At 71.0% G+C, this 115,343-nt stretch carries 86 protein-coding genes, 3 tRNA genes, 3 rRNA genes and 2 riboswitches (2 of these 94 running past the window's edge); of the genes, 58 read left to right on the forward strand and 34 right to left on the reverse strand.

Annotated features, from left to right (window positions below):
• The 7 genes from B6G06_RS00895 to B6G06_RS10385 form a co-directional block, all read left to right on the forward strand.
• On the forward strand, positions 1-69 hold the final stretch of the coding sequence (locus B6G06_RS00895; RefSeq protein ID WP_080462825.1) for a metal-dependent transcriptional regulator. Its footprint begins 618 nt before the window's first position; 69 of the gene's 687 nt are visible here — the last part of the coding sequence; the start codon falls outside the window, past its left edge; the stop codon is at positions 67-69.
• A gap of 219 nt (positions 70-288) precedes the next feature.
• Positions 289-448, forward strand: a riboswitch (cyclic di-AMP (ydaO/yuaA leader).
• 1 nt (position 449) lies between these two features.
• Positions 450-1,250, forward strand: coding sequence for a C40 family peptidase (locus B6G06_RS00900; RefSeq protein ID WP_081170491.1), 801 nt, complete (start codon positions 450-452; stop codon positions 1,248-1,250).
• 311 nt (positions 1,251-1,561) lie between these two features.
• Positions 1,562-1,717: riboswitch (cyclic di-AMP (ydaO/yuaA leader) on the forward strand.
• On the forward strand, positions 1,717-2,538 hold the full coding sequence (locus B6G06_RS00905) for a C40 family peptidase (RefSeq protein ID WP_080462823.1): 822 nt from the start codon (positions 1,717-1,719) through the stop codon (positions 2,536-2,538). It overlaps the preceding riboswitch by 1 nt.
• Positions 2,539-2,724: 186 nt before the next feature.
• Positions 2,725-3,663 carry a universal stress protein gene (locus B6G06_RS00910; protein WP_080462822.1) on the forward strand — a complete coding sequence of 313 codons (939 nt, stop codon included), beginning with the start codon at positions 2,725-2,727 and terminating at the stop codon, positions 3,661-3,663.
• A gap of 59 nt (positions 3,664-3,722) precedes the next feature.
• Positions 3,723-3,795, forward strand: a tRNA-Arg gene (locus B6G06_RS00915).
• A gap of 268 nt (positions 3,796-4,063) precedes the next feature.
• Positions 4,064-8,440 (forward strand): DNA helicase, encoded by a 4,377-nt coding sequence (locus B6G06_RS00920; RefSeq protein WP_081170493.1) that lies wholly within the window; start codon positions 4,064-4,066, stop codon positions 8,438-8,440.
• A gap of 83 nt (positions 8,441-8,523) precedes the next feature.
• Positions 8,524-8,667, forward strand: a complete 144-nt coding sequence (locus tag B6G06_RS10385) for a transcriptional regulator (RefSeq protein ID WP_229657805.1) — start codon at positions 8,524-8,526, stop codon at positions 8,665-8,667.
• Between the two features lie 210 nt (positions 8,668-8,877).
• Here the strand turns inward: B6G06_RS10385 and mscL are convergent, their stop codons facing one another.
• The 3 genes from mscL to B6G06_RS00940 form a co-directional block, all read right to left on the reverse strand.
• Entirely contained in the window at positions 8,878-9,270 is a 393-nt protein-coding gene (mscL, locus tag B6G06_RS00930) for a large conductance mechanosensitive channel protein MscL (RefSeq protein WP_080462820.1), read from the reverse strand.
• Positions 9,271-9,420: 150 nt separating this feature from the next.
• Entirely contained in the window at positions 9,421-10,134 is a 714-nt protein-coding gene (locus B6G06_RS00935; protein ID WP_081170497.1) for an SAF domain-containing protein, read from the reverse strand.
• 132 nt (positions 10,135-10,266) lie between these two features.
• The gene (locus tag B6G06_RS00940) at positions 10,267-10,917 is read right to left on the reverse strand and encodes a 5-formyltetrahydrofolate cyclo-ligase (protein ID WP_081170499.1); all 651 of its coding nucleotides are present in this window, start codon (positions 10,915-10,917) and stop codon (positions 10,267-10,269) included.
• 155 nt (positions 10,918-11,072) lie between these two features.
• Here B6G06_RS00940 and B6G06_RS00945 point away from each other — a divergent pair, with 155 nt between their 5' ends.
• The 7 genes from B6G06_RS00945 to B6G06_RS10165 all read left to right on the forward strand — a co-directional run bounded on the left by B6G06_RS00945 (position 11,073) and on the right by B6G06_RS10165 (position 20,451).
• Positions 11,073-12,284 carry a molybdopterin molybdotransferase MoeA gene (locus B6G06_RS00945; RefSeq protein WP_080462817.1) on the forward strand — a complete coding sequence of 404 codons (1,212 nt, stop codon included), beginning with the start codon at positions 11,073-11,075 and terminating at the stop codon, positions 12,282-12,284.
• Between the two features lie 212 nt (positions 12,285-12,496).
• A complete protein-coding gene (locus B6G06_RS00950) occupies positions 12,497-13,822 on the forward strand; it encodes a hypothetical protein (RefSeq protein WP_081170501.1) in 1,326 nt (441 codons plus the stop codon).
• 88 nt (positions 13,823-13,910) lie between these two features.
• A tRNA-Ala gene (locus B6G06_RS00955) sits at positions 13,911-13,983 on the forward strand.
• 499 nt (positions 13,984-14,482) lie between these two features.
• Positions 14,483-16,026, forward strand: a 16S ribosomal RNA gene (locus B6G06_RS00960).
• 339 nt (positions 16,027-16,365) lie between these two features.
• Positions 16,366-19,559 (forward strand): 23S ribosomal RNA (locus B6G06_RS00965).
• Positions 19,560-19,788: 229 nt separating this feature from the next.
• Positions 19,789-19,907: ribosomal RNA gene (gene rrf, locus B6G06_RS00970) — 5S ribosomal RNA — on the forward strand.
• The 16S, 23S and 5S rRNA genes sit together here with 1 tRNA gene alongside, the layout of an rRNA operon.
• A 385-nt stretch (positions 19,908-20,292) precedes the next feature.
• Positions 20,293-20,451: a hypothetical protein gene (locus tag B6G06_RS10165; protein WP_164505173.1), complete on the forward strand. Its 159-nt coding sequence runs from the start codon at positions 20,293-20,295 to the stop codon at positions 20,449-20,451.
• A gap of 135 nt (positions 20,452-20,586) precedes the next feature.
• Here the strand turns inward: B6G06_RS10165 and B6G06_RS00975 are convergent, their stop codons facing one another.
• On the reverse strand, positions 20,587-22,524 hold the full coding sequence (locus B6G06_RS00975; RefSeq protein ID WP_308421842.1) for a dolichyl-phosphate-mannose--protein mannosyltransferase: 1,938 nt from the start codon (positions 22,522-22,524) through the stop codon (positions 20,587-20,589).
• Between the two features lie 36 nt (positions 22,525-22,560).
• On the opposite strand from B6G06_RS00975, the gene rsmI reads away from it, so the two are divergent.
• On the forward strand, positions 22,561-23,517 hold the full coding sequence (gene rsmI, locus B6G06_RS00980) for a 16S rRNA (cytidine(1402)-2'-O)-methyltransferase (RefSeq protein WP_081170503.1): 957 nt from the start codon (positions 22,561-22,563) through the stop codon (positions 23,515-23,517).
• Between the two features lie 247 nt (positions 23,518-23,764).
• On the opposite strand, the gene B6G06_RS00985 is transcribed toward rsmI, so the two are convergent.
• Positions 23,765-24,334 (reverse strand): hypothetical protein, encoded by a 570-nt coding sequence (locus B6G06_RS00985; RefSeq protein WP_125898864.1) that lies wholly within the window; start codon positions 24,332-24,334, stop codon positions 23,765-23,767.
• A 158-nt stretch (positions 24,335-24,492) separates the two neighbouring features.
• Here B6G06_RS00985 and metG point away from each other — a divergent pair, with 158 nt between their 5' ends.
• The 10 genes from metG (at position 24,493) to B6G06_RS01035 (ending at position 37,699) form a co-directional block, all read left to right on the forward strand.
• Positions 24,493-26,352 (forward strand): methionine--tRNA ligase, encoded by a 1,860-nt coding sequence (metG, locus tag B6G06_RS00990; RefSeq protein WP_080462422.1) that lies wholly within the window; start codon positions 24,493-24,495, stop codon positions 26,350-26,352.
• Positions 26,349-27,311 carry a TatD family hydrolase gene (locus tag B6G06_RS00995; protein WP_080462421.1) on the forward strand — a complete coding sequence of 321 codons (963 nt, stop codon included), beginning with the start codon at positions 26,349-26,351 and terminating at the stop codon, positions 27,309-27,311. Before metG ends, B6G06_RS00995 begins: the two co-directional genes overlap by 4 nt.
• 164 nt (positions 27,312-27,475) lie before the next feature.
• Positions 27,476-28,417, forward strand: coding sequence for a G5 domain-containing protein (locus tag B6G06_RS01000; protein ID WP_080462420.1), 942 nt, complete (start codon positions 27,476-27,478; stop codon positions 28,415-28,417).
• Positions 28,418-28,589: 172 nt separating this feature from the next.
• Complete coding sequence (locus B6G06_RS01005; RefSeq protein ID WP_080462419.1) at positions 28,590-29,456, forward strand: aggregation-promoting factor C-terminal-like domain-containing protein; 867 nt, start codon at positions 28,590-28,592, stop codon at positions 29,454-29,456.
• A 209-nt stretch (positions 29,457-29,665) separates the two neighbouring features.
• The gene (locus B6G06_RS01010) at positions 29,666-30,409 is read left to right on the forward strand and encodes a resuscitation-promoting factor (RefSeq protein WP_080462418.1); all 744 of its coding nucleotides are present in this window, start codon (positions 29,666-29,668) and stop codon (positions 30,407-30,409) included.
• A 159-nt stretch (positions 30,410-30,568) separates the two neighbouring features.
• Positions 30,569-31,543, forward strand: a complete 975-nt coding sequence (gene rsmA, locus B6G06_RS01015) for a 16S rRNA (adenine(1518)-N(6)/adenine(1519)-N(6))-dimethyltransferase RsmA (RefSeq protein ID WP_081170507.1) — start codon at positions 30,569-30,571, stop codon at positions 31,541-31,543.
• Entirely contained in the window at positions 31,540-32,526 is a 987-nt protein-coding gene (locus tag B6G06_RS01020; RefSeq protein WP_081170508.1) for a 4-(cytidine 5'-diphospho)-2-C-methyl-D-erythritol kinase, read from the forward strand. Before rsmA ends, B6G06_RS01020 begins: the two co-directional genes overlap by 4 nt.
• Entirely contained in the window at positions 32,526-34,469 is a 1,944-nt protein-coding gene (locus B6G06_RS01025) for an ABC-F family ATP-binding cassette domain-containing protein (RefSeq protein WP_081170510.1), read from the forward strand. The genes B6G06_RS01020 and B6G06_RS01025 overlap by 1 nt, the downstream gene beginning before the upstream one ends.
• A gap of 96 nt (positions 34,470-34,565) precedes the next feature.
• A complete protein-coding gene (locus B6G06_RS01030; RefSeq protein ID WP_081170512.1) occupies positions 34,566-36,290 on the forward strand; it encodes an FHA domain-containing protein in 1,725 nt (574 codons plus the stop codon).
• Positions 36,290-37,699, forward strand: a complete 1,410-nt coding sequence (locus tag B6G06_RS01035) for a serine/threonine-protein kinase (protein ID WP_080462413.1) — start codon at positions 36,290-36,292, stop codon at positions 37,697-37,699. Before B6G06_RS01030 ends, B6G06_RS01035 begins: the two co-directional genes overlap by 1 nt.
• Positions 37,700-37,825: 126 nt before the next feature.
• On the opposite strand, the gene B6G06_RS10000 is transcribed toward B6G06_RS01035, so the two are convergent.
• The 9 genes from B6G06_RS10000 to B6G06_RS01085 all read right to left on the reverse strand — a co-directional run bounded on the left by B6G06_RS10000 (position 37,826) and on the right by B6G06_RS01085 (position 53,997).
• Entirely contained in the window at positions 37,826-39,220 is a 1,395-nt protein-coding gene (locus B6G06_RS10000) for an FHA domain-containing protein (RefSeq protein ID WP_125898865.1), read from the reverse strand.
• Positions 39,217-41,514, reverse strand: coding sequence for a transglutaminase-like domain-containing protein (locus tag B6G06_RS10600; RefSeq protein WP_081170518.1), 2,298 nt, complete (start codon positions 41,512-41,514; stop codon positions 39,217-39,219). The genes B6G06_RS10000 and B6G06_RS10600 overlap by 4 nt, the downstream gene beginning before the upstream one ends.
• Complete coding sequence (locus B6G06_RS01055) at positions 41,511-42,752, reverse strand: DUF58 domain-containing protein (RefSeq protein WP_080462409.1); 1,242 nt, start codon at positions 42,750-42,752, stop codon at positions 41,511-41,513. The genes B6G06_RS10600 and B6G06_RS01055 overlap by 4 nt, the downstream gene beginning before the upstream one ends.
• A 12-nt stretch (positions 42,753-42,764) precedes the next feature.
• A complete protein-coding gene (locus B6G06_RS01060; RefSeq protein ID WP_081170520.1) occupies positions 42,765-48,842 on the reverse strand; it encodes an Ig-like domain-containing protein in 6,078 nt (2,025 codons plus the stop codon).
• Between the two features lie 257 nt (positions 48,843-49,099).
• Entirely contained in the window at positions 49,100-49,723 is a 624-nt protein-coding gene (locus B6G06_RS01065; protein WP_188640747.1) for a TetR/AcrR family transcriptional regulator, read from the reverse strand.
• 31 nt (positions 49,724-49,754) lie between these two features.
• Positions 49,755-50,297, reverse strand: a complete 543-nt coding sequence (locus B6G06_RS01070; RefSeq protein WP_080462407.1) for a hypothetical protein — start codon at positions 50,295-50,297, stop codon at positions 49,755-49,757.
• A gap of 130 nt (positions 50,298-50,427) precedes the next feature.
• On the reverse strand, positions 50,428-52,050 hold the full coding sequence (locus B6G06_RS01075) for an RDD family protein (protein ID WP_164505174.1): 1,623 nt from the start codon (positions 52,048-52,050) through the stop codon (positions 50,428-50,430).
• 40 nt (positions 52,051-52,090) lie between these two features.
• Positions 52,091-52,540 (reverse strand): FAD synthase family protein, encoded by a 450-nt coding sequence (locus tag B6G06_RS01080; protein ID WP_081170524.1) that lies wholly within the window; start codon positions 52,538-52,540, stop codon positions 52,091-52,093.
• Complete coding sequence (locus B6G06_RS01085; RefSeq protein WP_229657993.1) at positions 52,540-53,997, reverse strand: sugar transferase; 1,458 nt, start codon at positions 53,995-53,997, stop codon at positions 52,540-52,542. The genes B6G06_RS01080 and B6G06_RS01085 overlap by 1 nt, the downstream gene beginning before the upstream one ends.
• Positions 53,998-54,573: 576 nt before the next feature.
• Here B6G06_RS01085 and B6G06_RS01090 point away from each other — a divergent pair.
• Complete coding sequence (locus B6G06_RS01090; RefSeq protein ID WP_081170526.1) at positions 54,574-55,950, forward strand: MATE family efflux transporter; 1,377 nt, start codon at positions 54,574-54,576, stop codon at positions 55,948-55,950.
• 27 nt (positions 55,951-55,977) lie between these two features.
• Positions 55,978-56,754, forward strand: coding sequence for a CDP-alcohol phosphatidyltransferase family protein (locus B6G06_RS01095; protein WP_081170528.1), 777 nt, complete (start codon positions 55,978-55,980; stop codon positions 56,752-56,754).
• Positions 56,755-56,859: 105 nt separating this feature from the next.
• Here the strand turns inward: B6G06_RS01095 and B6G06_RS01100 are convergent, their stop codons facing one another.
• Positions 56,860-57,996, reverse strand: coding sequence for a glycosyltransferase family 4 protein (locus tag B6G06_RS01100; protein WP_081172117.1), 1,137 nt, complete (start codon positions 57,994-57,996; stop codon positions 56,860-56,862).
• Positions 57,993-59,126 carry a DUF1972 domain-containing protein gene (locus B6G06_RS01105; RefSeq protein ID WP_420807200.1) on the reverse strand — a complete coding sequence of 378 codons (1,134 nt, stop codon included), beginning with the start codon at positions 59,124-59,126 and terminating at the stop codon, positions 57,993-57,995. Before B6G06_RS01105 ends, B6G06_RS01100 begins: the two co-directional genes overlap by 4 nt.
• A gap of 605 nt (positions 59,127-59,731) precedes the next feature.
• Between B6G06_RS01105 and B6G06_RS01110 the strand changes: the two genes are divergently transcribed.
• Positions 59,732-61,219 carry a WD40 repeat domain-containing protein gene (locus B6G06_RS01110; RefSeq protein WP_229657992.1) on the forward strand — a complete coding sequence of 496 codons (1,488 nt, stop codon included), beginning with the start codon at positions 59,732-59,734 and terminating at the stop codon, positions 61,217-61,219.
• A complete protein-coding gene (locus B6G06_RS01115; RefSeq protein WP_080463236.1) occupies positions 61,219-61,908 on the forward strand; it encodes a hypothetical protein in 690 nt (229 codons plus the stop codon). Before B6G06_RS01110 ends, B6G06_RS01115 begins: the two co-directional genes overlap by 1 nt.
• A 215-nt stretch (positions 61,909-62,123) precedes the next feature.
• Here the strand turns inward: B6G06_RS01115 and B6G06_RS01120 are convergent, their stop codons facing one another.
• Positions 62,124-63,140, reverse strand: coding sequence for a glycosyltransferase family 2 protein (locus B6G06_RS01120; RefSeq protein WP_125898866.1), 1,017 nt, complete (start codon positions 63,138-63,140; stop codon positions 62,124-62,126).
• A 166-nt stretch (positions 63,141-63,306) separates the two neighbouring features.
• On the opposite strand from B6G06_RS01120, the gene B6G06_RS01125 reads away from it, so the two are divergent.
• Complete coding sequence (locus B6G06_RS01125) at positions 63,307-64,353, forward strand: glycosyltransferase family 2 protein (protein ID WP_080463235.1); 1,047 nt, start codon at positions 63,307-63,309, stop codon at positions 64,351-64,353.
• A complete protein-coding gene (locus B6G06_RS01130) occupies positions 64,350-65,375 on the forward strand; it encodes a glycosyltransferase family 2 protein (RefSeq protein ID WP_229657991.1) in 1,026 nt (341 codons plus the stop codon). The genes B6G06_RS01125 and B6G06_RS01130 overlap by 4 nt, the downstream gene beginning before the upstream one ends.
• Before the next feature lie 45 nt (positions 65,376-65,420).
• Here B6G06_RS01130 and B6G06_RS01135 read toward each other — a convergent pair whose 3' ends face one another.
• Both B6G06_RS01135 and B6G06_RS01140 read right to left on the reverse strand, forming a co-directional pair.
• Positions 65,421-66,191, reverse strand: a complete 771-nt coding sequence (locus B6G06_RS01135; protein WP_080463234.1) for a YveK family protein — start codon at positions 66,189-66,191, stop codon at positions 65,421-65,423.
• A 117-nt stretch (positions 66,192-66,308) separates the two neighbouring features.
• Complete coding sequence (locus B6G06_RS01140) at positions 66,309-67,607, reverse strand: acyltransferase family protein (RefSeq protein WP_081170532.1); 1,299 nt, start codon at positions 67,605-67,607, stop codon at positions 66,309-66,311.
• 207 nt (positions 67,608-67,814) lie between these two features.
• Here B6G06_RS01140 and B6G06_RS01145 point away from each other — a divergent pair.
• From B6G06_RS01145 to pth, 15 genes are all read left to right on the forward strand, one after another.
• Positions 67,815-67,886 (forward strand) — tRNA-Gln (locus B6G06_RS01145).
• 109 nt (positions 67,887-67,995) lie between these two features.
• The gene (locus tag B6G06_RS01150; protein WP_081170534.1) at positions 67,996-69,015 is read left to right on the forward strand and encodes a bifunctional UDP-N-acetylglucosamine diphosphorylase/glucosamine-1-phosphate N-acetyltransferase GlmU; all 1,020 of its coding nucleotides are present in this window, start codon (positions 67,996-67,998) and stop codon (positions 69,013-69,015) included.
• Positions 69,016-69,073: 58 nt separating this feature from the next.
• Positions 69,074-70,057, forward strand: a complete 984-nt coding sequence (locus B6G06_RS01155) for a ribose-phosphate diphosphokinase (protein ID WP_080463231.1) — start codon at positions 69,074-69,076, stop codon at positions 70,055-70,057.
• Between the two features lie 349 nt (positions 70,058-70,406).
• Positions 70,407-73,628 carry a PKD domain-containing protein gene (locus tag B6G06_RS01160; protein ID WP_081170536.1) on the forward strand — a complete coding sequence of 1,074 codons (3,222 nt, stop codon included), beginning with the start codon at positions 70,407-70,409 and terminating at the stop codon, positions 73,626-73,628.
• Between the two features lie 103 nt (positions 73,629-73,731).
• Positions 73,732-74,379 carry a hypothetical protein gene (locus tag B6G06_RS01165; protein ID WP_080463229.1) on the forward strand — a complete coding sequence of 216 codons (648 nt, stop codon included), beginning with the start codon at positions 73,732-73,734 and terminating at the stop codon, positions 74,377-74,379.
• A 103-nt stretch (positions 74,380-74,482) separates the two neighbouring features.
• Entirely contained in the window at positions 74,483-75,931 is a 1,449-nt protein-coding gene (locus B6G06_RS01170; protein WP_080463228.1) for a hypothetical protein, read from the forward strand.
• Positions 75,932-76,029: 98 nt separating this feature from the next.
• Entirely contained in the window at positions 76,030-79,716 is a 3,687-nt protein-coding gene (gene mfd, locus B6G06_RS01175) for a transcription-repair coupling factor (RefSeq protein ID WP_081170540.1), read from the forward strand.
• Positions 79,717-79,843: 127 nt separating this feature from the next.
• Positions 79,844-80,431: a hypothetical protein gene (locus B6G06_RS01180; RefSeq protein WP_081170542.1), complete on the forward strand. Its 588-nt coding sequence runs from the start codon at positions 79,844-79,846 to the stop codon at positions 80,429-80,431.
• Positions 80,432-80,603: 172 nt separating this feature from the next.
• A complete protein-coding gene (gene eno, locus B6G06_RS01185) occupies positions 80,604-81,890 on the forward strand; it encodes a phosphopyruvate hydratase (protein WP_081170544.1) in 1,287 nt (428 codons plus the stop codon).
• A gap of 196 nt (positions 81,891-82,086) precedes the next feature.
• The gene (locus B6G06_RS01190; RefSeq protein WP_080463224.1) at positions 82,087-82,800 is read left to right on the forward strand and encodes an FtsB family cell division protein; all 714 of its coding nucleotides are present in this window, start codon (positions 82,087-82,089) and stop codon (positions 82,798-82,800) included.
• A 68-nt stretch (positions 82,801-82,868) separates the two neighbouring features.
• Complete coding sequence (locus B6G06_RS01195) at positions 82,869-83,375, forward strand: DUF501 domain-containing protein (protein WP_095532522.1); 507 nt, start codon at positions 82,869-82,871, stop codon at positions 83,373-83,375.
• Positions 83,376-83,411: 36 nt separating this feature from the next.
• Positions 83,412-84,389, forward strand: a complete 978-nt coding sequence (locus B6G06_RS01200; RefSeq protein ID WP_081170546.1) for a Ppx/GppA phosphatase family protein — start codon at positions 83,412-83,414, stop codon at positions 84,387-84,389.
• Positions 84,382-85,308: a type I 3-dehydroquinate dehydratase gene (locus tag B6G06_RS01205; protein ID WP_081170548.1), complete on the forward strand. Its 927-nt coding sequence runs from the start codon at positions 84,382-84,384 to the stop codon at positions 85,306-85,308. Before B6G06_RS01200 ends, B6G06_RS01205 begins: the two co-directional genes overlap by 8 nt.
• A 409-nt stretch (positions 85,309-85,717) precedes the next feature.
• On the forward strand, positions 85,718-86,323 hold the full coding sequence (locus B6G06_RS01215) for a 50S ribosomal protein L25/general stress protein Ctc (RefSeq protein WP_080463221.1): 606 nt from the start codon (positions 85,718-85,720) through the stop codon (positions 86,321-86,323).
• Between the two features lie 22 nt (positions 86,324-86,345).
• Positions 86,346-86,942, forward strand: coding sequence for an aminoacyl-tRNA hydrolase (gene pth / locus B6G06_RS01220; RefSeq protein WP_081170551.1), 597 nt, complete (start codon positions 86,346-86,348; stop codon positions 86,940-86,942).
• Between the two features lie 58 nt (positions 86,943-87,000).
• Here the strand turns inward: pth and B6G06_RS01225 are convergent, their stop codons facing one another.
• The 4 genes from B6G06_RS01225 to B6G06_RS01240 are packed head-to-tail and all read right to left on the reverse strand — an operon-like array spanning position 87,001 to position 91,187.
• Positions 87,001-87,750: a response regulator gene (locus B6G06_RS01225; protein WP_080463219.1), complete on the reverse strand. Its 750-nt coding sequence runs from the start codon at positions 87,748-87,750 to the stop codon at positions 87,001-87,003.
• A complete protein-coding gene (locus B6G06_RS01230; protein WP_240494073.1) occupies positions 87,732-89,366 on the reverse strand; it encodes a sensor histidine kinase in 1,635 nt (544 codons plus the stop codon). Before B6G06_RS01230 ends, B6G06_RS01225 begins: the two co-directional genes overlap by 19 nt.
• A 10-nt stretch (positions 89,367-89,376) precedes the next feature.
• Positions 89,377-90,213: an ABC transporter permease gene (locus B6G06_RS01235; RefSeq protein ID WP_081170553.1), complete on the reverse strand. Its 837-nt coding sequence runs from the start codon at positions 90,211-90,213 to the stop codon at positions 89,377-89,379.
• A 26-nt stretch (positions 90,214-90,239) separates the two neighbouring features.
• Entirely contained in the window at positions 90,240-91,187 is a 948-nt protein-coding gene (locus tag B6G06_RS01240; RefSeq protein WP_080463217.1) for an ATP-binding cassette domain-containing protein, read from the reverse strand.
• Between the two features lie 402 nt (positions 91,188-91,589).
• Between B6G06_RS01240 and B6G06_RS01245 the strand changes: the two genes are divergently transcribed.
• From B6G06_RS01245 to B6G06_RS10710, 4 genes are all read left to right on the forward strand, one after another.
• Positions 91,590-92,573 (forward strand): Bax inhibitor-1/YccA family protein, encoded by a 984-nt coding sequence (locus tag B6G06_RS01245; RefSeq protein WP_080463216.1) that lies wholly within the window; start codon positions 91,590-91,592, stop codon positions 92,571-92,573.
• A gap of 138 nt (positions 92,574-92,711) precedes the next feature.
• Positions 92,712-93,119 (forward strand): FKBP-type peptidyl-prolyl cis-trans isomerase, encoded by a 408-nt coding sequence (locus tag B6G06_RS01250; RefSeq protein WP_073453665.1) that lies wholly within the window; start codon positions 92,712-92,714, stop codon positions 93,117-93,119.
• Between the two features lie 176 nt (positions 93,120-93,295).
• Positions 93,296-95,179, forward strand: a complete 1,884-nt coding sequence (gene ilvD, locus B6G06_RS01255) for a dihydroxy-acid dehydratase (protein ID WP_081170555.1) — start codon at positions 93,296-93,298, stop codon at positions 95,177-95,179.
• 12 nt (positions 95,180-95,191) lie between these two features.
• Positions 95,192-95,311, forward strand: a complete 120-nt coding sequence (locus tag B6G06_RS10710; RefSeq protein WP_373284828.1) for a helix-turn-helix domain-containing protein — start codon at positions 95,192-95,194, stop codon at positions 95,309-95,311.
• A 17-nt stretch (positions 95,312-95,328) separates the two neighbouring features.
• On the opposite strand, the gene B6G06_RS01260 is transcribed toward B6G06_RS10710, so the two are convergent.
• Positions 95,329-95,913, reverse strand: coding sequence for an NYN domain-containing protein (locus B6G06_RS01260; RefSeq protein ID WP_081170558.1), 585 nt, complete (start codon positions 95,911-95,913; stop codon positions 95,329-95,331).
• A 703-nt stretch (positions 95,914-96,616) separates the two neighbouring features.
• On the opposite strand from B6G06_RS01260, the gene ilvA reads away from it, so the two are divergent.
• Positions 96,617-98,203, forward strand: a complete 1,587-nt coding sequence (ilvA, locus tag B6G06_RS01265; RefSeq protein ID WP_081170560.1) for a threonine ammonia-lyase, biosynthetic — start codon at positions 96,617-96,619, stop codon at positions 98,201-98,203.
• An 83-nt stretch (positions 98,204-98,286) separates the two neighbouring features.
• Here the strand turns inward: ilvA and B6G06_RS01270 are convergent, their stop codons facing one another.
• Complete coding sequence (locus B6G06_RS01270) at positions 98,287-99,177, reverse strand: hypothetical protein (protein WP_081170562.1); 891 nt, start codon at positions 99,175-99,177, stop codon at positions 98,287-98,289.
• Positions 99,178-99,602: 425 nt separating this feature from the next.
• Here B6G06_RS01270 and B6G06_RS01275 point away from each other — a divergent pair, with 425 nt between their 5' ends.
• Positions 99,603-100,142 carry an NADPH-dependent FMN reductase gene (locus tag B6G06_RS01275; RefSeq protein WP_081170564.1) on the forward strand — a complete coding sequence of 180 codons (540 nt, stop codon included), beginning with the start codon at positions 99,603-99,605 and terminating at the stop codon, positions 100,140-100,142.
• 314 nt (positions 100,143-100,456) lie between these two features.
• Positions 100,457-101,011, forward strand: a complete 555-nt coding sequence (locus B6G06_RS01280) for an NADPH-dependent FMN reductase (RefSeq protein ID WP_080463209.1) — start codon at positions 100,457-100,459, stop codon at positions 101,009-101,011.
• A gap of 129 nt (positions 101,012-101,140) precedes the next feature.
• On the opposite strand, the gene B6G06_RS01285 is transcribed toward B6G06_RS01280, so the two are convergent.
• Positions 101,141-103,009, reverse strand: coding sequence for an ABC-ATPase domain-containing protein (locus tag B6G06_RS01285; protein WP_081172121.1), 1,869 nt, complete (start codon positions 103,007-103,009; stop codon positions 101,141-101,143).
• Between the two features lie 117 nt (positions 103,010-103,126).
• Here B6G06_RS01285 and B6G06_RS01290 point away from each other — a divergent pair, with 117 nt between their 5' ends.
• Complete coding sequence (locus tag B6G06_RS01290; RefSeq protein WP_081170566.1) at positions 103,127-103,741, forward strand: LysE/ArgO family amino acid transporter; 615 nt, start codon at positions 103,127-103,129, stop codon at positions 103,739-103,741.
• A 152-nt stretch (positions 103,742-103,893) separates the two neighbouring features.
• On the opposite strand, the gene msrA is transcribed toward B6G06_RS01290, so the two are convergent.
• From msrA to trhA, 3 genes are all read right to left on the reverse strand, one after another.
• Positions 103,894-104,592: a peptide-methionine (S)-S-oxide reductase MsrA gene (gene msrA / locus B6G06_RS01295; protein WP_080463207.1), complete on the reverse strand. Its 699-nt coding sequence runs from the start codon at positions 104,590-104,592 to the stop codon at positions 103,894-103,896.
• A gap of 93 nt (positions 104,593-104,685) precedes the next feature.
• Entirely contained in the window at positions 104,686-105,177 is a 492-nt protein-coding gene (locus tag B6G06_RS01300; RefSeq protein ID WP_081170568.1) for a GreA/GreB family elongation factor, read from the reverse strand.
• Between the two features lie 273 nt (positions 105,178-105,450).
• The gene (gene trhA, locus B6G06_RS01305; RefSeq protein WP_081170570.1) at positions 105,451-106,188 is read right to left on the reverse strand and encodes a PAQR family membrane homeostasis protein TrhA; all 738 of its coding nucleotides are present in this window, start codon (positions 106,186-106,188) and stop codon (positions 105,451-105,453) included.
• 179 nt (positions 106,189-106,367) lie between these two features.
• Between trhA and B6G06_RS01310 the strand changes: the two genes are divergently transcribed.
• The gene (locus tag B6G06_RS01310; RefSeq protein ID WP_080463204.1) at positions 106,368-107,156 is read left to right on the forward strand and encodes an isoprenyl transferase; all 789 of its coding nucleotides are present in this window, start codon (positions 106,368-106,370) and stop codon (positions 107,154-107,156) included.
• 147 nt (positions 107,157-107,303) lie between these two features.
• Here the strand turns inward: B6G06_RS01310 and B6G06_RS01315 are convergent, their stop codons facing one another.
• The 3 genes from B6G06_RS01315 to xseA form a co-directional block, all read right to left on the reverse strand.
• Positions 107,304-108,287, reverse strand: a complete 984-nt coding sequence (locus B6G06_RS01315) for a PfkB family carbohydrate kinase (RefSeq protein ID WP_080463203.1) — start codon at positions 108,285-108,287, stop codon at positions 107,304-107,306.
• A gap of 44 nt (positions 108,288-108,331) precedes the next feature.
• Complete coding sequence (locus B6G06_RS01320) at positions 108,332-108,583, reverse strand: exodeoxyribonuclease VII small subunit (RefSeq protein ID WP_080463202.1); 252 nt, start codon at positions 108,581-108,583, stop codon at positions 108,332-108,334.
• Positions 108,584-108,707: 124 nt separating this feature from the next.
• Positions 108,708-110,018: an exodeoxyribonuclease VII large subunit gene (gene xseA, locus B6G06_RS01325; RefSeq protein WP_080463201.1), complete on the reverse strand. Its 1,311-nt coding sequence runs from the start codon at positions 110,016-110,018 to the stop codon at positions 108,708-108,710.
• Positions 110,019-110,070: 52 nt separating this feature from the next.
• On the opposite strand from xseA, the gene B6G06_RS01330 reads away from it, so the two are divergent.
• A complete protein-coding gene (locus B6G06_RS01330) occupies positions 110,071-111,126 on the forward strand; it encodes a 4-hydroxy-3-methylbut-2-enyl diphosphate reductase (protein ID WP_229657988.1) in 1,056 nt (351 codons plus the stop codon).
• A 48-nt stretch (positions 111,127-111,174) separates the two neighbouring features.
• Here the strand turns inward: B6G06_RS01330 and B6G06_RS01335 are convergent, their stop codons facing one another.
• Positions 111,175-111,396: a hypothetical protein gene (locus B6G06_RS01335; protein ID WP_080463200.1), complete on the reverse strand. Its 222-nt coding sequence runs from the start codon at positions 111,394-111,396 to the stop codon at positions 111,175-111,177.
• 53 nt (positions 111,397-111,449) lie between these two features.
• Between B6G06_RS01335 and B6G06_RS01340 the strand changes: the two genes are divergently transcribed.
• Both B6G06_RS01340 and ychF read left to right on the forward strand, forming a co-directional pair.
• A complete protein-coding gene (locus B6G06_RS01340; protein ID WP_081170572.1) occupies positions 111,450-113,321 on the forward strand; it encodes an alpha/beta hydrolase in 1,872 nt (623 codons plus the stop codon).
• Positions 113,322-113,454: 133 nt separating this feature from the next.
• Positions 113,455-114,555: a redox-regulated ATPase YchF gene (ychF, locus tag B6G06_RS01345; protein WP_081170574.1), complete on the forward strand. Its 1,101-nt coding sequence runs from the start codon at positions 113,455-113,457 to the stop codon at positions 114,553-114,555.
• Between the two features lie 281 nt (positions 114,556-114,836).
• Here ychF and B6G06_RS01350 read toward each other — a convergent pair whose 3' ends face one another.
• A protein-coding gene (locus tag B6G06_RS01350; RefSeq protein WP_081170576.1) for a sunset domain-containing protein crosses the window boundary here: on the reverse strand, positions 114,837-115,343 show its 3' portion. The gene runs 393 nt beyond the window's last position; the window shows 507 of its 900 coding nt (coding positions 394-900); the start codon falls outside the window, past its right edge — the gene reads right to left on this strand; it ends in the stop codon at positions 114,837-114,839.

Below are 115,343 nucleotides of genomic sequence, written 5' to 3' on the forward strand. Positions count from 1 at the left end.
ATGCCGATCGTGCTGCCGGCCGATGTCGCCCGCCACCTCTTCCTGGAGCAGGGCGCTCCCGCGCGCTGAGCCCGGGCCATTGATCGCCCCCGGCCGTCGTCGATCGGGCCATCAGTGGGCCCGACCGGGGTGAATGCGCCTATGAGACCCCTAGGAGAGGGATGCCACACGGGGCTGCGGCCCTCAAGGCTTCACTCTTGCGCGGAACTTCGACTAGTGTCGGCGGTGCAGCCGATGCCCCGGTTGCGGAGAGATGGGCGGAGCCAAACCCTGTCGGCGCCTCTCACTCCTGATTCCCACCCAGATCACCGGCAGGGACGGGGGAACCATTTCCCGGATGAGACGAGCATCGCTCAACTCAATCCTCGGGGTGAATCCCGCCTCGGCGGGTAGGGCGTCTCCAGCCCGAACCCGACAGCTAACCTCGACGGCTTCCAGGAGAAATACCAGTGACTTCCAGCGTCAAGGCACGCCACCGCAAGGCCACTCGACCGATCACCCCGTTGTCGAGCACCGGTCCGGCCGCACGTCGCGGCCTCGCCGTCGTCGCGACCTCCGGTCTGGCCCTCACCATGATCGCCTCCGGCGCCAACGCCGCGAGCGACTCCGCCCAGCTCGACGAGTCCGCCGGCTCCCTCGGTGAGAATGTCGGTACCGCCGCTCTCGCTGCTCCCGCGCAGGAGGCCGTTATCGCCAACGCGGCCGTCGAGGTCGCCAGCGACGTCCAGGTCGACGGCTTCAACCACGCCGCCGAGGCCGTCGCCGCCGAGGCCCCGGCCCCGGCTCCGACCCCGACCGCTGAGGCGGCTTCGGAGGCCACCAAGGCCCCCGCCGCTGAAGAGACCGCCACCGCCGAGGCCACCCCGGCCGCGACCGCTAAGGCCACTGCCGCCGAGGCCGCCGCCCCGGCCGCCCCCACCTCCGGTAACTCCATCGTGGGTCTGGCGATGGCCCAGGTCGGCAAGGCCTACGTCTACGGCGCCGGGGGCCCCAGCGCCTTCGACTGCTCGGGTCTCGTCTCCTACGTCTACGCCAACGTCGCGGGCGTCAGCCTTCCGCACTCCTCCGGCGCTCTCCGGTCGGCCGGTACCGTCATCTCGGCCTCCGAGGCTCAGCCCGGTGATGTCCTCTGGTGGCCCGGCCACGTCGCGATCTACGCCGGTGGCGGCATGATGGTCTCGGCCGAGTCCGAGAGCGTCGGCGTGCAGTACTTGGCCGTCCGCGGTGGCGCCACGTACCTCCGCTTCTGAGCGGTCCTGCTGCCGGGCCATCCCGGCTCACATCCTCCGTCTCGGCCCCGCTCCTCCCGTGGGAGTGGGGCCGAGACGTCTCATGCGGCGACGCTCTCACAGCGAAGCAGGTCATGCCGGAGTGCCTGAATGTGCCCCTGAGCTGGTCAGAATCCCTTGGAATGGTAGGGAAAGAGGGGTGTTCCTGTGCGGCAGGTCACGATCATGTTGTTGATCTTCCCGTGACTCGCCCGTCAGCGCTCCGGTAGCCTCTCAGGTGTCGCGGGGCTTCCCCCTCGCGGCGCCCGAGCCGGGGCCCAGTCCCATCGTCCGGCCCGGGCTGGCGAACAACCAGCGATGGGGACGGGGGAACCGTTTCATGGGTCGCGACCCTGATCGCGGCCCTCGGGGTGAGTCCCGCTCGGCGCGGGTAGGGCGTCTCCAGCCCGAACCCGACAGCTAACCTCGGCGGCCATAGGAGAGGAATATGACTACCCATTCCCAGGCGCGCCACCGCGCCGCCACGCGTCCCGCGACTCCCCTGGCCGAGGTCGCGCCCGCCACCCGCCGCGGTCTCGCGCTGGCCGCCTCCTCCGGCCTGGCCCTGACCATGGTCGCCTCCAGTGCCGCCACCGCCTCGGTCGCAGAGCCCGCCCAGGCCTCCGCGGGATCCCTCGACCCCTCCGGTCTCAACTACCTCGCCCTTGACGCTCACGCCGCCGTGACGACCAACGCTGCGATCGTCGTGGGGACCGATGTCCAGGCCGACACCTTCAACCGCGCCTCCGAGGCCGCTGAGGCCGTCGCCACTGAGGCCCCCAAGCCCGTCGTCGAGGCTCCCTCCCCCGAAGCCGACCAGGCGCCGGCCGCCCAGCCGGAGCGAGGTGCGGCCCGGGAGGCCTCCCCGGCCCAGCAGTCCACCGCTCAGGCGGCCCCGGCCGTCCAGGCACGGCCCGCTGCTCCCGCCGCATCCGCCTCCGGCTCCAGCATCGTCTCCATCGCCATGCAGTACGTGGGCACTCCCTACGTCTACGGCGGCTCCTCGCCCTCGGGCTTCGACTGCTCCGGCCTCGTCCAGTACGTCTACGCCCGGGCCGGCATCAGCCTGCCCCGCACCTCCGGCGCTCAGGCCGCTGCGGGCACCGCCGTCTCCATGGCCGAGGCCCGGCCCGGTGACATCGTCTACTACGGCTACCACGTCGGCATCTACGCCGGCAACGGCATGATGATCGACGCCGGCAACGAGTCCACCGGCGTCGTGTACCGCGAGATCTGGGGCAGCCCGACCTCGTTCATCCGGATCGGCTGACGCCGGCTCGGATCTCGGCCACCACTTCGAGGGGGGCGACCGCCACGGCGGTCGCCCCCCTCGGCGCGCCTGGCGTGCCACGGCTGCTGAACCTCCCCGTCGTGTGCTGCGCCACAGGTATGCTGGGGGCACCTGGTTCGCCGGACCCCGGAGGACCGGGACGTCCGATGGAAAAGGCAGGGAACCATGGCTGAAGACAAAGTCGTCCTCGTTGGCGTCGACGGATCGCCCGAGTCTCTCGGCGCTGTCGACTGGGCGGTCGCCCGCGCGGCGCGCGAGGGATGGAGGGTCCACATCCTGTGCGCCTACTCTCTTCCGTCCTTCACCGCCGCCTCGCTCGACGGCGGCTATGCGGCCTTGGATGACAGAGCGATACGCGCCGGCGCCCAGGCGGTCGTCGACGAGGCCGTCGCCCGCGCCCAACAGGCCGGCGTCGCGGTGACCAGCTCGCTCGAGACGGGCGACCCCGCCGGTGTGCTCGTGGACCTCTCCGCCGATGCCGCCCTGGCCGTCGTCGGCACCCGTGGTGGCGGCGGTTTCGCCGACCGCCTGCTCGGAACCGTCTCCTCCGCCCTCCCCGCGCATGCCAAGTGCCCCACCGTTATCGTTCCCCGCCACACCACCGGCGCAGCCTTCACCCCGGTCAAGAGGATCGTCGTCGGCGTGGACGGCTCCGGCTCCGCCCACAAGGCCGTGCGCCGGGCCGTGCGCGAGGCCGAGGCCTGGGACGCCGAGCTCACCGCAGTGGCCGCCGTGCCCATGAGCACCGGCAGCGGGGCGCTCGCATGGCTGCCGGCCGCCGTGGACCGCCAGCAAGTCCTCGCCGACGTGCGAGCCGGCCTCGACCACGCCGTCGCCGAGGCCCTCGAGGGCCACTCCGGGGTGGCGGTCAGCCGCCACGCGCTGGACGGCAATGCCGCTGAGCTCCTCGCCGAGTTCTCCACGGCCGTCGACCTCGTTGTCGTCGGCTCGCGCGGCCGCGGTGGCTTCGCGGGACTCCTCCTGGGCTCGACGAGCCAGGCGGTGCTCTCGCACGCGGCCTGCCCGGTGATGGTGGTGCCCGCCCGCGCCAAGGACGACGACTCGGCGGTCACCCGCTCGAACGTCCCCTGGGAGCGCGCCTGAGCGAGCAGGGCACGCCGGTCCCCGGTTGGCACGGCACGCTGGTAGGCTTGCCGCGCCCCGCCCTCGTAGCTCAGGGGATAGAGCACCGCTCTCCTAAAGCGGGTGTCGCGCGTTCGAATCGCGCCGGGGGCACGTGAAACCCTGCTCTACCAGGGGTAACGGATCGGGGTCTCGAGTCGCGGAAGCGCTCGCGGCCTCGATCCGTGCTTTTCCGCATCTCCTTGGCTCAAAGCCTGCCTTCCGCCGCAGGACTTGCCGACGTGCTCCGGGGCGCGTCCGCAACCACGAGCCGCGTCCGCATTCCGCCATCGCCATCGCCGAGCACCTGCTCGTGCGCTGACGCGGCGCCACCCCGGGGCGCCTCGGGCAGGAGCGCGCCGGGCGCGGATATTGTCGGAGCATGGCGCCTTCACTCTTCTCCTTCGGCCGCGCTCGGCACCGCGCGGGCCACGCAACAGGCGATCGTGTGGGCACCGCCGAGGGGCGCGCCAACGGGGACGGGCGCGAGTCGCGCATCCCCAGCACCATCACCCCCCAGCCAGCGCCGATGACGCCGGAGGCTCCCGTCCCCGCGTCCCCCACGGACCTCGACGACGCCAGTCGGGCCCGCGTGGAAGCCGCGCTCGCGGGCTGGAGAGAGGAGCTCGTCGGCCTCGGGGGAGTGGCCAGTCTCGACGACGTCTCCCTGCTCGACGGCGCCGTCGACCTCACCGCCGCCCACCCCTCGGGACTCGCCCAGCTCTACGCCGGGCGCCCCACCCCCCTGTCCAGCCTCATCCGGGAGCCCACCGCCCTGGCCGCCGCCCGCACGTCCGTGCGCAAGGTCGCCGGGCGCACCGACGTCCTGGCCAGGCAGTTCGGCGTCGCCCCCGTGTACCTCGCCATCGGGGTCGCGACCTGGACTGAGACCATCCGGGACGAGTCCCGGCGCACCGGTGCCGCGGCGGCCGACGGCGCTGGGAGCGCCGAGAGCGGTGCTCCAGGCGGGGCCGGCGACTTGGACGTCGACCGTGATGCCGAGACGCCCCGCCATGAGATCTCCGACCCCGTCCTCGCCTCGGCCCTGGAGAGCGCGCTCTCCTCACGGCCGGCGGGCCCCCCGGGAACCGTCCGCACTGTCAACGCCCCCGTGCTCATGCGACCGGTCCGCCTGTCCAGCGCCTCCGCGGACGCGACCATCGCCGTCGACCCCTCCATCGAGGTCAACCCGATTCTCTCACGCGCCCTGCGACGCTACGGATCGACAGCCGACATCCAGGCCCTGGCCCGCGGCGCCCTGACCGCGGAGGGATTCACGCCGCGCGCCGCCCTGACCCGCATCGCCGCCGCCTGCCGCGACTACCTGCCCGGCTTCGAACTGCACGAGCGGCTCGTCGTCGGCGCCTTCGTCCACCCGGGCCAGGCGCTCGTCGAGGACTTCGACGCCGTCGTCGACCGCGCGCGCCTCTCCGCGATCGTGGCCGCGCTGGCCGGCGTCGAGCCCGCTCGGCGGGCCCTCGCCGTCGACCTTCCCGCCCCCTGGCGCGATGACCGCGCCCCCGACGCCGAGCGCGGCGTGGGCGATCTCGACCCCGGTCAGCTCGACGTCGTCGAATCCGTCAGCCTGGGCGCCTCCCTCCTCCTCGACGCGCCCCCCGGATCGGATGTGGCCGCCACGCTGGCCGCCGTCCTCGCTGATGCCGCTGCCACCGGCCGCACCGCCATCCACGTCCCGGCCACGAGCGGGGACGGCCACGCCGTCGCCCGGGCCCTGGAGGACCTCGGCCTGGGGGACCTCGTCGTCGATCTCACTGAGGACGCCAGCTGGCGCCGTCATGCCGCCGAGGCCGTCCAATCCGGGCTCGGCTCCCAGCCGCCCCAGCTCGACGTCCCCGAGATCCTGCGGGTCCGCCAGCGCCTCACCGCCGTGCGCAAGCGCCTGTCCCGCTATGTGACGGCGCTGCACGCGCAGCGCGCGCCCTGGAACGTCTCAGCCTACGAGGCCCTTCAGACACTCGCCGAGCTCACCTCGTCGCGCTCGAGGGCCCGCACCACCGCGAAGATCGTCCCCGGACGACTCGAGCGCCTCGACGACGCCGGGCGCGAGCGCGCCTCCCGCATCCTCCACCGCGCCCACTCCCTCGGGATGCTCAACCCGGTCCAGGCGCCCTCGCCCTGGAGCGGCCTGGCGCTGACCGATCTCGACGAGGTCACAGACGCCCTGGGGCGCCTGGGGCGCCTCGCCGACGACATGCTGCCCGCCGTCGAGACCCACAGCCGCGAGGTCTCCTCCTGCACCGGGCTGCGGCGCGCCACGACGCTGGCCATGTGGTCCGAGCAGCTCGACATGCTCGACGGCGTGCGCGACTCCCTCGACGTCTTCCTCCCCGAGGTCTTCGAGCGCTCCGCCGCCGATCTCGTCATCGCCACGGCCACCAAGCGGTGGCGCGAGGAGCGCAGCATCGTCATGAGCGGCTCCGCGCGCCGTCGCTTCACCCGGCAGGCCAAGGACCTCGTGCGCCCCGGCCGCGTCGTCGAGGACCTGCACGCCGAGCTCGTCAAGGTGCAGCGACGTCGCGAGGAGTGGCGCCGCCACGATCCCGACGGCGGCTGGCCCACCCTTCCGCAGGGCTTGGACGAGATGCGCCGTACCTGTGAGCGCGCCATGAACGCCCTCACCGAGCTCCAGCCCCTCCTCGACCGCCATGACGGCTCCCCGGCGCTCGTGGACACGCCTCTCGCGGACCTGACCGCCCGTGTGCGGGCCCTCGCCGATGATCCGGAAACCGCGCAGGCCCAGCCCGAGCGCAACCGGACGACCATCGCCATCGACGAGCTGGGCATGGGCCCGCTCGTTGCGGACCTGCGCGCCCGCCAGGTGAGCGATGACGAGCTCGATGACGAGCTCACCTACTGCTGGTGGTCCTCCGTCCTCGCCCAGGCTCTCCGGGAGGACCCGGATATGGGAGGGCTGGACGCCAAGGCCCTCGATGAGCTCTCCAAGAGCCTGCGCCGGCTCGACGCCGCCCAGTCCGCCTCCCTGTCCGGCCCCGTCGCGCAGGCCTGCGCCCACCGGGTGCGCGCCGCCGTCGAGGCCGACAAGCAGCAGGCCCGCTCCCTGTACATCGCCCTGTCCAAGGACGACGGCGTCCCTCTGCGCGACATCCTCGACGCCCATCCGGTGGCCTGGCTGGCTCGCCCCATCTGGATCGTCCCGCCGACCCTCGTGCCGCAGGTGCTCGCTCCCAGCGCCGTCGTGGACTTGGCGATCCTCGACGCCTCCGCGAGCATGCCGGTCGCCCAGGCCCTGCCGGCCCTCGTGCGCGCCGAGCAGGTCCTCGTCATCGGGGATCCGCGCCGCGCGGAGAGGGGACTCGCTGCTGAGCTCGGGCCGCTCCTGCCCTCGGTGACCCTCCCCACGGGCCGCAACCAGCTCGATGCCGGGATCGCCTCCTTCCTCACCTCCAACGGTTATGAGGGCATCGTCGAGGTGATCCCGGGGCCGCCGGGCGAGCCCACCCTGTCCCTCATCCGCGTCGATGGTCGCGGCATGCCAGCGCCCGGCAAGAGTGCTGTGGAGACCGTGCCTGACGAGGTGGATCAGGTGGTCGACGTCGTTGTCGAGCACGCGCTCACCCGCCCCGGCGAGAGCCTGGGAGTCATCGCCCTCAACACCCGCCACTCCGACGAGATCCGCCGCGCGGTGGCCGTGGCGGCTTCCGAGTACCCAGCCCTGGACGACTTCTTCTCCGCCGGCGTCAAGGAGCCCTTCACGGTCATCGACCTGCGTGAGGCCCGATCCCTGCGCCGCGACCGTGTCATCCTCTCCGTCGGCTTCGCGAAGACCCCGCACGGGCGCACCATTCACACCTTCGGTGAGCTTGGCGAGCAGGGCGGCATGGTCGCTCTCGTTGAGGCCCTGTGCGCCTCCCGGGGCGCTACGACCGTCATCTCCTCCATCGGGGCCGAGGACCTCGATCCCGATCGGCTGCGGGCGCCCGGCGCCAAACTGCTGCGCGAGGTGCTCGCCCGCGCCGCCGGGGGAGGGACCCCCGTGGGCCCGGCGGAGAACGGCGAGCCCGATCGCCTCCTGGTGGATCTCGCCTGGCACCTGTGGCGCAAGGGGCTCGTGGTGGTCCCCCAGTGGGGCGCCGACGGCGGCCCCCGCATCCCCTTGGCCATCGGCCACCCCGACTACCCCGAGGAGCTGTTCGTCGCCGTCCTGACCGATGACGACGACTACGTGGCCGAGCCGAGCCTGCGCCGCCGCGACCGGCACTGGGTGGAGCGCCTCGAGCACCGCGGCTGGCGGGTCCACCGCTCCTTCTCCGCCGGGGTCTTCGTCGACCCGGAGGCCGAGGCCCGCACCATCGAGATCATGATCGCTGAGATCCTCGATGAGCGCTCCGCCGCCCAGGCCCGCCCGGAGGACCCCGAGCTTCCCGAGCTCCCCGAGCGCATCGATGATGCCGGAGGCCAGGGCGCCGCCGTGGCCGGCGAGGCGGAGGCGGCGCCCGCTCCCCGGCAGGCCTCGCCCGCCAGCGCCATTGTCCCAGGCGCGCCCGCGGGGGCCGCCCGGGCGCAGGGCCGCACGGCTCGCCCTCCGATCGCGCAAGGGCTGCCCCTCCAGGCTTATTCCGACGATGAGCTCGATGACCTCGTCGCCTGGATCCGCTCCGATGGGCTGGCGCGCAGCGAGGAGGAGGAGCTCGTAGAGCTCCGCGATGCGCTCGCCCTCACCCGCCGGGGGACCGGTGTGGACGCCGTTCTCGGCAACGCCGTGCGGCGGGGGCGATGAGCGCCTCCGCGGCCGGCCGGCCTCGCAGGCGCCGAGTGGTCCTGCTCTCCCCTCAGGACGCCGCGCGGGTGGCGCGTGGCGAGATGACTGAGGAGGATGCCGAGAATGCGCGGCGCCGTGGAATCGATGCCCTCAGCGAGGCCCGCGCCCGCAGGGAGGACGTGTCGGGCGGCGGCAGCGCCAACGATGCGCGCCTGCGCGCCGAGGTTCCGCCCCACTGGTCCTAACCTCCGTCCCTCGCTTCTCTTCTCCTTTCCCTCCCGCCGAGACCGGTCGAAAATAGGAGCGAGACCGGTCCGCGGACCGGTCTCGCTCCTATTTTCGACCGGTCTCGCGAGAAAGGGGAGCGGATGGCGCTGAGCCCCGCCGACCGGGTGGTCGACGGGGCTCAGCCTCCGTTGGGAATGCGCGGCGCTGGGCGACGGCGGCTATTCCCCTCAGTGGTTGCGGGCGGCGAGCAGGTCGCGGATCTCGCCCAGCAGCTGGACGTCGGTCGGCTCGGCGGGCTTCTCGTCGTCCTGCTTCTTCTGCAGGGCCTTCATCCTGTTCATCGGGACGACGATGCAGAAGTAGACGGCGAGGGCGACCAGGAGGAAGTTGATGAGCGCGGTGAGGATCGTGCCGGGCTGGATGTAGGTGTCCGAGCCGCTGTCGATCTTGAACTGAAGAATGGAGTCGAAGTTCGGGGAGCCGACGATCTGGCCAACCATGTCCAGGATGACCTTGGTGATCGAGTCGACGATGGGCTTGAAGGCGCCGCCGATGATGACGGCGACGGCGAGCTCCAGGGCGTTGCCCTGAGCAATGAACTCCTTGAATCCCTTGATCATGAGGGGAGAACCTTTCGGTGAGTGCGCGCCCCGCAGGGGCGACAGGCGCGAGGCCGGGACGATGATCGACAGCCGGTTGGCTGCATCGGGCAGTCGGCGCCGGATGAATATACCGACGGATCACTGATCATCTCGACTGTGATGAGGTCGTCAGGGGCTCAGCGCGAGACCGAGGGCGCCCTGCGTTGCCGCACCGACGACAAGGGTAGCGGTGTCCGCCGGAACGGCAAGTTCCACTACTGTGACCTTATTCCCTGAAAGAAACCTTGGAGTATCGCCTTCCGCTGTGGTACCGATGACCCGTGCGCCGGGGCAGAGAACCCGGGTTCTCTCGCCCGTTGAAGTCTGCGACGGTGCGGAATCGCCCGCCTGATCGCGAGGAGCGGCGGGGATCGCGGGCGCGCTTGTGGTGGCGGCTGGGCTCTCGCCGATGATGTCGACGATCGCGCCCGGTTCCGCCAGCGAACCCCCCACCTCGATGGGGACCTGGACGATCCGCTCGCCGTCGCCGATCCCCCGGGCGCGCGCCGAGCTCGTCATCGATTCCGTGAGGACGGTGCCCTCCTCCAGGCGGATCGCCGCCCTGCTCCCGATAATGCTCTCGTCCGCCTTCCCCCGGGTCGGCAGCGCCGCCCCTGGGATCGAGCGCCGCTCCACGTCGTCGGCCTCGATTCGCTCCCCGGCGCCGATGGCCCGGGCGACGACCAGCGCGCTGCCGTCCGCCTGTGGCGAGGGACGGAGCACGGAGAGAGCGAGCAGCACGGCTGCCCCCACGCATGCGGCGACGACGAGGTGGCGCGCCCTCCACAGGAGCAACGATGGGCGAGCGGCGGGGGAGCGGTCGAGGCGCGGGTGAGGGCTCATGGCCCCAGGGTGGGCCGTTCATCCCAGTGGCGGTTCCCCTCGTCCACAGGGCGCGGCGGCGGCTAGGCGCACGCCCGCCCGTGGTTCACGGGCTCCGGGACGGCCGCGCGAACCGCCTCCCCCGCAGGCCCGTCAGGACCCGGAGGCGAAAACGGAGCGCTTCAGGAGGAACCATTGCTCGGGTGTGATGACGGCGTCCACTCGCTGGTCGTGCGGCTCAGTGGGGAGCGGGGATGGGGTGAGCTCATCGTCGTAGACCATGGCGAGCACGAGCGCCCCCTCGCGCCTCAGCGGCAGGACACGGTCGTACCAGCCGCCGCCCTGACCGAGGCGGTTGCCGGCGCGGTCAATGGCGAGCGCGGGGATGAGGAGGGCATCGACGTCGGCGACCGCCTCCGCAGGCAGGGGATCGCCCCCTGGCTCGGGAGGGCGCCCCGGCGCGCGCTCGGCCAGGTCGGCGGTACCCGTGAAGCGCCCCCAGCAGCGGGACAGGTGCGGTCCCAGGACGGGCAGGAGGACAACGCGGTCCTCGACCTCCAAGTGCTCCAGGAGCAGGCGCGTGCATGGCTCGTTGCCCACTGAGACGTAAGCGGCGATGGTCCCCATGCCCTCGACGGCCTGGAGGGCGTGCTCCATGAGGGCCTCGCAGGCGGGGCTGTGCCCCGCGTCGGGGTGGGGGTGCTGCCCGCAGCGCTGCTGACGCAGGATATGGCGCCATCGGTCCTTGTCATGACTGCTCTCCAGTCCTGCGGGGGCAGGGAGTGCGCGCGCCTGGGAACTCACTCCTCGATTCTCTCAGGTTCTCCTCCATTCCGGGCGCGCCGGGCCGTCCCTGGGATGGCGGGGCCGTCCCATGAGGGTAGCCTGGCCGCCTGGAGCCGCAGGCCTCACCCCGGTGCCGCCCCGAGATCCCGGGACCTGCGGGCAGGGAGGAACCCATGAGAACCGTCGCCGAGCACCTCGCATCGTGCCTCGAGATCGCGCAGGCGGCGCCGCCGCTCGACGTCGTCCTTCTCGACGCCGTCGGCTGCGTCCTGGCGGAGGACGTCGTCGCGGAGTTCGACCTTCCCGGTGCGGACCTGGCCAGCCTCGACGGCTACGCGGTGCGCGCCGCTGATATCCGGGGCGCGACGGCGAGCGAGCCCGCCCGCCTCGACGTCATCGACGCCGTGCGCGCCGGCGACACCAGCAGCGCCCGGCTCGTCCCCGGCACCGCCATGCTCATCGATTCCGGCGCCCCCCTGCCCGTCGGTGCCGACGCCGTCGTCCCCTGGATCGAGACCGACCGCGGGACCCAGCGGGTCGAGGTCCGCTCTGTCGTCGTCGAGGGGGAGAACGTGAGGCGCCGCGCCGAGGATGTGGTCGCCGGGACGACGGTCCTGCCGCAGGGCTCGCGCGTGTCCGCCCGGCAGATCGCGCTCCTGGCCGGGGTGGGGCGGCTGCGCGTCAAGGTGCATCCCGCGCCGCGCGTCGTCATCGTGTCCATCGGCGACGAGCTCGTCGAGCCCGGCTCGCCGGGCCGGGACGGCAGCGTCTACGACGCCAACGGGCACGCCCTGGCCACCGCCGTCACCGATGCCGGCGGGCGGGCCTTCCGCGTTGCGGCCGTCCCCGACGAGCTCGGCGCCCTGACCGAGACCCTCGAGGATCAGCTCGTGCGCGCCGACGTGCTCATCACCACCGGGGGCCTGTCCGTGGGACAGGGGGACACCGTCAAGGAGGCCCTCGCTCCCCTGGGCTCGGTGCGCTTCGACGCCGTCGCCATGAGCCCCGGGCGCCAGCTCGGCGTCGGTACCGTGGAGGGCACGCCGATCTTCTGCCTCCCCGGGGATCCCGTCAGCGCTCAGATCGCCTTCGAGACCTTCGTGCGGCCCGTGTTGCGAGAGATCGCCGGCTGGCAGGGGCTCCATCGCTCGAGTCTGCCGGCCGAGATGACGCGGGGGTGGGCCTCGCCCGCCGGCAGGAGGGAGTTCGTTCCCGTGCATCTGACCGGCTCGCCCTCCAGCGGCTACCGCGCCGAGCCGACGGCGGAGCCCGGCACCACTCGCCTCATGGGCCTGGCGCGGGCCAATGCCATCGCCGTTGTCCCCGAGGAGGCGCGCAGCGTCTCGGCCGGGGACACACTCCACTGCCTCCTCCTCGACGCCTGATGTCCGTCCGCTGAGACTGGGGCGACGGTTGCCGTGGGGGCGCGATTGCCCGGAGGGGTGAGGGGCTCGACACGCGCTCGGCGAGTGGTACATGCGCTTCGAGTGACTGTTGTGAATAGCGAGGCTATCGTGGCTGGATTGGCGTCATTCCAAGTCACAACACGCCGACGATTCTCTCCTGGCCGGGGCTCGGCGGCCCGTACGGTGGCTCTGTGGGAATTGAAGTCTGGGCGCTCCTCGCCCTCGTCGTCGTTCTCACCGCGTACCTCCTGCCCTTTCTGGTTGGGCGCCGCGAGGTCATGAGTCTGTCCCGTTCCGATGATCGCTATTCCGCCGAGTTGCGGATCCTGGCGACCGGCGAGGCGGCCGTGGTCTCCGACGAGGCTTGCGAGCAGGGCGGGCACGCGAGGATCTTCCGACGGCTCCCGGAGGTGAGGGCGATGAACAGGCCAGCTGTGAGGAACGTCCGCGCGCTGCGCGTCGAGCGCGAGCTCGTGCAGGCCCAACGCGCGCACGATGCCGCTCGCGCTCGCCGCCAGGAAGCCGCCACCAACCGCGCGCGCGTCGCCGCCGGCCTGCTCGGTGTGGGCCTGGGGCTGTGGCTGGTGGGATTCGTGACCGTCATGCCGTGGTGGCCCGCGCTGCTGCCGACGGCGCTGCTCGGGGGGTCGATGGTCGCCGGGCACAAGGCGGCTGAGGCCTCCCGTGCCGCTGACCGCGCTGAGTGGCGCCGCATCGTCGCATTGCGGCGCGAGCTCGACACCCTCACCGGCGCTCGCCCCAAGACCAGGATCGAGTCCGCAGCCCACGGTCCCGCGGGCGCACCCGCTGCCGAATCTCCCCTCGGATCGAGCGGGCGGGGATGGGCCGCCTCCGTCGGGGAGGAGGCGGCCCATGGGACCGCCGGCGATTCGAGCGCCTCCACGCTCAGCGCCGTGAGCGGTGCTGAGCCGGTCGCTCGCGAAGAGGCGGAGGAGCCGGCGAGCGCCACCGAGGACTCCTTGACGTCCGCCGCGGCAGTGCGGGTTGAGGCTGATGCGGCCAAGCCCATGGAATGGGTGATGGAACCGCGCCCACTGAAGTCGGCCGACATCGATCGCGCTGACTCCGGCGAGGCCGAGTCCGATGAGAAGGCTGAACTCGATCGCCGGCGCGTCGCGGCTGCCTCGGCGAGCGAGGGCATCGACTCGGAGAGAGTCTCCCCAGCGGCGAGGCGCCGAGGGGACGATGCCGCGAGCCTCGAGCCGGCGGTTCTACGATCGGCGGCAACCCTGCCGGTCCGCCGCGACGCGACGTCGACCCCTCCTCAGGGCTGGCGTCCCGTGGCGGTGCCCGCTCCGACGTACACGCTCGCCGCGCGGGCCCGCCGCCGCGCGGTGCCGGACTTGGACCTGCCGGAGGCGGAATCGGTGTCATCCCCGGTGCGGCCGCGTAACGCGCGCGCCTATGTACCTGCACCGGTCCTCGACGAGGAGCAGGCCTTCAAGCCCATCGACCTCGATGAGGTCCTGGAGCGGCGCCGCGCCGCGGGGGCGTGATGGTCCGCTGAAACCGCGCGGTGGCGCGGCTCACGGTGCGTCAGGTTGCGGCGTACCGGACTGCTGGTGCTAGTATCATTCGGCACCTGGGGCTATGGCGCAGTTGGTAGCGCGTCTCGTTCGCAATGAGAAGGTCGGGGGTTCGAATCCCCCTAGCTCCACCGGTGGAGGACCGGGCTGAAAGGTTCGGGTCTCCTATCGCCCAGGCTCGTTAGATGAACGATCTGGGGTCGAGATCGGGATCACAGAACCTGAGATTGACAATTACTGCGATCATCTGGTTAAGTTGGTCGAGTCGCCTTGAGAGCGGCGCAACGAGCGAGAAGTTCGGTGCAACGTTCTCCTGGGTGTGTTGTTTGAGAACTCGATAGTGTGTCATGCTTGTTTATGTCATTTTTTGGCCTGTCTGGGTGCTTGATTTTTTTGGTTGGGTGTCTTGGGTGGGTTGTGCTGTGGTGGTTGGCTTGTGCTGTTGCCTGTTTTGGGTGGTGGTGTGGGTTGGTTGCTGTGGCTTTTTTTGTTTGGCCTGTGCTGTTGCCTGTTTTTGGGTGGTGGTGTGGGTTGGGCCTGGTTTGTTTTTTCTGGGCTTGGCTTATGGGATGGATGCGCTTGGTCTGCCTTGTGTTTGGGGTGGGTTGGGTGTGTTTGTTTTGTGGGTTTTGTTTGGAGAGTTTGATCCTGGCTCAGGACGAACGCTGGCGGCGTGCTTAACACATGCAAGTCGAACGGTGAAGCCCTGGCTTTTGTTGGGGTGGATGAGTGGCGAACGGGTGAGTAACACGTGAGTAACCTGCCCCCTTCTTCTGGATACCGCCACGAAAGTGGTGTTAATACGGGATATTCTGGCTCTGTCGCATGGTGGGGTTGGGAAAGGTCTTTTGTCTGGTGGGGGATGGGCTCGCGGCCTATCAGCTTGTTGGTGGGGTGATGGCCTACCAAGGCTTTGACGGGTAGCCGGCCTGAGAGGGTGGACGGCCACACTGGGACTGAGACACGGCCCAGACTCCTACGGGAGGCAGCAGTGGGGGATATTGCACAATGGGCGGAAGCCTGATGCAGCGACGCCGCGTGAGGGATGGAGGCCTTCGGGTTGTGAACCTCTTTCGCTAGTGAAGAAGGCCTGCTTTTTTGGGTGGGTTGACGGTAGCTGGATAAGAAGCGCCGGCTAACTACGTGCCAGCAGCCGCGGTAATACGTAGGGCGCGAGCGTTGTCCGGAATTATTGGGCGTAAAGGGCTTGTAGGCGGTTGGTCGCGTCTGCCGTGAAATCCTCTGGCTTAACTGGGGGCGTGCGGTGGGTACGGGCCGGCTTGAGTGCGGTAGGGGAGACTGGAATTCCTGGTGTAGCGGTGGAATGCGCAGATATCAGGAGGAACACCGGTGGCGAAGGCGGGTCTCTGGGCCGTTACTGACGCTGAGGAGCGAAAGCGTGGGGAGCGAACAGGATTAGATACCCTGGTAGTCCATGCTGTAAACGTTGGGCACTAGGTGTGGGGGGCCTTTCCGGGTTTTCCGCGCCGTAGCTAACGCATTAAGTGCCCCGCCTGGGGAGTACGGCCGCAAGGCTAAAACTCAAAGGAATTGACGGGGGCCCGCACAAGCGGCGGAGCATGCGGATTAATTCGATGCAACGCGAAGAACCTTACCAAGGCTTGACATGTCGGTGTTGGTCGCGGAGACGTGGCTTCCCTGCTTTTGTGGGGCGCCGTCACAGGTGGTGCATGGTTGTCGTCAGCTCGTGTCGTGAGATGTTGGGTTAAGTCCCGCAACGAGCGCAACCCCTGTCCCGTGTTGCCAGCGCGTTATGGCGGGGACTCGCGGGAGACTGCCGGGGTCAACTCGGAGGAGGGTGGGGATGACGTCAAATCATCATGCCCCTTATGTCTTGGGCTTCACGCATGCTACAATGGCCGGTACAGAGGGTTGCGATGCCGTGAGGCGGGGCGAATCCCTTAAAGCCGGTCTCAGTTCGGATCGGTGTCTGCAACTCGACACCGTGAAGTTGGAGTCGCTAGTAATCGCGGATCAGCAACGCCGCGGTGAATACGTTCTCGGGCCTTGTACACACCGCCCGTCACGTCATGAAAGTCGGCAACACCCGAAGCCCGTGGCCTTATGGGGAGCGGTCGAAGGTGGGGCTGGTGATTGGGACGAAGTCGTAACAAGGTAGCCGTACCGGAAGGTGCGGCTGGATCACCTCCTTTCTAAGGAGTTTTTGGCCTCTCGTTTGTTATTGCCTGGTCGTGGTTGGCTGGGTTCGGGGGGTTGGGTGATGTGGGTGAGTGTGGCGCGCTATCGGGGTTCTGGGGCGGCATGCCGTTCCCTTTTGTGGGCCTGATGCTGGCTTGTCTCCCTTTGGTTGGGGGGTGGGTTGGTGTGTGGGTGGGTTGGTTGTGAACTGTATAGTGGGCGCGAGCATCTGCATGGTTCCGTGTTTGCTGTTTTCTTGGTGGGTTCTGGCCTGGTTTGGGTTGGGGTTTGCTGAGGGGGTGGTGTGCGGGGCTGTGTGTGATTTCGTTTGTTTTTGCTCTGTGTGTTTTGTGTGTTGTTTGTTTTTATGGGCGTTCGGTGGATGCCTTGGCATCAGGGGCCGATGAAGGACGTGGTGGCCTGCGATAAGCCTCGGGGAGCCGGCTAGCGGGCTGTGATCCGAGGGTTTCCGAATGGGGGGACCCGGCCGGGGTCATGCCCGGTCACCTGCGCTTGAATTTCATAGGGCGTGGGGGGTGACGCGGGGAAGTGAAACATCTCAGTACCCGCAGGAGAGGATATTCCGTGAGTAGTGGCGAGCGAAAGCGGATGATGGTTAAACCGTGGTCGTGTGATTACCCGGCAGGGGTTGCGGTTGCGGGGTTGTGGGGCATCGCCGTTCTCGTTTCTGCCGGAGCGGGGCGCAGTGAGAAAGCTTGTCTGGTAGCCGAACCTCCTGGGAAGGGGGGCCGTAGTGGGTGATAGCCCCGTAGGCGGAACTGGTGGGCCTGTGTGTGTGGTGTTCCCGAGTAGCACGGGGCCCGTGGAATCCTGTGTGAATCTGCCGAGACCACTCGGTTGCCTGAATACTTCCTGATGACCGATAGCGGATGAGTACCGTGAGGGAATGGTGAAAAGTACCCCGGGAGGGGAGTGAAAGAGTACCTGAAACCGGGCGCCTACGAGCCGTCAGGGCCCTTTTTTGGGGTGATGGCGTGCCTATTGAAGAATGAGCCTGCGAGTCAGTGGCGTGTCGCGAGGCTAACCCGTGTGGGGGAGTCGTAGCGAGAGCGAGTCCGAATTGAGGGCGTTTTAGTGGCGCGTCCTGGACCCGAAGCGGGGTGATCTACCCATGGCCAGGTTGAAGCACGTGTAAGAGCGTGTGGAGGACCGAACCCACCTCAGTTGAAAATGGGGGGGATGAGCTGTGGGTAGGGGTGAAAGGCCAATCAAACTCCGTGATAGCTGGTTCTCCCCGAAATGCATTTAGGTGCAGCGTCTCGTGTTGCCCGGCGGAGGTAGAGCTACTGGGTGGCTGATGGGCCCCACAGGGTTACTGACGTCAGCCAAACTCCGAATGCCGTTCGGGTGTGAGCGGGGCAGTGAGACGGCGGGGGATAAGCTCCGTCGTCGAGAGGGAAACAGCCCAGATCGCCGGCTAAGGCCCCTAAGCGCGTGCTAAGTGGGAAAGGATGTGCGGTCGCGCAGACAACCAGGAGGTTGGCTTAGAAGCAGCCATCCTTGAAAGAGTGCGTAATAGCTCACTGGTCAAGTGATCGTGCGCCGACAATGTAGCGGGGCTCAAGCACGCCGCCGAAGCCGCGGACCCGTCGCGTTTGTTCCTTTCCTTCCTTGTCCCTTTTTGGGCGGGTTGGGCAGGGGTGGCGGGTGGTAGGGGAGCGTCCTGCGCCGGGTGAAGCCTCGGGGTGACCCAGGGGTGGATGGCGTGGGAGTGAGAATGCAGGCATGAGTAGCGATACTAGGGTGAGAAGCCCTAGCGCCGAATGACCAAGGGTTCCAGGGCCAGGCTAGTCCGCCCTGGGTGAGTCGGGACCTAAGGCGAGGCCGACAGGCGTAGTCGATGGATGACGGGTTGATATTCCCGTACCGGTGTAGCACCGTCCATGCTGACGTGCGGGTGCTGACCCACGCCGCTGCTCACGTTGACTTGTGCTGGGGGCTTTCGGGTTCCTGGTGTGGGTTGTGGGTGGTGGTCTGGGGACCCTCCGTGCTGGTAGGCAAGCGCATTAACAGGGGTGACGCGCAGTGGTAGCCTCGCGGGCCTGATGGCTTGGCCCGTTCAAGCGTGCGGCCCGGTCCCTAGGTAAATCCGGGGGCTGCCTGCCCTGTGGGGTGGGAGGGTGAGGCGTGATGGTGACCCCGCTTTTTGGTGGGGGATAGTAGGGTGATCCTGTGGCGCCGAGAAAAGCCCCGGCGCGAGGTGCGAGCCGCCCGTACCCTAAACCGACACAGGTGGTCGGGCAGAGTATGCCTAGGCGCACGAGTGAATCATGGTGAAGGAACTCGGCAAAATGCCCCCGTAACTTCGGGAGAAGGGGGGCCTGAACCCTGAGACGGCTTGCCCGTTGGGGGGGAGGGTCGCAGAGACCAGGGGGGAGCGACTGTTTACTAAAAACACAGGTCCGTGCGAAGCCGCAAGGCGATGTATACGGACTGACGCCTGCCCGGTGCTGGAAGGTTAAGAGGATCTGTCAGCCCCTTTTTTTGGGGTGAAGCGGTGAATTCAAGCCCCAGTAAACGGCGGTGGTAACTATAACCATCCTAAGGTAGCGAAATTCCTTGTCGGGTAAGTTCCGACCTGCACGAATGGCGTAACGACTTCCCCGCTGTCTCCACCATGAGCTCGGCGAAATTGCAGTACGAGTAAAGATGCTCGTTTCGCGCAGAAGGACGGAAAGACCCCGGGACCTTTACTATAGCTTGGTATTGGCGTCCGCTATGGCTTGTGCAGGATAGGTGGGAGACTGTGAGGCCGTCACGCTAGTGGTGGTGGAGTCGTTGTTGAAATACCACTCTGGCCATGGCGTGCGCCTGAACCTGGGCCCGTGATCCGGGTCAGGGACAGTGCCTGGTGGGTAGTTTAACTGGGGCGGTTGCCTCCTAAAGTGTAACGGAGGCGCTCAAAGGTTCCCTCAGCCTGGTCGGCAACCAGGTGTTGAGTGCAAGTGCACAAGGGAGCTTGACTGTGAGACCGACGGGTCGAGCAGGTGCGAAAGCAGGAACTAGTGATCCGGCGATCCCGTGTGGGTGGGTCGTCGCTCAACGGATAAAAGGTACCCCGGGGATAACAGGCTGATCCTGCCCAAGAGTCCATATCGACGGCATGGTTTGGCACCTCGATGTCGGCTCGTCGCATCCTGGGGCTGGAGCAGGTCCCAAGGGTTGGGCTGTTCGCCCATTAAAGCGGTACGCGAGCTGGGTTTAGAACGTCGTGAGACAGTTCGGTCCCTATCCTCTGCGCGCGCAGGATACTTGAGAAGGCCTGTCCCTAGTACGAGAGGACCGGGACGGACGAACCTCTGGTGTGCCAGTTGTCCCGCCAGGGGCACGGCTGGTTGGCTACGTTCGGGACGGGTAACCGCTGAAAGCATCTAAGCGGGAAACCATCTTCAAGATGAGGTATCCATGCCCCTTTTTTTGGGGGGTGGGAGGTCCCCAGTGGATTACTGGGTTGATAGGCCAGGGGTGGAAAGCCTGTAAGGGCTATTGAGCTGACTGGTACTAATCGGCCGATACAATCAACATATTTAGCGCGCTGGCTTGTTCTTGCTTGTTTCCTTGTTGTGGGGCGGGTAGGGATGGTTGGTGCGTGTGCGGAGTTGTTTAGAATACGGCGGCGCGCCCACTATGCGGTTCATGACCAGCCCACAGCCCCCTCTTGTGTTTGTCCTCATGTTTTGTGTGGGGGTTGGGGGGTGGGTGATGTGAGCCTGTCTGCCATGGTGACTTGGTGGGTGGGTGGTGTATAGAGACGTCCCGGTGGTCATAGCGGGGGAGCCACGCCCGGTTTTCCTTTCCGAACCCGGAAGCTAAGACCCCCAGCGCCGATGGTACTGTCCTTGTTAAGGGGCGGGAGAGTAGGACACTGCCGGGTACTTGCTTGGAAGAGAGCAGGGAGACCCCCTGCGCGCCCGTAAGGGTGTGTTGGTGGGGTCTCTCTGTTCTCTTTCTTGTTTTTTGTGTTGTTGTTTTGTTCTCCCACACCCACCCACCCACACACGCACACACGCACACACGCACACACGCACACGCGCCCTTCGCGGCATCACCCCACCCGCCCGCCCGGGGGGTGGCTCAACGACCACCCACCCACACACGCACGCGCGGGTGGGGGGGGTTGGTTCACCATGATGGGCGAGGGCGCGTCTTGTGGTCGCTGTGGGGCGCCGGCCCGTCACGACCGGATCCGGGTGCTGGTCCGACCAAGCGCACCACAACCGGATCCTGGCAGTGATCTCGTCGGGCGCCAAGCAGGTCTTATGCCGTGGCTCTTCAGGTGGCCGGAGAGTCGCCGGGGAGTGTACTGGCCCGCCCCGTCGGAGCTCATCGGCCCCTGGGCGGTGGCCGCCGCCCTCATCGCCTGGACGGTCGCCCTGTTCGCTGCGGCCATTGTGCTGTTCCGGGGCCGTGACATCTGAGGCGCGGCGGCAGGCACTGACGACATCGTCCACGTCAAGCGGCGGCCTGACACAGGCGTCGACAATCCACCCAGGGCCCAGGACCTCACGAGACCCTGCACGGGCGGTCCAGGGCCCTCCTCGCGCCTTGCCGGATCAGATCCAGCTCTGGAACCACATATGCCAGTACCAGAAGTCGTAACTGATTGTCTGGCCGGTCCACAGGGGCCACCACAGCAGCCCGAAGGCAACGGCGAGGAGCACGACGACGCCCATCGCGGCAAGCCCCTCGTACCGCAGCCGCCATCCTGAGACTCCGATCCATTCCTCAGTCAGGAAACTGGGGTTTGCGATACCTCGCCACCTGCCGAAGCCCAGGAATCGGGCGATTACGCCCCGGGGCGCCGGCAGGCCGGGGCCCGTCGTCCCCGCGATAACGGCGTACTCCTCATCTCGCGCGGCCGCCGAGCCCGGCAGTGGCGGGATCATCCCGGACAGCGAGCCCAGCGCGAGAGCGAGCACCATGACGACGCACGGCACGAAGGCCACGGTGTAGAAGGAGAAGATCGTGCGATCGGGGTACTGGAACCACGGAAGGTAGAGGCCCACGTAGCCGATAAGCGGCACCCACATCCTCCAGTCACGGCGAGCCACCGCTACCGTGATGACGACGGCGAGTGCGCCGATACCGAACCACCACACCGGGATGTTCCCGATCGCGGAGATCGCCTCCACGCAGTGGTCGGAGCCGCAGGACGAGCCCAACTGCTCTTTGGGGGGGTAGTAGAAGAGCGTCGGGCGCATCTGCACCAACCAGGAGAGCGGCTTCGACATGTACGGGTGACTGCTGTCCAGGCCCACGTGGAAGCGGTACATCCGGATGTGGTAATCGAGAAGGCTGTTGAGAGAGTCCGGCATCCAGGACCGAGGCAACATCTGGCCGGTCTCGCGCCGCTGCGCGGCCCAATCGCGGTTGAAGGCCTCCGAGTGGGCGAACCAGGAGAACCAGCCGGCCACGTACACGACGAGTGCCGTGGGAACCAGGTAGAGGAAGTCCTGCAACCCCCTGCCGAGGAAGCCCGCCGTGTGCCACGAGCGCGCTCTCACCGCGCGCAGCGCGCAGACATCCCAGACCACCACCAGGACCCCCACTGCGGCGAGCAGATAGAGGCCCGACCACTTGATCGAGCAGGTCAGGCCCAGGCTGATCGCCGTCGCCAGCAGCCACGGCCGCCATAGGAGCAGGGGAGCGGTGCTGCCCGCGGGACGATCGGCGAGCCCCCGGGCGAGCCGCTCGCGCATCCACTGGCGGTCGCGCACGAGGCAATACAGGGCGCAGGTCGCGAACAGGCCGATGAAGTTGTCGAGGAGGGCGATCCGGGACTCAGTGATCCCGATCCCGTCGATGGCCAGGAAGAAGCCCGCCAGACCGGCCAGGAGAGGCGAGTGGGTGAGCCGCATCATGATCCGCGTGACGAGGAGAACGGTGAGCACGCCGGCCAGCGCCGGCATGAACCGCCAGCCGAAGGAATTGACGCCGAAGATCTCCATGCCGGAGCCGATGAGCCACTTCCCGAGCTCGGGGTGGACGACGTAGGAGGGCTTCGTGGTCAGGGCGTGGGCGACGTCGCCCGTGGCGAAGAGGGCGTCGGCCCCCTCCTTCCATTCGGCCTCGTAGCCCACGTGCCAGAGCGCGTAGCCCTCCTTGACGTAATAGATCTCGTCGAACATGAGGCCCCGCGGGTGCGACAGGCCCACGAAGCGCGTGACCGCGGCCAGCAGGGTGACGATCGCGGTGACTGCCCAGCCATTGATGCGCAGGGAGGCGGCGAGCGCCCAGGAGGTGGGGCGCAGCCCGAGGCGCGCCCGAAGGACGTCCCCCGAGCGGTTGTCCATGAGGGGAGTAGCCGTGGGTGCCGTGGGCGCCGTGGGTGCAGGCCGCTTGCCGGCCGCCCAGCGCGCCAACTCCTCGCGAGGCGAGACGCTCTCGGCCCCAGGGGCGCTCGCGGCCGGGACTGCCGCCTCGACGGCGCCCGGCGACGGCAGGGGCCCGACCTCAGGGGTGTCGGGAAGGTCATGCCTGTTATCAGTCACCGGGCGAGTCTAAAGGGGGAGCGCCATACTGGGCCCATGAGCGACGTCACCGCGCCCCCGGGTGCCCATGAGACCGAGCACGAGGCCCATCCGCGCGATGCTGCCGGCGGAGTCGGTGAGGCGGGCGCGACCGGCCCCGCCGAGCCGGGGGCCGATGCCCCACGGCGCGGTGAGATCCTCCTGGCCGCTACCCCCATCGGGAACGCCGGCGATGCTTCCGCCCGACTGCGCCGGGCCCTGGAGGAGGCGGACATCGTCGCGGCCGAGGACACCCGGCGGGTCAAGGCTCTCGCCCAACGGCTCGGCTTGCGCATCGGCGGCAGGACAGTGGCGTACCACGAGCACAATGAGGCCCAGCGGACCGGCGAGCTCATCGAGGCCGCCCAGTCCGGGCGGAGCGTCGTCATGGTCTCCGACGCCGGAATGCCGTCCGTCTCCGACCCCGGCTACCGGCTCGTCGTGGCCGCCGCCGAGGCGGGCGTGCCCGTGAGCGCCGCCCCCGGGCCCTCGGCCGTCCTCACCGCTCTGGCTGTCTCGGGCCTGGCCTCCGATCGCTTCTGCTTCGAGGGCTTCCTGCCCCGCAAGCAGGGGGAGCGGGGCCGGGCCCTGGCCGAGCTCGCCGATGAGCGGCGCACCATGGTTCTCTTCGAGTCCCCACGCCGTGTCCACGCGACCCTCGAGGCGATGGTCGGGGCCTTCGGCCCCGAGCGTCCCGCCGCGCTGTGCCGCGAGCTCACCAAGACCCACGAGGAGGTGCGCCGGGCCACGCTCGCCGAGCTCGCCGCCTCCACGGCCAGTGAGGTGCTCGGGGAGATCGTGCTCGTCGTCGCCGGGGCCCCGCAGCGTGCCGCCGATCCCGAGCAGGCCGCTGCGGAGGCGCTGGCACTGGCCGACGGGGGCATGCGCCTGAAAGAAGCAGCCGCCAAGGCGGCGCGCGGCAGCGGGCTGCGGCCCAACGCGGTCTACCAGCGCGCCCTGGCGCTCCGGCGGTGACAAGCCTCGCGCCCGGCCGGTGACACGGCCGGTTGACGGCCGCCGAGGGCCCGGATTGCCCGAGAGCCCCGGGTGCCCCGGGAGGCCCTCAGGCGGTTGCGCCGCCGGACGGCTCGGCGGCTGGGCCGAGAAGCGCCCGGGCCCTCCGATTCGACGCACCGCGCGTCGCCACCCAGACGATCCCGATGATGAAGACGATCAATCCCGCGCCGCCCAGGAAGAGGGCCCCGAGGAAGCCTCCGACTCCTCAGAACATGCCCGAGACCGTCGCCGCGTCGCCCAACGCGAGGGATTGAGCGCTCCCACTGCACTCGAAGGTGTACATGCCCGAGGCGCTGGGCGTCAGGATCAGCAGCTCGGACTTGTCATTGACGGTCACGGAGCCCGTCACGGAGCCCGTCACGGAGCGCTCCTCAACGGCGCCCGGGCCAGTGATGTCGCAACTCGCGTAGCCGTCGCCGAACAGGCCGTAGTCCTTCCCGCCCTCCAGGGCGGCAGCGGTGGTTCCGTCCGGGTCCAGCGGTTCCAGCGACACCGTTCTCGCGAAGGCGCCGAGACTGAGGATGATGCCGACGATCGCCACGACGATCATGATCACCCCGGAGGCCAGGAGAACCCAGGGCGCCGTCATGCTCTTGACCGCCGGGGGCCGCCAGGGCATGCCGTACCCCGGCGCCACTCCTGGGTAGCCGCCCGGATGGGCGGCCTGGTAGCCCCCGTAGGGTTCCGGCGGCGCGACGGGTGCCCCGGGCCCGGACGACCAGGAACCTCCCGTCGGGCCGAAAGGCGTCGAGGATGGAGCGGGGGACTGGGACATGACTGCTTCTCATCGTCGTGGGACCGCCCTGCGGATGCCCGTTGGACTGTGGCGCCGGTGATGTTGGCGGTGCCAGTGGGCGCAGTGGAGGGCCAGGCGCTCCTAGCGCCCCGATACCACCATACGGCGCCGCGCGCACGAGCGGATAGGCTTGGCCCATGAGCCACATCCTGTCCGCCGTCGCCTGGCCCTACGCCAACGGCCCCCGCCACATCGGCCACGTCGCCGGTTTCGGTGTCCCCTCCGACGTCTTCTCCCGCTACATGCGCATGGCCGGGCACGACGTCCTCATGGTCTCGGGCACTGATGAGCACGGCACCCCCATCCTCGTGGCCGCGGATGCCGAGGGCGTGAGCGCCCGTGAGCTCGCCGACCGCAACAACCGGCTCATCGTCGAGGACCTCGTCGCCCTCGGCCTGTCCTACGACCTCTTCACCCGCACGACGGCGGGCAACCACTACCGGGTGGTCCAGGAGATGTTCCGTACTGTGCGGGACAACGGCTACATGGTCGAGCAGGTCACCCGCTCCGCCATCAGCCCCTCGACCGGCCGTACTCTGCCCGACCGCTACATCGAGGGCACCTGCCCGATCTGCGGCGCCGACGGCGCCCGCGGCGACCAGTGCGACACCTGCGGCAACCAGCTCGACCCCACCGACCTGATCAACCCGCACTCGCGGATCAACGGCGAGACCCCCGAGTTCATCGACTCCACCCACTACTTCCTCGACCTGCCCGCCCTGGCCGACGCCCTGGGCGACTGGCTCGACGAGCGCGAGGCCTCGGGCACGTGGCGCCCCAACGTCATCCGCTTCTCCAAGAACATCCTGGCCGAGATCCGCCCCCGCGCCATGACGCGCGACATCGACTGGGGCATCCCCGTTCCCGGCTGGGAGGACCAGCCCTCCAAGCGCCTCTACGTCTGGTTCGACGCCGTCATCGGCTACCTGTCCGCCTCCATCGAATGGGCGCGCCGCACCGGCGACGCCGAGGCATGGAAGCGGTGGTGGGCCGACCCCAATGCCCTGTCCTACTACTTCATGGGCAAGGACAACATCGTCTTCCACTCCCAGATCTGGCCCGCCGAGCTGCTCGGCTACAACGGTCAGGGCAGCCGCGCAGGCCTGCCCGGCGTCGGTCCCGGCGCGCTTGGCGCGCTCAACCTGCCCACCGAGGTGGTCTCCAGCGAATTCCTCACCATGGAGGGCAAGAAGTTCTCCTCCTCCCACGGCATCGTCATCTACGTGCGCGACTTCCTGGAGCGCTACCAGGCCGACGCCCTGCGCTACTTCATCTGCGCCGCAGGTCCTGAGACCGCCGACGCCGACTTCACCTGGGCCGAGTTCGTGCGCCGCACCAATTCCGAGCTCGTCGCCGGCTGGGGCAACCTCGTCAACCGCACCGCCACCATGATCCACAAGCGCTTCGGCGCCATCCCCGCCCCCGGCGAGTGGGCCGAAGAGGACACTGCGCTCCTGGACGCCATCGAGGCCGGGTTCGACGCCGTCGGCGACCTCATCCGCGCCCACCGGCAGAAGGCCGCCCTCGCCGAGGCGATGCGCCTGGTGGGGGAGGTGAACAAGTACATCGCCGACACCCAGCCCTTCAAGCTCAAGGGCGAGGACGAGGCCACCCAGGCGCGGCTCGCGACCATCCTGCACACCCTCGCCCAGGCGGTCGCCGATCTCAACCTCATGCTCTCGCCCTTCCTGCCGCACGCCGCCAACGACGTCGACCGCGTCCTGGGCGGCGCAGGTCGGATCGCCCCCATGCCGCGCATCGAGGAGGCTGACGAGCTCGACCCCGAGGTCCTGCCCGCCGACTTCGACGGGCGCACCGGCTACCCCATCATCACCGGCGACTACACTGGGGCGCCGACCTGGGGGAGGCACAAGGTCGCCGTCGGCATCCCGATCGCCAAGCCCGCCCCCGTATTCGCCAAGCTCGACGAGTCCATCGTTGAGCAGGAGCTGGCCCGCTACGCCGACTCCGCCCCCGATGACGTCACCGGGGCATGAGCCGCTCTCACCGCGGCCCTGGGGAGCGGTCCTGGCCGCCCGCCGACGCAGTCGCGCCCCTGGCGGCGCCCGTCACCGACAACCACACGCACCTGCCCGTGCCCGGGTTGGCGCCCAGTGGTCCCGGGGCTGATGCGCCGCTGAGCGCGGCCGAGCTCGTCGAGCGGGCCGCGGAGCGCGGCATCACCCGCATCATCACCTCCGCCTGCGAGACGCCCACCTGGGAGGGCTCGCTGGGCCTGGCCCGCGATCTGCCCGGGGTGCGCGTGGCGCTGGCCATCCACCCCAACGAGGCCGTTCTGCACGCGGGGGTGCGCGAAACGGGGCCCGACGGCCTGGAGCCGCGAGTCGAGAAGCACCACGCCGAGCCCCTCGACGAGGCCATGAGCCGCCTCGAGGCGCTCATCCGAGGAGCGGGGGCCGCCGTCGTCGCCGTGGGGGAGACCGGCATGGACCTCTTCCGCACCGGTGAGCGCGGTGCCGCCGTCCAGCGCGAGGCCTTCCGAGCCCACATCGCCCTGGCCAAGGAGCTCGACCTGCCCCTGCAGATCCACGACCGCGACGCCCACGAGGACTGCGTCGGGATCCTCCTGGCCGACGGCGCCCCCGAGCGCACGGTGCTCCACTGCTTCAGCGGCGGGGCGGCACTCGCCCGGGCCTGCGTGGAGAACCACTGGTACGCCTCCATCGCCGGCCCCCTCACCTACCCCTCCAACGGCGCGCTGCGCGACGCCGTCGCCGCCCTGCCCGACGACCTCCTCCTCGTGGAGACCGACGCCCCTTACCTGCCGCCCAAGGCATGGCGCGGCCGTCCCAACGCCGGCTACCTCATGGGGGACACCGTCCGCTTCCTCGCCGAGCAGCGGGGCCTGGACGAGCGCGCCATGTGCGAGCGCCTCGAGAGCACGACCATCGAGGTCTACGGGCACTGGCCCAGCGCGGCGCCGGCCTCGCGCTGAGGGTGCCGCTGGTCCCGGGCCTGTCAAGGCGCATGCGCCCAAGGACCGATGACCCTCATTGAACGATCAGGTCGCGGCGGGGGCGATGTGATGAGGAGCATTGCCCACAAGACGGGGTGTCGGCTAGCGTGGCACCTGTCCCCGAATGATAGGAAGTCGATACCGTGGGTCGCCACTCCGACAGTAGTTCCCTGAGCACCACTTTCACCGAACTCGGAGCGCTCGCAGCCCGGTCCCTGGCCTCGGATCGCAGCGCGGGCCACGGCCGCAGGCGAGCCGAGGGCCCCGCGCGCACCTCGATGGCCCCCGTCATGATGAGGGCCGGTGGCGTCGCCACCGCACTGTCGATCGCCGTCTCCGGGAGCGCCTGGGCCGCCGTCAATGCCCACGAGGACACCGCCGACGACTCCGGATCTCCCGCGATGGCCGCGCTCGGATCCACTGTCAGCGAGGAGGCATCCTCTCAGGACGCCTCCGCCGGCGCGTCCTCCAGTGATCCGAGCGGCGCCGTCACCACCACGGGCACCGAGACTGTCTCCACCCTCACCGAGGACGTTGCCGACCCGCACACATCCTCGCAGAAGGAGAGCGTCGGCCTCGCCGCCGGAGAGAAGAAGATCGAGACCGCCGGCGTCGACGGTGTCACCCGCGTCACCTACCGTGTCGTCAGCGTCGACGGCCAGGAGATCTCCCGCGAGATGGTCTCGAGCGTCGCCGTCACCAAGCGCGTCGACGAGGTCGTCGTCGTCGGCAAGGGCACCCCCCAGGACGTTGCCATCGCCCAGGCGGGCGACGGCAAGACGAAGGCCTCCGCCCAGGCGATTGGAAAGGCCCTGCTGTCCTCCTATGGCTGGGGCGAGGACCAGTACGCCTGCCTCGACAACCTGTGGACCCGCGAGTCCCAGTGGGACTACCAGGCCGTCAACCCTTCATCCGGGGCCTATGGGATCCCGCAGTCCCTGCCCGGTGAGAAGATGGGCTCGGTGTCCAGTGACTGGGCCTCCAACCCCACTACCCAGATCAAGTGGGGTCTGGGCTACATCAAGGAGCGCTACGGCAACCCCTGCGCCGCTTGGGCCCACTCCGAGGCCACCAACTGGTACTGAGCCGACCGACGCCGGGCCGCGGCTGATGCGGCCCCACCCGGGTCGGCGCGGTCGGCAGTCTGAATCTGCTGCGCTGTGATCGCGCCCTCGCGCATGTGACTGGCCTCAATGGAAACGGTCGGCGCGCGTCCGTTAGCGTGAGGGCAGTCAAGCCCATGGAAGGAGGAGTCACGTGACTCCCGCCCCCCGCAAGCACATCCTCGTCCGCTCCGGCGCGCTCGCCGCAGCCGTCGCCGCGAGCGTCTCCGGAGGTGCCTACGCCGCCGTCGAGTCCACCGGCAACGAATCCCTGCCGCTGCCCTCCCCCACCGGCGGTGACATCGCGCAGGCCGCCGAGGCCCCCGCCCCCGAGCCCGACTCGACCTCCGCGATCGGCGGCGAGGTCCCCGAGGCGGAGGGCGCCGCCACCAGCGCGGAGAACGTCGTCGTTGAGGACGTCACCGACGCCCACGGCTCCACCGAGGAGGAGACCGACCAGCTCCCCAAGGGGGAGAAGAAGGTCAAGACGGCCGGCGTCGACGGCGTCACCCGCACCGTTTCCCGCGTGGTCACCGCCGCTGACGGCACGGAGCTCTCCCGTGAGGTCGTCTCCACCGTCACCGTGACCGCCAAGGTCGATGAGGTCGTCCTCGTGGGCACCAAGGAGGAGGCCTCCCAGGCCGCGCCGACGGCCGGCGCCGCGAGCGGCAAAGCCGGCGGTGCGGCGTCGGCGCCCCCGGCGGCCTCCGGGACCGACGCGGCCAGCGCGCAGGCGACCGCCCGCTCCATGATGGGCGCCTACGGCTGGGGTGACAGCGAGTTCTCCTGCCTCGTGAGCCTGTGGAATCGCGAATCCGGTTGGAACTACCAGGCGCAGAACGCCTCTTCGGGCGCCTACGGCATCCCGCAGGCCCTGCCCGGCAGCAAGATGGCCTCGGCCGGCTCGGACTGGCAGACCAACCCCGCCACCCAGATCAACTGGGGCCTGGGCTACATTCAGGGCCGCTACGGCAGCCCCTGCGCCGCCTGGTCCCACTCCGAGAGGACTGGCTGGTACTGACCCTCCCCCTTCCCCTCGCCGAGACCGGTCGAAAATAGGAGCGAAACCGGTTCCCTCTTCGCAGGCGGCGCCGTCGGCCCGTCGTGAGCCGGTCTGTGGTTCCTCGGCTGCCTCAGCGAGACGGCGCTTGGGCGTGACCGGCTCAATAGTGCGGCGCACGGCTCCTCGGGTAGCGTCACCACCACATCCCACCCCGAGGAGCGAATCCCATGACTTCGCGAAACCCTGACGGCCGAGCCTCCGCCCTGAGGGCCGGCGCCATCGCCGTCGCCGTCGGCCTGCTCGTCCCCGGCGGCGCCTATGCCGCTGTGGCCACCACGAGCGCCTCAGCGCAGAACGCCGATCAGGCCAGTGCCGTTGAGGACGACCCCGGCATCGCCTCGCTCGGCAGTGCTTATGAGGCCGCCAGCACCTCCGCGACCGAGGAATCGCTCGTCGTCGAGGACACCACTGAGGCGCACGGCTCCACCGAGGAGGAGACCGACCAGCTCCCCAAGGGGGAGAAGAAGGCCAAGACGGCGGGCGTCGACGGCGTCACCCGCGTCACCTACCGCGTCATCAGCACCGGCGGCGTGGAGGTGTCCCGCGAGGTCGTGTCGTCCGTGGTCGTGACCGCGAAAGTCGATGAGGTCGTCCTCGTGGGCACCAAGGAGGCCGCGGCCACTCCGAGCAGCGCCGACTCCTCCCCGGGATCATCGCAGAGCGCGGCCGCGCCCGCCGATGACGGCAGTCTTGACGACGACTTCCAGCGGCTCGCCCAATGCGAGTCCGGTGGCGACCCGCGTGCCGTCAACCCCGCCGGGTACTACGGGCTCTACCAGTTCTCCCTGGACACTTGGGCCTCTGTGGGCGGCACCGGCAACCCCATCGACGCCAGTCCCGAGGAGCAGACCATGCGCGCCAAGATCCTCCAGCGGCGCTCCGGATGGAGCCAGTGGGGATGCGGGCACTGATGCGCTGAGGCGCGCGGAGCGCTTGCCTCGCGCTCAGGGCGCGGTGGTGCCGCCCATGGCGCACTGGGCCGGTCTCGCTCCTATTTTCGACCGGTCTCGCTCCTGATTTCGACCGGTCTCGGCGAGGGGGTGGGGCGGGGCGCCGGTAGGCTTGGGCTCATGCCCGATACGACACCCCAGGCCGGCGCTGGACTGCTCGGCCCCGCCGAGATCCGGGGACTGGCCGCCACCCTCGGCGTCCGCCCCACTAAGACCCTCGGGCAGAACTTCGTCCACGACGCGGGGACCGTGCACCGCATCGTGCGCTCCGCGGGCGTCGAGCCGGGCGAGTCCGTCCTCGAGATCGGCCCGGGCCTCGGCTCCCTCACCCTGGCGCTCCTGGAGGCCGGGGCTCGCGTCGTCGCCGTCGAGATCGACCCCCTGCTCGCCCGCGCCCTGCCGGCGACCATCGCCGACCGGATGCCCGGCGCCGCCGAGCGCCTGAGCGTCATCAACGCCGACGCCCTGGCCATCACCGGCCTCGAATCGCTGGGGCTCGCCCGGCCCGACGACGGCGCGGCGCCAGACCCCGCCGCCCCCACCCGGCTCGTGGCCAACCTGCCCTACAACGTCGCCGTCCCCGTGCTCCTCTCCGTGCTCGCCGCTCTGCCGTCGATCCGCTCGGCCACCGTCATGGTCCAGGCCGAGGTCGCCGACCGGCTCGCCGCCGCCCCCGGCAGCCGCACCTACGGCGTCCCCTCGGCCAAGACCGCCTGGTACGCCGCCGCCCGCCGCACCATCACCATCGGGCGCACCGTCTTCTGGCCCGTCCCCGGGGTCGACTCCGCGCTCGTCGAGCTCACCCGCCGCGAGCCCCCCGCCACGGCCTCCAGCCGGGAGGAGGTCTTCGCCGTCGTCGACGCCGCCTTCGCCCAGCGCCGCAAGACCCTCCGCCAGGCCCTCGCCACGCTGGTCGGGAGCCCCGGTGCCGCCGAGGCCGCCTGCCGGCGCGCCGGCATCGACCCCGCGCTGCGCGGCGAGCGCCTCGACATCGCCGCCTTCGCGGCCCTCGCCGAGGCCCTCGCCGCCCCTGAGGCGCCGGCCGCCGCCCCGACGGCCCCCACCAGCAGCACCGCCCCTGAGGAGAAGCGATGAACCACCTGCGCGCCGTCCCCGACCCGGACGCCACCGGCCCCCGCGCGGGCTCCGCGACCTCCGTGCGCGTCGAGGCCCCCGGCAAGGTCAACCTGTTCCTATCCGTCGGCGCCCCCCGCCCCGACGGCTACCATCCCCTGACCACCGTCTTCCAAGCCGTGCGCCTCATCGAGACCGTCACCGCGCGCCGCCAGGCCCTCGACGCGCGCGGCCGCATCACCCTCACCCTCGCCGATCCCGATGACGCCGTCCCCACCGACGAGCGCAACCTCGTCGTGCGTGCCGCCCGCCTCCTCGCCGAGGCCACCGGCGTGACCGAGGGCGTCGACCTCCTCCTGCGCAAGCGGGTGCCCGTGGCGGGGGGCATGGCCGGGGGCAGTGCCGACGCCGCCGCAGCACTGCTCGCCTGCAACCACCTGTGGGGCACCGGCCTGGGACTGGGCGATCTTCTCGACCTGGCGGCCCGGCTCGGCGCCGACGTCCCCTTCCCCCTCATGGGCGCCACGGCGCTCGGCCACGGCGTCGGCGAGCGCCTCACCCCCCTCATGGGGCGCGGCACCTACCAGTGGGTGTTCGCCCTGGCCCGCGAGGGCCTGTCCACCCCGGCCGTCTTCGCCCGCTTCGACGAGCTCAGCGCCGCCAGGGCCGGAAGAGCCGGGGCCCCGGCCGTCCCCGCCGAGGTCCCCGAGGCCCTCACAGCCGCCCTGCGCGTCGGCGACGCCGCGGCCCTCGCCGACTGTCTGGCCAACGATCTTCAGGAGGCCGCCCTCGACCTGCGCCCCGAGCTCGCCGAAGTCATCGAGACCGCCGAGCGGGCCGGGGCCCTGCGCGCCATCGTCTCCGGCTCCGGGCCCACCATCGCCGCACTCGCCCCCGACTCGGCCACCGCCCAGCGCGTCGCCCGGGCTCTTTCCGCCTCGGGCGCCTGCGCCGACGTCGTACGCGCCGACGCCCCCGTCGCCGGGGCCCGGGTGGTGGGCTGATGGCGCACCTGCTGGGCATCGAGGACCTGCGCATCATCGTCGGGTCGCGCACCCTCCTCGACGGCGTCCGCCTCGGCATCGAGGATGGCACCCGCGTGGGTGTCCTGGGCCCCAACGGCGCCGGCAAATCCACCCTCCTCGCGGCCCTGGCCGACAGGCGCGAGCCCGACGGCGGCCGCATCACACGCGCCGGGGACCTCAGCGTCGCTCTGCTGGCCCAGTCCGACGACTTCACCCCCGGCACCACGGTCACCCGTGCCGTCCACGGCGACGCCCCCGAGCACGAATGGGCCTCCGATCCCGCCATCCGCGACATCCACACGGGCCTGCTCGCCGACGTCGCCCCCTCCGCCGACGTCACCGCCCTGTCCGGCGGGCAGCGGCGCCGCGTCGCCCTGGCCGCAGTCCTCACCGCCGACGCCCAGGTCGTGCTCCTTGACGAGCCCACCAACCACCTCGATGTCGAAGGCGTCGACTGGCTCGCCCGGCATCTCAGTGCTCGCTTCTCCGGGCGGCGCGCCGGGGTCGGGGCGCTCGTCGTCGTCACCCACGACCGCTGGTTCCTCGACGCCATCTGCACCAACGTGTGGGAGGTCGTCCCCGGCATCGACCCCGGCGGCGACCGCCCCCAGATCCCCGGGCGCATCGAGACCTACGACGGCGGCTACGCGGCCTACGTCCTGGCCCGCGCCGAGCGCGCCCGCCAGGCCGCGGTCACCGCCGCCAAGCGCGACAACCTCCTGCGCAAGGAGCTCGCCTGGCTGCGGCGGGGCGCTCCTGCCCGCACCTCCAAGCCCCGCTTCCGCATCGAGGCCGCCGAGGCGCTCATCGCCGACGTGCCCCCGCCGCGCGACACCGTCCAACTCGCCGCCATGGCCACCGCCCGCCTGGGCAAGAAGGTCATCGACCTGGAGGACGTGAGCCTCAGCTACCCGGGGAGTGGCGGCGGGGCCGTGCCGGGCGAGCTCGGAGCGGCCCCGGCCGGCGCCGCTCCCGCAGAGGTCCTGCGCCATGTCACCTGGCGCCTGGCCCCCGGCGAGCGCGTCGGCATCGTCGGCGTCAACGGCGCGGGCAAGACCACCCTCCTCAGGCTCCTCGAGGGTGGCCTCGAGCCCACCTCCGGGCGGGTGGCCCGCGGCAAGACGGTCGCCGTCGCGACCCTGTCCCAGTCCACTCACGAGCTCGACGCCCTGGCCGACCTGCGCGTCGTCGAGGCCGTCGCCCAGGTGGGGGAGCGCGTCGCAGTCGGCGGCAAGGAGCTCACCGCCTCCCAGCTCGTCGAGCGCCTCGGCTTCACCCGCCAGCGCGCCTGGACGCGCGTCGGCGAGATATCCGGAGGGGAGCGGCGCCGCCTCCAACTGCTGCGCCTGCTCATGACCGAGCCCAATGTCCTCCTCCTGGACGAGCCCACCAACGACCTCGACACCGATACCCTCGCCGCTGTCGAGGACATCCTCGATACCTTCCCGGGCACGCTTGTCGTCGTCTCCCACGACCGCTACCTCCTCGAGCGCGTCACCGACCACCAGGTCGCCGTCCTCGGGGACGGGCAGGTGCGCGACCTGCCCGGTGGGGTCGAGGAGTATCTCGAGCTGCGCCGAGTCGCGGCCGACGGCGCTGGGCGGGGCGTCGTCGTCGGGGCGCGCGATCGCTCCGGCTCCGACCATCCCGGCGACGACGGACGACCCGGCCGATCCGCACAGCCCGCGCTCACCGGCGCCCAGCGCCGCGAGGCCACCAAGGCCCTCGGGCGGATCGAGCGCAGGATGGAGCGCGCCGCCCGCCGCATCGAGGATCTCCATGCCCGCCTCGAGGAGGTCTCGGCCGACCCCGCGCGCCTGGGCGAGTTGGCCGGCCTGGGACGCGAGCTCGCCCAGGCCCAGGTCGAGCACGCGGCCCTGGAAGAGGCGTGGATAGATGCTGCCGAATCGTTGGAGTCCTGACTCGGCTCCTCGCCCGACTTGCCCTTACGATGGTCGGGACGCAACGGCCCGGTGCCGAGCCTGAGGGTCAGGCCGGCTGGCCCAAGAGGAGGTCCTGTGCGCGAGGCTGCAGGCACGATCGGCGAGGCCCGCTGGGGCGCTGGCGACTGGCACGGAATCATCACACCGCGCGCCGCCCTCATCCTGCCCCCGGTCATCCCCATGCCGATCGTCGAGCGGCTCTGGCGGGACCTCCACGGGGACGGTCTGACGACGGCAGCCGTCCTGTGGGATGTCATTTCCAGCGTCGTCGCCCGTACGGGTGACCGGCCCGATTTCGCCTTCGTCCTCTTCGAGCCCGACGGGAACCGACACGTGGCTGTGCGGGGGCGCGGGGTCGTGCGCACCTCCCACGGGGACGTCGCCTCGGGCCCCACCTCCACGTGGACCGAGACCATCGTCCAGCCCTCCGACACCCTGGTCCTGCTCACTCCGGACACCGGCGACGGCATCATGCGGCCCCTGGCCGATGGCATCGCGCCGGTCAGCGTCGTGGCGCTGCCCGCGCTCGCGGAGGAGGAGCGGCCCGAGGGCGCGGCCATCGTCCACGACGCGGCCAGCCTCCCCCGCCGGGCTGAGGCCTCCGGCCCCTCCCCCGCCACGAGCCGCCCCACCGCCGATGTCCTCACCGGTGCCCCTGTCTCCGCCCCATCAGCGGCGCCGGTCGCCGCATCGGCCGGGCCGGCTCCGTCCACCGCGCCGCCGGTGCAGGCGGGCCGGCCGGAGACTCTGCCCGAGCCCGCCGTGGAATCCACGCTCGCGGTTCCCTTCGACCCCGCCGCAATCCTCGCCGGCGTCGACCAGCAGGGCGTCCCCGTGATCGACGGCGTCCCCGCGACTCTGCCCGAGCCCGCCGTGGAATCTACGCTCGCGGTTCCCTTCGACCCCGCCGCAATCCTCGCCGGTATGAATCAGGGCTCGACCCCCGCCGAGGCAGGGGGCTGGACAGCCTCCGGGCCGGCGGTGACGGCCGGCACCGCGCCAGCCCCGTCCGCAGGCTCCGCGCCCCTCCACTCGGCATCAGCGACTTCGGCGCCCGCCGTGCCCTCGGCCCCGATCGCCGCCTCGGGCCCCGCGGCCCTCTCCGCGGATATGCCCGCCCAGACCGGCCCGGGCATCGCGGCGCCCCCCGGCCTCGCCGTCGGCCCCGAGTCCACCGGTGAGTCCTCCCTCACCAGACCCGCGCCCCTCAAGCGCGGGGACCACGATGGCTCCACAGTGGCGGAGCTCCCGGGCGATCTCCTCGAGGAGATCCACGCGGCTCGCTCCGAGCTGGCCGAGCTCCCCACGCCGGACCGCAGTGGCCCCATCCCATCCCATGGCGCGCGCGTTCTGTCCGCCTTCTGCGCGAACTCGCACCCCAACCCCACTCACCTCGTGGCCTGCCGCGTCTGCGGGGCGCCCCTGGAGGGGCCCGTTCGGCTCGCGCCGCGGCCCGTGCTCGGCAGCCTCGTCCTGTCCGACGGGCGCGTCCTGTCACTCGGCGGGCCCATCGTGCTGGGGCGGCGGCCCTCGGCCGACCGCGTCGCCACCTTCGATGCCGGCTTCCCCACCTGCATCAAGGTATCCAGTCCGGATCGGCAGATCTCCCGCAACCATCTCCTCATCGACATTGACGAGTGGTCGGTCCTCGCCCGCGACCTGTCCAACACCAACGGCACGGTCCTGCTGCGGGAGGGCTCCGCCCCGGTCCACCTGTCCCGTGTGGAGACCACCATCCTGCGCAGTGGGGACGTGCTCGAGCTCGGTGAGGGAGTCACTGCGCGCTTCGAGGCCGCCTGATGGCCTCCCAGATCGACTCGCCCCCGCATATCGCCGGACTCAAGCACCTCCGCGTCCTCGGTTCGGGCGGATACTCCACCGTCCATCTCTACGAGCAGCAGGTGCCCCGCCGCGAGATCGCGGTCAAGGTCATGCGCGGCCCCTCCTCGGATCTCTTCCAGTCCGAGGCCGAGCTCATGGCCCGCGTCTCCAGCCACCCGGCGATCCTGTCGCTCTTCGGCGCCGGCGTCACCGAGGACGGGTTCGCCTACATCGTCATGGAGTACTGCCCGCCGCCCCAGTTGTGGACCGTGGCGCGCCGTCGGCCCCTGAGCATCGCCGATGCCCTGCGCACCATCATCCAGATCTCCGGCGCCGTCGAGACCGCCCATCGGGCCGGCATCATCCACCGCGATATCAAGCCCGCGAACATCCTGCTGACCGCCTACCGCCGGCCCGTCCTGGCCGACTTCGGCATCTCTTCCGTGGCCGGTGACGCCAACCAGGCCACTCGGGGGCTCTCCGTGCCCTGGGCTCCGCCCGAGCAGCTCATCGACGCCGCCAACCCGCATCCCTCGGCCGACGTCTACTCCTTGGCGGCCACCTGCTACTCCCTCCTTTCCGGGCGAAGCCCCTTCGGCTCGGTCGGCCAGAAGGACGACATCTTCCAGCTCTCCCGGAAGATCATCTCCGACCCCGTGCCGCCCCTCCAGCGCCCCGATGCCCCCGAGGCCCTCAAGAGGGTCCTCGAGGTCGCCATGGACAAGAGTCCCATGCAGCGCTACCCCAGCGCCCTGGCCTTGGGCCGTGCTCTGCAGGAGATCGAGTCGTCCCTCAACCTCCCGCCCACCACTATCGATCTTCTTCAAGACTCCCTCGACGGGTCCGAGGACGTCGGCGACGACGATGATTCCGGTACCCGCATCGCCGTCTTCTCCCGCGTGACCACTCCGACCCAGGCGCCCCCCGCCGCTCCGGAGGAGGACGACTCCGAGGAGACCGAGGAGGAGGCGCCCAGGAGGTCCTTCGTCGTCCCCGGCCTCATCGGGGCGGCCGCGATCGCGGTGGCTTCCGTGGGCGGCTACGTCGTGTGGAGCACTCCCGGCGAGGAGAGGCCTCCGGGCAGTTTCGCGACCATCCAGGCCGACCAGGCCGCTCCGCTGAAGGAGACCGCTCCCGCGCCTCAGGGCCTCGCCGGCGAGCTCACCGCTGATGGGACCGTCCGCTTCACCTGGTCGGCTCCGGCGGCCGACTGGGCGGGGGAGTACCAGTACCGTCAGTGGCGGGGCGCGGTCCCCACCTGGGAGACGACCGCTGACACCTCCGCCGTGCTGCCCGCGGGCCAGACCTGCATCGAGGTCGTGGCCGTGCGTGACGACCGCCGGGCCTCCAACCCCGTCCATGCCTGCGTCGACGCCCCGACCCCCTGAGCCTTCCTCCCCCTTTCTCCCCTTTCATCGAGACCGGTCGAAAATAGGAGCGAGACCGGTCCGCGGACCGGTCTCGCTCCTATTTTCGACCGGTCTCGCGAGGGGGCGGCGTGGGCGGGGCGGGTGTCAGGACTCCAGGATGAATCCGATCGAGCCGAAGTAGATCGTCGTGCCGGGGAGCACGGGCACGGGGACGTCGGGCAGGAGGCGCGTGAGCACGCCATCCATGATGACCCGCGTGCCGTTGGTGGAGTGCAGGTCCGAGATCCAGGCGCCGTCGGCCATGGGCACGATGCAGGCGTGGGTCTTGGACACCGTTCGCGAGGAGTCCGCCAGGCGGATCGCCTCAGCCGCGTTGTAGCGCGAGATGTTCTCCGGGGCCCGGCCCACCAGCGCGATGTCGCTCAGTGCGATGGCCTGCCCGCCGGTGAGCGGCACGAGCCGCAGATGCGGCGGTGCGGCCTGCGCGGACAGGCTGCGCGCCATCGATCCGGTAAGCGCGTGGACGGTGGCGTCGCTGCCCTCGGACCAGTCCTCGATCGGCTCCGCGGCGTGGCGGCCGGACTCAGGGGAGTTGAGCGGTGTGGAGGTGATGATCGGGGCCTCGGGGGACGACGGCGTCGCCGGCGGCTCGGGGGAGAGAGGGGATCCGGCCAGGGAGTGCGGGGAGGCGGGTGCGGGGGTTCCCGGCGAGCGCACGGAGGAGAAGGCGTCGTCGGGGATGCCGAGGGAGGCGAGGGGCACGGGGCGGGTCACGGCCTCGGCCTCAGCCGCGTGGCGGCCCTTGCGGCGGCGCGAGCGGCGGGTGGGGGCCGCCGGCGCCGAGGCCGCGCTCACCGCGGAGGGCGCCGACAGGCTGGACGCGGCGGAGGCCGCAGAACCGGTGGTGACGGCGGAGCCCGCCGAGCGCGCGGAGAAGACCGAGGCCACTGCCGCCGAAACCGCCGAGACCGCGGAGAGCGAGGATCGCCCGCGCCGGGGCGGCGAGACGGTGTGCGCCGGGGCGGCGGAGGCCGCCGACGGCGCAGAGGCTCCCGACACTCCCGAGACAGCGGAGGCTCCGGACACCGCGGAGGAGCTCGAGGCGCTTGATCCCGCTTGGGGGACCTCCTCGATGATGGGACGGGTTGAGGGCACCTCCTGGATGATGCCCGTGGGGCTGGAGGTCGCTGAGGGGGCGGGAGCCGCACTGCCCAGGTCGTGCAGGGTGGGGAGCGCCGCAGCCGCGTCCGCGGAGGGCGCGGACATGTCGACGACGCGGATCGGCCTGACAGTCCTGAAGGTCTGCACCGGGCGGCGGCGGACCCGCCGACTCGCCCGGGCGGCATCGGATGGGGCGCTGGCGCTCAGGGGACTCGACGACTCCAGGCCGGGTCCCGCCTGCCCGGGGCCCCCGGCAGAGCCCGCCGTGGACTGGCTGACCGGCAGATCGGGCAGGACATGGTGGGAGGCCCCCGGCGGGCCCGCGTGGCGTCCGCCGCGCCCTGACGCAGTGGCCGGCTCCTGGGACTCGGTGGTCATGAGGTGCGATTCCTTCTGACTCGGTTGCTCGCTGCGGCGCGGCGGGGGGCGGCCAAGGATCGCGGCGACAGGCGCCCGCGCAGGCGCCCAGGCAGGGGGAGGGAGGACCTCATCCGACTCGCCGCAGTGTCCGCGGAGGACCACAGCGAGTTCAGCGTATCGGAGGCCGGCTCGCCGGCGCCGAAAACAGCCTCATCGACACCATTCGCGACAGGAATGAGACCCGCCGAGGGGAATCGCGCATCGAGGCTGCGGGCAGTCTCGTGGCGGGTCGCACCGGGCTTCATGGGCGCTCGCAGGTCGCGGGCCAGGTCGAGCAGTTCATCCCAGGCGCCCAGCGCCCCGTCGGCCCCTTGCCGGCGCCGCCGCCTCCGGCGCCGCAGGGCCTTGAGCCCCAGGATGAGGAGGAAGGGCGCCAGGATCGCCAGGATCGAGCCTCCGATGAGGAGCAGGAGGCGGGAGATCGGTTCCGGCACGGGCTCGGGCTGATTGTGATCCTGGTCCGGGTCGTCGTAAGAGGGCGGCAGCTCCTCGGGCTTGGGCAGGGGGAGCGGCGGCTGGAGGGCCTGGGGCTGGGGGTTGATGGTGTCGTGCGCGGCCAGCTGCTCGGGGACCTGGTCGCGGTCGGGGGTGACGTCGACGGGCACCCAGCCGTGGTTCTCGAAGGGGATCTCCACCCAGGCGTAGACATCCTCCCCGGTGACGTTGGAGGCGTCGCCGTCGGTGGAGGGGCGGAAGCCCATGACGACGCGCGCCGGGATCCCCAGGGAGCGGCACATGAGCATCATGAGCACGGAGTACTGCTCGTCGTCGCCGATGAGCTGCTCGCGGCTGATCATCGAGGCCAGGCGGGCAGCGCCGTGCCCGGGGGGAGAGGCGTAGTTGGTGCCGTTGGAGTAGGCGCCCGCGCGCAGCGCGTTCTGCATCGCCGCGATCTGCACGACGGGATCGGACTGGTCGCCGACGATCCGGGTGGCCATCGCGGCGATCCCCGGGGGCACGTTGTCCACGGTGCCGAGCTGGATGGGCCTCACCGTGTCGCCGGTGAGCGCGTCCAGGCTGGGGACATCCTGCGGGCTCGTGCGCACGGTGACGATGTCACCTCTGGTCAGGCCGGCGGTCGTGATGAGGGTAGGGGAGGCGCCATCGCGGTAGAGGGTCTCGCGCAGCAGGATCGAGCGCTCCCCTCCGACCTCGATGGACGCGGTGGTAGGGACGGTGGGGACCCAGGGAAGGGCGTAGTCCTCCATCGTCATCCGGACGGTGGCGGGCTCGGAGGCGGTGGGCGCCAGGGCGGCGCCCGCGCCCAGCGGGCGGAAGCCGGAGTCGGAGCCGGTGCCGCCGCTGATCCGGGCGGCCAGGCCGTCATAGGAGTCGAGGGTGGCGACGGCGATGCGGGCGCCGTCGGACAGCCCCTCGACGCTGAGGAGGCGGGCGGAGGCCTGATCGGTCTCCAGGGCGCGCGTGAGCCCCAGGGGGGTGGCGTACTCTCGCAGGTCCAGCGGGGGCTCGAAGGCCTCGCGCAGAAGGTGGCGCTCGCCTTCGGCGGCGGGGAGCGCCAGCCCGATGCCGGCTCCGATGGACAAGATGATGGCGGCTCCCACGACGTGGCGCAGGGTGACCAGGCGGCGAGCCTGCTGGGACCCGGTCGTGCCGGCCACGAGGCGGCTGGCGCGCTGGCCACGAGCGGCGGCGGCCCACATGAGGAGCAGCAGGATGACGAGGGCGGGCCCGATGAGTCGGGCGGCCGGGGCGCTGCGCCCGCCCCAGGCGATGAGGATGGCGGGCAGTGCCAGGGCGATGAGGCCGGCAGTGCGCGCCCAGCCGGCCAGCAGCAGGCGGCAGGAGAGGGTGCTGATCGCCAGTCCCGCGAGCCACGGCAGGACGGACATGCCCACGTAGCCGCTCAGCGGCAGCGGCAGGGTGAGGGAGTTCTTCCAGACGGTGACCGTGCCGGCCAGGACGGCCCGCACGGCGGTCATGCCCGAGCCGACGTCGTGCAGGAGCAGGGGGCCCAGGCTCGCGTGGGCGATGGCGGCCAGGGCGAGGGTGAGCAGGGGGCCCAGGCGCAGGCGGGCGGCGGCCAGGGCGGCCAGGGCGCCGATGGCGATGCCCTCGGCGGCGGCGATGACGCCGCGGGGCCCGGCGAAGGCCGAGTAGACGGGGGCCGTCCCCACCACGAGCAGGGCGATGAGGAGGAGGTAGGGAATCGCGGCCAGACCCGCCCGCCGGGGGCGCGCCTGGGCGGAGGGCGTGGGGGAGCCCGCCGCGCGACGGAGTTTCAGTGGGGTCATAGGGCCCTCCTCAGGAGCTGGGGGAGGCTGTCGACCGTGTCGAGGTTGAGCACGGGGGTCGAGGCGAGCATGGAGATGCCGGGCTCGGCAGCGCCACAGGAGATGATGATCGAGCTCATGCCGGCGGGGATGCGCAGACGCGCCTTGGCCAGGGTGGCCTCGGGGCAGCCCGCGCCGGTGATGAGCGCGACGATGGAGGCGCCGGGGTGGAGCCCGGTGCCGTGGTTGACGAGGGCGTCGAGTTCCTCGGCGCCCGTGAGGTCCAGTGTGCAGGATGCGTCGAGCAATCGCGCGGGGCCCGTGGTGGGCAGAGTGTCGCGCTGGGTGAGCACGGACACCTCTCGGCTCTCCATCATCGAGCTGAGGGCCAGCGAGCAGGTGGCGGATACCGCCGTCTCGAAATGATCCGGGTCGAGGTAGTCGTCCTCGCGCACGGACAGCAGGGTGAGGAGGCTGGCGCGCTGGGTGGCCTCGAACTGGCGGACCATGAGGGTGCCCGTGCGGGCGCTGGACTTCCAGTGGACGTGACGGCGGTCGTCGCCGGGGATGTAGGGGCGCAGCGCGTGGAAGGAGGCGTCGGACATGGACAGGTCCTGGGTGACGGCGCCCTCGATGTCCCGCATGACGCCGTGGACGGCCTGGCCGATGCGCACCGTGCGGGGGTGGACGTGGACCGTCTGCGCCGTGCTCATGGCGCGGGAGCGGCGGGCCAGGCCCAGGGGGTCGCCGACCACCTGCATGACGGGGCCGATGGACAGGACGCCGCGGCGCTCCGTGGGCAGGGCGAAGCCCTCGTCGTGGGACTCGCCGGCGTGGAGGAGGGGCACGTTGATCTCGGCGAGGCCCTCGCCCATGGGCATCTCCATGCGGGTGGGCAGGAGGGCGCGGGTTCCCTCGTTGGAGGCGGTCACTCGCACGAGGGCGTGGTCGCCCACCGCGATGCGCGGGGCGATGAGGCCGTGGGTGACGGTGTGGCCGCCCTGGTGGAGGATCCAGCCCAAGGCCGTGAGCAGGCAGGCGATGAGCGCGGCGGCGCCGGCCCAGGCCTCCTGCCAACCCAGGGTCGCTCCGGCCAGGAGGCTGGCGACGGCGAGGCCCGCGGCCGTCCAGCCGGTGCGGGTGAGCACCTGGGCGCCGGTGGTCCCGGGCGCGTCGGCGCCAGGGAGGTCGGGAGATGTGGTGGGGGCCCCCGGGGAGGGGGTGCTGGTCAGGGGATTTAGGGTATTCAGGGAGGTCATCGATGTGGTGGGTCACCCGATCGCGATCTGACAGGTGACGGTCAGGTTGGGATTATTGGTCAAGGGTAGGCTCCGCCACTGCGGAGAGTAGCTGGTGTAGTAGGGAGCGCTTGACGGCCAGACATTGGTGTCATTGAAGCTGCACAGGAGCGGTTTTCCCGGGGGGAAGCTCGAGAGGTCCAGGACGACGCGCCAGCAGCTGCCCGCGGAGTACCCGGACTTGGCCAGGTCGCTCGCGGTGCAGACGGCCTCCGGGCTCGTGGTCTGAATCGGCAGGACCTGGGACTGGCCACCCTGGTTCGCCAGCGGCTGGGCGTGGTGCTCCTGCTTCGCCGGCTCCGGCTTATTCCATGTCTGCGGATCGGAGCATTCATCACTGTAACCGAGGGCGTTCTCAGCGCGCACGCACCACCAGGTGCGGACACCCTCGGGGAATTGAACAGTAGCTGATTCGCCGGCCTTGAGGGTGCCCAACCAGGTCTTTTTCTGTCGGTTGTCGTCCGTGTAGTGGTGGTACTCCACAGGAAGGCCACCATCGGTGCCGGGGCTCCAATGGCAGGTTGTCTGTCCGTCGGAGCCCACCTTGTCACACCAGACATTCGTGGGATCGCCAGGCTTCCCTTTGGGGATGACACTGGTCGACACCGTATCGGAGTAGACCGTGCTCCCATCTCGACGGGTGCCGTAGGCGCGGGCCTCGACTGTGACTGATCGGCCGGCGGGGAGATAGTCGAAGGTCGTGCCTGTCGTCCAGCCGCTCCCATGGACGCGGTATTCGATGGTGAGATCGCCCGCGCTCCAGCCATCGCCCGCCTGAGCGCTCGCGGACACTGTGACCTGTCCGGCGACGGTCTTAGACTCCTTGGCGGACAACTCCGTGGGGGGCAGCGGCTTCGAGCGCAGGTCGAGATTGATGCTCTTGGAGTTCGAGGAGTCCGTCGAGCCGCCCCGCGTCGTCGCCCTCACGGTGAAGGTGTAGGTGCCCGATGTCGAGAGCCTGATCGAGGCCGACAGGGCGGAGCCCGCGTTGATCGTGCGGGACTCCGGGCCGGTGACGCTCACCGTATAGGAGACCGGGCCCGCGTGGTTCGGGCTGGCCCCCTGCCAGTGGACCGTCACCCCGGAGGCCGTCTGGACGACGCTCGTGACCTCGAAGGAGCCCGGCTTACCGTAGGGCGTCGCAGAGGAGCCGGAGCTGGCGCTCTTGGAAGAGCCGACCTCCGCGCCTCCCGAGTTGGCCACGGCCGTGACAGTCACGGAGTAGGAGTCGCCCGTCTGCACGCCGTCGGCCGCGCCGATGGTGAGCGAGGTGCCGGTCGTCGTGCGGGTGATGTCGCCATTGTCGGAGTGGAAGACCACCCGGTAGCTGGTCTGAGTGCCCGGCACGGCAGTCCCCGGGGTCCATGAGGCGGTGAGGGTCCCCTCGCCGGCCTGGAGGCGCACACCGCTGGGGGCGCCCGGCGACGACGGGCCCAGGGTGACGGTGTTGGAACGGCCGGCCGACGAGGTGCCATTGGCGTTCGTGGCCGTCACCTCGAAGGTGTAAGACCTGCCGGCGGTCAGGCCCGTGGCGTAGCACGGGCTGCCCGTGCAGCTCCAGGAGCCTGCGCCGCCTACCTCGGTGAGGGTGTAGCCCGTGATGGGGCTCCCGTTGGCGCTGCCCGGAGACCACGTCACCCTGACGGAGCTGTAGTCGCGCGCCTCGGCCGCCACCTGCGTGGGCGCGGAGGGCGCGGAGGCCACGGTGACCGTCACCGTGCCGGTGGCGGCCCGGTCCGCGGAGCCCGTGGCGTCGAGCACCTGGTAGCGGACCACGATGTCACCCGCGGCCCCGGCCGACGGCGTGATCGTCAGCGAGGTGCCCGAGGCGCTCACCGAGCCCCGCCCCGAGGCGATCGTGGGCGTGCCGGACAGGGTGATCGGCTGGTCCGGGAACGGGTTGGACACGTAGGAGGAGACATCCACCGTCACCGCCTCGCCATTGGAGCTCAGCGTCGCCGGTGTCGTCGTCATGCGCGGGCGGGTCGAGGCGCTCGCCGCCAGCGGCAGGCTCGCCGACACCTCCGGGTTCTTGCCGTCGGAGACGGTCACCGGCAGGGCGCCGGTGGTGCCGGCCGCCGTCGCGGCGTCCGCGCCCACCGTCACGCTGGACCCGGACTGGGAGGCCGTGAAGCCGGCCGGCGCCGAGCCGATCGTGAAGGTGAGAGCATCGCCGTCGGGGTCGGTGGCCATGGCGGACAGGTCCACGGTCACGGGAGTCTCATTGGGCGCCACCGTCACGGCCGTCGGGATGAACGTGGGGGCGCGGTTCTCCGTCGACTCCACGAGGATCGGCAGGCTCAGCGTGGCGCTGAGCGCGCCGTTACCCGTCCCATCGGCCACGGTGAGGGAGACCTGGGTCTGCCCGGTGAAGCCGGAGGAGGGCGTCACGGACAGCGAGCCGTTGCCCTCCGCACTGGCCGAGGACAGCCCGGCCCCGGCCGTGATCGAGGACTCATCCCCGATGACGGGCGAGGTCCCCGAGCGGGTGAGGACGTAGGAGGCCAGGGGGATGGAGGTGGCCTTGTCCGCAGGGATCCTCACCGGGGTGGTCGAGGGGTTGATCTGGGGCGCCAGGTCCGAGGAGGCGGGCACGGAGACCACTGCCTGGCTCGTGAGCCCGTCGGGGTCGGTGATCGTGTAGAGGATGAGCTGTGGGGAATTCGTGATCGATACCCGCAGGGAGCCCCCCTCCACCGTGGCGTTCGGGTCCGAGGTGGACACGGTGAGCGTCTCCGGGCTCCCATCGGGGTCGGAGTCGTTCTTGAGCACGTCCACCAGGGCCGTGCCCGAGGCGTCGATATCGGACAGCGTTACCGCATCATCGGCGGCGAAGGGCGCCTGAGGCGGGGCATCGGCGCGCACCTGCGCCGTCAGAGTGCCCACCGCGGTGCCTCCGCGGGAATCGGTGGCCGTGTAGTGGACGGTGTAGTTGCCCTCCGCCTCGGGCAGCTCCAGGGCGACCTGGCTGCCCGCCGTGCTCGCCGACAGTGCGGGGTCCTCGCTCGTGGGTTCGCCGGCCAGGGTGACCGGGTCATCATCGGAGTCCCAGTCGTTGGCGGTCACGTCCACCCGCACCTTGCGGCCCGGCTTGGCGGTCACCAGGTCATCGGTGGTCTTGGGCGGCGTGTTGACGGTCGCGGGGGCGGCGATGCCGACCCGTGCTGTGCCTGTGGCCGTGGCGCCCAGGTGGTCGGTGACCGTGTAGGTGAAGGAGTCGGTGCCGCGGGAGCCCTCGAAGGCGGTGTAGGTGAGCACGTTGCCCTTGACCTCGACACTGCCCTTCGTGGGCTGGGTGGCCAGGCCGGTGAGGGTCACGGAGTCCCCATCGGGATCGATCCGGTCCAGGGGAACCGTCAGTGAGGCCTTCCTGCCGGCGACGGTGGACGCCGTGACCGGGCGCGGTTCCGGGGCGGCGTTCGCGGCGTCGTCGCGCTCGCGCACCTCGATGGTGGCCGTGGCCGTGGCCGTCTGCCCGGCGGAGTCCTGGACCGTGTAGGACACCTCCGCGGTGCCGGGGGTGTCTCCGGCCTTGAAGCGCAGCTTGTCCTGGTTGATCCAGGCGGTGCCCAGCGAGTCATCCGGGACGGTGAGCTTGCCAGTGGTCGTCAGGGACAGACCCGAGGGGGAGGCGTCGTTCTCCAGCACGGGGATGGTGACGATGTCGCCGACGCGCACGACGGCCGTGTCGTTGACGCCGATCGGCGCCTGGGAGGCCGAGTAGGGCAGGGGCACGATGGTGATCGTGCCGGTGGCCGTGGCCGTGCCGTTGGAGACCGTGTACTCGGCCGTCATCTTGCCCTGGAGCTCGCCGACGGCGGAGATCTGCATGAGGGAGTGGTCGACAACGGTCGCGCTCACCCCGGAGGCGGGCGGCGTGGTGGCCGAGACCGCCACGAGGACCCCGCCGGAGGGGTCGGTGTCATTGGCCAGGGGGTTGACGGTGATCGAACCGCCCGGGGCGAGGAAGACGGTGTCGTCCTCGACCACGGGAGCCGCCGAGGGATCCGAGGCCTCGGCGATGTCCACGCGGATGAGGCCCTTGGCCAGGGAGGCTCCGTCGGAGGTCTCGTAGTCGAGATAGTAGGTGCCCGCGCTCTGGGCGGTGAAGCTGACCGTGCCGGCGGCCTGGTCCTTCGTGGCGGTCGCGCCGCTGGGCGGCTCGCTGATCGAGCTGAGGCGCAGAGGCGTGGAGGTCGGCGAGGAGTCATTGGCCAGCGGGGAGATCGTCACCTGCTGCCCGACGACGCCTCTGGCGTGATCCGCGTGCGTGGCGGGAACGGCGTCGCCGGCCGGGACGATCTCGACGGTCAGCGTGCCCTCGGTGGTGGTGCGGCCATCGGAGACGATGATCGTCATCTCGCGGGGCCCCGTGCCGCCGTTCAGCTCGGTGACGGTGAGCAGGCCCTCGGGGGTGGTGCGGGCCTCCAGGCCCACGCCGGTGGCGGAGACCAGGTGCGGGTCATCGCCGTCGGGATCGCGCCAGTTGGACAGGACGGAGATCGAGTCCGTGCCGCCCTCGGCGAGCTTGAGGGTCTGGGCGGCCTGCTGCTCGGGCGCGGAGTTCTCCGAATCGGGGCGGATCGTCACCGTGGCGACGGCGGAGTCGGACATGCCGCGCCCGTCGTCGGCCGTGTAGGGCACGGTGATCGTCCCGGTCGCGCCCGCGGGGACGTTGATCGCCAGGGCCAGGCCGCCCTGGACCTGGGTGACCGTCGCCGTCGAGCCGGCATCACCCGGGATGGCGGTGAGGACATCGCCGTCGGGGTCGGAGTCGTTGGCCAGGACCGGCAGGACCGTCGTGCGACCGGCGCGCACGCCGAAGGAGTCGTCGACGGCGTCCGGCGGGTTCTCCTCATCGCGGTTCGGGGTCTGGGCGGGATCCTGCGTGGTGTCCTTGGCGCTCTCGTCCGGGGTGGCGTTGTCGCTGGAGTGCCCGGAGTTCTCGGTCCACTCGTCGGCCTGGGCGAGGTTCTGGTCGGGCAGCCATACGGTGCCGATCGTCGTGTCGTTGAGGACGATCGCGTCGCGGTTGGTGCGGAAGACGGGGGTGGTCGAGGAGGCGAGGGCGTCGTCGTGGATGTACTCGGGGGACGAGGAGCCGCATATCCGCAGGAACTGCCCGGAGGAGGACCAGGCCGCGTAGGAGCAGGCGCCCAGGCGAACGGGGCGGGCGGCGACTCCCGGGGCGGCGTCGCCCTTCTCCGCCGATGGCGTGCGCGTGGGGGACGAGCCGTCGAGGGGCACGCTGATGAGCTCGGTGCGCGAGGCGACGAGCACGCTGGAGGCGTCGGGGCCGGGCTGCTGGAGGGCCAGGCCTGTCTCGCCGAGGTCGACGGTGGTGCCACCGGGCAGGTGGAGGGTACCGGTGCCGCGCTCCAGGACGATCGGCTTCGAGCCGACCGCGGTGAGTGCGGCATCCGCGCCGGCCGAGAGCGTCAGCGCGGTGGAGGTGGGGGGCGCCCAGGAGGTGGCGGTGGCGGTGGCCGTGGTGAGGGCGCCGGTGGAGGGGGACAGGGCGTGGATGGCGCCGTCGGTCCCGATGGTCGCCAGGAGGCCGGGGGCGTCGGAGATGATCGGGGAGGCGGAGCCGCTGGTGACGATGCCCGCCTCGCTCGCCAGGGCGCCGCTGACAGTGCCATCGGCCGAGTTGATCGCGATGACGCGGTCGGAGCCCTGGGCGATCGTGGTCCCGGCGGGCAGGGTGGCCACCGAGGCTTTGGAGACGAGCGCCGGATCGACCTTGTCCACGGACTTCGCTGAGGCGTCGGAGACCAGGACATTCTTGCCGTGCTGGCTGACATCGAAGTCCGACGACGCCGTGCGGATGACGCCGTCCGCCTCATGGGAGGAGGCGTTGATGCGGGCCACGAGATGCTTCGACGTCGAGGTCACCCAGACGCCGTCATCGTGGAGGTCGAGGTCCTGCTGGGCGATGCCCTGGTGCTGCACGGCGGCCAGGCCCAGGGCTGCAGCGCACAGGACGGTCAAGGCGCCGGCGCCGCGGCGTCGGATCCGGCCGCTCAGAGTGCGGACGATGGAGGAGGGCACGGAGATGGCTCCAATCGGGACGGGATCGCGCGCTCGGGTGTACAGGGCCGAGCCGACGACCAGGATTCGCCATTCATTCTACGGGCGCGCCCCGGCCGGTGTCCCCCCTCAACCCGTTAGCCGCCACCTCGTGATCTTCCAGGTGGCGGGGCCCACAGACTCTATGACGGGGGCGTCACGAAAGCGCGGGGCGGGGGAGGGGCGAGCAGTGCCCGACGCCGTCGGCGCCGCGGCTGGGACCGTCCCGGTTGCCGGGATCAGTCCGGCGTCGTCGGGTGGTTCAGCACCGGATCCAGCTGGAGGCCCCGCAGGCCGTTCCAGGCGAGGTTGACCATATGGGCCGCCACCGATTCCTTGCTCATGGAGCGATCCTCCAGCCACCACTGGGCCGGCATGGCGACGATGCCGACGAGCATCTGGGCGTACAGCGGCGCGGTGGAGGCCTCGAGCCCGTGGGCGCGGAACTGCGCGGCGAGGATGCCGGAGACCTGGATAGCGACATCGGACAGAAATGTGGAGTACGTCCCCGCCGCGCGATCACTGCCCGCCGACAGCAGGCGGAAGCCGTCGGGCGAGTTCTCGATGTAGGTCAGCAGGGCCAGCGCCGCGCGCTCGACGATCACCGAGGGGCTGCTCGAGGAGCGCAGGGCCTCGGTGATCGTGGCGGAGATCGTCGTCAGCTCACGGTCCACGATGACGGCGTAAAGACCCTCCTTGCCGCCGAAGTGCTCATAGACCACCGGCTTGGAGACCTTGGCCCGGTGAGCGATCTCCTCGATGCTGGTCCCCTCGAAGCCCCTGTCCGCGAACAGGGCGCGCGCCACGGCGATGAGCTGCTCGCGCCGTTGGCTGGCGCTCATCCGGGTGCGCTTGGGGGCCACGGGGATCGGCGCGCCTCAGGAGGCCCGGGCCTCAGGCCTCGGCGGGCACGACGTGGCCGGCCAGGGAGATCGCCTCATTGACGGCCCGGTGCAATTGCTCGGGGATCGATCCCCACACCCGCATGATGAGGTCGGCGGGGATCGTGGGCAGGCCCGCCATCCGCAGGATGATCGCCGCCTGCGGGTGGGCGTGGGCGTCTGTGCTCATGGCCCAGAAGCCGGCCATATCGGGGGCGGGGCGCAGCCGCTGGGGCTCGGTGTCCGGGATGAGGGACGCCAGGACGGCCTTTTGGGCGCTGTGGCGTCCGGCCTTGGAGGAGTCGTCAGTGGCGGGGACGATCGCCAGATCGACGACGAACTCCGGGCGGCCGGCCTCGCACCTGACGACGCGGGCCTCGGAGCCGAGCCGGTCAGCGCGCGAGAGGCCCTCCAGGACCTGCAGCAGGAAGGGTTCGGCCGAGGGGTCCAGGGCCCCCGCGGCCCGTCGCCGCGCCTCGATCCGCGCCCATCCTGGTGCCGGGTAGGTGGGGATGACGATCCAGTTGCCCGGATCGGGTCGAACGGCGATCTCCATCGTTGTCCTGCTTTCTTGTTTTTCCTCGTCGTCGCCTCTGCGCGCCAGCGCTCATGCCGCCCCTCCCCGGGCGGCGCCTGCCGTCCGCGCGCCGATGGCCGGTCCATGGGCCGCCGGGCGCTAGTACCGGCTAGTCCTTGACACGGTACCCCACCTTGCCGAAGAGAACGCGATCGCCGGGAAACACGGGTTCCGGGATCCCCGGGACCGCGCGGCGCGAGGAGCCCCCGTGGACGATAGTGGTGCCGTTGGTGGAGTGCAGGTCGGTCACCCATAGACCGTCGACCACCGGGATGAGCAGGGCGTGGGTCTTGGAGATGGACAGCGAGGTCCCGCGCAGCACGAGGAGGCTCGCCTCGGGGTGCTCCGGGGAGGCCACCGGGTCGCGGCCCAGGACGACGACGCCGGCCAGAGCGATCTCCCCGCCGTCCCGCTCGGGGACGAGGACGGCGGTGGCGCCGGTGTCCTCGATCGAGGAGGGCGTGCGGATGGACTGGATGGTGGAGTCCAGGGAATCCTCGCCGTCGGAGTGCGCCCCCAGGTCCACGTTGCGCAGATCGACGGGCTCCGTCGGGGGAGGCGCCCCGTGCTCCTCCTCGACGCGCGGCGCTATCGGCGCGCTCGTGGCGCTCACCGCGCTGGGCACGGAGGCGGCGCTGGTGAGGATGTCCGTGCTCCCCGTGCTCCCCGTGCTCCCCGTGCTCACGGCGCTTGTCGTGCTCGCGCTGGAGGCGCTGATGGCGGGCGCGCTCGCGGTGCTGATGGCCGATGCCTGCGAGGGCGCAGAGTCCGCCTCGGGGGTCTCAGCGTCGATGACGGGCCCGGAGGCGCCGCCGTCGGGGGCGAGATCCACCGAGCCGACGACGAGGCGGGCGTTCAGGGCGTCCAACCCACTGCCGTCGAGCGTGGGGCTGTCGAGCTCGGGTGCCTCCTCTGACCAGGGGATGGAGCCCAGGATCGCCACGGCGCCGGGCTCCTGCGCGCGCGAGGAGGAGCGTCGCCTCGGACGGCGCGTGCGAGGAGCGCGATCGGCACCCGCACCAGCGGTGGCGGAGGAACTGGCCGCGGGGGCCGACGATGCCGAGGAGGTCGCCGCCGAGGGCGTCGCCGGCTCGGGCTCGCAATCGCGGGAGCCGGTGGTGCCACCCATTAGGCGCTCGTCGGAGGGCACGGCCGAGGGCGTCATCATCGCCGTCGGCTCATCGGGCAGGGGCGCGGGTGAGGAAGGGGGCGGGTCGCTGGGGGCGGGGGACGGCTCATCCGCTCCGTGCGGCGGGGCGATCGCGCTGGAGGGCTTCGTCGCGATGAGCCGCATCCGGCTCAGGCGGTCGTGCCAGCTCATCCCCTCGGGATCCTTCGCCGCGCTGCGCAGCATGAATAGTCCGCCGATGCCGGCGGTGAAGAGCGCGGTGACGAGGATGAGGTCGGCGTGGACGAAAGTGCCTACGAAGGAGGGGCCGTCATTGGAGGCGTCGACCATCCTCACCCCGACGATCCGGCCACCGGGCGTCCAGCCGGTGGCCGCGACGAGGGCGAATCGGGCGAGGACGAGCCCCGCTGCGGTGACCCCCGCGGTGATCGGCAGACCCAGGGGCTCCTTGGCGAGCAGCGTGATGATGGCGCCGATCGCGACGCCCAGGAGGATGTCGATGACGACGGCGAGGAGGCGGGCCTTCGGGGATGCCGGGAGCGCGGGGCCGGGGAGCGCCCGCCGCTGGTTCTGCTTCGGCGCCTGAGTGGTGGTGGCGGTCACGCGCGCTTTCCCTTCGCGTTGGTGATCTTGGTACCGCCCCTCACGCAGTGGCCGCCACCGCCTCGGACTCGGGCGACGCGACCTCCTGGAGGAGGGCCCTGCGCAGCATCGTCGACGAGGTCGTCGGCGTGTACGGCAGGTAGACGACGCGGGCGCCGACCTCTGCCATCTGCTCCTCGAGCAGCCGGCCTTTGTCGGTGCCGCGCCAGTCCGTTCCCTTGAAGAGTACATCGAATGGCGCGGTTCGCCAGGCCAGGCGCTTGTCCTGATCGTGATCGAGGATGACATGATCGACCATTCGCAGGGCCTGGACGAGGGCCATCCGTTCGTGCTGGGGCACGATCGGACCTCGGCCTTTCATCCGCTCCAGGGAGGCGTCCGTGGCGACTCCGGCGATGAGGCGGTCGCAGTGAGCCGCGGCGGTTGTGAGGATATTGAGATGACCGACGTGAAGCATGTCGAAGCCACCGGGGACGTAGCCGACGTTCATCAGTAAGCCCCCTTCCCACCGGTGACGGCGCGCGCCGTGGCGGCCAGGATCTTGGCGTCGATCAGCGCGCCGCGGTTCTCCACGTAGTGGCGGTCGAGGGCCACAGTGGAGTTCCAGGACAGGTCCGATCGGCCCGAGACCTGCCACAGGCCGGTCATGCCGGGGCGCACGAGGAGGCGGCGGCGCGCCTCGTCGTCGTACTGGGCGACCTCGCTGGGCAGGGCCGGGCGGGGGCCCACCAGGCTCATCTCGCCGCGCACGACGTTGATGAGCTGGGGGAGCTCGTCCAGGGAGGTGCGGCGCAGGATCCGGCCCACGCGGGTGATCCGGGGGTCGCGGGAGTCCTTGAACAGGACCTGGTTGCCCGAGTCGCCGCCGCGGGCGATCAGCGCCGCCCTGCGGGCATCGGCGTCGGCGTACATGGAACGCAGCTTCCACATCGTGAAGTGCGTGCCATTGAGCCCCACGCGAGTTTGGCAGTAGAAGGGGTTGCCGGGGGACTCCAGGCGCACGGCCAGGGCCGCGATCCCGATGATCGGCGAGGCGGCCAGCAGGAGCATCAGGCCGACGAGACGGTCGACGACCTTCTTGCCGGCCTCGCGGGTGCGGCGGGTCCTGACGGCGATGAGCGCCGTCCATCCGTGCGTCACCGGCAGACCCGTCAGGCGCCCGGGCTCGACGTCCTGCAGGCCGGGGGCGACGATGAGGCGGACGTGGGTGCCCTCGAGCCCGCGCATGAGGGAGCGCAGGTCGTCGGGGGCGACCGCGCCGAGGGTCATGACGACGTCGATCATCTCCTCGCTGACCATCTGCGCCAGGCCCTCCGCGTCGGGCACGGGCATCGCATTGCCCAGGCGCCCGGTGGTGCCGGAGGAGAGGTAACCGATGACGAGGAAGCCGTCGGCGGGGTGGCGGCGCATCTCGTGGAGCATCGGCTCGGCACCGGGGCCCATGACGATGAGGGTGCGGCGCAGGGCGTGGCCGTCCATGCGGCGGCGGCGCAGGTGACTGGATTCGACCGTCCTGCCCATCAGGATGAGGAGGAACTGGGCGGCCAGCAGGCAGGCCACGGCGATCGGACTGAGGGAGGAGCCCAGGGCGCGGTTGGCCAGGAGGCTGACCGGCAGGGCCAGTACGTGCAGGCCGAGGAGCGCGGGCAGGGGGATGGAGCCGTGATCGACGGCAGCGGCGCCCAGGCCGCCCAGGGCCCAGGTTCCGACGATGATCAGCATGCCCACGGTCGTGGCGGCGAGGGTGGCGCCCGCGCCGCCGAAGGGGAGGGCGATCCAGGCGGGGATGGCGATCGCGACGAGGTCGCTGAGCACGATCCAGGCCAGGAGGTCGCGGCGCATGGAGGACCATGCAAGACGGCCACGCGCGGGCTCTGCGAGGGGCAGGCGTGCCAGGGGCAGGCCGGTCTCCGGCCTGATAGTGGCCGCAACATCATTCAGGTACATCAGGGCTCCTGTTGAAGTATGCGAGGGATGTTCGGGGAAGGGATCCGGAAGGAGAAAGTGTCCAGGTCAGACTAGGTGCTAAAGACCGGGGCCACAGGGAGCGACCCGCTGGGAGCCTGAAGGTCAGACCTTTCGAGGGAACGGCGGATCGGAATCGTCGTTAGTAGTCGTATGTCAGATCTTCTGAGCAGATTGTATCCCCCAGGCGTGCGGCTTGGGCAATGTTGTACGGCACCTGTGCGCCATCGGCGGCGCGAGACGGTGCGCGGTTCTGGGCAAGTGGGGCTTGGCCTGCGTCGATCGTCTTACCTCGAAGGCGTCTTGAGCGTTGAACTCCGGAAGGTCCAGACCTCTGGCCTGTGGCTTCGCGGCTGGGCGCTCCCAGTGTGAGATGTGCCGCCGTCGCGGGCAATGCCGCCCGGGACCTGCGAGGGGCCGCCATCGGTCACGGAATAGCGCCAAAAGCCCGGGGCCGCCGGGGCGCCGGGAGGGCCGGCTGCTAGAGTCTGGCCGTTCCCGCGGCGTCCCCGACGCTGGTCCTTGCCCTGTTGCTGCCCTGTTGAACGAGGTACCGCTATGCCCACCCAGCCCGCCCCCCGGAGATCCGGGCCATGGGCCTCGGTCGGCCGGACGGCCGGCGCGAAGATGGTCGTCATGGTCGTCGCAGGCGTCTTCGGCCTCATCAATACCCGGCTCATCCTCAGCCACTTCGGCGCCGACGCCTACGCCCAGTACGGCCTGCTGGCCACCTTCCCCACCCTCATGCCCTTCACCGACCTGGGCATCGGAGCGGTCATCCTCAACGTCGTCGCCGGCTCCACCGATCCTGCTCACGACTCCACGTTGCGCCGTACCCTGACCACCGCCATGCGCGTCCTGCTCGCCTCCACGGTGGTCATCTGCACCGCGGGCATCGTCATCCAGCTCCTGGGCGCCTGGCCCACCCTGCTCGGCGCCCGCCTCATGGATGGCGGCGGTGCCACTGCCACCATCTGCCTCCTCATCTACTCCCTCGCCCTGCCGTTGAGCGTGGGGCAGCGCATCGTCGTCGGGCTCGGCCGATCGGCCACCCAGGTGATCAGCTCCGGTGTCGTCTCCCCGGCGATGACCACCCTCCTGCTGCTGGCGATCGTCACCCGCATGGACTCGGGCAACGCCGTATCCATCTACTCCTACCTGGCCAACACGCTGGTCTCGGTCATCTGCATCATCGTGGCCTGGCGGGCCACCGGCCCCCTCCTGCGCGAGGCCGCGCGCGACGTTCCCCGGCTGCGCGAGGTCCCCGGCGTCAAGGTCATCAACACCGCCGGTCCCCAGCTTCTGCAATCACTCGTCCTGCCCATCGCCTTCCAAACCGACCGCATCCTCCTCAGCCACCTGGGCGCCTCCGACGCGCTCGCGCAGTACAACCTCGCCAGCACGCTGTTCAACCTGCTCACGCAGACCGTCGTCGCCGCCGGCGTGGCCATGTGGCCGGTGTTCGCGCGGGCCCGCTCGGCCGGGCGGATCGCCAGCCCCCTCAAGCCCGCGGGGGTCTTCGCCGGCGCCGCGGGGGTGATGGCCCTCGCCATGGCGCTGCTCGCCCCCTGGGCCGCGGGCATCCTGTCCGACGGCACCATCCGCCTGCCGACGCTGCTCATCGTGTCCTTCGCCGCGTCGGTCATCGTCGAGGCCGCCAAGTACCCGCTGGGCATGTACATGACGGACCCGCGCGGGCTGCGCTTCCAGGTGGTCCCGGTCCTCGTGCTCGTCCCGGTCAACTTCGCCCTGTCCTGGGCGCTCATCGCGCCCTTCGGTCCGGCCGGACCCGTCCTCGGCTCCGTTATCTCCGTGGTCATCTGCCAGTCCATCCCCTACCTGTGGTGGGTGCGCCGGGACCTGGCGCGCCGCCGTCGCCAGGCCGGTGAGGAGGCCGGGGCGCCCGCCGATGATGCCCAGCCCACCCCTGCCTGATCCCCTACCCGCATAGTTGGAGACCTCATGAACCCCTCGAAGCCAGTCAGCCCCGGCCGCCCCTGCGATCCCGCCGGTGGTGCGCGCCCCAGCATCGGTGAGTCGATCCGAGCGCTGTCGACCGCGCAGAAGGCCAAGGCAGGCGCTCCCCTGTACTCGCGCCTCGTCAACCGCCCGCTGGGACGGGTGCTGGCCGCCGTCGCGCACCGCCTGGGCGCCACCCCGGACCAGGTGACCGTTCTGTCCGCGGCCTGCACGATGACCGGCATCATCCTCATCGCCGCCCTGCCGCTGACCGTATGGGCCGCGCTCGTGACGGCGGGCCTGCTCGTGCTCGGCTACGCGCTCGACTCCGCGGACGGCCAGCTCGCCAGACTGCGCCACGGCGGCTCGAAGGCGGGGGAGTGGCTCGACCACGTCGCCGACGCGATCAAGCTCTCCAGCCTCCACCTGGCCATTGCGATCTCACTGTTCCGCTTCGCCGACGTCGTCGGCTCGCGCCCGGCCCTGCTGCTGCTCCCGCTGGCCTACAGCGCCGTTCAGAACATCCACTTCTTCACCTACATCCTCACCTACCAGCTGCGCTACAACGGTGGGACCCCGCTGGCCAGGGACGAGGGGCGCGCGGGGATTCTCAAGTCGATCCTGTCCGCGCCCACGGACTACGGGCTGCTGTGCATCGTGCTCGCGCTGCGCTGGGCGCCGGTGCCCTTCCTCGTGCTCTACGCGCTCATGCTCCTGGGATCGGCCGGCTACCTCGCCCTCGCCCTGCCCAAGTGGTACCGGGACATGCGCGCCCTCTGACGCCTCGCCCCTCCCCATCACCGAGACCGGTCGAAAATAGGAGCGAGACCGGCCCGCGGGCCGGTCTCGCTCCTATTTTCGACCGGTCTCGGTGATAAGTGGGGATTATTGGAGGAGGGACTCGACGGCGTCGACGATCCTGCTGCGGTAGCGCTCCACGGAGAAGCGCTCAGCGGCGTCCGCCCGCCCGGCGAGCGCGAGCTCGCGGGCCCGGGCGGGGTCGCGCTCGAGCACGGCCAATGCCGCCGCCAGAGCCTCCGGCGACTCCGGGGCGACGAGCAGCCCCGTCTCGCCATCGCGCACGACCTCCATCAGGCCCTGGACGCGCGAGGCCACGAGCGGGCGCCCCGCGTGCAGGGCCTCGACGGCCGTATTGCCGAAGGGCTCGGCCCGCGAGGGGACGATGACCGCATCCGCATCGGCCAGGATAGGCCAGGTCGGGTTGACGTAGCCCAGCAGCTCGACGGCGCTGCTCAGGTCCGGCCGGCTGATCCGCTCCCGCAGTTGCTCCTCGTACCACTCGTATCCGGGGAAGATGGATCCGGCCACCACGAGACGCGCATCCACGTCCTCGGCGCGGAGCAGGCCGATGGCCTCCAAAGCGATGTCGATGCCCTTGCGGGGTGAGAGCCGGGCGATGAGGGCCACTCGGAAGGGGGTGCCCGCCGTCCGATTCCGCGGCCCCGGCAGGGGCCGCTCAGGGCCGGGGACGCCGTTGTGGATCACCCTTGTTCGGTTCTTGAGCGGGGGCTGGGCGGTCAGGAGGACGTCCCGGGCCGCCCCCGAGTTGGCGATGACGGCGCGCGCCGTCAGCAGCGGTGCGTTGAGGCCCGCGCGGATGATGAGCGGCTGGGAGTCCTCCGCCTCATGCACATGGGCGATGACCGGTACTCCTGCGAGGCGCGCAGCCAGTGGCCAGGTGGGGATCGTCACGGTGTTCGTCAGGACGGCCCGGGCTCCGGAGGAGCGGATGATCCTCGCCAGTCTCAGCGCCTCCGGGCCCGCCTCCGCCCCGAGGCCCGCGAGTCCGCGCGGGTTGAGCAGCGCCTTGCGCAGTACTGTGAAGGGGATGATGGCGACGGCGGCGCCCGCCTCTCGCAGCACTGCGACGAGCGGGCCGTCGGTGGGCAGCGCCACCTTGACCATGTGGCCGGCGCCGATGAGCGCGTGAATGGTCTCGACCAGCTGCAGGTCGGATCCGTACAGGTCGGGGGAGGGGTGGGCGACGAGGATCGTGCTCATGCGGGGAAGGCCCCCGTCCTGCGTCCCGAGGGGCGGTGGCGCATCGGGCCGCTCAGGGCCAGGCGGCGGCACAGCGCCTCATAGGAATCAGCGACGGCATCCCAGTCGTAGCCCTCGGCCCGCTCCCGGGAGAGCTCGCCGCGCGCCGCCGTGCCGTCCGGATCGGCCTCGGCGGATTCGATGAGGGCGCGGACGTCGTCGGCGGTGGTCCAGTAGCGGCCGGCGGGTCCGAGCACCTCCCGGTTGAAGGAGACGTCGAAGGCGTCAACGGCGGCCCCCGCCCCGATCGCGCGCAGCAGTGAGGGGTTGGTGCCCCCCACTGAGTGCCCGTGGAGGTAGATCGCGGCCCCGCCGTAGAGCTGGTCGAGGAGCTCCTGGTCCCACAGACCCCCGAGCAGGCGCACCCGGTCGTCGGCCAGGGAGTGGATCCGCTCGGTGTACTCGTTGGCGTAGGGCGCCGAGCCGACGACGACGAGCGGGTGCTCTGCGCTGGAGGCCGCGTAGCCCTCCACCGCGACGTCGACGTGGTTCTCAACCTCGAAGCGGGCGACCACCAGGTGGAAGCGGCCGGCCTCGAGGCCCAGCTCGGCCAGGCGGTCGGTGCCGGCGTGGATGCGCGGGGCGCCGTAGGCGATGAGGTCTGTGGGAGCGTTGAACTCGGTGTCGTAGTAGTCGGCGATGCCCTGAGCATCGGCGATGAGTGCGTCGGAGTAGCGCACGGCCAGGGCCTCGGCGGCCCGGTAGTAGCGCTTGCCGGTGGGCCCCCACTTGCCGCGCTGCCACTCCAGGCCGTCGACATGCGTGGCCACGGGGATGCGGGCGGCGCGCAGGGCGGGCAGGAAGGGGGAGTTGGCGGCATTGAAGACGATGGCGGCGTCGGGGTGCACACGGCGCAGGAGGTGGACAGTGCTCAGGGCCGTGTGGGAGAGGGTCTCGAGACTGCGCTTGCGCATGGCGGGCAGCTCCACGAGCCTCATGCCGAGGTACCTCTCGGGCAGGGGGTCGGCGGGCTCGGGGTTGCGGCAGTAGACGAGGACCTTGTGCCCCTTGGCGGCCAGGCGCCTGCCGACCTCCTCGACGGCGGTCTCGAAGCCCCCGTACCGGGCGGGCACGCCGCGGGTGCCGATCATCGCGATGCGCAGTCGGTCGGGGGAGGCAGTGGTCACGTCGGGGCCTTTCATGTGGGGCGCGGACCCGGGGCGTGCCGGTGCGCCGGAGGGTTGGGGCGGCCGGGCGCGCCGGATGGGGCGGCTTCGGCAGGGCGAGGGCGCGGGGCCGTCGCATGGGAACAGCACCATGGTACCGAGGTCGGGAGTTCCCCATCGCATGGGAGGGCGATGTGAATGAGCCGGGTCGAGGAGCGGGAGCGGGGCGATACCCGCCGTCGGTTCCAGATCGAGTGTGTTGCTTCTCACCAGGCTGACGGACGGGCGGTTATCCGTGGCGGACCTGTGCGGGCCTCGCCCGCCGCGCCCGGTGATGTCCGCGGGATTGGCATGTCAGAGGGCGGATCGCCCTCGTGGACCCGGATAGGCGGGGGCCGTGATCTTTGAGGATCTCCCAGGGGGATTGACGTTATCTGAAAGTTATCTGAGTGCTAGGGTCGGGGTCGGCGCCTGGCCCTTCCGAGCTCCCACGGCGATGCTCGGCACCCATGCCGGAAGCCGTCCCTGTATCCCCAAGCGTTGAACGGAATATCTCCATGCGTCTACGTTGCCATGCCCGAAGGCTCGCCATGTCCGCCGGGCTCCCCCTCGCCCTGGTGGCGTTGTCCGTCCTTCCCTTCACGAGCCCGACCGCCCACGCCGCCGACGCCCGGGGCGCGGCGGGCGAAGTGGCGGTCGCCTCCCCGACGCCTCTCCCGACAGCCCAGATCAACGGCGTCGTGTGGGATCAGAAGATCGTCGGCAACACGGTCTACGCCGTCGGCGAGTTCTCCAGCGCGCGCCCGGCCGGTTCCTCGCGGGGCGAGAACGAGGTCCCGCGCTCCAACGCGATGGCCTACGACATCACCACCGGCGCCCTCCTCGATTGGGCGCCCACCACCAATGGCGTCATCTACTCCATCGACGCCTCGAAGGACGGCAAGACCCTCTATCTCGGCGGCAACTTCACCCGTCTCAACGATAAGGACACTTTCCGCCTCGGAGCTGTCAATGCCTCCGACGGCAATCGCGTGAACCTCGGCATCTCCCCCAACACCGAGGTCCGTGACGTCGAGGTCTCCCCGGACGGCTCCACCCTCTACTTCTCCGGCGCCTTCACCCAGGTCAACAACAAGGCCCGTTCCCGCGTGGCCGCTGTCAGCCTGCCCACGCTGTCCCTGGCCGACTTCGCCCCCCGGGTGGGTCGCGGTCTCGTCCGCACCATCACCGTCGCCCCCGATGGCGCCCAGGTGGCCATCGGAGGCTCCTTCAGCGATGTCGGGGGCTCCTCCAACCCTGGCATGGCGATCATCGGCAGCGACGGCACCGTCAAGTCGACCAACATCAACTCGGTCATCCGCAACTCCGGCACCTACGCCGCGATCTTCTCCCTGAAGTCGGACAACCAGGGCCTTTACGGCGCCGCCTACTCCCAGGAGGGCACCTTCGAGGGCATGTTCCGCGCCAACTGGTCCACCGGCGACCTCGACTACATGGCCGACTGCCACGGCGACTCCTACGACGTCCACCCCGCGGGCGGTGTCACCTATGTCGCGGGCCACCCGCACGACTGCTCCAACATCGGTGGCTTCAGTGACACCGCGCCGAGCAGTTACTACAACGCCCTGGCCTACGTCAACGGGCGCACCGGTACGGTTCAGCGCAACCACGTCCGCGGTTACACGGACTACTCCGGCCAGCCCGCCACGACGGCGCTTCAGAGCTTCCGCCCCAATTTCATCGTCGGCAGCTACACCGGTATGGGCCAGGCCACCTGGACCGTCGAGGGCAACGACAAGTACGTCGTCTACGGCGGCGAGTTCATCGGTGTCAACAAGAAGGGCCAGCAGGGCCTCGTCCGCTTCGCCATCGACTCCAAGGAGGTCCCGCCGCAGGGCGAGGGCGACGACAACGGCGGCCAGGACAACGGTTGGAACAACAACGACTGGTGGAACAACGGCGGCGGTCGCGACAACGACGATGACGATGATCGCGACAACGACGGCTGGAACAACTGGGGCTGGAACGGCGGTGGCCGCAACGACCGTTGGAACAACTGGGGCTGGGGATGGCGCTGATGACGCGCCACCACCCGGGACGTGTGGGGATGGGCGCGCTGCGTCGCGCGGCTCGCCCATCCCTCGCGCTCCCCGTGGCCCTGATCCTGGCGCTCGGAGCCTGCTCCAGTGACAAGGCCCCCGGCTCGTCGGCGCCCAGCGCCTCGACGACGGCCGACGCCACTGCCGGCACGACGCCCTCGACCACCGTCACCCCCTCGATGACGGGCGAGCCACTGCCAACCGGTTCCGAGACGCCGTCGGCGCAGGCGGCCACGCCGGATGCCACGGCCCTCAGCATGGGCGATATCTCCGCCGATGAGCTCCCTCCCGTCGCCCTCGACCAGACGAGCACTGTCGACGGCGCCGCCATCGCGCTGGGCGCCATGCGCTCCGAGAACCTCCAGGCCGGGCCTGGCGAGACCGGTGGCCCGGGCGTGGTCATCCCGGTGACGATCACGAACAACACCGGATCGGACCTGTCGCTGTCCGGCCTCGTGGTCACCGTGACCTACGGTGCTGATAAGGCCCCGGCGGCGGAGCTGGTCAGTGCCTACGGCGCGGTGCCCGACTCCGTCGCCCCGGGTGAGACCCAGACCGTGGAGAAGGCCTTCACGATTCCGGCCTCCGGCCGCGGGCAGGTGCATATCGTCGTCGACCTCGGCGCCGATCATGCGGCCGCCACCTTCGACGGCGCGGCGCCCAACTGAGCCCGAACCGCCGCTCATCCTCCCTCCCGCCCGCCGAGAGCCCCATGGCCTGGCGGGCGGGATGCGTATCGGCGCCGCTCCACGGGCGCACTCGGGAATCGTGAACGCGCCCGGGGGGTGTGAACGCGCCGTCGGGGCACGTCCACAACCCCCGGGCGCGTTCACAACCACAGGGGACGTCGAGCACGTCGGCGAGCGCAGGGCCCGCCGGCCCGCTATCGCAGGATCGGCTCGTCCTGGGAGGGCAGGAGCCCCCGGGCCGCCCGGCGCGCGAGGCGCAGACCGTCCAGGGTCGCGCGCAGCGCTGTCGCCACCGGCCTGGGTGAGCGCAGCAGCTGGCGCCTCCCCCCGCGCAGGACGATCTCGCGAGCCGCGCCCGGCGCCGTCGCCCGCCACCGACGGCGGCCCTGGGCGTCCATGTGCAGGCCTGCGTACAGGAGCCGGTTGCGCGCGTTGTAGTAGTAGTACGTGTCCGACTTCTCCACCTGTCCCGCTGAGGAGCCGTGGGTGGCGCCCTCGTCGTGCATGGCCGCAGCCCGGCGCTCCAGGACCAGGCTCCCCCCGGCAGCGAGCACCCGCGCGGAGAAGTCCACATCCTCCCAGTACAGGAAGTAGCGGGCATCGAAGCCCCCTACCCGCTGGTACAGGGACGCCGAGAGCGCCAAGCACGCCCCGCTCAGCCAGGGCGCGGTGCCGCCGGGCGGGATTGGCCGTCGCGAGCGGCGCGACCGCATCGACCCGTCCGCCAGGCAGACCACGTGGCCATCGGACACGATCGCGCCGCTGGAGTCCCGGATGACCGGTCCTACGAGCACCAGGGGGTCGGCCTGCGCGTGTCGCGCCAGAGCCACCAGGGAGTCCCGCTCGATGACGGCGTCCGGGTTGAGCAGGACGAGGATCTCCGCGCCATCGGCGATCGCCCGGGCGGCCCCCAGGTTCATCCCCCCGCCGAAGCCCGTGTTCGACTCCGGGCACTCCAGGGCCCAGCCGCGCGCCTGGGCCAGGGCGCGGATGCTCTCGCGGGCCCCGGGGGAGGAGTAGTTGTCGACGACGACGACCCGGGCCTCGGGGGATCGCCGGGCCACCTCGGCGAGGTTGCTCGCCAGGAGCTCGGCGGAGTCGTAGTTGACGACGATGATCGCGGTGCGCGCGAGCAGCTCGGCGGCCTCGGCGCCGGTGGGGGGCTCGCCGGACGCGCCGGGGGAGAAGAGATCGGGGGGGAAGTCGGCCATGGGGTCCTCTCAGGTCCTCATCGATGGGTGCCGCGCCGTCCTCCCCTGGGCGCACCGTCGTCTCGGGCGCCTGCGGGCGGGGCCCGTGCGCCTGCATAGTAGCGTTGTCCCAACCCCACCCCTCCCATCGACGCCCTGTCCGTCGACCTGCCGTCCAGGAGGACGTATGAGCCTGTCTTCGACACCGCCCGCGCCGGTCCCACCGCCACTGCCGCCATCGGTCTCATTGGTCGTCGCCGTGACCACCTACCGGCGCAATGACTGGCTCGCCGAGCTCCTGCCTCAGCTCGTGGACCAAGCCCGTGCCGCCCGCGCGGATGAGGAGGCCGGCGTTGGGCGGGCGCGCGTCGTGGTGGTCGACAATGACCCGGATGCGGGCGCTCGCGAGGTCGTCGAGGCGGTCCGGGCCGCCAACGCCGACGAGCCCGGAGCGGCTGGGATCGGTCCCCATTACGCCCATGAGCCCGTCCCCGGGATCACCGCTGCCCGCAACCGCGCCCTCGATGAGGCCGCCGACGCTCGCCTCCTGGTGTTCATCGACGATGACGAGCTCACCCGCCCCGGCTGGCTCACCTCCCTCGTGCGCGCCTGGCGCACCCACGGCTGCGCGGCTGTCACCGGTCCCCGCCATCCGCTCTTCGAGGCCGAGCCCAGCGCCTGGGTGCGCGGCTCGGGGGTCTTCGACGCCGTTCGCGCCATCGATGGTGCCATCATGCCCAGCGCGGCCACCGCCAACCTCCTCCTCGACATGGACGTCATGCGCGCCCTGAGCCTGCGCTTCGACGAGCGCTACGGCCTCACCGGAGGCGAGGATTCCATGCTCATGCGCTCCCTGCGCAAGGGCGGCGGGATCATCCGCTTCGCCGCCGACGCCGTCCTGGACGAGCGCGTGCCGGCCGCGCGCGCCACCCGGGGCTGGGTGCTCCGCCGCTGCCTGCGCTCGGGGTCCACATGGGCGCAGGTGCGCATCGAGACGGATGCCGATGGCAGTGGATCGGGCATGCCTCTACGGCTGCGCTACGCCGCCAAGGGCGCGGTGCGCGCCGGCCGCGATGGCGCACTGGCCGCCATCGGCACCATCCGCCGTGATGATGACTCCCGCGGTCGTCATGAGGCCGCCTGCGCGGGTGCGGTCGGCATGGTGATGGGGGCCATCGGCGGGCGCGTTCAGGAGTACGGGCGAGTCTCCCGACTTCCCTGGAGGCGCAAGTGAGCGCCAAGGGCGTGGCTGCCGCCGGCTCGGGAGGGAGCGCCGCTCGCGGGATGGACCCGGGCGGTGCCTCCCTCATCATCGCCATCCCGACCTACAAGCGCCCGCACGGCCTGGAGCGCGCCGTCGGATCCGTCCTGCCCCAGCTGAGCGCCGTGGTCTCGGATGAGGCCAGTCCGGTGGCCCGGGCCGAGTTACTCGTCATCGACAACGATCCCGCCGCCAGCGCGCGCTCCGCCGTCGAGCGCCTGGCTGCCGGGCCCGGCGGGGGCGCGCTGCGCTACGTCATCGAGGAGCGCCCCGGCGTGGCCGCCGTGCGCAACCGCGCCCTCGATGAGGCCGCCGGCGCTCGCCTCCTGGTGTTCATCGACGACGACGAGGAGGCCCTCGAGAATTGGCTCTCCTCCCTCGTGGGGCTCTGGGCCCGCGAGGGGGCGCAGGCGGTGGCGGGGCATGTGCTGCCCGCCTACGACACCGAGCCGGAGCCATGGGTGGTCGCCGGGGGCTTCTTCGAGCGCGCCACCTGGCCCACAGGCACTGCCCGGCCCGCCGCCGCCTCGAACTGCCTGCTGCTCGATCTGGACTTCCTGCGCGCGCGGGGCCTGCGCTTCGATGAGCGTTTCGGCGCCACCGGCGGGGAGGACACGCTGCTCACCCGCTCACTCGTGGCCGCCGGTGGAACGCTCCTGTGGTGCGCCGAGGCCCAAGTGGTCGACCACGTGCCCGCGCAGCGCCTAGACCGGGCCTGGATCCTGCGCCGCCAGCGCAGTCATGCCGCCACTTCCGTTCGGGTCGACCTCGTTCTGGCGGGTGCGGGGGACCGCGCCACCCGAGCGCGGATCCGGGGCAAGGCGCTCATCGGGGGCGCGGCGCGCCTCATCGCGGGCGCAGGGCGCGCGGGCGCCGGGGTCCTGCTGAGCTCCACGGTCCACCGCGCCAGGGGGGCCCGTCTCATGGCCCGGGGCGCGGGTCTGACCTCAGCGGCTCTGGGCCGCGCCGGTCATGCCGAGTACGGTCGCCCGTGAAGGACCATCCCCCGGTTCCCGGTCCGACGGCGCCGAGTTACGCGGCTAGCGGCGGTGGCGCATCGAGGCCGGGAGGAGCTTGGAGGAGGCTGGCGGTGGTGTGTGGTCCTCAGTGGGCAATGGCACCGACACGGTCGGGCCTGTCTCCTCGTCGGTCCGTGGGTCGGAGTCGCCCCCCACGTGGGCGACTCCGACCATGGTCCTACGGCCTTCCCCGCGGCGCCCTGTCAGGCCCGCGCGGCGCATGAGGATGACGATCGCGGCGCCGACCGCGGTCCCGATGAGCGCGCCGTTGAGGGCGTAGCGCGAGGCGATGGGCGCGATGGGGGCGGTGGGCAGGGTGGGCGGATCCTGCTCCTTGATCTCGAGCGTCTGCCCGTCCTTGTAACCCCACTTGCCCACGGCCTTCTTGAAGGCGTCGATCTCGGCTTCGACCACGGCCTGGGCCTGATCCGCGGAGGGGGCCTTGGCGGTGATGTCGATGAAGAGCGTGTTCTCCCTGGCGCTCAGCATGAGCATGCGCTTGACCGCCGCAGGATCGAGCCCTGTGTTCGTGGCGACCTCGTTGAGAACGGCCTGGGTGGTCCCTATCTGGACGAGTGTGGGCATGAGGAGGGAGTTCTGGCCGGAGGCCGAGCCGAGATCCTGCCCGCTGCTGTCGCGACTCGAGGTGGACACGACGACGCTCGCATGCGAGGAGTAGATCGGAGTGCTCATCATCGCCACTGAGAACCCTGCCAGGGCGCCGAGGACGATGTGCAGGATGAGGATGGGGGCGTGCCTGCGCAGCAAGCGGAGGATATCGGCCGGCTCCATACGCGTGTCGTTCCTTCGAGATCAGAGGAGAGGATGGTGGCCCACGAGCGAGCCGTCATGGGTACACCGTAGACCAAGGTTCAGGGGCGGCTCCTCCCCGGGCAGGTGATGGCGGACTCAGGCGGCATGCCTGCCTCGGGGCGCTCGGCGGCTCCCGTTGCGGCGTGCGCGGAATCGGGAGCTGGCCCAGCGGCCCGCCGCTCGGGACCACCGATGGCTCGGCCTCTCGATGAGCCGGTGGAAGAGGCAGGCCGGCGGCAGCGCCGCGGCCGGTCCCGCCAGGAGCATCCACCACGGGGATATCGACGGTGCCAGGGTGCGCACGAGGAGCACCATCGGGGTATGGACGAGGTAGAGAGAGAAAGACAACTCACCGGAGATCTGCACCACTTTCGAGCGCAGGAGCGGGCGCAGCGCCCCGGCGCGCACGATGAGCGCTATGGCGGCCGCTGCGCTGGCGACGGCGATCGCCGATCCGAGCCGATGCCCCCAGGGAGAGGCGGGGGAACCCAGGGGGACTAGCGCCGCGGACGGCTCTCCCGAGAGCAGGCCCGGCCAGGTCTCCGGGGCGGTCCACCACGGGCTGGTCATGGTGATGAGGCAGACCACGGCGGCCGCGCCGGCCCAACGGGCGGGTCGGGCGGGCAGCGGGTCGGGCATCGTCCCCCAGCGCCAGCCGAGCACGGCTCCGATCGCGAACACCGGCAGGAACAGGGCGGAGCCGGGGTCGCCGCTCACCAGCGGCACGGCCAGTGCTGCCGCCAGCAGGGCCCAGCTCAGGCGCGCCCGGGCCGCCAGCGCCACGATGAGGATGATCAGCGGCAGGAGGATGGAGAAGATGGCCTCGGCGTGCAGCGACCACAGAACCGAGTTGCGATAGGCGTAGGTGGGCAGCAGGGCGAGTTCCCGGACCGTCTGCTTGATCGAGATATCTGACACATAGTGGGCCCGCACCCATGCCCCCAGAGAGGCGTCGTTCGAGCGCGGCACGAGGATGATGAGCGCGATCGCCAGGAGTGTCGAGGCGCCGGCCGGCACCCACAGGCGGATGAGGCGGCGGGGAGCGTAATCAACCCAATCGAATTGAGTCCCCGCGGCGCGCCGCTGGGCGATCGGGTAGCTGAGCGCCACTCCGGACAGGATGAAGAAGATGAGCACCGCCTCGTAGCCGCCCCACAGGAGATGCGCCGGTGTGAGGCTGAGCAGGCGCTCCAGGGCGCCGTCCGGCGCCGTCCCCGGGCGGGCGCCGACCTCCGCCAGCGCGGGGACGGTGAGCAGGCAGTGATGGATGAGGACGACGATGGCCGCCAGGCCGCGCAGGCCATCCAGCTCCCGCAGGCGGCCCGCGCCCTGGGGCGGCGCGGGGGGCGTGGCGGTGGCGCCCTCGGCCGAGGGCTGATGGCGGATCGAGATCATGGGGCTCCGTGGGCGGGATCATGCCGCGCGTGGCGGCTGGACGTGGACGGCGGTCCGGATCGGTCCGCTCAGGGGCCAATGATCCTCCTCCCGGTGGTCGCGGAGGGCGCCGATGCCACTCGTTGATCAAGTTGCGGCGAAAAAGTGAGACACTGGCACCGCGCAGGAACATGCCTGATTCCGCGGAACCAGGTGTGGCCTGCGCATTCCGCCCTGGTGTAGTGGCAGCACGCAGGCCTTTGGAGCCTTGAGGCCCGGGTTCGAATCCTGGGGGCGGAACCGGTGCGCGGCGTCGTAGGATGTTCCCGTACCGGCCCGCTCGGCCAGCACGGGGCGTCATGTTCCCGGCAGCGCCGCAGGACGCCCATCTCGAGCGAGAAGAGGACTCGTGGCTCCCACCACTCCCGCCGCTGTCATCGTCATGGCCGCAGGCAAGGGCACGCGCATGCGCTCCGCCACCCCCAAGGTCCTGCACCGCATCGGCGGGCGCAGCCTTCTCGATCACGCGGTCACCGCGGCCCGGGGCCTGGATCCCGAGCGCCTCGTCGTCGTGGTCCGCCACGAGCGCGATGCCGTCGTCGCCCACCTGGAGCAGGTCGCCCCCGACGCCATCCCGGCCGATCAGGATGAGATCCCCGGCACCGGCCGCGCCGTGGCCTGCGGCCTGGCGGCCCTGCCCGAGGATGCCGGGGGCGCCGTCGTCGTCACGAGCGGGGACGTGCCCCTGCTCGATACCCCCACCCTGTCCGCCCTCGTCGCCCAGCACTATGAGCGGGGCGACGCCGTGACCCTGCTGACCGCCGTCGTCGACGACCCGCACGGCTACGGCCGCGTCGTGCGCGAGCCGGATGGCACTGTCTCGGCGATCGTCGAGCAGCGCGACGCCACCGAGGCCCAGCGGGCCATCACCGAGATCAACGCGGGCGTCTACGCCTTCGACCTGGCGCACCTGCGCTCGGCCCTGGCCACCCTGGGCACGGACAACGACCAGGGCGAGGTCTACCTCACCGATGTCGTCGCCCACGCCCGCGCCGCGGGCCGCTCCACCTCCGCGCTCGTCGTGGCCGATCACTGGCTCGTCGAGGGTTGCAACGACCGGGCCCAGCTCGCGGCCCTCGGCGCTGAGCTCAACAGCCGCATCCTCGCCCGCGCGATGGAATCCGGTGTCGGCGTCGTCGATCCCTCCTCCACCTGGGTCGACGTCACTGTCGAGATCGGCCCGGACGCGTCCCTGGAGCCGGGCGTCCTCCTGAGGGGCGCCACCCGCATCGGCCCCGGCGCCCGCATCGGCGCCTACGCCATCCTCGCCGACGTCGATATCCCGGCGGGCGCTGTCGTGGCGCCCTTCGCCCAGTACGACGCCGAGACGCCGGTTCCCGCCCAGGGCTCCGGCACCACAGGCGCGTGACCGCCCAGGCTCCGCGCACCGACCGGGCCCGGCGGGCCCGAACGAAGGGAATCACTTCATGACGGGCATCATCACCAGCGGCGAGAAGCGACTGGTCATCGTCTCCGGCCGGGCCCACCCGCAGCTGGCCCTGGATGTGGCGCGCGAGCTGGGCACCGAGGTCCTGTCCTCGACCGCTTACGACTTCGCCAACGGGGAGACCTACGTCCGCTTCAACGAGTCGGTGCGCGGCTGCGACGTCTTCGTCGTGCAGTCCCATGGGGACCGAGTCAACGACTGGCTCATGGAGCAGCTCATCATGGTGGACGCCCTCAAGCGCGCCTCGGCCAAGCGCATCACGGTGGTGGCCCCCTTCTTCCCCTACGCGCGCCAGGACAAGAAGCACCTGGGCCGCGAGCCCATCAGCGCCCGCCTCGTGGCGGACATGTACGCCGCAGCGGGCGCGGACCGAATCATGAGCGTCGATCTCCACACTGCTCAGGAGCAGGGCTTCTTCGATGGCCCCTGGGACCACCTGTGGGCCCAGCCCGTACTCGTGGACTACATCAAGGGCAGGCTCGACGTGACCAACGCCGCCGTGGTCTCCCCGGACGCCGGCCGCATCCGCGTCGCCGAGCGATGGGCCAACGCCCTGGGCGGCTCGCCGCTGGCCTTCGTCCACAAGACTCGGGACATCACCCGCCCCAACGAGGCCGTGGCCAACCGCGTCGTCGGCGACGTCGAGGGGCGCTCCTGCGTTCTCGTCGACGACATGATCGACACCGGCGGCACCATCGCCAAGGCCGTCAAGGTGGTCCTCGACGCCGGCGCGAAGGACGTCATCGTCGCCGCCACCCACGGAGTGCTCTCCGGCCCGGCCATCGAGCGCCTGGCCACCTGCGGCGCCCGCGAGGTCGTCATCACCGACACCCTGCCGATCCCCCAGGGGAAGCGATTCGAGCGGCTCACCGTCCTGTCCATCGCCCCACTGCTGGCCCGCGCCATCAAGGCGGTCTTCGACGACGGCTCCGTTGCCGAGCTCTTCGACACTACCGAAGTGTGATGAGATTCACTACCCCTCAAGTGAGGGGTTGTCTCGCCCTCCCCTCCCTCCGGGGGGCGGGCCTCCCCGCCTCCTCCTAAAGTCGATCCCGCACTCCGGCGCAGGTCGGAGTGGATCGGAGAATCGTCGTAATCGGAACGATACGAAAGTGATGGGTATCGCTTTTTAGCGCAGAATTACCCATAATCAGCCACGCTGTCATTCCGGTGCCCCAGTGCTCTAGGCTCACTCAGGCGCCTGCGCCCCCCAACCGCCGGCGCCATGCCCTGATCAACGGAGAACCTTTACGTTTCCCTTGGTTCGTCTACACAGTCCCGGAGTGTCTAGTACCGTGAGTTCTCACCGTTCCATGCGCAGATTGGCCGCACTGGCCGCCTGCCTTCCCCTAGCCCTGACCGTCCTGCCCGTGGCGACCGCTGCTGCCGCCGAGGCCGACAGCTCAGGCCGTCCCCAGTCCAACTACACGGCCGATCCTCTGCCCACCGTGCAGATCAACGGCGTCGTGTGGGACCAGCTCATCGTCGGCGACATCGTCTACGTCGCAGGCTCCTTCACCCAGGCCCGCCCCCACGGCGCTCCCGCCGGCTCCCAGGAGACGCCCCGAGCCAACCTCCTGGCCTACCGCCTGAGCACCGGGGAGCTCATTGCGGACTTCGCCCCGACGCTCAACGGCCAGGCGCGCGCCCTCGCTGTGTCGGAGGACAAGCGCACGCTCTACGTCGGCGGGGACTTCAACAAGGTCAACGACGAGTGGCACAGCGCCATGGCCGCCTTCGACATCTCGAACGGCACCGGCACCCTCATCTCGACCTTCCGGCCCCAGTTCCAGACCACCGTGCGGGCCATCGCCGTGCGTGGGAACACGGTCTACGCCGGAGGCGCCTTCAAGCACGTCAACGGCGTCCAGCGCCTCAAGGCGGCCGCGGTGAGCGCCTCTACCGGAGAGACCCTCTCCTGGGCGCCCAAGGCCGACGGCAGCAACGCCCAGGTCTGGTCCCTGCAGATCTCGCCCGATGGCTCCAAGGTCGCCATCGGCGGCTCCTTCACCTCCCTCAACGGCTCGAGCAATCCCGGCTACGGCCTGGCCCTCGTCTCCGCCTCCGACGGCACCGTCCTGTCCACCCCCGTCAACTCCGAAGTCCGCAACGGCGGCGTCTACGGCGCCATCACGGACCTCAAGACCGACGGCACCAGCCTGTACGGGACCGGCTACTCCTTCTCCGTGCGCAATGCCAACCTGGAGGGGACCTTCAAGGCCGACTGGAACGGCAACATGACTTGGGTGCAGCCCTGCCACGGTGACTCCTACGCCGTCTACCCCACGAGCGACCAGGTCTACGTCGCCAGCCACGCGCACTCCTGCGAGACCATCGGCGGATTCGCGGACTCCTACTACAAGGACGAGAACGGCCGCACCCGGCAGCGCCAGTACCGCCTCACCTCCTACACCGCCACCGGCGAGGTGACCGTCTCCCGCAAGGGCACCGATGGCTACAAGGACTGGTCGGGGCGCACCGCCCCCAGCATCATCGACTGGTTCCCCGACCTGTCCGCCGGCACCTACACCGGCCTGGGCCAGGGCGCCTGGGATGTGACCGGCAACGACCAGTACATCGTCGCCGGAGGCGAGTTCCTCGCCGTCGACGGGAAGCCCCAGCAGGGGCTCGTCCGCTTCCCCAAGCGAGGCGCCACCAAGAGCCGCGCCCCCGAGGGCAAGGCCTCCGACCTGGACACGCGCATCTCCAGCCCCGCCGACGGCACCGTCGACGTCGCCTTCACCCCCACCTGGGACCGCGACGACTCCACCCTCACCTACTCGCTCTACCGTGACGGCCGATCGGCCCCGGTGAGCACGACCACGGTCTCCGATCGCTTCTGGAACCGCGAGTCCCGCAAGACCCTGCGCGACAACCTCGCCCCCGCGGGCGAGCACACCTACAGGCTCGTCGTCTCCGATGCCGGCGGCAACACGCTGGCCAGCGAGCCGATGAACATCAAGGTGGCCAAGGGCACCGACCTCGACGACCTCGACGCCGGCGCGGCGGAGCTGGGGGCCAAGCACCTGTGGACCTTCGACGAGTCGACCGGGACCACCTTCAAGGACGTCCTCGGCGGTGCCAACATGACTGGCCAATCCGGTGTGAAGCCCGGTCAGGAGGGCTCCCGCAGCGGTTCCAAGGCTCTGGGCATCAGTGATCGCGCCGGCGCCGTCTCCTCCGCCTCCGACGGCCCGGTCAACACCTTCAGCATCGAGACCTGGGTGCGCACCACCTCCACCAAGGGCGGCGCCATCGTCGGCTACGAGGCGAACGGCGACCGCGACCGCATCCTCTACATGACCCCCAATGGGGCCATCCGCTTCGGTGTCTACCCCGGCCAGGTCAAGGTCGTTGAGTCGCGGTCCGGCCTCAATGACGGCAAGTGGCACCACGTCGTCGCCACCCTGGGTACGGGCGGCCAGCACCTCTACGTCGACGGCCAGCTTGCCGCCTCCGACAAATCGGTGACCACCGCGCAGAACTTCTCCGGCTCCTGGCGCCTCGGCCTGAGCACCCTGTCGGGGTGGCCCGGTGTTGAGGCGGCCCCGGGGACTCTCGAGGCGACCGTGGACTCCACCGCCATCTACCACACCCAGCTGACCGATGCGCAGGTGAGCCAGCGCGCGGGCCAGAAGGACAACGCGGCGCCCCGTCCCGTCATCCGCCCGCAGGTCGCCGGCTTGGCCGTGACCGCTGACGGCGCCGGCTCGGCCGACCCCGACGGCACGATCGAGTCATACGAGTGGGACTTCGGCGATGGGACCACCGCCACCGGCTCCACCGCCACGCACACCTACACCGCGGCCGGCAATTACACGCTGACCCTCACGGTCACCGACAACACCGGTACCCGCAAGTCCACCAGCCAGACCATCACCGTCGCCGACGTCCCGCAGGGTCAGGGCATCATCGCCCAGGCCGACTTCGCGAAGGCCCAGGAGAAGGGCTGGCCCGACGCCAAGGTCGCAGGCGCCTGGAAGCTCTCCTCCCCCTCGCGCTTCTCCACGGCTGACAGCGTCGGCGCCATCGCTCTGAACCGGGCCGGCTGGATGTCCACGGCCATGCTGCCCAAGGTGTCCTCATCGTCGACGGAGCTGGCTTCCAGCTTCACCCTCGCCGAGGTTCCCACCGGTGGTGGCGTCTACGCCTCCTTCTTCCCCCGCTCCACCGCCTCGGGCGCCTACGCCACGAAGATCCATGTCAAGAGCACCGGCGAAGTGCTCGTGCTCCTCACCTCGCAGGTCGGAGGGACTGAGAAGGTCCTCACCCAGACCACGTTGCCGACCCGTTGGGCCATGGGCACTAAGATCAACGTGAAGACCTCCGCCGTCGGCACGGGCAGCACCACCCTGACGGCCACTGTCTGGCCCGATGGTGAGCAGGAGCCCACCGCGCCGACCCTGACCGCCACGGATTCCACCGAGCAGATTCAGGGCCCCGGCTCGGTCCTCATGGGGACCTACCTCTCCGGCTCGGCGACCTCGCTGACCAACAAGGTCCTCGTCTCCGATCTCCGGGTGCGTACCATTTAGCAGTGACCCCGAACTGACACCGGCGCCGGCCGGCGGCGGCCGATACCACACCGCCGCCGGCCGGCGCTCCCCACCCGATCCCAACGATCCCACGGAAGACACCATGTCATCTCAGATAAGTCCCCGGATCCTCCGGGCCTCCGCCCTCGTCCTCTCAGCGGTGATCCTCGCCGGCTGCTCGAGCGACTCCGCGTCGACCAGCGCCGCGGACACCGAGTCCATGCCGCCGGTGACCACCACCGAGACGGCCGGAGCCACCACCGAGCCGACCCCGGTGGTCGCCGCGAGCACTGAGGACGCCCAGTCCGCCGATCCCCAGAGCCTTCAGCCCGGCCAGGCCGGCTATGTGGAGCCCTCCGCCTCGCCCGTGGCCTTGGACCAGACCGCGACCTCCGGGGACGCGACTGTCGCCATCACCTCCCTCGAGGCCATCGAGGTCTCCGGGGATGCCATCGTCCCCGGCGAGATCGGCGGCGCCGCGCTCCAGGTCAATCTCTCCGTCACGGCGGGCGCCCAGGACGTCGACCTGTCCGGTGCTCTGGCCACCCTCACCTACGGCGGGGACGCCACCCCGGCCGCCCCCCTCAGAGCCGCCGAGGGCACCGAACTGCCCAGCAGCGTCGCCGCGGGGCAGACCGCCACCGGGTCCTTCCGCTTCTCCGTGCCCGCGGATGCCCGCGACCGGGTCACCGTCACCGTCACGATCGAGCCAGGACAGCCCGCCGTCGTCTTCCAGGGCTCAGCGTCCTGACACCACCGTCTGACCCGCACCCCTGCGCGGTGGCGGGGAGCGCGTAGTAGCCTCTTAGCGCCTCCTCGGGGGCGCCGTCGCGGGAAGAGAGGAGGGCCCGATCATGCAGATGCTTCTGCTCGCGGCCATCGTCCTCCTGTCCTACCCGGTCATCGCGATGATCCTGTGGACGGTTCGGCGCAGGCCGATCGTCGGCGCCAGGCTCGTCGCGGTCGCCATCGCCCTCATGGGCATCTGGATGACCGTGAACGTCGGCCTCATCATCCCGCCGGCCGCCGGGGTCTGCATACTCGTGTGCCTGGCGCTGGCCGCCGACTTCTCCTGGAGGCTCACCCCGGGCGATCTCCTCATCTGCACGGGCTTCGCCCTCGTGGCGATCTCGCTGGTCGCGGGGGCCTCGACGAACACGGTCCTGGGCGAGCTCATCCTCGACGCCGTGCCTGCCTACTTCGCCGGGCGCATGCTCGTGGAGAGGATCGGACTGAGGGATTTCGCCACCACCATCGCCACCGTGTGGCTCATCGCCGCCGCGCTCGGCTACTTCGAGGCACTCACCCGCATCAATCCCTTCGTGCTCATCGAGTTTCCCACCCGCGCCTACGCCTACTGGGCGGAGATCCAGATCCGCGCCGGACTGCCCCGCATCGAGGGGGCCTTCGGCCACTCGATCGTCTTCGGCGTGTCCATGGCGGCGGGCATCCCCATGGTGGCCATCGCCCGCTGGCCCTCATGGGCGAGGATCGCCGGGATGGCGGCGCTCGTCGGCGTCACCCTGCCCTCCCTGTCGCGCGCGGGCATCCTCGGCGCCGTCATCGCCCTCATCCTCTCCCTGACGATCCTACGCACCGACCTGACCCCCTCCTGGCGCTCGGCCACCCTCATCACGCTGATCGCGGGGACGTTCGTCGTCGCCCCCGTGCTGCTGCGCGTCTTCGCCAAGGCCGGTGACGAGCAGGAAGGCAGCGCGGAGTATCGGGGGCAACTGCTCATCCTGGTCAAACGACTGGTGCTTATCGGGGCCTCGCCCGCCCGCACCGTCCGCAACGGCACGGTGTACTGGGAGGGTTTCCGCTCCATCGACGACCAGGTGCTCCTGGCCGCCCTCCGCTACGGCTGGGCGCCCGTCATCCCCTTCATCATCGGCGCGCTCTACGTCGTCCTGCGTGTGCTGGGCGGCCGTGGCAACGCCGCCCAGGTCGCCATCGCCTCCATGATCCCGGCCTTCGTATCCGTCGCCTTCATCACCCAGCTGTCCACCGTGGTCTGGGTGATCGCGGGGGCGAGCGTCGCTGCCAGCGCCGCCGAGCGCGAGGGGAGGGCCGACGCAGCCGGGCTGCCCCAGGAGCGCTGGGAACCCGGCGAGATCGACGACGGCGAGCGCGCCCAGGCCCCGCTCTCCGCCGACGGCGGGGCAGTGGCCGGTTCTCCCGACGGGGTCCCGGCGCCCGTCGCCGCGCCGAGCGCCGCCGTCCCCGGGCCCGGAGTGCCGATCAGCTCGTCGGCCGACACCTCGCCCATTTCCGCCTCCCGCCGCGCCCATCACCCGGGATAGGAGCGCGGCGGTATTCCGCCCCGCGTCGATGGCCGGCGGGTGAGCGCCCTCCCGCCCCTCGGCTCGGCCCCTGTCCCCGGCGCCTCTAGACTCTCCGCGTGCGACTGACCGCCCTCCTCCCCCCGCTCCTGGCCGACCCCGCGATCGCCGAGCTCGTCCGCACCGCCGCCGCGACCCGGCGAGGCGAGAACAGCGCCGTCGTCGCCTCCGGGGCGCGCCCCGCGATCCTCGCCGCCATGGCGATGGGGGAGCGCGGCGTCGCTCGCGCCGTCGGGGTGGAGCCCGGCGCCTCCGGCGCCGGGGGTGAGGGGACGCCACTGCTCGTCGTCACCGCCACCGGCCGCGACGCCGAGGAGCTCGCCGCCGCCCTCGCCTGCTACCTGCCGCCCACCGATATCGCGGTCCTCCCCGCCTGGGAGACCCTGCCCCACGAGCGTCTCTCGCCGCGGGCGGACACCGTGGCCACCAGGCTCGCGGTCCTGCGCCGTCTCGCTCACCCCGTCGAGGGGCCCGCGAGTGCCGATGGCCCCATCCGCGTCCTCGTCGTCCCCATCCGCGCCCTGCTCGCGCCCGTCATCGACGGCCTGGGGGAGATCGAGCCCATCCGACTCGCCGCCGGCCCCAGTGAGGGCCTGGAGGCCATCGCCGCCCGACTGGCCGACGCCGCCTACGCCCGGGTGGATATGGTGGAGGCGCGCGGCGAGTTCGCCGTGCGCGGCGGCATCCTCGACGTCTTCCCCCCCACACTGCCGCGCCCCGTGCGCGTCGACTTCTTCGGCGACGACATCGAATCCGTCTCCTCCTTCGCCGTTGCCGATCAGCGCACAGTGGAGGAGCTGGACGGCGCCACCCTCCATCCCTGCCGCGAGCTGCTCCTCACCGACGCCGTGCGCGAGCGCGCCCGGGCACTGACCGGGGCGATCCCGGGAGCCGCCGACATGCTCGACAAGATCGCCGAGGGCATCCCCTGCGAGGGCATGGAGTCCCTCGCTCCCGTGCTCGCCCCTCGCATGGTGCCCGTCCTCGACCTCGTCGGGCCACGACTCGTCGTCGCCCTGGAGCCCGAGCGCATCCGCAGGCGCGCCGAGGACCTCGTGGCCACCACCTCCGAGTTCCTCGCCGCCGCCTGGACCTCCGCCGCCTCCGGCGGAACTGTCCCCGTGGACCTGTCCGCCGCCGCCTTCGCGAGCCTCGGCGAGGCCCGAGCGCTGGCCCTGTCCAGCAACCTGGGCTGGTGGTCGCTCACCTCCCTGGCCTCCTCCCCGGATGCGACGGCGCCGGCGCTGCGCGATCCCGCCGGCTACCGGGGCCGTCTCGACGAGGCCGTCATGGACCTCGGCCGCATGGCCCGCGAGGGGTGGGGCGTTGTCGTGGCCACCGACGGGCCCGGGCCCGGCCGCCGCATGGCCCAGCTGCTCGCCGACGGCGATGTGCCCGCCCGCATCGTCACCCAGCTCGACGAGCCCGCCGATCTCGGGTGGTCCGTCGCCGACGATGGGCCGCGGGGCGACGGCGTCGTGCGCATCACCCAGGCCTCCGCCGGCCACGGCTTCGTCGCCGAGGGGCCGCGTCTCGCCCTCATCGCCGAGTCGGACCTCACCGGGCGCGCCTCCACCGGCCCGCGCGGCCCCAAGGCCCTGCCCGCCCGCCGCTCCCGCGCCTCCGTCGACCCCCTGTCCCTGCGCCCCGGCGACCTCGTCGTCCACGCCCAGCACGGCGTCGGGCGATTCATCGAGCTGCGGCGCCGCGCCGTCGGCACGGGCAAGAGCGCCGCCACCCGGGAGTACCTCGTGATCGAGTACGCGCCCTCCAAGCGCGGCCAGAGCGGCGACCGGCTCATGGTCCCCACCGACTCCCTCGATCAGGTCACCAAGTACGTCGGCGGGGATGCGCCGGCCCTGAACAAGATGGGCGGCGCCGACTGGGCCAAGACCAAGTCCAAGGCGCGCAAGGCCGTCCGCGAGATCGCCGGCGAGCTCGTGCGCCTCTACGCCGCCCGCGCCGCTGCCGCAGGGCACGCCTTCGGTCCCGACACCCCCTGGCAGGCCGAGCTCGAAGAGGCCTTCCCCTACACCGAGACCCCCGACCAGTTGGCCACCATCGACGACGTCAAGGCCGACATGGAGAGGCCCCAGCCCATGGACCGCCTCATCATGGGCGACGTCGGCTACGGCAAGACCGAGGTCGCCGTGCGCGCCGCCTTCAAGGCCGTGGCCGATGGCAAGCAGGTCGCGGTCCTGGCCCCCACGACCCTGCTGGTCAGTCAGCACGCGCAGACCTTCGCCGAGCGCTACGCGGGCTTCCCCGTGCGCGTCGCCCAGCTCTCCCGCTTCCAATCCGAGGCCGAGTCCGCCGAGGTCCTGGCCGGGCTCGCCGACGGCTCCATCGATGTCGTCGTCGGCACCCACCGCCTCATCACTGGGCAGGTGCGCTTCAAGGACCTCGGCCTGCTCATCATCGACGAGGAGCAGCGCTTCGGCGTCGAGCACAAGGAAGCGCTCAAGGCCCTGCGCACCGATGTCGACGTCCTGGCCATGTCCGCCACACCCATTCCCCGCACCCTGGAGATGGCGGTGACCGGTATTCGCGAGATGTCCACCCTGGCCACTCCGCCCGAGGACCGCCACCCCATCCTCACCTACGTGGGGGCCTGGGAGACCAAGCAGGTCGGTGCCGCCATCCGCCGCGAGCTCCTGCGCGACGGGCAGGTCTTCCTCGTCCACAACCGCGTCTCCGACATCGACCGCGTCGCCGCCCGGATCGCCGAGCTCGTTCCCGAGGCGCGCGTGGCCACCGCCCACGGGCAGATGAGCGAGGCCCGGCTCGAGGCCGTCATCGACGACTTCTGGCGCAAGCGGATCGACGTCCTCGTGTGCACGACGATCGTCGAGACCGGCTTGGACGTCTCCAACGCGAACACCCTCATCGTCGACCGCGCTGACCGCTTCGGCCTGTCCCAGCTCCACCAGCTGCGCGGGCGTGTGGGCCGGGGACGCGAGCGCGCCTACGCCTATTTCCTCTACCCCGCGGACAAGCCGCTGACCGAGACCGCCCTGGAGCGCCTGCGCACTATCGCCACCAACACCGACCTTGGTGCCGGCATGCAGGTGGCCATGAAGGACCTGGAGATCCGCGGTGCCGGGAACCTGCTGGGCGGGGAGCAGTCCGGTCATATCGCCGGGGTCGGCTTCGACCTGTACATGCGCATGGTCTCCGACGCCGTGGCCGCCTACAAGCGCTCCCTGGGGATGGGGCAGGGGGCCGGCGTCGCGGACGATGGCGAGGACGAGCTGCGCATCGAGCTGCCCGTGGACGCCACCATCCCCGAGGACTACGTGCCCCACGAGCGCCTGCGCCTGGAGGCCTACACGAAGTTCGCCGCCGCCCGCAGCGATGAGCAGGTGGCCGACGTGCTGGATGAGCTCGCCGATCGTTACGGACCCGTGCCCGAACCGGTGACGCGTCTGGCCGCGCTGGCTCGGCTGCGCGCGCTCGCGGCCGGGCTGGGGGTGCGCGAGATCGTGGCCCAGGGCAAGTCCATCCGCTTCGCGCCCGTGGAGCTGCCCGAATCCAGTCGGATGAGGCTCACCCGCCTCTACCCGGGCACGACGATCAAGCCCGCCACCCGTACCATCGTGGTGCCCGCCCCCGGCGCGGCGCGCATGGGCGGCGGGCCGATCGAGGGAGAGGCCCTCCTGCGCTGGGCAGAGGTGCTGCTGCGCGCCGTCGTGGCCGGGGAGGCCGACTACGAGGCCGAGGCCACCGCATACCGGCGCCGCCGTTGATCGATCCTTCGCCCCCAGTGGTGCGGGATTCACCGAGTGGTGCGGGTAGAACGCTCCACTCGGCGTGGATGGCGCCACTCGGGGATACGATGGCTTGGTGACTCGCCGTGAGAACAGGAGAAGCACTGTGACCGCTCCCCGGATCGCCTCCCGCGCGCCCCGACTGCTCGCCGCCGCCGCGGCCCTCCTGCTCGGCGCTTCGGCCCTGGGGGCCTGCTCCGTCCGGCCCGGCATCGCCGCTACGTCCTCCTACACGGGGCTCGATGGCACCACCCACTCGACGACGATCACGGAGAGGGAGCTTCAGGAGGCCGCTGAAGAGCTCAAGCCGTTGAACTGGCCCGTCTCCGGGACGCTCAGGCTCCTCCTCTCCGCCGACATCATCGAGGAGGTCTGCGCGTCCCAGGGCCTGGCCGTGAGCGATGAGCAGGTCGATCTCCTGCTCGACGACCAGATCGGCAAGGGCAGGCACTCCGTCCAGGCGCGGCGGGCGATGCGCGCCACCTACCTGTACGGCATCATCTCCAACCCCGGCCGGGGCGGCATCGGCGCCCCGCGGGCCGCGCAGGCGCAGGCCGACATCCAGCGGATCGACGGTGCCGCGGAGGTCGAGGTCTCCCCGCGCTACTCGAGTGCCCGCCCCTGGCTCCTCGCTCCCTCCGCGGCCGGGCCCGTCCCCCCGGAGCGCGGCGCGCAGCAGCCGGCCGCGCGCTGACGCCGAAGTGCCGCCGCGTCCCGCGCCCGGGGCCGGGTTCGGGACGCGTGCTCGCCGGACGTGAACTCCGCCGATCCGGGGACCATGGCCCTCGTGCGGACCTGCTCATCCCGGTAGGCTTGGGATCGCATCCGGATCACCCCGATCGGTTCACACGACAAAGGAGCACCAAGTGGCCCTCATCGAGAACGTTCACGCCCGCGAAATCCTCGACTCCCGCGGCAACCCGACCCTCGAGGTCGAGATCCTCCTGGAGGACGGCTCCTTCGCCCGCGCCGCCGTCCCCTCGGGCGCCTCCACCGGCGCGTTCGAGGCCGTCGAGCTGCGCGACGGCGACAAGGGCCGTTACCTCGGCAAGGGCGTCGAGAAGGCCGTCGCCAACGTCAACGAGACCATCGCCCCCGAGATCATCGGCTACGACGCCGCCGACCAGCGCGGCCTCGACCAGCTCATGATCGACCTGGACGGCACCCCCAACAAGGGCAAGCTCGGCGCCAACGCCATCCTCGGCGTCTCCCTGGCCGCCGCTGCCGCCTCCGCCGACTCCGCCGGCCTCGAGCTCTTCCAGTACGTCGGCGGCCCGAACGCCCACGTCCTGCCCGTCCCGATGATGAACATCATGAACGGTGGCTCCCACGCCGACTCCAACGTGGACATCCAAGAGTTCATGATCGCCCCCATCGGCGCCAAGACCTTCCGCGAGGCCCTGCGCATGGGCGCCGAGGTCTACCACTCCCTCAAGGCCGTCGTCAAGGGCCGCGGCCTGTCCACCGGCCTGGGCGACGAGGGCGGTTTCGCCCCCAACCTCGACTCCAACCGCGAGGCCCTCGAGCTCATCGTCGAGGCCATCGAGAAGGCCGGTTACAAGCCGGGCGCCGATGTCGCGCTGGCCATGGACGTCGCCTCTACCGAGTTCTTCGACGAGGCGACCAAGACGTACAACTTCGAGGGCGAGGCCCGCGACAACGCCTTCATGGTCGACTACTACGAGAAGCTCATCACCGACTTCCCGATCGTCTCCATCGAGGACCCGCTGAGCGAGGACGAGTGGGATGACTGGAAGGCCCTCACCGACCGCATCGGCGACCGCGTCCAGATCGTCGGCGACGACTTCTTCGTCACCAACCCCGAGCGCCTCGCCAAGGGCATCGAGCTCGGAGCCGCCAACGCCCTCCTGGTCAAGGTCAACCAGATCGGCTCGCTCACCGAGACCCTCGAGGCCGTCGAGATGGCGCACCGCGCCGGTTACAAGTCGATGACCTCCCACCGCTCCGGTGAGACCGAGGACGTCACCATCGCCGACCTCGCCGTGGCCACCAACTCCGGCCAGATCAAGACCGGTGCCCCGGCCCGCGGCGAGCGCATCAACAAGTACAACCAGCTCCTGCGCATCGAGGAGTCCCTCGGCGAGGCCGCCGTCTACGCCGGCGCCTCCGCCTTCCCGCGTTTCAAGGCCTGAGCCCGGGGCCGGGCGCCGTGCCCGCCCTTGGATCGGGGCGATCTGACGCCCACACCGCCTCGCGCGGGCCGGTGACCGCCGGCCCGCGCGAGGCCTTTTGGCCTCTACCGCCCCGTGATCCTTCCGCGCCCATGGCCCGTACCACTCCCGCGTGCGCCTGCTTGGAGGAGGCCCGGCCCTGCGGCAGGATCGCCCCATGAGCCCGCGCCGCCCGACCCCCGCCCGCCCGAGGGCCCGCTCCGAGGCGCGCCCCGCCCCGCGCACGATCCCCCGCGGCACCGGGCCCGGGCGCCCCACCGATACCGGCGACGCCGTTCGCCCCCGCCGCGCTGAACGGCCCGAGCGCTCCGACCGCCCTGAACGGCCCAGCACGACGTCCGAGCGCGGCTCGGCCCGGGCCGGCACCGCTGAGCCGGCGTCGACCCCGATAGTCCTGCGCCTTGGAGGCCCGGAGGGTCTCGCCCTGCCCGTCCGCCTGCTCGTGCTCGCGGCCGTGCTCATTCTCGCGCTCGTCGTCGTCCTGCCCACCCTCAACCACTACCTGGCTCAGCGCGCCCGGTACGACGCCGTCGCCCGGCAGATCGACGCCGCCAGGGCCACCGCCACCGCCCTCGAGCAGGAGGCGGCCCAGTGGAAGGACGAGGCCTACGTGCGCGCCCAGGCGCGCGAGCGCCTCTCCTACGTGATGCCGGGGGAGAAGAGCTACGTCGTCGTCGGCGCCGACGAGGTGCAGGCGCAGGCCGATGCCGATGCCCGGGCCGCCGCCAAGGAGGAGACCCGCGCCCCCTGGTACGACGCCCTCACGGAGTCCGCCGCCGTCGCCGGTGGCGCGACGACGCCGGCCGCCGGCCCCTCCGCGAGCCCGAGCGCCTCCCCCGCGGCGCCCGCCACCCCCGAGGCCACGAGATGAGCGCCGATCAGACGGGGCGGGGAGTGCAGGAGCGGCCGGAGGAGAATGCGACGGTGAGCGAGAACCCCATGCCCCCATCCCCCCCGGAAGTCTCCCAGGCCGATCTCGACGCCCTGGCCGAGCAACTCGGGCGCGTGCCCCGCGGCGTCGTCTCCATCGCGGCGCGCTGCGTGTGCGGCCGCCCGACCGTCGTGCGCACGGCGCCCCGCCTCCCTGACGGCTCCCCCTTCCCCACCAGCTACTACCTCACGCACCCCGCCGCCGTGCGCGGCTGCTCCACCCTCGAGGCCGAGCACCTCATGGAGGACTTCAACGCCCGCCTCGGCCAGGACCAGGCTCTCGCCGACGCCTACGGGCGCGCCCACGGGCACTACCTGGCCGCCCGCGCCGAGCTCGGCTCCCCCCATGAGATCGAGGCAGTGAGCGCGGGCGGCATGCCCACCCGCGTCAAATGCCTCCACGCCCTCCTCGGGCACGCCCTGGCCGCCGGCCCGGGCATCAACCCGATCGGCGATCTCACCCTGGAGGCCCTGCGCGAGCGCGGCCTGTGGGACGATCGCCGCTGCAGCTGCTGACCACTGCCGACCCTGCTCGGAGGATCCATGGCGCCCATGCCCACCCGCGTTGCCGCGATCGACTGCGGCACGAATACGATCCGCCTGCTCATCGCCGACGCCCACCCCGACGGCGGACCCACCGGCTGGCGCCTGGAGAGAGTCCAACGGCATTCGATGATCGTGCGCCTCGGTCAGGGCGTGGACAGGACCGGTCGCCTCGATGATGGGGCCCTTGAGCGCACCCTGGATGTCGTCACCGACTACGCCGAGCGCATCCGGGCCACCGGCGCTCAGCGCACGCGCTTCGTCGCAACCTCCGCCACGAGGGACGCGAGCAACCGGGACGTCTTCGTCGATGGCGTCCGCCGGCGCCTCGGCATCGAGCCCGAGGTCGTCTCCGGTCAGGAGGAGGCCCGCCTGTCCTTCGCCGGTTCTCTCCTCGGCGCGCAGGGCATCCGGCGGCGCCTCGTCGTCGACCTCGGCGGCGGCTCCACCGAACTGGTCCTCGGCGCGCGCGTGCCCGAGGCTGCGATCTCCCTGGACACCGGCTCCGTGCGCGTCACCGAGCGCTACCTCGCCGACGGCGTCACCCGCGCGGCCGAGGCCGCCGCCCGGGCGCATGTGCGCGATCTCCTCGACCGCGCCGAGGAGGTCATGGACCTGGGCGCCGCCGAGGAGATCGTGGGCCTGGCCGGCACGATCACCACGATCACCGCCCACGCCCTGAGCCTGGCGGACTTCGAGCCCGACTCAATCCACGGCTCCCGCCTGCCGCTGGGCACCGTGCTGGCCTCCTGCGAGGCGATCCTTCGCTCGACGGCGGCCGAGCGCGAGTCCTGGGGCTACCTGCGCCCGGGGCGGCGCGACGTCATCGCCGCGGGAGCCCTCGTATGGTCCGAAGTCATCGGCCGGGTCGCCGAGCGCACGGGCGAGGCCGGGCGCCCCCTGGAGTCCGCGATCACCTCGCTCACCGACATCCTCGACGGCATCGCCCTGTCCCTGGTCGACGGCGGGGAGCGGCGCCGTGGCTGAGGCTCCCGCCACGGGGGCGGGCCGGACCCCGTCGCCTGGTTCGCCGCTCTGCCCGCGCCCCGCGAGGATCGGGGCCGCCGAGCTCGGCGGGGAGCGCGTGGTCGTCGCCGTGGCCACGACAGCCGGCGCCATCGATGGCGCCGATAGCGCTGGGGACTCAGGCTCCGCGCTCGCCCAGGCGCTCGCGGCGGCGGCGGCCGGAGCGGATCTCGTCGAGCTCCGGCTCGACCTGCTCTCATCGCCGCAGGCCGCCGGACCGCAGGCCCAGGCCGCCTTCTGGCATGAGGCCGTCCTCGCGGTCTCCGCGGCCCTGGCCCCCACCGGCACGCCTCTGCTCGCCACCGCGCGCAGCCGGCGCGAGGGCGGTGGCGCGGCCATGGATCCGCGCGAGCAGGCCGAGGCCCTGGGCGCGCTCATCGACCTCCAGGCCGAGCATCGCGCCGGGCACGCGGTCGCTGACGCGCTCGACGTCGAGCTGTCCACCGGCGCCCTGCCCGCCCTGGCGGCGCGGGCCCACGAGGCGGGGATCGCCGTCGTCGCGTCGAGCCACGACTTCACCGCCACCCCGCCGGACGGGGAGATGCTGGAGAGGCTGGAGCGGATGGAGACCGGCGGCGCCGATTGCGCGAAGATCGCCGTCATGCCGCGCAGCGAGGAGGACGTCGACCGCGCGCTCCAGGTGACGGCGCGGGCCCGGGCCTGTCTCAGCATCCCGGTGGCGGTCATCTCCATGGGGGAGCGAGGGCGGCGCAGTCGCCTGGAGGGCTGGCGCTACGGCTCCGCCCTCACCTTCGCCGCCCTCAGCGCCGATCCCGCCGCAGCCTCAGCCCCCGGCCAGCCCACCATCGCCGCCCTCCTCTCCCACCGAGACCGGTCGAAAACAGGAACGATACCGGGCGGTTTTCCACAGGCCGACTGACGCTGGGCCCTGTCCCGAGAGCGTCCGGGAGCGTCGGGGAATCGATGAGCCTCGCCGAATCCCGCTACAGCGCAACGACGGTGATCAACTCGTCGAGCCCTCGGAGAACCTCCGGATTGCGCGTGAGGAGAGGCATGTCCTCGGCGAGCGCGGTCGCGGCGATCATGAGGCCGGCGACCCGGCTGCCTCCCAGACGCGATGACGGCGCCCGGGGTGGCCCGCCTCACCGGCTCTCGCCTGGCCCGCACCCGGCGGTGTGCCGTACTGTTGGCCCGAAACCCCGGCGAGGGACACGCGCGAGCGCGTGCATCCGTGATCGACGTGGTGGCACCGGAGCGTGCCGCGCGTCGTCGCGCCACGCCGGACCACCGACGCGCGGGGCGCGCCCCGCCCTCCCCAGGAGACCCAGATGTCCAACGCCATCACCCTCAAGGCCACCATCCGCACCGGCTCCGGCAAGGGCGCCGCCCGCCAGGCCCGCCGCGATGGCCGGTGCCCCGCCGTCGTCTACGGCCACGGCTCCGAGCCCCGCCACATCCTCCTCGAGGAGCACGCCACTCGCCTCGCTCTGCGCGGCAACGAGAACGCCCTGATCAACATCGACCTGGAGGGCCAGGACCTGCTCGCCATCGTCAAGGACATCCAGCGCCACCCCATCCGCCCCGGCGTGCAGCACGTCGACTTCCTCCTGGTCAACCGCAATGAGCGCGTCGACGTCGAGGTGCCGGTCAACGTCATGGGCACCTCCGCTCCCGGCACCATCCACATGATCGAGCTCGACCACGTCGAGGTCACCGCGCCGGCCATCGCCATCCCCGAGGCCATCGGCGTCGACATCACCGGCGTCGAGGGCGGCACCATCATCACCGTGGCCGACCTGGCCCTGCCCGAGGGCGTCGAGGCGATCTCCGACGCCGAGCTCGCTGTCGTCAACGTGACGATCCCGACGACCCACGATGCGGGCGACGCCGCCGAGGCCGGCGCCGGCTCCGAGGCCGCCCCGGCCGCCGAGTGACGCGCACGCGCGGCCAACGCCCATGAGCGGCCCCTGGCTCATCGTCGGCCTGGGGAACCCCGAGGCCCGGTACGCCCACAACCGCCACAACATCGGTCATATGGTGATCGACGCTCTGGCGGGGCGGACCGGGTCCCGGCTCTCCCGCCACAAGGCCCGCGCCCGCGTCACTGAGGTCCGCCTCGGCCTCCTGTCCGGCGGCGCGCCGGGGCCGCGCGTCATCCTCGCCCGCCCGGAGGCCTTCATGAACGTCTCCGGTGGCCCGGTCAAGGCCCTCGTGCGGTTCTACGGCGTCGACCCCGCCGCGCGCCTGCTCGTCATCCATGACGAGCTCGACATCAGTCCCCATGAGATGCGTCTCAAGCGCGGCGGTGGCGAGGGCGGGCACAACGGATTGAGGTCGATCTCCCAGGCCCTGGGCACGCGCGACTACGCCCGCCTGCGCGTGGGCATCGGCCGGCCGCCCGGTCGCCAGGACCCGGCCGACTTCGTGCTCTCGGACTTCCCGGCGCGTGAGCGCTCCGAGTGGGCGGTCACCTGCGAGGAGGCCGCCGACGCCGTCGAGAGCGTGGTGTTCCTCGGACTCGACGCCGCCCAGCGGCGGCTCCACTCCGCCTGAAGGGAAGGGGCGAGAGGGGCCGGGCGGCTTCGGGGCCCGCCGCGCCCCCCTGTCTCACTCAGGGCGCCATGAGTCCCGTCTCGTAGGCGACGACGACGGCCTGCACCCGGTCCCGCACGTCCAGCTTGGCCAGGACGTTGCCCACATGGGTTTTGACCGTGGTCGTGGAGACGATGAGCTCGTCCGCGATCTCCTGGTTGCTCATGCCCTGGGCCATGAGGATGAGGATCTCCCTCTCGCGGGGGGTCAGCGATACCAGGCGCGGGTCCTCGGAGTCGGGGGCGCTGGCCGCGTTCGGCAGGTCGCCCGCGAACATCTCCAGCATCCGGCGCGTGATGCGCGGCGAGACCACCGCCTCCCCGCCGGCCACGGTGCGGATCGCCTCAGCGAGCTCGGTGGGCCGGGTGTCCTTGAGCAGGAACCCCGAGGCCCCGGCCCGCAGGCCCGCGAAGGCGTACTCGTCCAGGTCGAAGGTGGTCAGGATGAGGACACGCGTCTGCGGGCACTCGGCGGTGATCCTCGCGGTGGCCTCGATGCCGTCCATGCCGGGCATGCGCACGTCCATGAGGATGACGTCGGGTTGGAGGGCTCGGGCCTGGGCGACGGCGGCCGTGCCGTCGGAGGCCTCGCCGACGACCTCGATGCCCTCCTCGGCGTCGAGGACCATGTGGAATCCCATGCGCATGAGGGACTGGTCGTCGGCCAGGATCACGCGCACCGGGGCGCCGGCGCCCTCCGGCGACGCCGCTTTGGGCGCGGGGTCGGTCTGCTCGGCCGTATCGGCCCCGTTCACATGGGCATCTGCCATGGCGCGGATCCCTCCTGGTCCTCCTCGTCCCAGCGCAGGACCGCGCGTACGCGCCATCCCGAGGCGCGGGGCCCTGCTTGAACGCTGCCACCATAGACGGCTGCGCGCTCCCGCATGCCGATGAGTCCTTTCCCCGAGCCGTGCATGGGGGTGGTGCCGGGGGCGGCCTCGTTGTCCACCGTGAGCACGGCGGTCCCGATGCGCCTCTGGACGTCAACGCTCACCCTGCTCGTGGTGGGGGCATAGCGGAGCACGTTGGTCAGGGACTCCTGGGCGAGGCGGAAGAGGGTCATCTGCAGCCCTCGGTCCTCAGGAAGGTCGCGCCCCCGCCAGGAGTAGGTGATCGGGATTCCCGCGGAGGCGAGGCGGTCGACGAGGATTTGGAGATCCGCCTGCTCGGGGGCCGGTCTCATGGGGACCGCATCGCCGCCGCTGCCGTCCGCGTGGGCTGCGGCGGCGCGCCGCAGGTTGGCGACGGCGGTTGTGGGCTCGCGCGGCGCGACCGTGCCGGGAGGGGCGAACTCGGGGACGGGGAGGTCCTTGATGCGCTTGCCGTCGATGTCGGTCGAGTCGTCAGCCACGCCGGTGGCGCGGGTCGTGAGGGCGCCGACCTGCGGGTCTTCGCGCAGCACGCCGACGAGCCTCCGCGTGTCGGCCAGGGCGCTGCGGCCCGTCTGCGCCAGTGCCGCGATCGCCTGCCGGGCCATCTCGGGATTCCGGTCGAGGGAGGCCGCCGCGCCGTCGGCCATGGTGACCATGACGGCCAGGGAGTGGGCGACGACGTCGTGCATCTCGCGGGCGATGCGGGAGCGCTCGGCGGCGACCGCCAGGAGGCTCGCCTGCTCCCTCTCCAGGGCGATCCGATGGGACCGCTCGAGCTCACGGGTCAGCCGGGCCCGCTGGGTGCGGATCGTCAGGCCGATTGCCGTGCCGCCCAGGTTGAGGAGCACGATGACGAAGGAGTTCTGCATGATCATGCGCGAGGAGAGGAGCTCAACCGGATCCATCCGATTGATCACCGCGTCGAATCCGGCTTGGCTGATGATGGCGGTGAGAGTCGTGATCAGGGCGGCGCCGCAGCCGTGGCGCAAGGGGGAGCGGGCGGCGATCGTCCCGAGGATGATCGAGGCTGCCGGCAGGAAGAAGTGGGGGACGATGTCGAGGACGGGGGCCGCGCGGAGGTCATCGAGCCAGAGGAGCATCAGAGCGATGTGGTGGACCGGTAGTGCCAGGGTCACCACGGCCCAGGCGAGGCGGGCGGCCCGCCGCCGGAGGAGCAGGCAGGCCGGGCACAGCGCTGAGATGACGACGGAGAACGGCAGCCACGGTTGCGTGCTGGAGCCGGCGCCGAGGGCCTCGAGACCGAGGAGGGTGTTGAGGGTGACCGTCAGGGAGAGCCCTGCGACCGCCGCGGTGATGAGCAGGTCCACCGCGATCGGCGGCATGGACGCCCCGATGGCGCGCAGGCGCCGGCGTCGGGGACATCGGCCCTGGCCGCCCTCGGGGGAGCGGGACTGGGGCGGGGTCTCCGGAGCGGCTTCGGGCCCGGGGATGGCGAGGCCCGCCGCAGCCCCCGGGAGGGCTGCGGCGGGCTCGTTGAGGGGCGCTGGGCTCATCGGATGATCATCAGGCATCGCGCCGGGAGAAGACCGTGTAAGCGATGATCGTGGGAATGATGAACCAGGCGCAGGACACGAGAGCGGCCTGCCAGTGGTTGAGGAAGCCGCTCCAGGAGTGGGCCCGGGCGAAGGGGTCGGTCAGGGCGAGCACGGCGTTGCCGGGCAGGGTCTCGGCCAGATTCTTGGCCCACTCGAACCGCAACGACAAGATGCTGAAGGGGATGGTGATGACGAAGAGGAGGACGACCGCCAATGAGATCGCCCCGGCGGTGGAGCGGAAGATGAATCCCAGGGCGAGGCCCATCAGCGCGATGGCGGCGAAGCCGAGGCCTGCCCCCCAGATGTAGCCGGCGTACTCGGCGTCGGTCAGGGACACCGCGTGGTCCCCGATGAACGGAGCGGAGATGGCCCAGGCCAGGAGGACGGAGACGGCTCCGAGGAGGAAGGCGAAGATAGCTGTGACCAGGGACTTGGCCGCGAAGACCTGTGAGCGGGTGGGGGTGGCGGTCAGGGTGGAGCGGATCTGGCCGGAGGCGTACTCGCCGGTGATCATGAGGGCGGCGAGCACGGCGACGGCGATCTGCCCGAAGGGCGTCCCGGCGGCGATGTTGTCGGCCGCGTTTGCGGGCAAATCGGAATTCGAGGATATGCCGAAGGCGATGGTGATGCCGGCGCCGAAGAGGACGGTGATGCTCATGGTGATGGCGGAGGCGATCCAGGTCGAGCGCAGGGTGCGGAGCTTGAGCCATTCCGAGCGCAGGGCGCGGCCGAAGGTCTGCTTGCCGTTGATGCGGGGGGCGCGGGTGGCTCGCTGTGCAGTGCCGGGGGTGGTGGGTGCGGTCATGGGGGTTCTCCTTGGGGGCGGCGGGGTCAGGCTCGGTGGGCTCCGCGCGTGCTGGGACGGTTGGCCTGGGCGGGAGCGGTGCTGTACTCGGTGGCGCCTCCGGTGAGCTCGAGGTAGGCGTCCTCGAGGCTGGCCTTGATGGTGGTCAGCTCGTGCAGGGTGATGCCGTGGGCGGCGGCGAGCTCGCCGATGCGGGCGGCGGGAGCCTCGGTGAGGGTCAGCACTCCGGGCTCGGGGGTGGCGACGGTGATGCCCTGGGAGGCCAGGAGGGCCGCGAGGTCGGTGGCCTGGGGGGAGGCCACGCGCACGGTGTCGGTGGTGGCCGAGGCGATGATCTCGCTCACGGGGCCGGTGGTGAGGATGCGGCCGCGGCCGATGACGATGAGGCGGTCGGCGGTCTGGGACATCTCGCTCATCAGGTGCGAGGAGATGAAGACGGTGCGTCCCTCGGCGGCCAGGGCGCGGCAGGTCTGGCGCACCCAGATGACGCCCTCGGGGTCGAGGCCGTTGATGGGCTCGTCGAAGATGAGGATGTCGGGGTCGCCCAGGAGGGCCGCGGCCATGCCCAGCCGCTGGCCCATCCCGAGGCTGAACCCCTTGACTCGCTTCTTGGCCACCTGGGTCAGGCCTGTGATGTCCAGGACCTTGTCGACGCGGCTGGTGGGGATGCCGTTGGAGACGGCCAGTTGCGTGAGGTGGGCGCGGGCCGAGCGTGATCCGTGCAGTCCTTTGGCGTCCAGGAGGGCGCCGACGGAGCACAGGGGGGCGTTCAGGTCCTTGTACTTCTTGCCGGCCACGGTCACGGTGCCGGCGGTGGGCTTGTCCAGGCCCATGATCATGCGCATGGTGGTGGATTTGCCGGCGCCGTTGGGGCCCAGGAAGCCGGTGACGGCGCCGGGCTCGACGGTGAAGGAGATGTTGTCCACGGCCAGTTTGTCGCCGTAGCGCTTCGTCAATCCACGTGCCTCGATCATGGTTCCGGGCTCCTTAGGTTCGGGGGGGGCTGATCGCCGTGCGGCTCGCGCGGCCCGACGGGGTCGCTGGGCGCCGTCGGGACCGGAGAGGTGACTGTTCTGGTCCCGGCGAGTCCCGACGGCGTGGTACCAGGCTAGTCAACGGTACTCGCCGGTCCATCGGCGCGCGGGATGATTCTGCGAGGGGAGCGGGGCAGGACCCACGGTGGACGCGTCTCCTCCTCGGGGAGGAGACGCGGGGGAGATGCGGAGACGGCGAGGAGACCGGGCGGAGGCGGGTACTCGTGCCCGGGACGACGGTCGACCGGGAAGGGGAATGTGCGGCAGGATGGCGGCGTTGAGATGGAGGGCCCGAGCCGGGCCGCGCCGTCGGCAGTCCCCGTCCAGAGAGGACACATACCCTTGAGCAACCCCTTCTTCGATCGAAACCCGGCCTTCAACGGCGGGGCGCGCACCGCCGTCGCGACGCCCCAGACCACCCCCGCCGGGTACCCCGCGATGCCCGGGTACCAGCCGGGCCAGTACGTCCAGGCCCAGCAGTACGGCCAGGCCGCCCCCTACGGGCAGGCGCCGTACGGCCAGCCAGTGGGATACGGTGCTCCCCAGCAGGCGGGCTACGGCCAGGTCACCCCGGCCCAGCTCGACCGGATGGAGACCCAGTACGGGGCCCCGGCCGCCACCAACGTGGACCGCGGCCGCATGACCTACGACGACGTCATCATGCGCACGGCCGCGATGTTCGCGGTCATTCTCGCCGTCGGCGCCGTCTCCTGGGTCATGGCGACCACCCCCTCCACGTCCCCCATCGGCGTCCTCCTGATGCTCGGAGGGGCGATCGGCGCCCTCGTCCTGGGCCTGGTCAACTCCTTCAAGAAGGTGCCCTCGCCCGCGCTCATCCTGGCCTACTCGGCCTGCGAGGGCGCCATGCTCGGCGCCTTCTCCGGCGTCATGGAGGCGCGCTTCCCCGGGATCGTCATCCAGGCGGTGCTGGCCTCCGTCGCGGTGTTCGCCGTCATGCTCGGCGCCTACAAGATCGGCGGCTTCCGGTTGTCCGGCAAGGCGCAGCGGATCCTCATGCTCGCCATGGGCGGCTACCTCGTCTTCTGCCTGCTCAACTTCGGTGTCATGATGTTCTCCGACGTCGGCGGGCCCTTCGGCCTGCGTTCCTTGGAGATCGCGGGCATTCCGGTCGGCATCATCGTGGGCCTGCTCGCCGTCGTCATGGCGGCCTTCAGCCTGGCGATGGATTTCGAGTCAATCCAGCGGGGCGTCGAGGCCGGCCTGCCCACCCGCTACGCATGGGCCGGGGCCTTCGGGCTCGTCGTCACCCTCGTGTGGCTGTACATCGAGATCCTTCGGATCCTGGCGATCTTCTCCGACGACTGATCCGCTCAGCGTCCTCCCCGTTCGCGGGGGCGCGGGGCCGACCGGGCATGACCCGGCCGGCCCCGCCGCATGGGCGGCCGGCGGAGAGGCGGCGCTCCGATCAGCGAGGGCCAGGGCTCATCGCGTAGGCTGGCGCGCATGATCAACTCGAATATGCCCACTGTTGAGGGTGCCAAGGGCACCAAGCCGGTCCTCACCTTCCCCGGCCCGGATGCCCCCGCGGGCCTCCAGGTCCAGGTGCTCGACGCCGGTGACGGCCAGGTCGTCGAGGCCGGGGACACCATCGTCGCCCACTACCTCGGTCAGTCCTGGAACGGCGACGTCTTCGACAACTCCTACGACCGCGGCCAGCCCCTGAGCTTCCAGATCGGCGTCGGCATGGTCATCCGCGGTTGGGACGACGGCCTCGTCGGCCAGCGCGTCGGATCGCGCGTCCTGCTGTCGATCCCCGCCGAGCTCGGCTACGGCGAGCGCGGCGTGCCGCAGGCCGGCATCAAGGGCGGCGCCACCCTCGTCTTCGTCACGGAGATCCTCGGCGTCATGTGAGCAGCGCCCACCCCCCTTCGCCGAGACCGGTCGACATCAGGAACGAGACCGGTCCGGAGCGAGAGGCGCGTGCGAGGACCGCACAGTGACCACCCGCATCGAGATGACATGGTGGCCGCTAATCTGGGCATCGCCTCATCGTCGTCGGCCCTGCCGAGCCGAGAACAGGAGCCCTTATGCCGCGGTACCGCAGCGCCACCTCCACATCTGGCCGCAATATGGCCGGTGCCCGCGCGCTCTGGCGCGCCACCGGTGTCAAGGACTCCGACTTCGGCAAGCCCATCATCGCCATCGCCAACTCCTTCACCGAGTTCGTCCCCGGGCACGTCGGCCTGCGCGATGTCGGCCGCCGCGTGGCCCGCCGGATTGAGGCGGCGGGCGGCATCGCCAAGGAGTTCAACACGATCGCCGTCGATGACGGCATCGCCATGGGCCACGACGGCATGCTCTACTCCCTGCCGTCGCGCGACCTCATCGCCGACTCGGTGGAGTACATGGTGGGCGCCCACTGCGCCGACGCCCTGGTGTGCATCTCCAACTGCGACAAGATCACCCCCGGCATGCTCATGGCCGCGCTGCGCCTCAACATCCCCACGATCTTCGTCTCCGGCGGGCCGATGGAGTCGGGCAAGATGACAGCCGCGGACGGAACCACCCGCAAGCTCGACCTCATCGACGCCATGATGGACGCCGCCGACCCCACCGTGGATGATGAGACGATCTCCGCCATCGAGCGCTTGGCCTGCCCCACCTGCGGCTCCTGCTCGGGCATGTTCACCGCCAATTCCATGAACTGCCTCACCGAGGCCCTGGGCCTGGCCCTGCCCATGAACGGCACGCTGCTGGCCACGCACTCCGATCGCGGCGGGCTCTTCGATGCCGTCGGCCGCCAGATCGTGGAGATCACCCGCGCCTACTACGAGGGTGACGACTCCACCGTCCTGCCGCGCTCCATCGCCACCAAGGCGGCCTTCGAGAACGCCATGAGCCTGGACATCGCCATGGGCGGCTCCACGAACACGGTCCTGCACCTGCTGGCCGCGGCCCGTGAGGCCGGCGTCGATTTCCACATGGCCGACATCGACCGCCTCTCGCGCAAGGTCCCGCACCTGTGCAAGGTCGCGCCGTCGACGACCATCTACCACATCGAGGACGTTCACCGCGCCGGCGGCATCATGGGCATCCTCGGCGAGCTCGACCGCGCCGGACTGCTGGACACATCCACGCGCACGGTCCTGCGCTGCACCCTCGACGACGAGCTCGCCGCCTTCGACCTGGCCCGCCCCGGTGACGACGGCGCGCTCGGCTCCTCGGTGAGCGAGGCGGACCGGAGTCGCTACCTCGCGGCGCCCGCGGGCGTGCGCACCACGGAGATGTTCTCCCAGGCCTCGCGCTGGGAGTCCCATGACGTTGACCGCGAGGCCGGCTGCATCCGCGACCTGGAGCACGCCTACTCGCGCGACGGCGGCCTGGCGGTCCTCTTCGGCAACATCGCGACCAAGGGCTGCATCGTCAAGACTGCCGGCGTGGACGCCTCCATCCTCACCTTCTCCGGGCCGGCCGTGGTCTTCGAGTCTCAGGACGAGGCTGTCGAGGGGATCCTGGGGGGGAAGGTGAAGGCGGGTGACGTCGTCATCATCAGCCATGAGGGTCCGCGCGGCGGTCCGGGCATGCAGGAGATGCTGTACCCGACCACGTACATCAAGTCCATGCACTTGGGCAAGGAGTGTGCGCTGCTCACCGATGGCCGCTTCTCCGGCGGCACCTCGGGGTTGAGCATCGGGCACGTCTCCCCGGAGGCCGCGGCGGGCGGGCTCATCGGGCTCGTGCGCACGGGGGATGTCATCGACATCGACATTCCGGCCCGCTCGATCTCCGTGCGCCTGTCCGACGACGAGATCGCCTCGCGCCGCGCCGCCGAGGAGGCTCGGGGCGAGGCCGCCTGGACGCCGCACGAGGAGCGCCCGCGCCACGTGAGCGCCGCGCTGCGCGCCTACGCCATGCTCGCCACAAGCGCAGACCTGGGCGCCGTGCGCGACCTGTCCAGGCTCGGCATGTGAGGCGCGCGCTCCCTGAGTGACGCCGACCTCGCCCAGGCCAGGGAGCGCGTGGCCGCGGGCGTGCCCAGGGCGGTCGTGGCCCGCGATCTGGGCGTGCACCGCTCCACCCTCCACCGAGCACTCAGCCGATGAGGCGTGGGAGTGAGGCGTCAGGTGCTGGGGAGGTTCGGGTCAGCGTAGTCGGTGGGGTCCTGGACGTGGGGGAAGTCGGCCTCGGTGAGGAAGTGGCACCAGGGGGTCTGGGTGCTGTTGATGCGGAGGCGGCGGCCGCCGCTCCAGCAGGCGAGCTCGACGTGGCAGGGAGTCTCGTTGTAGACGAGGTCGATTGCGGGGAGGATGTCCGTGTCGCTGGTGAAGACGATGGCGGCGTCGATGCTGCCCTTCATGGCGTGCTTGACGAGGTCGACGGCGAGGGCGACATCGATGCCCTTCTCGGAGGCGGGGACGTCGGGCCACTGGGGCGGGTACTGGAGGTTGCGTCGGATGACGGTGACGCCGGTTGCTTCCCAGTCGGCTGTCTGGCGGTCGTTGGCTCGGGCGGAGACGGCCTGGCGTGTGGGGTTGGGCCGGCCGCGGTAGACGCGGGTGCCGACGAGTTGGCTGGGCCTGCGGCGGCGGCTGACGAGGAGCTCGGCTGTGGCCTTGGGCCGGATGTGGCCGTCAGCGGCGCTGAAGCAGCGCTTCGCCCAGCCGGCGACGTTCTGGTAGTCGACGAAGACGGCGACGCGATCCATGGCGGGTACCTCACTTGGGCAAAAACCCCGCCAATCCGAGAGGATGGCGGGGCGGAATGAGGCAACCGTACCGCGGCGGGGCGGTGGCCGCAACAGGCGGTGCGTGGGCGTGATGGCGTGGTGTCCGCGCTCCCAGGTTGCTTTCTGCGCCGGTAGGCGCCGGGGTCGTCCTGCTGGATGGGCGGGCCCCGGAAGGCCTCGATGCGCTCGATGGTGGCCCCGTGGCGCTCATCGGTGATCTTGGCGTTGCGCGCCTGGGCGAGTTGGCAGGCGAAGCGGAAGGGGTCGATGAGGCCCTCCTCGGGTGGGGGCCCGAGGAGGAACAGGGATGCTCCTGTGAGGTGGATGTTCTGGTAGTCGACGACGACTGCCATCTTGAGGGTCGCGGAGGTCTCCGGAAAAAGTTAGACCCCGCCAGTCCTTGAGGACGGCGGGGAGTTATGGCCTGAGGGTATTCGGGCATGACCATCACGCGCAATAGTGACTCACGTCATGGTGAGGGGCGTCTTGAGGGCGTCGTAGGGGTCGTGGTCAGGCCGGGCCGCCGCGCCGGAGGCGGAGCCAGGCGGCGGCGCTGGACTGTCCACGGCCCCGGCGCGGGTCCCGCTGTCCACCTGTGTGTCACCGCCGGCCCGGCGATAGCCGGCGGCCACGGACTGGTGGCGCCGACGGGGCCGCGAGCCGACTCCTCTAGGCTGACGACGTGAATGAACCTGACGGCACCGATACCCCGTGGGACTCCTCCCAGTACTTGCGCGCGATCCTGCGCGCCCCCGTCTACGAGGCCGCCGAGCACACGCCCCTGCAGCGCATGGACGCCCTCTCCGCGCGCCTGGGCTGTGAGGTGGCCGCCAAGCGCGAGGACTTGCAATCGGTCCACTCCTTCAAGATCCGCGGCGCCTACACGTGCATGCGCATGCTCTCCGACGACGAGCGCGCTCGCGGTGTGGTGACCGCCTCGGCCGGGAATCACGCCCAGGGCGTCGCCCGGTCCGCGGCGCTGCTCGGCTGCCGCGCCCTCATCGTCATGCCGACCGTCACCCCCCGCATCAAGGTCGACGCCGTTGCCGCCCTGGGCGGAGAGGTCCTGCTCCACGGCGACAACTTCGACGCCGCCAAGGCCGAGGCGCAGCGCCTGGCCGACGAGGACGGCCTGACCTATGTGTCCCCCTTCGACGATCCCCGTGTCATCGCTGGTCAGGGGACCATCGGCCTGGAGATCATCCAGCAGGATGCCGGGCTCGACCGCGTCTTCGTGCCCGTGGGCGGGGGCGGCCTGGCCTCCGGCATCGCCGTGCTCATCAAGCAGCTCCTGCCGAATGTGCGCATCATCGGCGTCGAGCACGAGGAATCCGCCTGCCTGACCGCGGCGCTCGCCCAGGGCGCGCCCGTCACGCTCGGCCGGGTGGGGCTCTTCGCCGAGGGCGTGGCCGTGCGCCGCATCGGGGATGAGACCTACCGCCTGTGCTCCGAGCTGCTCGATGACGTCATCACCGTCTCCTCCGACGAGGTCTCCGCCGCCGTCAAGGACCTCTTCGAGGACCTGCGTGCCATCTCCGAGCCCTCCGGCGCCGTCGCCCTGGCCGGCCTCAAGCGCTACGCCTCCGAGCGCGGCCTGGCCGGGGAGCGCCTGGCATGCGTTGTCTCGGGAGCCAACCTCAACTTCCACCAGATGCGCTACATCTCCGAGCGCGCTGAGATCGGTGAGCAGCGCGAGGCGATCCTGGGGGTGACCATCCCCGAGGAGCGCGGTTCCTTCCTGCGCTTCGCCCGGATCCTCGGTGGGCGCAGCGTCACCGAGTTCAACTACCGGGCGGCGCCGGGCCTCGACGGATCCCTCGAGCCCGGCCCCGCCCGCATCTTCGTGGGCGTGGGGCTGAGCCGCGGGCGCGAGGAGCGCGCCGAGATCGTCGCGGACCTGGAGAGGGCCGGGTACGGCGTCGTCGATCTCACCGACGACGAACTCGCCAAGGTCCACGTGCGCTCGATGATCGGGGGGCGGGCCCCGGCCGGGCTGACCGAGCGGCTCTTCAGCTTCGAATTCCCCGAGTCCCCGGGGGCGCTCGTCCACTTCCTCGAAGTGCTCGGCACCCGCTGGAACGTCACCCTCTTCCACTACCGGACCGACGGCGCCGACTACGGCCGTATCCTGTGCGCCTTCCAGGTGGGGGCCCGCGGCCTCAGTCCGGAGGCGGAGGCCCGCGAGCTGCGCGAGCACATGGATCGCCTCGGCTACGCCTACCACGAGGAGACGGAAGACCCCGCCGCCGGCTTCTTCCTGGCGCGCTGAGGCCCGCCGCCGCCAGCACGACCAGTACGGACGGCGGTACCGCGCGGACCGCGCCGCCCGCCCGGTACCGGCGGGCGGCGCGCTCATAGCCCGAAGGCCATGCCGGGCAGGGCGTCCGGCGGGTACTCGTCGTAGGGCGTGAAGAACCATGCGAAGTGGCGCCAGATCGGCTCGGGCAGATCCCTCAGAGTGATGAGCGGGCGCTCGATGGAGGGCCCCGGTGCCGTGAGCGGTGACCAGGAGCCGTCGGCGCTCACGTGGTAGAGCAGGGCCGATAGCGGGTGCTCCGCGCGCGCCCACCGAGTCAGCGACCACGTCAGCAGAGCATTGAGATGCGCCTCATCGACGCCTTCGGCCAGGGGCAGGATTCCCAGCGACTCCTGCTCGGGCAGCGTCAGGACGAAGCCGTCGGGCGGATGCGGGATGCTCCGCTGCTGGCATACCTCGGTCAGGCTCATCGCCAGCGCCGCTGTCAGCATCGAGTCCGAGCCGATGAGATGGATGCCCTCGCCGGCGTCCACGTGCTCCGCCCTGTCCAGGACGATGCGGGCATTGGCGAGCGCGGCGGCGTCCACCCTCTCCTCGCCCAGGCGCTCATAGAGGCGGGCCGAGGGCTGGGAGACCAGGAGCCCGTCGATGTCCATGACGCGCGTGAGGCGCAGGCCCGGGGCGATCTCGGGCTCATCGGCCTCGGCGGGGATATCCCTGCTCGGAGGCACCAGTCGCAGCCTCAGGGCCCCCAGTACCTCCTCGTCCGAGTAGTCCTCGAGTTCGCGCGGCATGCCGTCCGGGCGCACGGCCGCCATGAGAGCGCTGATGTGATGGCCCAGGGCCTCCTCCCACAGCTCCCGCTCCGTGCGGGCCAGGCACGCGGCGATCCGGTGCAGGACGAGTCTCGCGCCTTGGGGCGTGCGCAGCGAGACGGGCGAGTCGAGTCGGCTCCCGGGGAAGCGCAGGCAGACCTGGCGCAGCATCTCCGCGCGCAGCCAGTCGGCATCGCGGACGGACAGGTCGGGCAGGAATGGATCAGGCGGGGAGGAATGCGGTGGCGCCTGGCGGGATGAGGCGCGGGAGGCGGTGCCTGCCGCCCGTCGCGAGCGTGATGATCGGGGGGAAGGGTGTCGGAGGTGGGAATAGTGTCGTGCTGGTCTCACTGCGCTCATGCGGAGGACGCTAGGCTGAGAGCGCGTGCCCACGGCGGAGCCCTCCCCAACAGGGCGCCGAACCGGAGCATCTCGAGATATGTGGGTCATGAAGAGCTTATGTGTGGTCTTCGCGCCATGTGATGAGGCTTTGACAAGTGGGGGCCGGCCACTAAACTGATTCATATATCAACTAGATGGTGCTCGACTTATTGGTTGGCATTTTAAATATTCACAATTCCTGCAAGGAGTCCCTCATGCCCATCCGCATCGCCGTCGTTCACGGCTCCGTCCGCCCCACCTCAGCCGGTGCCGCCGTCGCCGACTGGGTCGCCGCCCAGTCCAGCCTGGTCGACGGCGTCGAGGCCGAGGTCCTTCGCCTGACCGACTTCAACCTCCCCTTCTTCGCCGAGGAGCTCCCACCGGCCATCGCCATGCCCCAGAACCCCGCCGGTGTGGCTTGGAACGAGAAGCTCGGCTCCTATGACGCCGTCATCTTCGTGACCCCCGAGTATGACCACTCGATCCCCGGGTCCCTGAAGAACGCCATCGACTACCTCGTCCCCTCCGTGCTCGAGAGCAAGGCGATCGGCGTGGTCGGCTACTCCTACCAGCTCGGCCTGCGCGCTATCGAGCACCTGCGCCAGGTTCTGGGATCCTTCAACTCCTTCGTCGTCGGCCCGCATGTCGCCCTGCACGTCGCGACCGACTGGACCGACGGCGAGTTCACTCCGGCGGCCTTCCGCGAGGGCGAGGTTCCGGCGATGGTCAGGGCGATCGTCGCTGCCACGAACTGATGTGCCCTGGCTGTCCCTGACGCGATACCGCGCGGATCCCAGTGACCTGACACGAGGATGAAGCGCTGCGATGGCGCCTCCCTGGGCGTCGCGCCCCTCGTGTGGACCAGCAAGCGCTGGTCCGCACGAGGGGCGTTTTCCATGCTTCCGGCTCTTCCGGCTCTTCCGGCTCTGGGGGTGCGAGTGCCTGCAGGAGGTAATGGAGCTTCGGCCGGTGAGGCGAGTCGTGGTTGCGGAGGGTAGGCGCTAAGGCCTAGAGTACTTAATAATTCAAGTACTTCAGATGTGGTACCGAGAGACACCAAGGAGTTGCCATGACCAAGATCGCCGTCATCCTCGGATCTGTCCGCCCCAACCGCGCCGGGGCCTCCGTGGCCGAATGGATCGCCTCCAGGGCGAACGAGGCCGAGGGAGTCCAGGCCGAAGTCCTCGACCTCGCCTCCTTCAACCTGCCCATCTTCGCCGAGGAGCTGCCCCCCATGGCGGCCCCGGCCAAGGACCCGGCCGCCGTCGCCTGGAACGAGGCCCTCGCCGGATTCGATGCCTTCATCATCGTCAGCCCCGAGTACAACCATTCGGTCCCCGGGTCCTTGAAGAACGCCATCGACTTCATCACCCCCTCCGTGCTCGCCAACCGCGCCATTGGCCTCGTCGGCTACTCCTACTCCGCGGGCCACCGCCAGATCGAGCACCTGCGCGCCATCCTGGCCAACTTCACCACCGGCGTCGTCGGCGCCCAGGTCAACCTGCACCTCGCCACCGACTTCTCCGGCGGCGCCTTCGCCCCCGCAGCCTTCCACGACGGCGAGGCCGCCAGCCTCGTCCAGGCCCTCGTCGCCCAGGACAAGGCCCTGTCCACCCTGCGCTGAGCGCGAGCCGCTGATGCGGGCCACCGCGCACGGACGGCGCTCCTCCCCGCGAATGGGCCCGGTGACTGCAAGATCACCGGGCCCACTCGCCGCGTCCTGGAGGCAGAGGACTGCGCGGTGCCCGCTCGGTCAGCCCACCTCGAGTGGCCGGTAGCGGTTGACGGCCGCCGCCACGTCCACCATCCGGGGCCGTACGAGGAACGCCCCGCCCTCGTCGAGTGCGTCCAGGCCCTCGTCGTCGAGCAGGGCTTCCAGGTCGTCGAGGCACTCGCGCAGTGTGGAGGCGCTGTCGAAGCGCTGCTCCAGCAGGGCGCGCAGGGCATGGGCCGCTGCCTCGGCCTGGCCCGGGTCCACGATCCCGGCCACATCCGAGATGTCGACCTCCTCGCGGTCCAGGGTGAGCGCGTCGGTCCCCCGGGCCCGGGTGCGGATCGGGCCGCGCCGAGTGCGCTCCGGGGCGGGCGCCGGGATGCGACCGGAGCCGAGCGGGAAGTCCTCCAGGGCGGTCCCCTCCCGGGGCTGCTCGGCGACGACGACTCGCGCCTGCTCGGTGGCGTCGCGCAGCTCATAGGAGTCCAGGAGGAGGACATGGTCGGCCACATCCAGGTAGTCGCCGGAACCGCCCATGACCATGACCGTGGAGACGCCCAAGCGCGAGGACAGCGCCCCCACCCTGTCCACCAGCGGAGTGATCGGCTCGCGCTCGGCGGCCACGAGCGAGCGCATGCGCGCGTCGCGGATGAGCAGGTTCGTGGCCGAGGTGTCCTCATCGAGGAGCAGCGCCGTGGCCCCCGCTTCAACGGCCTCGACGATCGCCGCGGCTTGGGAGGTCGAGCCCGAGGCGTTGCGGGTGGTGAAGGCGGCCGTGTCCCGGCCCGCGGGCAGGTGGGAGATGAAGGGTGTGAGGTCGACGCCCGTGATGGCCCGGCCATCGGCGGCCCGCACCTTGACGGCGTCGGGGACGGTGGCCACGAGCTCGCGCCCATCGCCCGGCACATGCGGGTAGACGCCCCGCTCGATCGCCGCCAGCAGTGTCGACTTGCCGTGGTAGCCGCCGCCGACGATCACCGTCACGCCCGCCGGCACGGCCGTGCCGCGGACCGCCCCGGCATGGGGAAGATCGACCGTGGCGGCCAGGGACTCCGGTGCTCTCAGGGCGACGCCGCCCGAGCGCAGCGGCTCGTCGCTCACCCCGGATCGGCGCGGCAGGAGGGAGCCATCGGCGAGGAAGGAGACCCAGCCCGCCTCGCGGACCGCCGCCGTGAGGGCCCGGTGGTCCTCCAGGGCCTCCACATGGGCGAGGAGTCGCTCAGCGCGTGCGCCTGTGAGGCTCAGGGCCGTGTCGATCTCGCGGGTGAGATCCCGGCCGACGATCCTGGCGGCCCCATGACCCTGGATGGAGCGGCCCTGGGCGGGAAGGGCCATGCGGGCGCGGACCTCGATGCTCCAGTCGCCGGAGTATTCGGCGCTGCTCGCGGCCGGGAGGAGAACGACGGCGGAGCGCTCCAGGATCTCCTGACCGGGTGCCGCGATGGACAGGGCTGTGCCCTTGAATCCCGCGTGGATCTCGCGGGCGAGGAAATCGGCGAGTGCGAGGCGGCGGTCCGCTGTCGCCAGCAGGCCCTCGCGCGCCAGGAGCGCCAGCGAGGGCAGGGAGGTGGGCGCGGTGACCCGGATGCGCGTCGGCGGGGCATAGGGGTCGGCCTGGACCCGGTCGATGTGGAGTGACCACCCCTCGGGCGCCAGGTAGCGCCCGAGGATCGCCCGGTAGGACGGGTAGGCGCGCCCGTCCAGGGCATGAAGGTGGCCGATGAGGTCGCTCAGCTCCCCGTCGCGCGGCTCGTCGTCATAACGGCGGCGCCCGCCGTCGCGGTAGCCGGGGCCTCCCCGCCCGCCGTCGCGGTAGCCGCCCCGATAACCGCGGTCGCCCCCGCGCCGATCGCCGCCGTCCTGCCTGGCGTGGCGGCCGTCCCTGCCCGAGTACCTGTCATCACTCATGGGCAGATCCTGGCATACGGTGCGCGGGTGGGCGCCTGAGCGCGCGCGGTCCTCGCCGCCGATCGCCATGCGAGTGGGTGCGGGGCGGGGCGCCCGCATCCTCTATCATCCCAGATCATGAATGGGCTGCCCGCCTCCCTGGCCCCCGCCCTAGCCGGACTTGGCACGGGGCTGGGGCTCATCGTGGCCATCGGTGCGCAGAACGCCTGGGTGCTCCGCCAGGGCGTGCGCCGTGAGCACATCGGGCTCGTCATCCTCATCTGCGCGCTCTCCGACGCCATCCTCATCGCCGTGGGGACGGGCGCGGTCAGGGTCGTGTCCTCCCTCGCTCCCTGGGTGCTGGAGGCCCTGCGCTGGGGAGGCGTCGCCTACCTGGTCCTCTTCGCGATCAACTCGTTCCGCTCGGCGCTGCGCCCCGGCGCCCTGGAAGAGGCCGTCTCGCGGGGCGCGGGCTCAGTCGCCATCACGACACTCGCCCTGACCTGGCTCAACCCCCATGTGTACCTCGACACCGTGCTCATGCTTGGCACGGTCGCCAACCATTTCGGTCCCGATCGCTGGTGGGCGGCCGCTGGGGCCATCGCCGCTTCCGTCATCTGGTTCACCGGGCTCGGCCTCGGGGCGCGGGCGCTGTCCGGACTGCTCGCGAGCCCCCGCACCTGGAGGATCGTTGACGCACTCGTCGGCGTCGTCATGCTCCTCGTCGCCTGGCACCTCGCCACCGGCGCCTGAGCCGACCCCTGCTCGCCGAGAATGGCGAGCTTTGAGGATTGCCCGGGGTCCAATCCGCCTGCGTGCGAGCGCGTACCGCTCTAACCTGCGACTATCTGGGATATGACTAGGTGTCAGAAAAAGGAATCCTCAAACCCCGCCACTTCTCCCGCTCACACCCGCTGAGGAGGCAGCACATCCACCTGCGAGGGTAGGTTCGCGATCCCCACGGGGCAGGTGACGCCATTGGGCCCGTGGTTGCAGTAGCCACCGGGATTCTTCTCCAAGTAGCCCTGGTGGTAGTCCTCCGCCAGGTAGTAGGGGCCGCCGAACTCTGCGTACTGCGCCGACGCCGGATCGATCGTCGTCACGGAGCGCCCCAGCCCGAGCCGGCTCAACTCGCTCTGGAAGGCCTTCTGAGTGGCGATCGCCACCGCGTACTGCTCGGGCGTCGTCGTCCAGACGGCGGAGCGGTACTGGGGGCCGATGTCGTTGCCATGGCGGTTGAGCCGGGTGGAGTCGTGGTTCTCCCAGAAGGCGCGCAGCAGCGCCTCCCCGCCGCGCCCCGCGACCACCGGGTCGTAGGCCACCAGGACGGTCTCGGCGTGGCCGGTCCGCGCGGTGCAGACCTCCTGGTAAGTGGGGTTGGGCGTGGTGCCGCCCATGTACCCCACCGAGGTGACGACGACGCCGGGCTGGCGCCACATGATCCGCTCCACGCCCCAGAAGCAGCCGCCGGCGAGGTAGATGACCTCGGTGCCCTCGGGCCAGGGGCCTGTCAGGGGAGCGCCGAGGACGACGTGGTCGCCGGGCTCGGGGAGCACGGGTGCCTCGCGGCCGGGGATGACGTGATTGCGGGACGGAGCGTTCATAGGAGAACGCTACCGTCCCGCTGCTGGCCGGGTCGCCCCCATCCCCGTTCCCTTCGCTCAAGGCGAGGCGCGGGAATGAACGGCGGCGCAGCGTCAGATGCGGCTGACCCTGAGGATCTCCGCAGTGATCCTCTTGCCGTTCGGGGCGTCGTAGGAGACCTTCTCGCCCGCGGCGTGCCCCATGAGGGCCTTGCCGAGCGGCGCGTCGGGGGAGAAGACCTTGACGCCCTCGGGGACGTCCTCGGCGATCTCCTGGCCGCCCAGGGCGAAGCGCTGCTCCTTGCCGGCCACCTTCGCGGTGACGATCGTGCCCGCGGAGACGGTGCCATCGTCGGCGGCCTCGCCGATCTGGGCGTTCTCCAGCGTCTCGGTCAGGGCGATGATGCGGGCCTCGTTGAGGGCGGCCTCCTCGCGGGCGGCGTGGTATCCGGCGTTCTCGCGCAGGTCCCCCTCCTGGCGGGCCGCCTCGACGCGCTGGGCGATCTCCTTGCGCTCCTCGCCCTTGCGGTGCTCGAGCTCGGCGCTCAGGCGGTCGAAGGCCTCCTGGGTCAGCCAGGTTCCCTGCTTCTCGGTATCCGCGGCCATGGGGTTCTCCTCGATCTGGTGATCTGGTGATCAGTGGTGGGCCGACGACGGCGTCGTGGCAATGCCCCGATGCGCGGTGGGCGCCCGGGGCCGTGTGTGAGGGGTGAGTCTACCTCTCCGGACCTGCGGTCGCCCTGGGAATCGCGCGTCCAGCCGGCCTTGCGGCTCGTCGGCCGGTGCTTCCCGCACCGAGCGGTGCGTGCGGATGGCGCCAGTGGGTGCGCATCGCACCTGCGGTGGCCGGGGCGTCTCGTGCTCCCGGCCTGACTGGGATCAGCCGAGAACCGCGATATAGCAGGCAACGGCGTGACATGCCCATGCCGCCACCGTGCAGGCGTGGAACACCTCGTGGAAGCCGAACCAGCGGGGGAGGGGGTCGGGGCGCTTGCGCGCGTACACGATCGCGCCGACCGTGTAGATCAGCCCCCCGACCATGAGCAGCCACACGATCGCGGGCCCTCCCGAGCGCCAGAGCGAGGGCAGGAACCAGAGCGCCACCCAGCCCAGGACGATGTACAGGACCGTCCTCAGCCGGCGTGGGGCGCCCGGCCATATGAGGGACATGACGATCCCGGCCGCCGCGCCTCCCCAGACGATGCCGAGCACCAGGCGCGCTGTCGCCGCGTCGAGCAGCGCCACCGATAGGGGCGTGTAGGTCCCTGCGATGAGCAGGTAGATATTGGCGTGGTCGATGCGCTGCAGGGCGTCGGAGACGGCTCGTGGGAAGCGGCCATTGCCCAGGTGGTAGAGGCTCGAGTTGGCGAACAGCAGCAGCGAGCACACCAGGTACACGGCGCTGGTCCACGTCAGGGCGGTGCCGTCGGCCAGGGTGGTGAGGACGATGCAGGCGGCCAGGGCCAATGGCACCGCGATCGTGTGGATCCAACCCCGCAGCCCGGGCTTGACGGGCTTGATCCGGGCCGGCGCCCGCGCGGGTCGGCGGCCAGTGTCCCGCTCCTGGGGCGGGGCGGCCTCAGCCGCATCGCGGCGCGGATCCGCGTCTGCGCGCATGGAACCTCCTGGCGGGCGCCGATGGCGCTCTCAGGGACGGCGCCCGAACCTACGGTATCGTAGGTTCGAGTGGGGAGGAAGGACCACTACCTGCGGGCGGCGCGCACGATAACGTTGGTTCTACGGCGCAGCCCGGTTCCCCAGCCGGTCGGGCCCGCGCGCACATGCGAAGGAGAGACATGGCGGACGGCTTCCTCTACCAGCTCTATGAGCGCCGTCTGTCCGCGCGCCTCGACTCCTCCCGCGCGCCCCGCCATGTCGGTGTCATCCTCGACGGCAACCGCCGCTGGGCCAAGGCCCTGGGGATCGGCGCCTCCCAGGGGCACAAGCGCGGGGCGGACAAGATCGAGGAGTTCCTCGGCTGGGCGGACGACGCGAGCGTCGCCGTGGTCACGCTGTGGCTGCTGAGCACGGACAACCTCTCCCGCGATCCCGCCGAGCTCGCCCCCCTGCTCGACATCATCGCCCAGGCCGTGGAGGACCTGGCGGGAAGCGGCCGGTGGCGGGTGCGCCTCGTGGGCGCCGTCGACCTCCTGCCCGCCGAGGTCGCCGCGCGACTGCGCGCCGCCGTCGCCATCACCGCTCCCGACGCTGAGCCCGGCCGGACGGGGGAGACGGATCAGCGGATGGAGGTCAATATCGCCGTCGGCTACGGGGGGCGCCAGGAGATCGCCGACGCCGTCCGCGAGATCCTGCGCGAGCGCGCCGCCGCTGGGGCGAGCCTGGAGGAGGTGGCCGCCTCCCTGAGCGAGGAGGACATCACCGACCACCTCTACACCAAGGGCCAGCCCGACCCCGACCTGCTCATCCGCACCTCCGGCGAGCAGCGGCTCTCGGGTTTCCTCCTGTGGCAGTCGGTCCACTCCGAGTTCTACTTCTGCGAGGTGAACTGGCCGGCCTTCCGCCGCGTGGATTTCCTTCGCGCTCTGCGCGACTACGCCGGTCGCGAGCGCCGCATGGGGCGCTGATCCCGCTGGCCGGCGGGCGGGCCCGCCCGCCGGCGCCCTCCTGCGGGACCGGATCGCGATGCCGATCGCCCGCTATGGCGCGCTGGTCGCCGACGCGCTCAACGTCCAGGTCGTCCTCGTCACGGCGCCCGGCGCGATCTCGCGGGCTCAGGCGAGCTCGGCGCGGGTGGGAGGGTTGGCGCCGGCTCGGGAGACGGTGATGTCCGCGATGCGCGAGGCGTGGCGCACCACCCGCTCCAGCGCGTCGGCGTCGATCGCGCGCAGGGCCTCGCGCTGCTGGGCGCCCACGAGCCCCTCGGACCACAGGCCGTCCTCCAGGCCTCCCATGAAGGAGTCGCCCGCGCCCACCGTATCCGCCACGACGACGCTCGGGTCCGCGGGCACCTCCAAGCGCAGCCCCGAGGAGGTCAGGGCCAGCGCCCCGCGCTTGCCGCGGGTGACGACGACGATCGCCGGCCCCATCCGGAGCCAGCCCTCGAGAACGCCCTCGAGGGCGGCGTCGTCGCCCTCATCGATGCCGTAGAACCAGGTCACATCCTCGTCGGAGCACTTGACCAGATCGGACAGGGCCACGAGGCGCTCCACGATCGCGCGCGCCTCGCCGGGCTCTCCCATGAGCTGGGGGCGGGCGTTGGGGTCGTAGCAGACGGTTGCCGAAGCGCGGAAGTCGCGCAGCGCCTGCTCCACAGTCCGCGCGCCCGGCTCCAGGATCGCCGCGATCGAGCCGGTGTGGATGAGGATCGGCGGCTCGGCGGGAGCCGGGTAGGGCGGGTTCCAGTCGAGGTCGAAGACATAGGTGGCCGCCCGGTCCTCGCCGATGGTCGCCTGGGCGGTGGAGGTCCGCTCGGCGCCATCCGAGCCCGGGGTGATGCGCACGCCGTCGGAGACCAGGTGCGAGCGGATCGCACGGCCGCGCTCATCGTCGGCGATCCAGCAGTCGAGCTCGGCGTCGCGGCCAAGGCGAGCCAGGCCGAGAGCCACGTTGGCCGGCGAGCCGCCCGGGATGTCCACCGGCTCTGCGCCGGGGTGGATGACGACGTCGACCAGTGCCTCCCCGATGACGAGCGCGGTCCCGGCGGGTCCAGGAGCAGCGGGGGTGGCAGTGGCGTTCTCGGCAGTAGCGGTGGTCATGATGGGCTCCTTCGCTCCAGTGACGGCGGTTGGTGGGTCGTGGATCAGTCCTGGCCCTGATCCGGGGACGCGACGGCGGCCAGCCGCGCACGAGCGTCGTCGAGCCAGGCCTGGCAGCGGGCGGCGAGCGCCTCGCCCCGCTCCCACAGGGACAGCGCGTCCTCCAGCGGGACTTGGCCGGCCTCCAGGCGCTGGACGACGCCGATCAACTCCTCGCGGGCCTGCTCATAGGAGAGCACGGCGACGTCATCGTTGTCGCCGGAGGCGGTGGTGGGGGAGTCGGGGCTCAGGCTCATAGTGCTATTCTCGCACGCCACCCGGCCCGGTGGCGCGGCATCGCGGAGAAGCGGCGGAGGATCGGGCGGCCCGAGGGCTCGCCCGATGCGATCCTCGGGGGATGACCGGGTGCCCCGCCCGGCCTCAGTCGGCCGCGGGTATCTGCGAGGCGGGCTTCGTGGCGCCCACGACCTGGGCGACGAGTCGCCCGGAGGAGAGGATCCCCTCGATGAGATCGCCCTTCTTGACATCCTCCGCGCTCGTGATGACGGCGCCCCCCGGGCGGCGCAGGATCGTGTAGCCGCGATCGAGCACTCCCTGCGGGGACAGCGCCGTCAGGCGCGCCCGCTCGGCTCGCAGATCCGAGGCGGCCAGCGTCAGCGCGTGGTCGAGGCCGCGGCGGATGCGCTCACGGGCGGCGTCGAGCTCGGCGACGCGGTCGCGGATGATGACGGAGGGGTCGGTCATGATCGGGCGGGCGCGCACCTGATCGAGCCCCCGCTGCTCGGCGTCGAGCCGCTGGGCGAGGATTTCCCGCAGGCGGGCGCGGGCGCTGTCCAGACCGACGGTCTCCTGGGCGAGGTCGGGCACGATCCGCCGGGCGGCATCGGTGGGGGTGGAGGCGCGGTAATCGGCCACGAGGTCGAGCAAGGGGCAGTCGGTCTCGTGGCCGATCGCCGAGACCAGTGGGGTGCGGGCCGCGGCGGCCGCGCGCACGAGCCCCTCATCGGAGAAGGGCAGCAGGTCCTCGACGGCGCCGCCGCCGCGCGCCACGACGATGACATCGATCCCCTCCATGGCGTCGAGCTCCCGGATCGCGGCGGTCACCTCCCGCACGGCGCTCGCGCCCTGCACGGCGACCTCGCGGATCTCGAAGGGCAGGCCCGGCCAGCGCAGGCGCGCGTTGACGACGACGTCGTCCTCGGCTTTGGATCCGCGCCCGCAGACGAGCCCGACCCTCCGGGGCAGGAATGGCAGGGGGCGTTTGCGCTCGGCGTCGAACAGGCCCTCGGCGGCGAGGATCCGGCGCAGCTGCTCGATGCGCGCCAAGAGGTCCCCGACGCCGACGAGCCGGACGTCCTCGGCCAGGAGCTGGAGCGTGCCGCGCTTGGTCCAGTACGTGGGGCGGCCCTGGACCACCACGCGGGCGCCGGAGTCCAGGGGCTCGGGCAGGGCGCGGTCGATGGCGGCCAGGGTGCGCGTGTAGAGGGACACGGAGATGGAGACATCGGCGTCGGTGTCCCGCAGGGTGAGGAACTGCATGCCGGCGCCGGGGCGGCGGCTGAACTGGACCACCTGGCCCTCCACCCACACCTGCGTCATCTTGGAGACGTACTCCTCGATCTTCGTGGCCAGCAGGCGCAGGGGCCACGGGTTCTCCGCGGTGGTCTCGCGGGCGAGGCGGGCAAGCGGCCGGGCCCGGCCCGGGGTGGGAGGCTGTGTCACATGCACCACTGTGCCACGGTCCCGTCTGGGGGCCGGAGCGGCGCTGTGGCACAGTGAGACCGTGACAGATACCTCCGCGCCCACCACCGCCCCCGTGATCCCGCCCGCGGGCGGGGCCAAGAGGATCCTCGTGGCCGCCCCGCGCGGCTACTGCGCCGGCGTGGACCGGGCGGTCGACGCCGTCGAGCAGGCCTTGGCCCACTACGGGACGCCGATCTACGTGCGCAAGGAGATCGTCCACAACAAGTACGTCGTGGAGGCCCTGACCAGGCGCGGCGCGATCTTCGTCTCCGAGACCGATGAGGTGCCCGAGGGCGCGCGCGTGGTCTTCTCCGCGCACGGCGTGGCACCGGAGGTGCATGAGCAGGCCGCCGCCCGCCACCTGCAGACGATCGACGCGACCTGCCCCTTGGTGACCAAGGTCCACAAGCAGGCGGTGCGCTTCGCCGGTGACGACTACGACATCATCCTCGTCGGCCACACGGGCCACGAGGAGGTCGAGGGCACGCAGGGCGAGGCGCCCGAGCGCATCCAGGTGGTCAACGGCCCTGAGGAGGTGGACCGTGTGGTGGTGCGCGACCCCTCGAAGGTCGCCTGGATCAGCCAGACCACGCTGTCGGTGGACGAGACCCTGGAGACGGTGCGCCTGCTGCGCGAGCGCTTCCCGGAGCTGATCGACCCGCCCACGGACAACATCTGCTACGCCACTCAGAACCGGCAGGCCGCGGTCAAGGCGATCGCGCCGCATGCCGACGTCATGCTCGTCGTGGGCTCGGGCAACTCCTCGAACTCGGTGCGCCTCAAGGAGGTGGCGCTGGAGGCTGGGGCCCCGGCCGCCTACCGCGTGGACTACGCGCGCGAGATCGACGATGCCTGGTTCGACAGCGCCCGCACCGTGGGCCTGACCAGCGGCGCCTCGGTGCCCGAGATCCTCGTGCGCGAGGTCATCGAGCACTTGGGGGGCCTGGGTTTCACGGACGTCGAGCAGGTGCGCACCGCCACGGAGAAGATCACCTTCTCCCTTCCCAAGAACCTGCGCGCCGACCTCAAGGCCGCTGCCGGCGACTCCGCGCCCGAGCACCGCCGACGCGAGCCCGTCGCCGATCACACCTGCTGACGCCCGGCGACGCGCCCCAGCGCGCTGGTGAGGCGGGGTGCGGGCTCGCTATCCGGCGGCCTCGGCGCGGGGCCGGGAGGCGGCGTCGTCGCCACCGTCGAGCACGGCGGTGGAGCGGGCCTGCGCCCGGGCGCCGTCGAGCACGGCCCAGGTGATCAGGCCCGCGATGAGGCCGGTGATGAGGGCTGCCAGGAGGTGGCAGGAGGGGGAGAGTCGTCGGTCATGGACCGATACACCATGGGTGTCCGGCACCGGGTGTCCGACACCCATGGGGGCATTCAGGATCTTTTCGGGATAGCGCTGCCGTGTTGCATCATGTTCCCATGCCCGTCCCCCTCCTCGCGGCCTCCGCGCCGTCTATCCCGTCCCTGAGCGGCCTCGCCGCCGTGCGCCTGCTCCCTGCTGGTATCTCCGAGATCAGTGTCTTCTCGCCCTGGGCCGTACGGGGGATCGGTGTCGTCGCGCTCATCGCCGTGCTCGCCACCGCCGTCCTCCTATGGGCGCGGATCCGTCCGGGGCGGCGCCGCTTCCCCCGGGCCCTGCTCCTGGGAACGGTGCTCGCCGTCGTCCTGGCCCAGATCCTCGTGGTGAGCGCGATCGGCGCGCGAGCGAATGCGCGCCTGGGCTTCGTGCGAACCATCGGGGACGTTGTCGCCCAGATCAGGGGTGAGCGCGCTTTCGCTGATCGTGGTCCCGCCGTGATCTCCGTCCCCGAGGAGCCCACCTCTGTGCCCGCCGGCCCTCCCGCGACCTCGCCCGCCGATGCGGCCGAGTTCACGCCGATCAAGGGCGGCTCGGACTACACGGGCTTCTCGAAGGCGACCGTGACGGGCCGGCGCAGCGGCGTCACCCAGGAGGTCTGGGTGTGGACGCCTCGCGACTACTCTCCGACCGATGGCGCGACCTACCCCGTGTTCGTCATGCTCCACGGCGATCCCGGCAGTCCCGACGGCGTCGTCACCGCCGTCAAGGCGGCCTCGGCGATGCAGGCGGCGATCGACTCGGGTCGGATGCAGCCGGCGATCCTCGTCCTACCGAGCCTCAACGCCGACCGCCGTCAGACCGCGATGCCGGACTGCGCGGATGTCGTCGGCCGCGCCCAGGTGGGTACGTGGGTCCAGGACGATGTTCCCGCCATCGTGCGCGCCTCCTTCCCTAACGTGAGCCCGAACCGCTCAGGCTGGGCGATCGGGGGCATCTCCTCCGGGGGCTTCTGCTCGACCTGGACGGCGATCATGCGCTCGGATGTCTACGGCTACGAGATCGGCATGTCCGGCTACGACGTCCCCTTCACCGGAGCGATGTCCTCCAGTGACGAGCTCAAGCGCTCCAATGCCCTGAGCACCCTCCTGCGCACCCGCGCCCACCAGAGCCTGCGCATATGGCAGATGGCCGCGCAGGACGACTCGGGCACCGCCGAGCTGCGAGCCAATCTGCCGGCGGCGGTGCCGTCCACGGATACCTTGGAGATGGTGACCCCGCAGTCCGGCGGGCATTCGGCCACCCTGTGGCGCCAGACCTTCCCGACGGCGCTGACATGGTGGGGCTCCCAGTTGAAAACCCCGGTGGCTCCCGATGCGCCGCTGTCGGTCCCGAGCGCCGAGCCGCCCTCGTCCGCCCAGCAGATCCACAGCCCGTCCGGCGGGGATACTGCGGCGGGAGCCGGGGACGGGTCCGATACGGGTGCCCGGGGAACGCTCCAGGAGATGTTCACCGGCATCCAGGGGATCGGGACGATCATCCTCGCGTGGATCGTGGCGCTGGCGCTGAGCCTGGCGGCGATCGTCCCATGGCGCGGGGGAGGCATCCCGGGGCTGCGGCGCCGCCTGCGGGGCCTGAGCGGTCTACTGCCGGGCCGCGCGCGCTCGGCGGGGGCGGCGTCGGCGGATGAGCCGTCGAGGACGGGGGCGGCGGAGACGCGGGAGCCCCACGGCGCGCAGGAATCATGGGACCCGCTAGGAGCACCGGAGGGCAGTGCTGAGGACCCCACGCCGGTGGCCTCGCCCGATCCGGGTCGCTCCAGGACGCTCCGGGCCCTCCTGCGGGGCGCCCGCCCGGTGGGCGCGCGCCTGATCGTGCTCGCACTGGCCTGCGTGGCGGGGACGCTCGCGATCGCCCTGGTGGGCAACCGGATCGTCAATTTCTTCCCGACGTGGTCGATCGCCATCCAGGACCTCGTGCTCGCGCTGCCCTGAGGGCAGGCGCTCCCCTCCGGGCCCCGGCAGGGCCTGCGATGGCGCCCTCGCCGGTGCGGGATGGGGACGGCGGGCCGCGGGCGTTGGGCGCTCGTGGCGCGAGCGCATCAGCGGGCGCGTTTAGACTCGGCGCGTGGCACTCACTATCGGAATCGTCGGACTGCCCAACGTCGGCAAGTCCACCCTGTTCAACGCCCTGACCCGCGCGACCGTCCTGGCCGCCAACTACCCCTTCGCGACGATCGAGCCGAACGTCGGCGTCGTCCCCCTGCCCGATGAGCGACTGGGGCGCCTGGCGGAGCTGTTCCACAGCGAGCGGGAGGTCCCGGCGACGGTCTCCTTCGTGGATATCGCCGGGATCGTGCGCGGCGCGAGCGAGGGGGAGGGGCTGGGCAACCAGTTCCTGGCGAATATCCGGGAGGCGGACGCGATCTGCATGGTGACGCGGGCCTTCGAGGACCCGGACGTCGTGCACGTGGATGGCGAGGTGGACCCGGCCTCGGATATCGAGACGATCGTCACCGAGCTCGTGCTGGCCGATATCCAGACCCTTGAGAAGGCTGTCCCGCGCCTGGAGAAGGAGGTGCGCGGCAGGAAGACGGACCCGGTGGTGCTGGAGACGGCGAAGGCAGCGCTGGCGATCCTGGGGGAGGGGACGATGCTGTCCGCCGCCGTGGCCTCGGGCGCCGCGGAGAAGATGGGCGTGGATGAGGGGGCGCTTCGTTCCTTCCAGCTCATGACGACCAAGCCGGTCATCTACGTGTTCAACATGGATGATGCCGGGCTGGCCGACGAGGCCCGCCAGGCCGAGCTCCGGGCGATGGCGGCGCCCGCGGAGGCGATTTTCTTGGACGCGCAGTTCGAGGCCGAGCTCGTGGAGTTGGACCCCGAGGAGGCCGCGGAGATGCTGCACGAGAACGGGCAGGAGGAGTCCGGCCTGGACAAGCTGGCGCGGGTCGGTTTCGACACCCTGGGCCTGCAAACCTATTTGACGGCGGGGCCGAAGGAGGCCCGCGCCTGGACGATCCGCAAGGGGGCGACGGCACCCCAGGCGGCAGGCGTCATCCACACGGATTTCGAGCGCGGCTTCATCAAGGCGGAGATCGTCTCCTTCGACGATCTCATGGAGTACGGCTCCGTGGCCGAGGCCCGCGCCGCTGGAAGAGTCCGCATGGAGGGCAAGGACTACATCATGGCCGACGGCGACGTCGTGGAGTTCCGGTTCAACGTGTAGGGGGCGCCTCCGCGCTGGAACCACTGGCCGGGAACCCCGATGAGAGGGCCCGATGCGCTGACGGGGCGCGTCGGCTGAGCGGGACCGCTTCGCGAGGCGGTCCCGCGGCTGCCGGCGCAACGATCAAGTGAGGACCGAGGTGACGGCAGCCGCCACCGGCCGATCGGTCAGGGAATGGGGGCGCGGAACTGCTGTCCCGCGCCCCCATTCCCTCCTCCCTCCCCGGTGCGGGGATGGGCCGCTCATGCGCCGTGCCCGGCGGCCTCCTTCGACGCGGGGGATCAGATCTTCGCGGCGCGGTACCCGGCGTTCTCCGCGTCAGCGCCGCTGACGAAGCACTCCTCGGCCTTCGTCTGGTCGTAGAAGCGCTGACCGGGGCGGTGATAGATCGTCGACTCGCGATTGCCCTTGATCGGCGCCCAACTCGGGCACGTGTACGTCCCCGGGTTGTAGCGGCTCGCCAGTCGTCCATTCCCGCTGAAGCGGTACCATGTGGCGCCGTCCTGGGCCCAGCCGGTCGCCATCGTTCCGTCCGCCTTCAGGTAGTAGTCGCCCACCCACATGCTCGTCGCCATCGCGCCCGACGCCGTCAGGTAGTACCAGTTGCTCCCCGAGCTGATCCACGTCCCTCTCTCCATCGCGCCGGTCGGCGTGAAGTGGTACCAGGAGCCTCCGTCCTGGGCCCAGCCGGTCGCCATCGTTCCATCCGCCTTCAGGTAGTACCAGGTACCGCCCTGTGCGACCCACTGATGGGCTGCCATCCTCCCGGACGGGAGCAGGTAGTACCA

Source organism: Actinomyces gaoshouyii, from assembly GCF_002076915.1.
GTDB classification, from domain to species: domain Bacteria; phylum Actinomycetota; class Actinomycetes; order Actinomycetales; family Actinomycetaceae; genus Actinomyces; species Actinomyces gaoshouyii.

What these genes read in the sequence shown, in the direction of transcription:
- B6G06_RS01310 (WP_080463204.1), top strand. Translation starts at nt 106,368, where the DNA reads ATGGCGGACGGCTTCCTCTACCAGCTCTATGAGCGCCGTCTGTCCGCG.
- B6G06_RS01035 (WP_080462413.1), top strand. Translation starts at nt 36,290, where the DNA reads ATGGCCTCCCAGATCGACTCGCCCCCGCATATCGCCGGACTCAAGCAC.
- B6G06_RS00945 (WP_080462817.1), top strand. Translation starts at nt 11,073, where the DNA reads ATGAGAACCGTCGCCGAGCACCTCGCATCGTGCCTCGAGATCGCGCAG.
- B6G06_RS10000 (WP_125898865.1), bottom strand. Translation starts at nt 39,220, where the DNA reads ATGACCACCGAGTCCCAGGAGCCGGCCACTGCGTCAGGGCGCGGCGGA.
- B6G06_RS01095 (WP_081170528.1), top strand. Translation starts at nt 55,978, where the DNA reads ATGAACCCCTCGAAGCCAGTCAGCCCCGGCCGCCCCTGCGATCCCGCC.
- B6G06_RS01190 (WP_080463224.1), top strand. Translation starts at nt 82,087, where the DNA reads ATGAGCCCGCGCCGCCCGACCCCCGCCCGCCCGAGGGCCCGCTCCGAG.
- B6G06_RS01110 (WP_229657992.1), top strand. Translation starts at nt 59,732, where the DNA reads ATGTCCGCCGGGCTCCCCCTCGCCCTGGTGGCGTTGTCCGTCCTTCCC.
- B6G06_RS01335 (WP_080463200.1), bottom strand. Translation starts at nt 111,396, where the DNA reads ATGGGTGTCGGACACCCGGTGCCGGACACCCATGGTGTATCGGTCCAT.
- B6G06_RS01085 (WP_229657993.1), bottom strand. Translation starts at nt 53,997, where the DNA reads ATGTACCTGAATGATGTTGCGGCCACTATCAGGCCGGAGACCGGCCTG.
- B6G06_RS01200 (WP_081170546.1), top strand. Translation starts at nt 83,412, where the DNA reads ATGCCCACCCGCGTTGCCGCGATCGACTGCGGCACGAATACGATCCGC.
- B6G06_RS01195 (WP_095532522.1), top strand. Translation starts at nt 82,869, where the DNA reads ATGCCCCCATCCCCCCCGGAAGTCTCCCAGGCCGATCTCGACGCCCTG.
- ilvD (WP_081170555.1), top strand. Translation starts at nt 93,296, where the DNA reads ATGCCGCGGTACCGCAGCGCCACCTCCACATCTGGCCGCAATATGGCC.
- B6G06_RS01170 (WP_080463228.1), top strand. Translation starts at nt 74,483, where the DNA reads ATGCAGATGCTTCTGCTCGCGGCCATCGTCCTCCTGTCCTACCCGGTC.
- pth (WP_081170551.1), top strand. Translation starts at nt 86,346, where the DNA reads ATGAGCGGCCCCTGGCTCATCGTCGGCCTGGGGAACCCCGAGGCCCGG.
- B6G06_RS01235 (WP_081170553.1), bottom strand. Translation starts at nt 90,213, where the DNA reads ATGACCGCACCCACCACCCCCGGCACTGCACAGCGAGCCACCCGCGCC.
- B6G06_RS01315 (WP_080463203.1), bottom strand. Translation starts at nt 108,287, where the DNA reads ATGACCACCGCTACTGCCGAGAACGCCACTGCCACCCCCGCTGCTCCT.
- B6G06_RS01055 (WP_080462409.1), bottom strand. Translation starts at nt 42,752, where the DNA reads ATGACCTCCCTGAATACCCTAAATCCCCTGACCAGCACCCCCTCCCCG.
- B6G06_RS01320 (WP_080463202.1), bottom strand. Translation starts at nt 108,583, where the DNA reads ATGAGCCTGAGCCCCGACTCCCCCACCACCGCCTCCGGCGACAACGAT.
- B6G06_RS01270 (WP_081170562.1), bottom strand. Translation starts at nt 99,177, where the DNA reads ATGCTGCGCCAGGTCTGCCTGCGCTTCCCCGGGAGCCGACTCGACTCG.
- B6G06_RS00935 (WP_081170497.1), bottom strand. Translation starts at nt 10,134, where the DNA reads ATGAGCCCTCACCCGCGCCTCGACCGCTCCCCCGCCGCTCGCCCATCG.
- B6G06_RS01215 (WP_080463221.1), top strand. Translation starts at nt 85,718, where the DNA reads ATGTCCAACGCCATCACCCTCAAGGCCACCATCCGCACCGGCTCCGGC.
- B6G06_RS01105 (WP_420807200.1), bottom strand. Translation starts at nt 59,126, where the DNA reads ATGATCGGCACCCGCGGCGTGCCCGCCCGGTACGGGGGCTTCGAGACC.
- rsmA (WP_081170507.1), top strand. Translation starts at nt 30,569, where the DNA reads ATGCCCGATACGACACCCCAGGCCGGCGCTGGACTGCTCGGCCCCGCC.
- B6G06_RS01165 (WP_080463229.1), top strand. Translation starts at nt 73,732, where the DNA reads ATGTCATCTCAGATAAGTCCCCGGATCCTCCGGGCCTCCGCCCTCGTC.
- B6G06_RS00920 (WP_081170493.1), top strand. Translation starts at nt 4,064, where the DNA reads ATGGCGCCTTCACTCTTCTCCTTCGGCCGCGCTCGGCACCGCGCGGGC.
- B6G06_RS10600 (WP_081170518.1), bottom strand. Translation starts at nt 41,514, where the DNA reads ATGACCCCACTGAAACTCCGTCGCGCGGCGGGCTCCCCCACGCCCTCC.
- B6G06_RS01160 (WP_081170536.1), top strand. Translation starts at nt 70,407, where the DNA reads ATGCGCAGATTGGCCGCACTGGCCGCCTGCCTTCCCCTAGCCCTGACC.
- B6G06_RS01135 (WP_080463234.1), bottom strand. Translation starts at nt 66,191, where the DNA reads ATGGAGCCGGCCGATATCCTCCGCTTGCTGCGCAGGCACGCCCCCATC.
- B6G06_RS01120 (WP_125898866.1), bottom strand. Translation starts at nt 63,140, where the DNA reads ATGGCCGACTTCCCCCCCGATCTCTTCTCCCCCGGCGCGTCCGGCGAG.
- B6G06_RS10385 (WP_229657805.1), top strand. Translation starts at nt 8,524, where the DNA reads ATGACTGAGGAGGATGCCGAGAATGCGCGGCGCCGTGGAATCGATGCC.
- B6G06_RS01225 (WP_080463219.1), bottom strand. Translation starts at nt 87,750, where the DNA reads ATGGCAGATGCCCATGTGAACGGGGCCGATACGGCCGAGCAGACCGAC.
- B6G06_RS01260 (WP_081170558.1), bottom strand. Translation starts at nt 95,913, where the DNA reads ATGGATCGCGTCGCCGTCTTCGTCGACTACCAGAACGTCGCCGGCTGG.
- B6G06_RS01080 (WP_081170524.1), bottom strand. Translation starts at nt 52,540, where the DNA reads ATGAACGTCGGCTACGTCCCCGGTGGCTTCGACATGCTTCACGTCGGT.
- B6G06_RS01115 (WP_080463236.1), top strand. Translation starts at nt 61,219, where the DNA reads ATGACGCGCCACCACCCGGGACGTGTGGGGATGGGCGCGCTGCGTCGC.
- B6G06_RS01250 (WP_073453665.1), top strand. Translation starts at nt 92,712, where the DNA reads ATGATCAACTCGAATATGCCCACTGTTGAGGGTGCCAAGGGCACCAAG.
- B6G06_RS01070 (WP_080462407.1), bottom strand. Translation starts at nt 50,297, where the DNA reads ATGGAGATCGCCGTTCGACCCGATCCGGGCAACTGGATCGTCATCCCC.
- B6G06_RS01285 (WP_081172121.1), bottom strand. Translation starts at nt 103,009, where the DNA reads ATGAGTGATGACAGGTACTCGGGCAGGGACGGCCGCCACGCCAGGCAG.
- B6G06_RS01125 (WP_080463235.1), top strand. Translation starts at nt 63,307, where the DNA reads ATGAGCCTGTCTTCGACACCGCCCGCGCCGGTCCCACCGCCACTGCCG.
- mscL (WP_080462820.1), bottom strand. Translation starts at nt 9,270, where the DNA reads ATGATCAAGGGATTCAAGGAGTTCATTGCTCAGGGCAACGCCCTGGAG.
- B6G06_RS10165 (WP_164505173.1), top strand. Translation starts at nt 20,293, where the DNA reads ATGCCGTGGCTCTTCAGGTGGCCGGAGAGTCGCCGGGGAGTGTACTGG.
- B6G06_RS01020 (WP_081170508.1), top strand. Translation starts at nt 31,540, where the DNA reads ATGAACCACCTGCGCGCCGTCCCCGACCCGGACGCCACCGGCCCCCGC.
- B6G06_RS01100 (WP_081172117.1), bottom strand. Translation starts at nt 57,996, where the DNA reads ATGAGCACGATCCTCGTCGCCCACCCCTCCCCCGACCTGTACGGATCC.
- B6G06_RS00985 (WP_125898864.1), bottom strand. Translation starts at nt 24,334, where the DNA reads ATGTCCCAGTCCCCCGCTCCATCCTCGACGCCTTTCGGCCCGACGGGA.
- msrA (WP_080463207.1), bottom strand. Translation starts at nt 104,592, where the DNA reads ATGAACGCTCCGTCCCGCAATCACGTCATCCCCGGCCGCGAGGCACCC.
- rsmI (WP_081170503.1), top strand. Translation starts at nt 22,561, where the DNA reads ATGAGCGACGTCACCGCGCCCCCGGGTGCCCATGAGACCGAGCACGAG.
- B6G06_RS01140 (WP_081170532.1), bottom strand. Translation starts at nt 67,607, where the DNA reads ATGATCTCGATCCGCCATCAGCCCTCGGCCGAGGGCGCCACCGCCACG.
- B6G06_RS01290 (WP_081170566.1), top strand. Translation starts at nt 103,127, where the DNA reads ATGAATGGGCTGCCCGCCTCCCTGGCCCCCGCCCTAGCCGGACTTGGC.
- B6G06_RS01280 (WP_080463209.1), top strand. Translation starts at nt 100,457, where the DNA reads ATGACCAAGATCGCCGTCATCCTCGGATCTGTCCGCCCCAACCGCGCC.
- B6G06_RS01230 (WP_240494073.1), bottom strand. Translation starts at nt 89,366, where the DNA reads ATGAGCCCAGCGCCCCTCAACGAGCCCGCCGCAGCCCTCCCGGGGGCT.
- B6G06_RS00905 (WP_080462823.1), top strand. Translation starts at nt 1,717, where the DNA reads ATGACTACCCATTCCCAGGCGCGCCACCGCGCCGCCACGCGTCCCGCG.
- B6G06_RS01090 (WP_081170526.1), top strand. Translation starts at nt 54,574, where the DNA reads ATGCCCACCCAGCCCGCCCCCCGGAGATCCGGGCCATGGGCCTCGGTC.
- B6G06_RS01155 (WP_080463231.1), top strand. Translation starts at nt 69,074, where the DNA reads ATGACGGGCATCATCACCAGCGGCGAGAAGCGACTGGTCATCGTCTCC.
- B6G06_RS01025 (WP_081170510.1), top strand. Translation starts at nt 32,526, where the DNA reads ATGGCGCACCTGCTGGGCATCGAGGACCTGCGCATCATCGTCGGGTCG.
- metG (WP_080462422.1), top strand. Translation starts at nt 24,493, where the DNA reads ATGAGCCACATCCTGTCCGCCGTCGCCTGGCCCTACGCCAACGGCCCC.
- B6G06_RS00910 (WP_080462822.1), top strand. Translation starts at nt 2,725, where the DNA reads ATGGCTGAAGACAAAGTCGTCCTCGTTGGCGTCGACGGATCGCCCGAG.
- B6G06_RS00995 (WP_080462421.1), top strand. Translation starts at nt 26,349, where the DNA reads ATGAGCCGCTCTCACCGCGGCCCTGGGGAGCGGTCCTGGCCGCCCGCC.
- B6G06_RS01300 (WP_081170568.1), bottom strand. Translation starts at nt 105,177, where the DNA reads ATGGCCGCGGATACCGAGAAGCAGGGAACCTGGCTGACCCAGGAGGCC.
- B6G06_RS01275 (WP_081170564.1), top strand. Translation starts at nt 99,603, where the DNA reads ATGCCCATCCGCATCGCCGTCGTTCACGGCTCCGTCCGCCCCACCTCA.
- B6G06_RS01240 (WP_080463217.1), bottom strand. Translation starts at nt 91,187, where the DNA reads ATGATCGAGGCACGTGGATTGACGAAGCGCTACGGCGACAAACTGGCC.
- B6G06_RS01010 (WP_080462418.1), top strand. Translation starts at nt 29,666, where the DNA reads ATGACTTCGCGAAACCCTGACGGCCGAGCCTCCGCCCTGAGGGCCGGC.
- B6G06_RS01340 (WP_081170572.1), top strand. Translation starts at nt 111,450, where the DNA reads ATGCCCGTCCCCCTCCTCGCGGCCTCCGCGCCGTCTATCCCGTCCCTG.
- trhA (WP_081170570.1), bottom strand. Translation starts at nt 106,188, where the DNA reads ATGCGCGCAGACGCGGATCCGCGCCGCGATGCGGCTGAGGCCGCCCCG.